This is a genomic window from Tardiphaga sp. 285_C5_N1_2 (assembly GCF_052076065.1).
GTDB classification, from domain to species: domain Bacteria; phylum Pseudomonadota; class Alphaproteobacteria; order Rhizobiales; family Xanthobacteraceae; genus Tardiphaga; species Tardiphaga robiniae.
Map to the genome: position 1 here is coordinate 4,372,412 of NZ_CP197241.1, position 115,343 is coordinate 4,487,754.

Sequence of the window (115,343 nt, forward strand, 5' to 3'; positions counted from 1 at the left end):
GCTTCGGGCCGATCAAATTTCAAGGCAACACGCAGCTTCATTTTCCAAAAACAAGCACTGCAAAAGATCGTTCAACTCTCAATCGCGTCGCTCGGATATCAAACTGATCTAATATCGCATGGAGAATGGTTTCGCCGAAGAAACTGAAGACGCTGCGCTTTTCGTTGCTCTATCATCGCCGCTGAATTTCAGAACTGCAGCAATGGATGGCAGGGTGAGCAACGTCGACTACGTCATTCAACAGGAGTATCGCGCGCCCGCAACGCCGGCACCCGCGCGCCACGCTTCCGCCATTGCGAAACCCGGCCTAAAGCCAAATCTGATCGTCCTGTCCTGGATCGCGCCAGTCGTCCTCATCGTTGTATGGGAAGCGCTGGCGCAGGCCGGTTGGCTGTCGCCGCAAGTGCTTCCTGCACCTTCGAAGGTGCTACGCACGGCGTGGAAGCTGACTCTATCCGGATCGCTGCTGAACGATCTCGGCGTCAGCCTGCTGCGTGCGGCCGCCGGCTTTGCAATCGGTGGCAGCATCGGCTTCATCCTCGGCACGCTGGTAGGCTTCTCGCGCATCGCCGAAGCATTGATCGATCGCAGCGTGCAGATGATCCGTGCGATCCCGTTCCTCGCCCTCGTACCCCTCGTCATCGTCTGGTTCGGCGTCGGCGAAGGACAGAAGATCTTTCTGGTCTCGCTCGGCGTCGCCTTCCCGATCTATATCAACACCACGCTCGGCATTCGCCAGATCGATCCGAAGCTGATCGAGCTCGGCCGCGTGCAAGGATTGTCCACGCTGCAATTGATCCGGCGCATCATCCTGCCCGGCGCGCTGCCGTCGATCCTCACCGGTGTCCGCTATTCGCTGGCAACGGCATGGCTGGCGCTTGTGGTGGCCGAGACCGTCGGCGCGCAATCAGGCCTCGGGTTCCTCGCCATGGACGCCCGCGAGTTCCTGCGCACCGACGTGATCGTGCTGACCATCGTGATCTACGCGCTGATCGGCGTTGCCGCCGACTCCATCGCCCGGCTGCTCGAACGCAAGCTGCTCGCCTGGCATCCGAACTACGGCAAGGGCGCGCGATCATGAGCCCGACATCCGTGACATCTAGCGAAACCGCCGTAACGGTGAGCGGCCTGACGCGCGCCTATGGCCCGCGGGTGGTGATCGATAGGCTGGATCTCCGCATCGGGCGCGGTGAATTCGTCGCACTTCTCGGTGAGAGCGGCTGCGGCAAGACGACGTTGCTGCGCGCCCTCGCCGGCCTCGACCCGATCCAGGGCGGACATATCGATGCGCCGGGACGACCTGCCGTGGTGTTTCAGGAACATCGTCTGCTGCCCTGGGACACGCTCTGGCAGAATGTCTCGCTCGGCCTTCCTGGCGCGGATCCGCGCAAGCGTGCCGCCGCTGCCCTGGTCGAGGTCGGACTCGGCGATCGGCTGGACGACTGGCCGCGTAATCTGTCCGGCGGACAGGCGCAGCGCGTCGCCCTCGCCCGCGCGCTGGTGCAGGAGCCCCGGTTGCTATTGCTCGACGAACCCTTCGCAGCACTGGACGCGCTGACGCGAATTCGCATGCATGTGCTGGTCAAGGAGCTGGTCGCCCGCCACCAGCCTGGCGTTCTTCTCGTTACACATGACGTCGATGAGGCAATTGCTCTGGCCGACCGAATTCTGGTGATGCGCAACGGCGTGATCGCCTCCGAGCACCGCGCCGACACTCATGGCGGGCCGGCTGCATCCCGCGATCAACTGCTTCGCGAACTCGGCGTCGCCGCCCATCTCCAGGTCGCCTGATTCCACCTCATAGGAAGTTTTCTCATGTCAAAATCGTTCTTCACATCGTCACGCCGGGATTTTCTCAGTCTCGCGATGGCGGGTGTCAGCGCCTATGCCGGCATTCATCTCGCCAGCCATGACGACGCCATCGCGCAAAGCACCGGGCGAAAGACCGACAAGGTCCGTCTCACCTGGGGCTATCACGGCCTCACGCTGATCGCCAAGGAACGCGGCGAGTTCGAGAAGGCACTCGCCCAGCATGACATCAAGGTGGAATGGCTCGGCCCATTCCCGAACCACGCGCCGACCTTGCAGGCAGTGACCGGTGACAGTGCTGATTTTGGCTTTGGCGGTAGCACCACGCCCGCGCTGGCGGCCATTATCGCCGGCTCTCCGCTCGTCTTCACCCAATTCGTGCTCTACGAGCCGCGCACGACGGCGATTATCGCCAAGGATGATTCCGGCATCAACAAGGTCGAGGATCTGGTCGGCAAGTCGGTCGCGGTCAACCGCTCCGGGCTTGGCGAATTCCTGCTCATCGCAGCACTTGAGAAGCACAAAGTTGACCGCTCCAAGGTGAAATTCGTCTATCTCAACCCGCCGGACGCAGCGCCGGCACTCGCATCCGGCAACGTGGATGCCTGGTCGATGTGGTCGCCGGGCGTCGACATCGCGCGGCTGGACTACAAGGCTCACGACGTTTTCCTTGAGGGACGCGACCTGCCGTTCCAGATCGACTTCTCCTCTTACGTGACGTCCCGCAAGTTCGCGAAGGACAATCCGGCCATCGTGCGGGCGCTCAACGCGGTCTATGAGAAGGAAGCGCAGTGGGTCAACAAGAACACCACCGACGCCGAGCATCTCATCCAGAAGGTCGCGAAATATGACGACCGGATTCGAGACCAGTTCATCGAGCGCAAGCGCAACTACACGCTCATCCCCGTGTCGGACAAGAAATTCGTCGGAGAGCTGCAAACCGCAGCGAACTGGCTGACCGAGCGAAAGGTCCTGCCCGAGTCCGTCACCGTCTCGGATCATCTGGCCAGTCTTTAAGTTTTTATCGCCGCTCGATCCCCCCACCGGAATCGCCGAGAAAGCATCCCATGAACAAGCCCACACCGCAGCACTCGTTCGACGTGTCGCAGCCGATCCGGATCGGCTCGTCCGATCTGCAACAATTGTTTGATCACATCGCGCAGGGCGAGGCAGAGCGCGAGCACGACCGTGTTCTGCCTTACGACATCATCGAGCTGATCCGCCGATCGCGGATCGGCGCGCTCCGCATTCCCAAGGCCGATGGTGGCGGCGGCAGTACCGTGCGAGAACTGCTCACTGCAGTCATCAGGCTGGCGGAAGCCGACGCCAATGTCGCCCATATCCTGCGCAACCACTATAGCGTGGTCGAGCGCCTGCTGGCCTCGCCGCCAAGCGCGCAAAATCGCAAGTGGCGCGACGACGTCGCGGCTGGCGCCATCATCGGCCTCGCCACCACGGAGCTGGGCAGCTCGCAGGTGGGAGACATCGCTCCCGCCACCACCGTCACGCCGGATGGCGACGGCTACCGCCTGAACGGCACCAAATATTACAGCACCGGCACGCTCTATGCGGACTACGTGCTGGTGCGCGTCGCGGACGGCAATGAAGCACTCGCGACCACGATCATTCCGGTCAAGCGCGAAGGCATCGAACTGGTCGACGACTGGGACGGTTCGGGCCAGCGCCTGACCGGAAGCGGCACCACGCATTTTCATAACGTCCGGGTCGAAGCGGCCGAACTCATTTTCGATCAACCCAATATCGGTTATGGGGCCGCCTACCAGAACACGTTCGCGCAACTCTATCTGACGGCCATCAATGCCGGCATCGCAGCAGCCGTCCTGCGTGACGCCAGCGACCTGGTCAGGCGGCGCGCGCGTAGTTTCTATTACGCGCCCACGCTTCGCCCGCGCGAGGACCCCATCCTGCAACAGACTGTCGGCCAGATCGCAAGCCACGCGTTCGCGGCAGAAGCGACCGTGCTGGCCGCGGCCGATGCGCTTGACGTATCGAGCAAGGCCCCTGATCGGGAAGATACCAAGCCGGCGCTGGATGCCGCCCTCGCATCGTCCAAGGCCAAGATCGTCGTCGACGAACTGGCCATCCGCAGTGGCAGCCTGTTGTTCGATGCCGGCGGCGCATCCGCGACCAAAAAGTCCGACAACCTCGACCGTCACTGGCGCAATGCGCGGACGCTGTCGTCGCACAACCCGGTGACCTACAAGGCACAGGCGATCGGCGCCTATGAGATCAACGGCACGCCGCTGCCGGCCAAGGGCTTCTTCTAGGTCGTCCGGAAGGCTGCGCCGTCGTAGCGAGCGCGATACATTCACTTCATTCCCAACCTGGATACATCATGAAAGCTGCATCTCGATTTCTCATTCTCTCCCTTTCAGCGCTTGCACTGTCATTACCCGCCTTGCAGGCCAACGCCGCCGACAAGCCGCTCAAGGTCGGCGTTTCGGCGGGGCCCTATGGTGACATTCTTCGCGAGGCCGCGCGGCTTTCCGAGAAAGAGGGATTGAAGGCGGAGATCATCGAGTTCAGCGACTGGAACCAGCCCAATGCAGCGCTGCAGGCAGGCGACATCGACCTCAACAACTTCCAGCACCGCTTCTATCTCGCCAATCAATCGAAGGCGCGCGGTTACAAGCTCTCCGCCCTCGATGAATCGATCCTGGTGCCGGCCGGCGTCTTCTCCAAGAAATACACCAAGGCCTCCGACATTCCGGACGGGGCCAAGATTGCCATCCCCAACGATCCGACCAATGCAGCGCGCGCATTGTTGCTGTTTCAGACCGCTGGACTGCTCAAATTGAAGACCGATGCCGGCCTCTCGGCGAGCATTCTCGATGTGACTGAAAATCCGAAGAAGCTGCAGATCGTTGAAATCGACGCGGCCCAGTTGCCGCGGTCGCTCGACGACGTGGCAGCCGCCTTTGTGTCATCCAACTACGCCTATCTCGCTGGCCTGGACCTCAACAAGGCGCTTGCGGCCGAGACCAGCGTCGCCGAAGCCAAGCCATATTATACCCTCGTCTTCGCCGCGCGTGACGATCGCAAAGACGATTCGCAAATCAAGAAGTTCATCTCGATCTATCGTTCGCAGCCGGTGAAGGATTTCATCCGCACCAAGTTCAACGGCTCGATCCTCGCCGCCTGGTAAATCCCAACGGGAGGGCAGCTCGCGTGTCCTCCCTGACGCGATATGGCATGGCCCGACCACGGGCCGCGCCTGTCGGGACAGCGGTAGCGTGCCAGCGCGGCGGCTATGCAACCATCATCGCGGGCTGATCTTGCTGCGCACCGATGCCTGCGTCACGAAACTGTTGGGCGGTACGTCTTCGGTCAACCAGACATTGCCGCCGATGGTGGAGCCGCTTCCGACCACGATGCGTCCCAGAATGGTCGCGCCCGCATAGATGATGACATCGTCCTCGATGATCGGATGGCGCGCATTGCCCTTGATCGCCTTGCCCTCGTGATCGGTGGGGAAATGCCGGGCTCCAAGCGTTACCGCCTGATAGATTCGGACGCGATCGCCTACGATAGCAGTTTCGCCGATCACCACGCCGGTGCCATGGTCGATGAAGATGCTGGCGCCAAGACGCGCGCCCGGGTGAATGTCGATTCCCGTTGCGCTATGCGCCAACTCGGCGATCAACCGCGCCACCATCGTTGCCCCGAGATTGTAAAGCAGGTGCGCGACGCGGTGATGGATGATCGCCACCATGCCGGGATAGCCAATCAGGATTTCGGGGAAGCTCGTTGCAGCAGGATCTCCCACGAAGGCGGCCCTGAGATCGCTGACCAGCCTGCCTCGGATCTCCGGCAGCCGGGCGGCGAAGTCGCGCGTCAACGCAACGGCGCCCTCGAAATGTCGCTCGGTCGGCGCGCCGTCGGAAACGAAAGTCTGCCCCCGATAGACTTGCTCGAGCAAGCCATCCAGCGCGGCGCCCAATTTGCCTTCGACAAACGCGTCGATGCTTTCGGTGCCGAAATCGGAGCGGCCGTAATGCCGGGGAAACAATGCCTCGGTGAGGCTCTTGAGCACCTCCGCGAGGGCCTCGCGCGACGGCGCCCGTCTGCTCGGCCCACGCTGCCAGATATTATGGGCAACGTCGCGGGACTCGCGCAGCCCGGCAACGATCGTACCCAGGTCCCAAAGTGGCGCCGGACCGTCCCGATCTGTGTCTTGTTTGACGTCCTCGGCAACCCTCGACATCGCGGCTCCCCTGTTGCGATCTCATGCAGCTGCAACTGTGACTCATGAGCCTGGGACAAGGAATTCCAAAAGTGCAGCATTTTCGATATGTCCATCCTTCCTCCTCACGCGCCGACCTCACATCACGTGCCCTTCGCTTCCGATACGATCGCGATCAGGCACTGAACCAGCGTGCGCGCGGCTCCAAAGCCTGTCCACGCTGTGTGGCGGAACGATTTCACGGCGGCGGATGGCTGCTGCCGTCGCCAAACAGCCGTTCATTCGCCGCACATGCCTGCGTACAGCATCGTCGTCGTTGCGATGCCGCTAAATTTGGATGGCCATTTCATTGACGAACGATCGCCGCCATCGGATATTCGTGACACAGATTATGCACTTCGGAATGCCTGCATGACCGCATATGAGACAACAGTAGTGAGCCAGGTGCGCAAGCGCGTAACTCGCCGCTGCGTGTCCGCGGCCACCGGCGCGTGTTGTTGATTCCAGCGTAACGACTCACACCGAACATCCCATCACTCATTGATAGGATCGCTGCCTCGGCGGCGAACAGAACGCGCATGTCGAATGCCTATGTCATCGAAGTCTTCAATCGCACTGCCGGAATCGTCGTCGCCGAAGAGCGCGGATTTCGTTTCTTTTCATCAGAACCTGCCTTCGACACGCTCGAAGGCGACCATTTCGGATCGGCCCGTGCAGCGGAACGCGCAGCGAAGGCACTCATGGACCAGCGAAGTCACAAAGCTAGCCAGTACCGTATCGTCACGGCTCGCTGAGTTCGAGACTGTCCTCGCTCGACCAGAATGACAATCAGCGTCGAACGAACAAAATTGCCCGGCGCAGACGGCATGGAGAATATTACTCCACGCCGGAACGCCCCGGCGTGCTGATCATCATTATTTCTGGCACGCGCTTGCGTAGACCGGATTTATCGCCTTGTTATCTGCAAATGTCGCGTTGGAGAAAGATGATGCGTGAACTATCCGCGGAAGCCCGGTTGCATAGCCGTGCGCGCGCGTCGTCGAACCGCACAGCGGTGCGCCTGCACACGGCTGCCGTTTACGGCGCATTTGCGCTGATCGCAGCCATCGTGTTCGGCGCGACATCGGTGCGCCCATTTTGACAACGGCACGGGACGGTGAGCCGCACGCAAACATGCGGTCCCATCGTCAGAGGACATCATGAGCGATCGTTCGGATTTTCTTTGGTACATCCCGAATGACGTGAAGGCAGGTCACCGCGGCGATGTCGTCGATCCAAACCACAACAGCGTCGAGACGCTTGTCGACCAGGCGCAAGCGCTGGAACGTCACGGGTGGAAAGGCGCGCTGATCGGAACCGGCTGGGGAAGGCCGGACACATTCACCGTCGCGTCAGTGCTGGCGGCCCGAACGACGAGTTTCGAGCCACTGATAGCCATCCGTCCCGGCTATTGGCAGCCGGCGCATTTTGCATCTGCCGCAGCCACACTGGATCAATTGAGCGGTGGCCGGGTTCGCATCAATATCGTCTCCGGCAAGGACAATCTGGCGGCTTACGGCGATGACGAAGCCGACTCGTCGCAGCGATATGCGCGGACCAAGGAATTCATGCGCATCGTCCGGCGGCTGTGGACCGAAGAAAACGTCACCTATTCCGGCGCACATTTTCGCGTTTCCGACTCAACCGCAGCGCCGCGCATCGTCCAGCGCGGCAGTCGCCGCCATCCGAAGCTGTATTTCGGCGGGGCGTCGGACGCGGCCGAGCATGTCGCCGCAACCGAAGCCGATGTCCAGCTCTTCTGGGGCGAACCGCTCGGCGACGTCAAACAGCGCATCGAACGGCTCAAGAGCTTAAGTCAGCGCCTCGATCGGGATCTCCCGCCCCTGGAGTTTGGTCTCAGGATCACAACGCTTGTCCGGGAGAGCTCGGCCGAGGCCTGGGCTGCGGCGGAAGCCAAGGTTGCCGACATGGCGCGGAAAGCAGGCGCGGGCTGGAACGACCACGGCCCTGCCATCGCAATCGGCCAACGGCGACTGCTCGACCTGCAGGCCCGCGGCGACGTCCTCGACGACAATCTCTATACGGCACCAGGAAAATTCGGCGCAGCCGGCGCCGGCACCACCTGGCTGGTCGGTTCGGCATCTGAAGTGGCCAGCTCGCTGCAGAAATACCGCGATCTCGGCATCAAGTATTTTATCCTGTCCGACACGCCCTATCTGGCGGAGATCGAGCGGCAAGGCAAAATACTCCTGCCTTTGCTTCGAGATTGATTTGCACGGCACCATCCGTCCTGATCCGGATTGGCACCATCATTCTCTGTCCTGTTCGAACCAGCCTATTGCTACCTCGATCTTGCGCTCGATACGCCTGAAGAAGACGCGCATTATATAATTGATATCATTACATAATTTATGGGAGCGCCTTTAGGCTCAATCTTGCCGAGGTCCACTTTGCGGCCCGTTCGCGCTTCCAGAAGGACGATGTAGCCCGTCCGGAATGCAGCGCCAGCTTCCGCCGGATCGCTTTCGTACCGACGAGGTAACCAGGCGGATATCTCTGCCCAGTTCGCGATACTCTGGCGCGCGAATTTAATTGTGGCGGCCTGCCGTAAGTGATTGAATTTTCAGCAACTCGACTCAACTAATGATGGAGATACTTTCGCCAGCGAGGTTACTGCCATGCTTGCCGAGAAGTTTTTTCTGATACTCGAGACAATCAGAAGTCACGCCTCCGATGATAAGCCATCCGGTGCTAGATCATCTCCAGTCGTGAACGGTCCCGTACCGCCGACCCCGGTCAAACCGCCGAGCGAAAAGCAAACTAGGGCCGCCAACTGAGGCAGCGTTTCGCTTTTCACGAATGTGGGCGTTAGCACCATTCGAACAGCCCTGAGTCGCGCTGCTCCCGATCGATCCGGAAATTGCCGTCGTAATTTACCGCGTCATTCCATCGCCATCTTGGGCATGTCTTGCTAGTGTCATAAAATATGATGCGTGCTTCCGATGGAGTTACCATTGAACGCCCAGCAGCCAATCGTGCCCGATTCTGCTGGCGCAGCAATTGCTGTACGACCGGGTGAACAGGCGGAAATCGAACTTAAGCTGCTGGCGCCGCAAGGTATCCTCGAAAAACTGCGCGAGATCCCCGTCATCGTGCAGCATGCGCGCAATCGCGGCGTGGTCCGCCGGTTGGAGACAATTTATTACGACACACCGGAGGGGGCGCTGTTTCAACGCGGCATGTCGCTGCGCGTGCGACGCAGCGGCAAGCATTTCATTCAGACGCTGAAGCTTCTGCCCGACATCGGGCGGCCGTTGGCGCGACGGCAGTGGGAAACATCGGTTGACGGCATGACGCCCGATCTGGCGCGGCTTCCTGTCGCCGAGATCGGCGATCCGGTGACGACGCTTACGCCCGATGTGCTCGTGCCGGCGTTTGCGACAAGAGTTCGCCGGCATGCACGGCAGCTCGATCTGCCTGATGCGTCAGTTGAAGTCGCCTTCGACGTGGGGACTATCGAGGCCGGTACGCGTCAAGAAGTCCTGTCCGAGATCGAGCTCGAATTGAAGAGCGGCAACGCTGGCGCGCTGTTTGATCTTGGAACGCAGTTGCTCGATGCCGCGCCGCTGCAGGTCGGCACACGGAGCAAGGCGGAACGCGGCTATGCGCTGGCGTTCGACGTCGTGCAGCCGCCAGTGAAAGCCGAACCCGTCAACATCACTGCCGAGCACGCGGTTGACGACGTCATTGCGCTGCTGGCGGGCGCCTGCTGGCATCATCTCCTGCGCAATCATGCGGTGGCAAAGGAAGGATCCGATCCCGAAGGCGTGCACCAGATGCGCATCGCTCTGCGCCGTCTGCGCACGATCTGTGCGCTGTTCCAGCGCGAGATTCCATCGCCCTCGTTCGAGGCAATCAACAGCGAAGCAAGGTGGCTGATGCGACAGCTCGGCCGAACCCGCGATTGGGACGTTTTCGCCACCATGATCGTTTCTCGCGTGGCGACGACCACGCCGGAGGTCGACTTCGGCGGCTTGCGCGAGACAATCGAGCGGCAGCGCAAGTCGAGCTATGGCAGCCTGCAAGCGGTTCTCGACGATCCGCGCTACAGCCGTTTTCTGCTTTCGCTCGGGCACTGGGTCGAGCGCCGCAGCTGGCGCAACGATATCGACAGCGATGCGCTGGCTGTCCTGTCGCAGCCGATGCCGGCGCTCGCCGACAAAATTCTGGCGCGACAGCAGCGGAAGGTGCGGAAGCGTGGCACGCACTTCCGGCAGCTCGACACCGCTGCACGGCACAGTCTCAGGATCCAGCTCAAGAGGCTGCGCTATGCGGCCGAATTCTTCTTGCCACTTTACGCCGGCCACGCGCCCGCCAAGCGCTACGTGGCTCGGCTCGCCAGGCTCCAGAAGAGTCTGGGACGCGTATGCGATATCGCAAGTATCCGCGGATTGCTCGGTTCCGTCAGGCAGGACGGTCAGGCCGCGCTTCACCTCGCCATCGGCACGGTCACTGGCTGGCAGGCCCGCGACGAGATTGCGGCCGCGAAAACGCTGCGCAAGAAATGGCGGCGCTTCAAGGCGACGCCGGCATTCTGGGGCCGGTAGAGTTCGTCGCGCTCATCTACGGGCGTGACAGCGCGCACCTCAATGATCGAGAAGCACTACGCCCGTTGGATTTCTGATGGCCTGGAAGAGTTAATCGCGCGATCTGTAGTTCCACTCCTTCCTCGAGATGAGGCATGATGCATCTTTTACGAAGGGCAGCGATTGCGGCCACAGCGTGCCACCTAAAGCAATGCCGCTCATGAAATATTGAATGAAGCAATATCGATGGTATAGGCAGTTCCGATCAACTCGGTGTAATTGCCGCATCTCGCGCCGGTGCCGCACGGCCGTTGGTTATCCGCACTCGATGCCATATCAGCAGTAAGGCTTGCAAAGCTGTGGTGATGCCAGCTGTATCCCGCATTGTTTGTTGATTTTATTAGATTTTACGATTTCTTCCGGATCAACCCCACCGTTCGCCCCAACCGCACTTTGCGCGCGCTCGATCAGGCCGCATACTTTCGCCTGTCCTGGGATTGTACCAAGCGCCCTTGTCCGCCGGACCACGCCACTCGAATTCTGGAGCATCCAGCATAGGTGGGAATGAGCTTGGCCAATCCCAAAAGTCCGATCGTCTGTTACGTCGGCGATGAAAGCGCCATGCATTCCAACAGGTGCTATGGACTGTTTCTCAGCACTAGCTTCCGGTCAATGTCGTGCTGATTAACAACGGGGTTGCACAGGATGATCGATCCAGGTCGGAGGTGTTGTGTAGGCAGCCTGTAATCCGATCGCGAGCACAACGACGATTACAACCAGCAGGATGATGCCTAGCACTTGCTCCAGATCGAAATCCTTCCGGCACAAGCGACCCAATCGGTTGTATAGGCCGCAGGCCAAGCGGGCTTGAGAGTGAACTACGCACGATCACTCAGGAACTCGGGGCCTCGTTTTAAAATGAGGGATGGGTTCTGCGGATAGTGACCAAGGCATCCGGAAGTGGCTGAGCGCCTTCATCGGCTGCAAGAGTAATACGATCGACCTTGCTGAGGAACACAAACGATATTTCAGCCGTGGGCCCCAAATCTTTCAAGGCGGCATAAAACGTTGCAGCCTCGCACGCGCTTGCGCCTCGCACACTGATAACCGATGTCTGCCTGAAAATTCGCTGACCGTCGCACGTCACCCTACCGAGATCCTCTCGAAACTCAGAAAGAAGACATATGCCTTTCGCGACCTCAACAGAACTCGCATCGAACGCTAACGTCGGATGTCCATCAATCTCTACGGCAAACAACAGTCGATCACTGAAAGGATCGGTCACGAGAATATTCCTTTCCCGATAATAGTTAGTGACAGCTTCCATAAATTGTATTCTGATACTGTTCGCAAAAACCCACTCTTAAAGGGGAATGTTTTCAAAAGCCGAGCGCACATATCCGTCGTGACGCTTAATCCAGACGATTATTTACGCCGCGAGGTACCGCGATGAAGGCTGTTAACAGCACAAGTCGATCGTGCATCTCGCGTCAATCGGCCTTTCCGTGAATCGAATCCAGCTTATCTTGTCAATCCCATCTCCTTAACAAGAACATGAAATCAATTTCTACAATCTAAACCGAGACCCGAGCCAGACGCATGGGCAAGACAGAGACGACACCAACCGAAATTATCCGCATGATCTCTGCTGAAGCTACCCGACTCATCGGCCCGTGGCCCAGCAACCTGGATATATTTGTATTTCGCGTGGATGACAGCTGGGAATGCCTGATAACACCGACCAATAATCCAACCGAAGCTAAATTCCGAGATGTGGCGTTGCAGATCGGCCTTTCACTCGAACGCAGTTTTAAGCTCAGGGTATGAAACCTATTTTTGCGGCCTCGTATTCTCCTTACCAACTCGAAATCCTCTTGCGAAATTGACACGACGTTGGGGCAACTAAGCCTCAGCACAGCGATTTCGACCTGCTGCCTTTCCCATACTTTTGCAAGCAAGCTGTTATCCCGAGAGCTATCAGTTCGGTGTCTAGATTACCGGGAATTATCGCGAGCCCCAACGGCCCGGGCGTCGGGCAAAAGTAGATCTTCTTTCCTCGTTGAGTTTGTAGTCGACGCATACTCTTCGATAACTCTCCGAGAAGCGAATGCCGTTTCTGTCTCGGTCGCTATCGTTCTCACAGCTTTCGCGACGAACGCCTTGACCGATGAAGTGTGTATTTCGAACAGGCGATAAAACGCAACAGATAGCGCACCACAGAGCAGCATGAAGGACACGAAGCGAACGAGAGAGAACAACGTAAACTCGCTTGGGCCACTACTGAAGATAACGTTCAGCACCACCAAAATTGGATAGTGTGTTGCATATAGCGAAAAACTATACTTCGCGCCGTTTGCGAGTGGGTGCAGCTGCCTTGGCATAGATGCACCCGAGAGGGTCAGCCCCACGATGCTGCCTGCGACAATCAGGCCGGTTGCCAGCTGGCTTGCCGCCCATTTCGGCGCCGCCCCCCCTACATAGAGCAGCCAGGCTCCAACGAGACCTACGCAGAATAAGAACAGCCAACTCACGGCAGGCGCCCTAATGGCGTAAACTGCGGCGCCGAGGCACCATATCAAAAAGTAGAAGATGAATTTGGCTCCGATATGCGCCCCCGCCGGGTCATGTCTTTCTGCATACCAAAACAAGGCAAGAATGCCGATGATCAAAAATGTAAAACTGGGACGAGACCAAACGACGACAAGAGCAAAGATCAGAACATAGTACCAGAATTCGTTGGAGAGGCTCCACAATGCCAGATTTCCGGCAAACTCCGAGCATGCGATCGTCTGAAGAAAGGCGACATTACATACAGCCGTCGTTGCCCCCGCGCTTGCAGAGAACAGCCTCCCTGCATCATATAGGTCGTGGCGCGTCGCAACGAATTCCTGCCAGTTCGGCAAATGTCTCGCCAAACCATATGCGCAGATGGACGTCACAAGTGCGGGCATCAACACCACATAGAGGCGAGCGCCTCTGGCCGCGAAGTACTCAATCGCATTGAGCTGCCCCGATCTTGCTCTGACGATCGCTGGTCCGCCCACGAGATAGCCACTCAAAACGAAGAAGACGATGACAGCGGCCATACCATGCGCGCTGAGGGTCTGTACAAGAGAGTAGAGATAGCTGACTGGAGAGCCATCTCCCGGGTCCGGAGACCTTTCCAGAAACATCAATTGGTAGGAGTGGAACGCAACCACCTCGATTGCAGCCATCGTACGGGCGAGATCTAGCCATGTGGGCAGATTCGCCGGCGTCACGGCGTTGGTACGAAACCCGATCCAACCCTCATCCATGAGCTCGAGATCCTGCAAAGCGTCAGTCTGCAATTGGCACGTCATCGACCTGTGTGAACCAGCTAAACGCAGGCAACGCCCTTAGACTTGACAACTCTCAATACGCTGGCGTTCGAAGGGAGCGCACCTAACCGCCCCTCCCCTGACGGCATTTGGAGGTGCTGAGCATTCATGGGGAAATCGCCCCCCGAATTTGACACCCATCAACTTTGACCCATGCGCGTCTCGCATGATCGCGGCGACAGAACCCGCGTCTTCTCCAATCAGGAGAGGCCGTCGCGTCGTCCTGAATTCGGAGAATGCACATGACACGATACGGTCAGCTCCTCGGAGTCCTCTTGCCAAGCATTTGGCGCCAAAAGGGCATTGTCGGCAGCTCCATCGTTGTCGTCTCACTCCTGACCCTCATGGCCTACGCAACGATCGGTGAAAGATATGAGTCCTACACTCTGCTGCGTGTCGGCCAGGGCATCAAAGACCGGTCCTCAGGCGCAAGCGTGAATCCGTTCGCCGAGGGCGCCGACCTGTCTATCCGAATCGATTCGCTCGCTCGACTTGTTACGACTGACCACGTTGTCCGGGAAGCAGCGTCCAGCACCGGCTTTGATCGCTTCAACAAAGGCCGAGACAACAGTCTAATGGCGTCCATGAGCAAGACGATCGGGTCTATCGATCTTTCGCGGCTGCTGCCGAAGAGTGTCGCCGATGCATTAGCGAGTTGGTCGAAGCCGGCTGACACGAACGAGGCCAGCGATCAGGCGCCAAGTAAAGAGGCGGCATTGGTCGCTTCGCTCCGTGATCTGATTACCGCGAAGCAGGAGGGGCGGTCAGACCTGCTGCGCATTTCCTTTCGCTATCCCGACGCTGCTGTTGCCACACGCTTTTTAACTGAACTGGCAAATGCCCTCGTCGCGGTTCAGGCCGATCTCGTCCAGACACCTGGCGCCGATATCTTCTTTGAAGATCAAACGAGACGGCTGCAGTTGGAAGCTGAAAAGTCGGCGACCGAACTCCAGAATTTCTCGGTCGGAGCGGCGATATACTCTGTTGCAGAGCAACGCGCACTGCTCCTCAAGCGGGCAAACGAGCTGAGTACGTTAATCTCAACGACCCGTGCGCAGATCCAGGATCGAAAGGGCCAAAAGCAGTCCATCGTTGATCAGCTCCTGATACTGAAGCCGGTTCAACAATCGAAAACGGTCACTGGTATCGTCAATAGCCTGGGTGCGCGCGATTATCCAGTTACGCCAAATGCTGCCGGGACACCTCAGAACTTTGAGGAAACCCCTCCATTGTTGCTGATCAAAGTGTATCAGGACGCCGTCGCCAATCTCTTCAAGGTCAACACCGATCTGAACGGATCCATGAAGCTTGAGAGCCTCCTTGCTGACGAGCTCGAACATGTGAATGCCGAGCTCGCGTCATTGTCGTCCAAGGAATCCCAGTATGACCAGCTCAAGCGCGCGTTGGTCCGTGCCTCCACGGCCGCCGATCACTACGGCGCACGAGTCATCGAGGAAAAGATCAATCTCGACATCGCCAAGAAAACTCAGTTGTCGAGCGTGCGTGTAATCCAAGCTGCCGATCGCCCTCTCCGGCCGATCTTTCCGCAGAGATTTCACTTTGTCCTGCTGGCACTGTTTGGAGGCGTGATTGCGGGATCCGCAATCATCATCATGAAGGAATTGAGCCGCCTGCGCCAAGATCAGTACGAGCTTGAAGAGCGCGAGCTCGCAATGAACGAAATCGGCATCCGATCGGTTCGCGAGTACAAGGCAGCGTTGAAAGCCGCACAAGCGGCTGAATGAGCTGCGCTATTGCGTGACTAATTTGTCACTGTGTTTTGAAACTGAGTATACATGGACGGATTATGGATCAACTCTGTTTTGATAATGATGATGACGTTCATTTGGACCCGTCTCGTTTAGACGCAGGATCAGCGCGCCCTCAGTCGCCAATGGTCACAATCGCCATTCCGACATTTAATCGCGCAAGGCATCTGCGCCATTGCATCAAGTCGGCGCTCGCTCAGACTTACGACAATTTCGAAGTTCTGGTCTCCAACAATGCATCAACGGACACAACGTACGAGGTGCTGAAGGAATTTTCAGACGAGAAGCTTCGTATTGTCCAGCAGAAGATCAATATTGGACTACTGCCGAATTGGAATGCTTGTCTCGCCAATGCAAAGGGCGATTATGTCGTTTTTCTCTCCGACGACGATCGTGTGTCGCCATTTATGATTCAGAAAGCTATCGACGTTGTCCGTAAACGACCCGGCCTGCCGATAGTCGTTACGCTGAGCAATTTGCATTCTGAAGCTGTTGGCAAGACGTTCGCGGCTCGCGGGAGCCGAAAGTTGTCGACGGGAATCTGGCCAGGAACGGCAGTATTGGATGAGTTCCTGCAGAACAACATTACTGTCACCATGTGCAGCGTTCTGCTGCGTGCCGATTACGTTCGGGCAAATGGAGGATTTCCTCTGGAGTGTCCTCATATGGCTGATATCGCAGCCTGGGCACCACTTCTATTTCTAGGCGAAGCTGGGCTGGTGAACGAGCCGTGCGCGACCTTCTCCTATCATGGCAACTCCGAGACGTCCCGATTGAGTCCGGAGGAGCTGCTATTGGACGGACGGCATATGGAGGAAATGATTTCTGACCTTGCCGTGAAGTATGTCGGAGACTCCGAGCAACAGCGTCTTCTGCAGCTCAATGCCCGTCGGTGTTTTGCACAACGAGGCTTGACCGTTCTCTCCGATTATCGATCAAGCGGCGGGAAGATGGACCGATTTATCACCTTACTTTGGAAATTCCGCAGTTATCTGACATCCGCCGGACCAAAAGTCGGCTTACGTTTCTTCGCACTCGTCCTCTGCCCTCCTTTCATTGCAGACTATTTGCGCCAGCGGCGTCGGGGCGCGTCAGAGCAGTTGGTGTGAAAATGCCTGCTTGTCGGCACCCGTTTCACCCATGGACGGCATTTTTTCGAGGCCAGAATAGCACTCAACATTCTTCTGGATATCAGCGAAAATCGGTGACTGCAGCTGCTGGAACGCTTCTGCTTGCATTCAATGTTAGCGCCAACGCTTTTGACGGTTCCGCCCCTCCGGCATCTGATTCAACGCAACTCCTCACGATCGCGACACCGCATTCCGCTCTGGCGCAGCCTTATCGGCAGGCAGCTTATTCAGCGGACCTGGCTTCACGGCGAATTGGAATACCGCGATTCAAACCGGAGCGAGAGGTCACAATTGATACACCACTAGTAGACGCTACGGTTCAAAACACTCCGGGTTACAGCGATCAGTATCCTGCAGGCGTCCCGAAGACGTTTGCCTGGTGTGGTGGATCTTACAGGCCGCCTAACAACCGTACGCCACCACCGGACTTCACCGCTGTGACCGGCTGGGGGCAAATCTATCCCGCGATAGGCGCAGCCGAATACTCCACACTCGATCCGGTCATTGAGGTCGCCAATTCACGCACCTATGTCCACCTCAAAGGACGGAATGGTTGGGTATTGGTCCAAAGTCAGGCGCGCATACAGCTCGCCGGTGCGCATTTCGTCTCCGACTTTTCCAAGAATGCGGCGATCCGGATGGAGATTCGTCAAAGCCCAGGCGGCGGCGCGATGATTGGCGCGCCACCGCCCGGCTACAATAGCCATTTCTGGCTCGTCACGCGCGGCACCTATCCAGCCTCTAGCGTTGACGGGGTCTACGTACAAATGGATATGCGATCGGCTGATCCCGCACTGAACGTCGTCGCTAACGTCGGGGCCGATTGGTGGCGCAACGCAACAGCCGCATTCGAAGACGGCTTCGGAAACAATCCCGGAGCCGGAATGAGCAACTGGCTCACCCTTTCGACGCAGTGGTCGACGCTACGCTTCTACTCGACCAGCAACGACGACCTGTGGGCCGATCCACCGCCTCCCTTACTATCCACGCGGCCACCCTACATGCCTACGAAAACGAAGCGGCGCGACATCGCGAGGATACCTTGTTCCCTCAGTCGCGAAACCCAACCGCAATAGCTATCTTGAAAGGCGTCTTGGAAACTGCACGCCGCGACACAGTGCCGCGATTACACTGACGTTCGCATTCAATGCAGATGCGTTCTCTAAATGTATTATGTAGTTAGCTACTACTCGATCAGTGTGTCGCTGCTGCTGCCCTTTACGCGGTGCAACACGAACACATTGAAAACAAAATGTGTTGCCACGGTTCGCTACACTATTGTTGATTCGTCAATGCACGATTTATTGGCGACTGCACAACTACTACGCATAAGCTACGAATCGTTTCAAACGACAAGAGCCTTCGTCACATCAATCCTCATCGGCTGACATCCGGGACAGATGCAAGTTCGGTGGGCACTCGGCAAAACTCCAGTTTCGCGTCGCCCGCATGTTTCGTACGGGTACAATCTCGAAACAGTCAAAATCCCATCTTCTTTGCCGAGATGGATGCTCTTCACAGGTATTTCTTTTGAAGTCGGGCGCACCAAGCAGCGACAACCGGGGACATAGGATGGCAATTTCTGTTTCGGATATCATAGCTCAGAACACGATCGGTTATAGTGAGGGTAAACCAGTTGGCGTGCCGGCGAGCTACGCATGGTACAACGGTTTGTATAGGCCAGTTGGCTATAGCGGTCCGCCATCCGACTTCACGTCGGTAACTGGATGGGGGCAAGTCTATCAGAAGGCTGGTGCCCCGGCGTATTCGAATCCAAATGCCACCATCGATGTCGCCAACGCCAAGACTTATGTGCACCTGAAGGCCACAGGTGAGTGGGTTCTGGTTCAGAATCAGGCCAATAACCAGATTGCGGGCGCGCATTTCGTTGCCGATTTCAGCGGCAACTCGGCGATCGCCATGAAGATCGGGTCCCAGACCGCGGGGAGCGCCACAATGGCGACGCCCCCGGCCGGATATAACGACCATTTCTGGCCCAGCGCGCGCGGTATCTATGCAGCAGGGGCGGTTGACGCCGTCTATGTGCAGATGGATATGAAGGTCAGCGATCCCAATCTGCAACTGATCGCCAATGTTGGCGCCGATTGGTGGCGCACCCCTTCGGTCGGCTACGCCAACGGAATGACCAATAATCCCGGGGCAGGCATGAGCAACTGGGTCGAGCTGTCGACTCAGTGGACCACGCTCGGGTTCTATTCCTCAACGACAGCTCAATTTCAGGCAGACCTGCCACCACCGCTTGAAGGAGTGGTTACGGAAGTTCCAAAGCCTACCATCACGCTCTTCAGCGCCGATAGCGGCGTCGTCGGCGACGGCATTACGAACGCGTCTGTCTTGAAGTTGACGGGAACCGCTCAGCCGGGACTCGCTGTCAACGTCTTTGACGGATCCCAGCTTCTCGGGACCACCAAGGCTGATGCGTCCGGTGCATGGACGTTTGCGACGGCGCAGCTTACCAGCACGTCGCACAGCTTCACTGCAAAGGCCATCAGTGCCTCAGGAAGCACGAGCATCGCATCGACAACCCTCACTGTTCAGGTCGATACGATTGCCCCCACTGCACCGAAGCTTCTCTCGTTCTCTCCCGACACGGGCGTCGTCGGAGACGGCAAGACCGACGCGACTGTCATTAAGCTGACCGGCACAGCGGAGGCTGGCAGCGCCGTCAAGGTGTTCGATGGGGCGACCCAGATCGGGACCGTAAGGACCGATTCGCAGGGATCATGGAGTTTGGTAACGGGGCCACTATCGACGGCCACTCACACTTTTTCAGCTACGGCCACCGATGTCGCCGGCAACTCAAGTACAGCGTCATCGCCGCTCAACGTCAGGGTCGATGGAGACGGGACTTCTACGCCCCCGGTCACGGGTGAGAATCTTTTGGTCAACGGATCGTTCGAGGCATCAGCCGTGAAATCCAGCTGGTTTGCTGGATTCAGTACGATTCCGGGATGGTCGGCCGTCAGCGGTGGCACGATCGAACTTTGGAACAATTTGAACGGCGTAAAAGCGACCAATGGCGTGAACTTTGGAGAGCTCGATTATCTTGGCGCCGATGACGGGCTCTACCAGAACGTGTTGACTATCCAGGGCCAGAGTTACGACCTCTCACTCGACGCGCGCAGTCGGCCTGGCTTTACGGGGGCAACCTGCTCCATGGAAATTCTCTGGAACGACACCGTGGTCGCGCGCGTACCACCAGGAAATAGCTGGCAGACCTATAATTTTACGGTGACCGGCACAGGTGGGTCTGACCGTCTGACCATTCGTGAGGTCGCAGGCCAAGGTGGCGACGGCTTGGGCGCACTTTATGACAATGTGAGTTTGGTGGCCAAGCAGCCGATAACATCCGCGTCACAGGCCAGTCTGGCTCAGGCATCACGTGCCGTCGACCTTATCAATCAATATTCCGCCACAAGTGCTGTCAATTCAGATTACGGGACCAGCCCCTTGGCGAACGCGGCCGACTCCCTCACCACTCTCTCACAGACGTTAGCGCAATCGCAGCAGCACACCTGACAACATCAATCTTAGGGGGCGCCGCTCCAGATGCGCGCCCCTCGAGGAGCCTTTTCTCACTCCTCACGGAGCGTGATTTTGCGACTGGAAATTTCTAACGATCGTGTTGTGTCGACCAACTAATTCAAGAACAGCCGGTCCATGGGCGAGAACAATACTCGTGGATCTCGCTCGCATCTCCTCGCAGCAGCGCTGGATTTCACGAGTCAGCGCCTTATCGGCTTCAGCATAGAATTCCGCGAAAGACGGCCACTCATCTGGCCAGCGACTTGCGATCCGTGGCGTATTGAGAAACGGAAACTCGGCCGATTTCGGTGAAGCCGTATACCACGGCCCCACATTTGGCAACGTCTCACCATGCGCCGCCTGCAAATTGGAGCGGATACCCGGCGTCAACGACCCAACATCGACCGGCTCTTCATCGGCAGATAGCAATTCGAGCCCAACGTTATAACAGACCCCAAAACGCATAACCGCTTCGTCGAACGAGGTGCACAGATACTCCAAATGGGAATGCACGAATCTCAGACGCTGATACGGACGGCTGGCCTCCTCTGCCTGCGTCAGACCGCTCGCGATTCTCTGAAATTCCCATGCATCTTCGCAGACCGTCTCAAATTGCAATAACGCTTCTACAATTTCCCTGAGCTTATCATGTGCCACGGCGATCGGATTTCTCGCGAATTCCGGCAACGAGCTGAGGTAGGGTGCATCGGCGACGCTCAGGCTAACCTTGGCATCATCTATGATCCGATCGAGCAAGCCTGCTGCGATCTGCGAGGCGGCAGCTTCTGCTTCAACAATGGTCATTGGCGCCGGCTATCTCAGGCTAAACAGATTGCCAGTCGGTGTGCGCACGAACCGGCGTCCAGGGTCTACGTACCGCTTCCCTTTAGCATGTTCGCACGCCGGCGCCACCAGTGTTCAATCCGGTGCGATTTGGATAGCCGAATAATAACGGCAAACCGACAGCCTATGACTGCGTGAAAGCGCATCGCATACCGCGTCTCTCTCAGGTCGCTCGCTGATGCCACTTCCATGCAGAGCCGACGATGGTCGAAAGGTCGGAATACCTGGGCTGGAAGCCCAGAACTGCCTTGGCGCGCCCCGGATTTGCAACCAGAACCGGCGGATCGCCATTCCGCCGAGGCTTGATGACGAACGGCGTCTCCCTATTCGTCTCACGCCGAATTTGACCGATAATCTCCTTGACGGAGTATCCCCTTCCCGTTCCCAGATTGAAGCATCCACCGGCCCCACCCGCGCGAAGATGCTTCAAGGCAAGGACATGAGCCTGCGCCAGATCCGTAACGTGAATATAGTCACGTATGGCTGTGCCATCGGGAGTCGCATAGTCGTCTCCGAAAATCGCAAAATCATCCAGCTTGCCCTGCGTCGCCAGAATAGCGCGCGGGATTAGATGCGTCTCGGGGGAATGGTCTTCGCCAATCTCTCCGCCAATATCCGCACCACTCGCGTTAAAGTATCGCAGGCAGATTGTCGCCAGGCCATAGGCTTCACCGAAATCCGCCAACATGTCCTCGACGATCCGCTTGGTTCTCCCATATGGATTGATCGGCTGCAGGACTTCACTCTCTTCAATCAAATCCTTATCGACGCATCCATAGACAGCGCCGCTGCTCGAGAACACCAATGTCTTGCACGACGCATCGCGCATGGCACGCAACAGACTCACCGTGCCTTCAACATTATTTCTGTAGTATTTTTCCGGATCACTGACGGATTCGCCGACGAGGCTCGAGGCGGCGAAGTGAAACACCGCCACGGCGCGATACTTCTCAATCGTCTCCGCCAAGCGTCGCTGATCGTGAATATCGCCTTCGATCAATGGGCCCCACTTGACCGATGATCGATGTCCCGTCGACAGATTGTCATAGCAAATTGCACGATAGCCGGCTTCTGCAAGACCCTTGCAGCAATGCGACCCTATATACCCAGCGCCGCCCACGACCACGACATTCGGCGTCTCACTCATTATCCACCCCACACGCAGCGCTCGGCCTCACATACGGACCGCCACGTTCAGCCGTTACAATCTTCACGGTTCGACATCTCGGGCCAGCTAGAGAAATTCTTTTTCGTCGGTCTCCCGACTGATGTATCGCGCCCTTTTCCTTACGCTCGCCTGCGCGTCGGAACGGCTTCCATGCATCACCGACGCCCGGCCGGCATAGGCAAAGTACAGGGCCATCGATGTAAAATTATCGAGAAGGTTCTCCGAGAAGAAATAGATACAGAGAACGACAAACAGAACTCGCGTCGCTCCAACCGGAAGTGATCGGTAAACGTGGATCAGAAATGGAACGAAGATGGCGAGATTGATCAAACCGTACTCTACCAGAATGCGCAGATAGTCGTTATGCGCAACGAGCGCGGCATAGGTGACAAGCGCCGTTTGCCCCGATCCGTAACCGAAGAGAAAAACACCGGTCCCCTGGCTCGAATACACATTCCAGATATCCGTCCAATGTATCAGACGAAAGAATGCCGAAAGATCTGTGGAACCCGTCATGGTGACAAGCTGCTTGTAGGACATTGACGCAATCGCGCTCGGATCCATGCTGAATACCAGCACCAAGTTGTCGAACGTCGCAATTCCGCGATCGAGGGCGCCAACCGACAGCGCGACAGCACCGCCTATGCCAACGGCAATAAGAGCAACGATAGAACTGCTCCGGATCGGCATGACGATCCACAAGCAGGATGCCACTGCTGTCGCGACGGCTGCCCCCAGCTTGTTCATGACGATAGCATTGATGAACTGGAACAGAATGACCCGGTTGCCGTAGAGCTGCGTTACCGCAAACAGAAGCGCAGAAAAATACAGAACACCGGTATTCGCGTTCGGAAAATACGAGAAGACTTCACTCGCAAAGCTCTCATTCTCGTAAACCTTGCTGCTCCCTTTGGTCAGCAAGAAAAGTATCGGCACAATGCCGAGCGCAACAATGCAGCGCAACTCGATCGGCTTCATCTTGCCACCGGTTGCGCGTCCCGCAGCATAGAACACATAGATTGACAGATACTTGAGAGCATCCGTCATCGACGCAACCTGCAGATTGTAGATGACACTTAACGTCGTCGTCACCAGCGCGACGAGCAGATATCCCTTCGCCGCGCCGTCTTCCCGCTTCGACTGCATAATGATCTGAATTGAATATGCGATGATCGCGAGGCTGACGGCGTTTCCCACGGCATTGAAGACTTGCGCTCCCAGAAAGTGATAAAGAAATGCGCAAAGATTGACGATCAACAAGCCGATGCAGAACATCGAGAAGTAAGACGATTTCGGTACCGCAACAGTGGGTCGGCCTTCGATCGCAAATTCGCTCATCGACGGCCACTCATATCGGTGATCGCTTCCTCAGCCTTTGCCCTCATCACCGCAACCTCCGACACCACCATCGATGGTCGTCGCTTCTGCCGGCGCCCAATTGGAGGTCTGACGATGAGGTCATCCTTGTCCTTCTGCGGACGCGTTGTCGATCTGTCCGGGTGGGACGCTCCCATCACGGCATCATAAATTTCGAGTGTCTTCGAAGCGATATCATTCCAGTCATAACGGCGCGTACTCTCGTGTCGAATCGTCTCGCGCTCGGCCGCTCCCATCCGAACCGCAGTGAGAGCAGCCATCTTCGATCTGAGTTCTTCGCAATCGCCAACCGGAAAGATATTGGCTGGATCCGTCACAACTTCGCAGTTTGACGGAATGTCACTAACCAACACCGGAAGCCCATAACTCAAGGCTTCGAGTAGGACGATTGGTAATCCTTCATGCGACGACGGCAATACGAAAAGTCCCGCATGCGCATAGAGCTGACGCAACGTCTCGCCGCTTTGGTATCCGGCCATCACAACGTTGTCCTGGCCTTGCGCCTCGATCACAAGCCGATCTGCGTATTCGTTCTTGTGATCGATCCGCCCAACGATAACGAGCTTCCATCCATCCGATTTCAGTCCCTCGAACGCCCGCAAGAGATCGATCTGCCGCTTCTCGGGGACCAGCCGCCCAACCGTCAAGACATACCGCCCCGCTTCGAGACCCAGCGCGTTGATCTTGTCTGTGTTCAGCGGAAGCTCGGAAAATACGACCCCATTTGGTATGACATCGCACGTCTTTTCATACTTCTCCTCGATGAGCTGACCGATGCTGCGACTGACAGCTATCCGCTTATGCGCGTATCGCATTCCGAATGCCTCGCCGGTCCGCAGAATCGTCCGCGCAGCCCAACCCCATTTCTCTCGATTGTAGTCCTCGCCATGATGCGTCACGACCACGCGCAAGCCAAATAATCGCAGCAACGGCGTCACAATCGCCGGGCCGATTCCGTGAATATGCACGACGCTCGGTCGCTTAATCCCGGCGACGAGCGCACAGATCAGCGAGTGCAGCAACGTTTCGAGATACACACTGCGAACAGTCCAGAGGCGAAGGATCCTCACTCCGCGCCAAGCATCGCCTTCCTGCGCGTCCACATATGGCGATCGCACGCAGGCCGTTACACCCTGTCCGAGCTTCGCAAGCCTCGGTGCGAGATTCTCGACATGGTTCTCGATCCCGCCCTGAACGTCCGGGAAGCCACGAAACCCGAACGTGTAGACCTCTCGCTTACCCATGACGCCACTCCCCGCTCTTAGTTGTTGATGAATGACTTCAGTGGGTAATGTTGGTCAGTTGTTATGCGCCCCTTGACCAGCTTGGCCTTGACGGTCTTGTCCAGGAATGACGGTCGCTCGACATGCGGCGACGGCCGCGCATCCGAATAGTCGATATAGCTGTCGAAGCAGATCTTCTTGCCCATCGACACCTTGGCTTTGTTTTTCAGAACCCACATCAATGGCTCCTGCTTTGGCAGTTGCGGCACGATCCGGGATCGCATCGCTGTCCGTGCGGTGGTCACCATCCAGCAGTTCTGTGCGCATCCAGCGACCTTGCCGAGCGTTTTCCGGGCGGTGTCGCTGTTGGCGATCTCATCCCACGACTGCTTTGCAAGATTTCCCATCGGAAGATCGGACCGGACGTTGCAAGCCCAGACATCCGACCACGGATCGATGAACGCAAAATCCTTTCCGGCGCTGCAGGGAATGAGCCTGTCGTGACCGAGAATCTTCTCGATCAAACCGAGATTCAGATAGGCGCGGAACCAGTTCTTCGGCTTGTTGCTTTTCAACAGCGCCTCGACGAGCCCCTCGACCTTGCGCGCGACACTGCGCCGATCATAGAAATAGTTGTCGTTCTTGTAGAATTGCCAGGCGTTATGCAGCGTCGAGGTTGCGAGTTCGTAGCCTTCCTTGCGGGCGAATTCGTAGACATCGACCAGCTGATCGACATTCTCGTCCTGGATCACCATCGCAAAGCCAAGATCCGTGCCGCCCGCCTCCTTCAGCATCCGGAGCCCGGCGACCTTCGTGGCATAGCCGCCCTTCTCGCCCCGGATCGTATCGCTGGTTACTTGGTCACCTTCGACGGAGAACCGAACCTTGATGTTCGGATACTTCTTGATGATTGGAACCAGGCGTTCGGGATGCAGGCCATTCGACGAAATCTCGAGGACCCGCGCTTTCGGATAAAGTAGGTCCGCGATCTCGGCGAGATCTTTGCGAAGTGTTGGCTCGCCACCCGACACATTGAGGTTGTCGAAGCCAGGCGGCAGTTTCGACAATGTCTCGAGTGATATCTCTTCCCGCGGATCGGTCGGGTTCTGCCAAATATAGCACATCTGGCACTTGGAATTGCAGCGGAACGTCGAAATGATAGTGAGATCCATTTTATACTCCGACTCTGTTCTGTTCCTTCAGGGGATTCACGACGCTTTGGTAGAGCGCGAGCAGCGCCGCCCCATGGGCTTGAAGCGAGTATTCGGCTTCGACGACCTTCCTGGCCTCAGCACCAAGCCGCCCACGGAGGTCACGGTCCGCGAGCAGCAGTCGAATTTTGCTCGATAGGTCGTGAACGTCCTTCGAGGCAAACAGCAGCCCGGTCAATCCGTCTCTGACCAACTCGGGAATTCCACCAATTCGCGATGCAAGAACGGTTTTTCCGTGCGCCATCGCCTCCAGGATCGAGAGCGGGCTGTTTTCGTGCCACTCCGAAGGCACCACAACGACGGCGGCTCCGCGAATGACACTCGTCAGATCTGCACCAGCCAGATGTCCCTTGAACTCGGCGTCTGGAAATTGCGTCTGGAGCTCAGATAACAGAGGCCCGGTCCCGGCCACCACAAGCCGCCAAATGGCACTGTCTGCAGCATGTGCTTTCAGCAGGGTGGCCACACCTTTTTCCGACGAAAGTCGCCCGAGATACAGGATATAGCCGCTATCTTCACGAGATACCTGGATCGCAGAGGCGTCGATACCATTGGGAATATGCGTGACTTTCGCGTCTCCAAACCGGCGTGCGACGGCGTCACGCATGAATCGACTGGGCGCGATGAATTGACTGACACGTTGATAACTTTGCGCCACCGCGTGATAGCGCGCTTCCGCCCAAAGTAACGCACTTCGCCCCAGCGACCCGTCCGCACATCGTTTACGCAAAATCGATTCGAAACGTCCGCTGGTGCAGTCTGTGCAAACTGCGCCATTCGACAGTTGCGTGTAGACCGGGCAAACCGGCTTGTAGTCGTGCAGCGTCAGGACGACTGGCGTATGAAGCCGCGCAGCGGCATTGATGATCGACGGCGTCAGCTGATGGTAGATGTTGTGGCAATGTAAAAGGTTGGGATTCTCGTCGCGTATGAGCGCGGAAATATTACTTACGGCTTCCTGAGACCGAACGAAGGAGATCGCGGCTTTTATTTTGCTGCTTCTCGACCCCGCCTTGTAGCTCTTCTCGGAAACGAAGTAAGATTCGTATTTCGACGGGCGATTGCGACTGTCGCGCATGGAGAACTCCATGACGTCGATGCCGCGCCCCTTCATCCAGTCCATTTCGTCGAACATAACGGCCTCTGAGCCGCCATTCCGGAAGAAGAATTTATTCGCGACAAGGATCTTTTCGACCTGATCCGCAGCGCAACTCAGTGTCGGCCGTTGAATATCGGTGCCCCCGTCCGCGCTACGTTCGGCCTGCGACGGCCTTAGCATCACGATGTTCTCGTTGCGGAACGCGCTACTGGCGGGCATGCGTAATGACCTCGTCTTTATGGGTTGAAGCCATCTCTCAGACGTCTCTCAAACGACCCATGAACGAAGCGTATGCGTAGGTACGACAGTGATATTGACGGGCGTCAACTCCGCTTAGCGCAGCGCAATAGAGTCTCTCTCAACGACATCTGCCTGAACTTCTCCTCTATTTCGGCGCCAGAATTGGACCGGATCATTACTGCGGCTCGAGCGCGACATGGTAGCAGCACAGGTGCCGCGCGGCGCGAGGGGACCAATGGAAGAGCACCTCGAGCCAACAGCAGCAAAGCCTGACGGCGGTCTTATAGCTCTCGTCATGATGCTCAGATTTCAGGGGCTGAGCATTGACCCGGAGCGCATTCGACATCAGTTCGGCCACAAGCTCATTGGCGTGGCTGAGATGCTCCGTTGCGCCAAGGATCTCGGCCTAAAGGCGCGCATTGTGCGCAGCAGTTGGGTGCGGCTGTCCAAGGTGCCAATGCCGGCCCTGGCGCTTCTCAAGGACGGTCAGTTCCTCCTGCTCGGCAAGGTCGAGCCCGAGAGGGTCATTGTCCTGCAGCCGGGTCGATCGCAGCCGACAATGATGACGCCATCCGAGCTGACAACCGTATGGGACGGCCCTCTTCTCTTGATGACGAAACGGGCAACCATTTCAGATCTGGCTCGGCGGTTCGACCTCACCTGGTTCATCGCGGCAATCTACAAGTACCGCTGGCTGTTGAGCGAAGTTCTCCTTGCTTCGTTCTTTCTCCAGCTATTTGCGCTGGTCTCTCCGCTCTTTTTCCAGGTTGTGGTCGATAAGGTTCTTGTTCATCGCAGTATGAGCACCCTCGACGTGCTCGCGATTGGCCTGATTGCCATCGCTTTGTTCGAGACCGTCCTTTCGATTCTTCGGACCTATCTCCTGTCTCACACCACCAACCGCATCGACGTAGAGCTTGGCGCCCGGTTGTTCCGACATCTACTGGCGCTTCCGATCGGCTATTTCCAGACCCGGCGCGTCGGCGACTCCGTAGCGCGCGTCCGTGAGCTGGAGAACATCCGGAATTTTCTCACCAGTTCGTCTTTGACCGTTGCCATCGACCTGTTCTTCACGATCATCTTCATTGGCGTTCTGTTTGTCTATTCGCCCCTACTCACCTGGATCGTCGTCGCCGCGTTTCCCATTTATGTCGTCATCTCTGCGGTTGCGACGCCGCTATTCCAGTACCGGCTCGATGAAAAATTCAGGCGCGGTGCCGAGAACCAGGCATTTCTGGTCGAAAGTGTCACTGCCATCGAAACGTTGAAAGCAATGGCGGTCGAGCCCCAGATGCAGCGGCGCTGGGAGGAGCAGCTGGCAGCCTATGTGTCTGCCAGCTTTCGCGTCCTCAGTCTGGGCAATTTCACCAGCCAGTTCATTCAGTTCATTAGCAAAATCGTGAGTGCGCTGATTCTATACTTTGGCGCCAAACTGGTCATCAGTGGTGACCTGACCGTTGGCGAACTGGTGGCCTTCAATCTACTCGCGGGCCGTGTCAACGCACCAATTCTCAGACTGGCCCAACTCTGGCAGGACTTTCAGCAAACACGCCTCTCGGTTGCCCGGCTTGGTGACATCCTGAATACCGCTCCGGAGCCAGCCTATATGCCCAGTCGGATGTCGCTTGCGGCCATCAGAGGTGACGTCCGCTTTGAACATGTAACGTTCCGTTATCGCATCGATGGACCGGAAATCCTCTACAACATCAACATCTATTGTCCTGCTGGACAGGTCATTGGAGTGGTTGGCCCATCCGGGTCGGGCAAGAGCACGCTCGCGAAACTGGTTCAGCGCCTCTATGTCCCCGAAACGGGCCGGGTGCTGGTCGACGGCGTCGACATCGCACAGGTCGATCCAAGTTGGCTTCGTCGGCAGATTGGCGTTGTCCTGCAGGATAGCGTTCTGCTTAACGCTTCCATTCGCGAAAACATCGCTTTGGTTGATCCAGCGACACCTGCCGGAAAAGTTGTCGAAGCTGCCGCTCTCGCGGGCGCCCATGACTTTATCATCGAGCTTCCGGAAGGCTACGATACTGTCGTCGGCGAGCGGGGCAACACATTGTCGGGCGGCCAGCGCCAACGCGTCGCCATCGCGCGCGCGCTCATAACTGATCCCCGTATTCTAATCTTCGATGAGGCTACAAGCGCGCTCGACTACGAAAGCGAACGGATTGTCCAAAAGAATATGGCGCAGATCGCCAAGGGGCGTACAGTATTCATTATTGCTCATCGCCTTTCCGCCCTCCGCATGGCCGATCGCATCATTACGATCGAGAATGGACGGCTGGTTGAGGACGGCACCCATCAGGAGCTCATAAGAGCCGGCGGGCGCTATGCCAAGCTTTATCGTTTGCAGGCGGGGTTTCATGACCCGGCTTGATCCCTGTCTCGACGCATTGCCAGATTATTCTGTACTCGGGATTCGAATTTTCCCACGAACGAGAGACACAGTTTGACCGTACTTGAGACCACATCCTTGCACAGTAGCGACGATCCAGGCTTCTTTGCCCTGGAGATGCTGTTACGCCTGGCCGGATTGGAGGTCGACGTTGCCCTGCTGCGTAGCATCAGCAGCAACGGTCCCGTCGATGTTGCAAGCATCCTAGCTTACGCACGGAAGGCCGAGCTATCCGCACGATGTATCGAGACAAGGTGGATTGACCTTCCCAAATATGCACTGCCGGGCATCATTCCTCTTCGCAATGGCAGTTTCTCGATTGTCGGCAGCGTCGCCGGCGAGAAGGTCGTCGTTCTCCATGCTGGTGCATCTCGTCCAAGCGTTCTGAGTGAGGCACAATTCACCTCACTCTGGGACGGACGCCTCCTTCTGATCCAAAGGTTATCTCCAGTATCCGCATCGACCCTGAGGATTCGCAAGCTGCTGACACGAATCCTCCAGAAGCCACGCCGGCTCGACCAGGCCACGTCGCATTGCCCCCCGGGCCCGGTCGCGGTTCTGGTCACTGCACGACGGGGCGCCGCCGCAGTGTCCAGTCAAGCTCGAAAATTCGGTAGCGCTGTGGCCAGCCTGAAGCCAAGGGATCAGGCGTCTCAAGTTCATGAATTGGCATTCCTGCCCGCTGCCCTCGAAATCGTGGAAACCCCTCCGTCTCCAATCGGGCGCGCGGTTGCGTATACTATTGCTTCCATCTTCACATTTGCGCTCATCTGGGCAACATTCGGCACCGTCGATATTGTGGCCACCGCACCGGGGAAATTCGTCCCGAGCGGACGCACGAAATCAATCCAGCCTCTCGAAGCCGGCGTCATTCGAGCGATCAGCGTCACGGACGGCCAGGCCGTGCGGAGCGGCGATCCATTGATCGCGTTCGATGCCACGATGAGCACCGCAGAACTTGGCCACCTCAAAAGTGACCTCCTTGGGTCGGAGCTTGACGTGGCACGGCTGAAGGCGGCTTTGAATAAAGCGCTGAATCCCCTGACTGCCTTTGCCCCGCCGGACCATGCGCCCTTGGCCCTCGTTGAGATGCACCGGCGCTTTCTTATCAGCCAGACCGCCGAGCAAGCTGCCAAACTCGCAACCATCAATGGCCAGATTGCGCAAAAGGAGGCCGAACGAGCAACTTCCAAGGCATTGAGCGAGAAATTACGCGCCGTCTTGAATCCCTTGCAGCAAAGGGTCGAGATCCGGGAGCAGCTGTTTCAGAAGGGCCTGGGCTCGAAGATCAATTATCTCACCGAATTGCAGGACTTGGTTACCCAACGCCAGGAGCTGACCGTACAGGACAGCCGCCATAGCGAAGCGGAGGCTGCAATTGCGGTGTTAGTCGAAATGCGAACAAAGACCGTCGCAGAATATGAAAGGTCGCTCTTCGAGGAATTGGCCAAGGCGGAACAGAAGGTCGCGGGGCTCACGCAGGACGTCATCAAGGCGGAGCGCCGCACCGCGCTACAGACCTTGACGGCTCCTATCGACGGCACCGTCCAGCAACTGGCCGTTCACACTGTTGGCGGGGTCGCCACTCCGGCCCAAACGCTCATGCTGATTGTCCCGGAGGACAGCCGCCTGGAAATCGAAGCCAATATTTCCAACAGGGACATCGGGTTTGTCGAACCAGGCCAAGACGTGGCTATCAAGGTCGATACGTTCAATTTCACGCGCTACGGCCTTCTGAGCGGCAAGATTCTGAGCATCTCGAAGGATGCCATCACCCGTAACAAGCCGCCTGCCCGGAGCGTCGATTCTTCACCTGCTACAGACACTGCCAGCAGTGAACCGGCCGGTCAGGAGCTCGTATATTCCGCACGCATATCGGTGGATCGCAAACAGATGGATGTAGAAAATAGAACCGTTGATCTTTCGGCCGGCATGGCTGTCACCGCTGAGATCAACATCGGATCACGTCGGATTATCAGCTACATCATGTCCCCGCTGCTGCGCTACAAACAAGAAAGTCTGCGCGAGCGGTAGCACCATGATTTAATTGCGACCGCCGTACTCTCCACCGCTCGGAACCAGCATGCCGCGCTAACTCGCTTGCGCGCGGCAAACGCTGCCCCCCCTTCAGCGCACCAAGCCGGCGGACTGCAATGCAGAAGCCGCCTCCTTGAGGATCCCCCAGGGCAGGCTTGAGCGTTCCGCGATATCGAGCAGAGAGGTTGCACCGTCCGACATATTCAGAATCCATAGCAACGCCAACTGGTACTCACCAGCAGAACGCCCGCCAATGGTGCTGTAAAGACCATAGTCACCGAGCTTCGGCTCACACATCGGCTTCTGATTGGTATATTTTCGATTATTCTCAATCACATCGATCGCGGCGATCGCCCTGTCCAATGAATCGCGCAGAGCCGCTGGTTTCACGAATGACAGATTGTCGGCCGATGTGTGGTACTCAGGGAATTTCCCGTGCGGCGTCCTCATGAACGAGCCGACCGGGAGATTGATGCCAGGCGAGCAGTATTGTCGCTCGTCATAGCCAAATGGTGAGAAAGGCTGAATTGTGTGGGGCTCGCCACCTTGCTTCAATACATAGGTCCACGCACGATCGATTTCGGCATTGCCTTGGCGGCTTAATTTGTACGTCGGGCTCCCAGCGTCGCCCACACACGTCAAAACGAAGCCATGCTTGATCCGGCTGAGATGCGCCTGATTCAACGCCAACCAGGTGATTGATCCGATCGTGCCGGGGATAAACACAAATCGATAAGAGTAGCGTAGATCCATGTTGCGCAAATGCTGGGCGAGTGCTGTCGCCACGGCAACTCCGGACAGATTGTCATTACAAAGAGACGGATGACACAGGTGGCAGGATATGAGGACTTCTTCTGATGAACTTCCCAGCAGCCGCAAGTCGCCATAAGTGAGATGCCCGCGTTCAAGCATCGAGTCGATGCAAACCTCGTACTCGTCTTCTTTGAGTGCCAACAACTGCGTATGTGTGACGCAAAATCCCCAGGCGGCGTGATAATACGACGTGCGATAGGGAATGACGTCCGGATGGTCTGGATCTGAAAAGAGGTGCTTCTTCAGTTCTTCGAGATTAAGGCGCACATGAACAGGCACGCTGTAACTAACCACATGAAGATTGCACGCTCGGAAATCTACGATGCGCTCTCCCGCACTGTTCTTGATGTAAGCATCGCGGATATTCCACTCAGATGGCACCGTCCAGTCGAACACTTTCAAACCGGACGGCACCTCACAAGTGGTAAGCGGAACATACTTCTGAATATGACGAAGGGTTTCGCGAACTCCCTCGCCGGTAATGCTCCTGCATATCGGATAGAGATCTGCAACGAAGTCATGCATGGCCTGGCCACTGCGATCGGCCGACAACTCCGTCGTCGCAGCGCCCCTCTCGAGTCGACCCGACACCACCTTCCGAACAATATCATGCATCGCCAGGTCTCATTCCACTCTCTATTCTGATGCTTTGATCGTCACGCGATGACAACGGGCTCCGGAATAGGAACAATAAATTTTGCTCCCCAACTGCGGGCAAATGACAGCTGGCTGATGATTTCCTGTTGCAGATTCCAAGGCAGGATCAGGATATAGTCCGGCTTTGTCACCCCTATCCTTTCCGGCTCATAGATTGGGATGTGCGTTCCGGGCAATAAATGCCCCTGCTTATGTGGGTTCTTGTCGACCGTGTACTCGATGAGGTCGGGGCTGACACCGCAGTAATTCAGCAAAGTGTTTCCCTTGGCCGGCGCTCCATATCCGACGACCCGTTTACCTTCACGTTTTGCTGTTTCCAGAAAGTCGATCAGCTTCCGCTTCGTCTCCAGGGCGCGCTCCTCGAAGGCCTGATAATGCTCCAGATTGGCGACCCCCGCTGCGATCTCTTTTTCTCGCAACGCTGACACCCGGCTCGACACCGCGTGACGTCCGCGACCCGTGTGCTGTGCATAGATCCGAAGCGAACCGCCGTGGGTCGACAGCTCTTCCACATCGAACAACGTCATACTGTGGGATGCGAAGATCTTCTCAACGGTCAGAAACGAGAAGTAGGAAAAGTGCTCATGATAAATCGTATCAATCTGGCACTCGTCAAAAAGCCGCATGAGGTGCGGGAATTCCATTGTTGCCACGCCACGATCATCGAGGAGAATGCTGATCCCGCCGACAAAATCATTCAGGTTTGGCACATGCGCCAGCACGTTGTTTCCAATCAGAAGATTGGCACGCAACCCTTCGCGGCGAAGCGTCTTGGCTGACCGCTCACCGAAAAAATCAACGCGCGTGGGTATACCGCGCGCTCTGGCGACCGCGGCAACATTCTGCGCCGGCTCGATTCCGAGGACCGGGATCTCATGCTCGACAAAGTACTGCAGGAGATATCCATCATTGCTTGCGATCTCGACGACGCTCGTATCTGGACCGAGGCTAAAGCGAGTGATTACGTTGTCGACATACTTCTTGGCATGTTGAAGCCATGATTCGCTGTATGACGAGAAATACGCGTAATCGCCGAAGATGTTCTCCGGGCTTTCCCACTCTTCCAACTGAACAAGAAAGCACTCGCTACATACATAGGCCTTCAGCGGGAAGAATTTCTCCTTTTCTCCATTGTCATCCTTCTTCAGATAGGAATTTGCGAGAGGAGACATCCCAAGATCGAGAAACACATTCTCCAGAGGAGCACTACAGAATCTGCAGCTACATGTTTCATCCGAATGCGACGACGGTGTCGCCGCCGAATTGAAGGACTGCACAGCGACTTCTTGATTCAACATGGGTACGCTCCTGATGCGCGTTCGCGTTATCTCGCACCGGAACCGTATTTGTCTGCGCACCCGTTCACTTGACCTCTGTCAAGTTACCACAACTACTTTATTTGACGGATGGGATTGCGGATTGGCGCGGCGCCTTGCGGCAATCGTTCGCTCGATGTTAGTCGGCCATCGGAATGAGACTGTGCGCCAATTCGCTGCTCGCAGGCGTAGACATACGCGCCCGCATTTCCGCTTCGCGGCCTTTGAGAGGCGCCCAGGCCTCATCCCGCTCGGAGATTACCGAAACAGCCGGCCAGCTGATGCCGAGGACCGGATCCTGATATCCGATGCCTCCCTCGCCGCCTGCCTTGTGAGACGTGCTCATGAAGTAAAGAAGTTCGGTATCATCAGCCAGGGTGATGAAACCGTGCGCGAACCGCTTCGGAATATAAAGCCCGCGACCGTTTTCAGCGGAAAGTTCGACGGAAACATGCCTAAAGTAGGTATTGGATTCAGGACGAAGATCCACGATGACATCCAAAACGGCGCCCCTTACACAGCGAACATATTTCTCTTCTGCGTACGGCGGATATTGGAAATGCAGTCCTCTTAGCGTTCCTGCCTTGCAGTTATAACTCAGGTTCGCTTGCCGGATCGAGGTTTCCAGCCCAGGAGCGGAGAGCTCTTCAACACAGAACACACGCGAGAAGTATCCACGTCTGTCCTCGTGTCGCTCGACGTCAATGACGAAAGCGCCTGCCAGATCTGTCTCGGTAAGGATCATTTAGGCCTGCGAATAAGATAGTTTCATACCCACTTGGAACGGAACACGACAGCTATGCGCGTCGAGAGCTCCGCATGGTGGTGCAAACGCGCGGATGACTAACCGTCCTATAAGATAGCAAATTGGATAGCCGTAACGCATGCCCTGCCCAGCACGTAGATCCAGGCGATGGTTGCCCCGGTTGCCAGCAGGACAACAGCCGTTGGCCAATCGAGCCTCCGGCGCTCGCCCTTCGAGATCACGGTGTCAGCCAAGATATTTTGTGAGTTCAGCTTATCCATATGCGTCATCCACATCTGATCGTCGTGAGCAGTATGGATGCTAACTCTCTCAACTCGCCTGAACATGACAATGCTCAATAGTCGAAGACCATCGTGGTCGCGCGCCCAACGCCGCAACGCGAACATCGGTCGGTCTCCGCAGCGCCCCCCTTCCAGACCGGCTTAAGCGGGTCTTATACAGCGTCGTGCTCGCTATGACCCATCAGCGATCGCTCGTTAATTTCGTCGAAAACGTGTTCAGACTTGACGACGCGCAAGTTTCCTCCCCGATCTGGCTGCGACAAATTATCATTGGATACTTTTGTATTGTCGCGTCGATAGAGGTTACCGTCATGCCCGACAGCATTTTTGAGAATGGAGTTTCATCCACTGATGCGTCCGTTCGCGAGCAATTGCGGATCCGAGCGCACACAGCAATCCCCGGCGGAGCCCACACTTATGCAAAGGGCGACGACCAGTTCCCAGTTTCCGCGCCAGCCTTCATTGCCAGAGGACTAGGCTGCCACGTATGGGACACCGAGGGTACGGAATTCATCGAATATGGCATGGGGCTTCGCTCCGTCGGATTGGGGCATGCCTTCCCCCCCGTTATTGAAGCTGCGGCGGCTGAGTTACGATATGGGTCGAATTTTACCCGGCCGTCGCCACTCGAAGTCGAATGCGCGGAAAGCCTGCTGGAGATCATTCCAGGCGCCGAGATGGTAAAATTCACCAAGGACGGATCTACGGCGACCACGGCTGCAATCCGCCTCGCGCGAGCTTACACAGGACGGGACATTGTTGCGCTCTGCTCCGACCATCCGTTCTACTCCTATGATGACTGGGCGATCGGCTCGTCGCAGATGCCCGCCGGCATTCCCGAAGAGACAAAAGACCTCACATTGACGTTCCGCTACAATGATCTGACATCGGTGGCAGTGCTGTTTGCGCTCTATCCGGGCAGGATTGCCGCCATCATTCTAGAGGCCGAAAAGGATGTTGCGCCAACCGAAGGCTTCTTGGAGGGAATTCGCCAGCTCTGCACGAGCAACGGAACGCTTCTAATCCTCGATGAGATGATCACGGGATTTCGATGGCCGACGCGTACGGCGCAGAACTTCTACAAGGTAACGCCGGATTTGAGCACTTTCGGCAAGGCCCTGGGAAACGGCTTTGCCATTTCGGCGCTGGCGGGCAAGCGCGAGATTATGATGCAGGGCGGTCGCGATCACGACAAAGAACGCGTCTTTCTGCTGTCTACGACACATGGCGCTGAAACGCATGCACTTGCTGCCGCGCTGGCGGTGATGAAAGTCTATCGTGAAGAAGCCGTGATTGAGACATTGGAACGTCAAGGCGATCGATTGAAAGCCGGCGTGGATGGCGCAGCGGCACACCATGGCTTGAGCCAGTTATTCAAGCTGGCCGGGCGCCCGTCCAATCTCGTATACAGTTGCTGCGATGGAGACGGGATACCGTCGCAGCCATACCGCACCTTGTTCTTGCAAGAACTTTGCCGCCACGGAATTATCGCGCCTTCGCTGGTGACTAGCTATTCCCATTCCGACGACGACATCGATCAAACGATCGATGCGGTCGATCAAGCGCTCCACGTGTATCGCAAAGCGCTAGAAGACGGAATTGACACATATCTGATCGGTCGCCCCGTCCGCCCCGTTTTCAATCGATATGGCGATAGAACAAGCAGCGGGACAACCGCGCCAGCCAGCGCTCAGATCACGAAGACGCTGCTTAGACCCCGACGCAAACCACGAGCCTCCAATACTGCGGCCGGAAATCGGCGCAACTCGCGTTATGCTGAATCCACGATAGGATAAAATCGAAGCTTACAGATTGCCCCGTGAAGCGTTCGAGACATTGTCACCCGACCGACTACCGATCCCACAGAAGGTCGTCCGCGACCTCTGCAACTCCCTTTGCAACACAAGTGCCGCCCACGCCAAATGCGCGATAAGCCAAAGTGCGAAGATGTGCTGTATCAAAGACATAGTTTGCAGATCCGCTTAAGGGGAGCAAAGACATCGTGGATGGACAACCACGGCCGCGATGGCGGCGTATCACATACATCGACAGTCCACATCACGTAGATACCTTAAAACATGAAAATGGCAGATTTCTGCGTGCTTCGACAGATTTAGATGGTAATTGGTGGTAGGAGATCGAGACTCTCTCCTTCATCGCGGCCCTTCAGCAGCGCGACGTCTCGATTTGGATCATCCTAGCCACGGTTGTTCGGAGGCCATGCCGATACAGGTGCCTTCGATGACCTTGTGCACAGAAGCGCATTGACGCCTTATAGCTGAACGAGACTTTGCCCTGATAGCGCAATGACAATCGCGCTTACGCTCAATGCGGCTCGCACAGCAGCGCTCATCAAATGACGGGTGTGCCCGCAATCTCGCTTCAGTGCTAAGGCGCCCGACATCCCAGCGACGCGGTGGGGAAGTAAACTTACGGCTTCTCCGAACTGGCCGTCACTAGGCGTGGTGTTCTGAGGTTTCACTGCCGCCCGTGCAACAAGCTTCAACAACACATCAATAAACGTTGTCAGTCTTCAACACCCGAAAGACCGTCAAAACCAGGATGCGAAGATCCAGCCAGATCGACCACGATTCGATATACCACAGGTCGCTTTCGACCCTCTTCTTCATCATGCCGATCTCTGGGGTTTCGCCTCGGAATCCATTGACCTGAGCCCAGCCTGTAATTCCTGGCTTGATCTTGTGCCGCATGGCATAGGTTGCAATGAGCTGATCGTATTCAGAATCGTGTGCCAATGCATGCGGCCGAGGCCCCACGAGCGACATTTCCCCGCGAAGTACGTTGATTAGCTGCGGTATCTCATCAATGCTGAGCTTTCGCAACAGCGCTCCCAGCCGCGTAATACGATGATCATTCCTCTTGGCCTGAACAATGACCGGTCCGTCGTCTCGCGTGTTCATCGTCCTGAACTTATAGATCTTGAACGGCTTTCCGTTGAAGCCTGCCCGCTGCTGGAGAAATAACGACCGGCCCGGCGACTCCAGGCGTATTGCGATGCTGATAATCGCAAACATTGGCAGCAGGACAATGAGTCCCGATGCGGCCAACAGCTGGTCCATGGATCGTTTCATTGTCCGCTGCATGGCACTCAGGGGCGCACGCTGCAGCTGCAGGGCCTTTGTCGGGCCAAAATCGAATAGCGGTCGATCCAGCAGGCGAGCTGTCCTTTGATCAGAAACGAGTTTGATTGGAATCGGGAGAACACGCAGCTCGCTTTCGACTTGCCCGACCGCATCGAGAAATGCCCAAGGCATTGCGATCACGACCTCGTCCACCCCGGTTTGGCGGACATAGCGAACGAGCTCGCGCAAGCGTTCCTTGAGGATAGCAGGATCGAGCAATTGGCTGGGCACCATTGGAAGCGATACGATTTTGCAAACAGAGTAGCCATATAACTCGAGCTTACTCAGCATTGCGTTACCGATGAGCTCCTCCTCTAGACCGACCAAAACGATCCGGTTCGGCCGAATAAGCTTCGAGCGGATGACATAGGAACAGAGTTCCGCGACGATGAATCTCAACACGGAAGAAACAACGAGGCCGCTTACAAAGAAAAGCAAAACCCAGCCACGAGAGAAGGTCGAGCCGCTTTTGAGCAAGAAAACGAGAGCCGCGAGAGACGCAAATACGGCCAACCATGTCAGTGCGGATCTGCCAACCTGCCACCGGCCTCGCAGCAGATTGGACGCTTGATACAGCTTCGAAACATGAGCGATAGCGGAATACAGAATGCCGACAGCCATTCCCGAGCCCAGGTTGTTTTCCGCGCTGCTATAGCCAGCGACAGCGGTAGCATCATAAATGATGCCCGTCGCGACCGACAGAATTACAATCCATATCAGGTCAAGCGCCGCTACGAGCGGGGAAATCACCGACAAGGAGGACGGTACGCCGAACTCGTGCTGACCGTGCGGTCGCTCCAGTCTCGCCGCCGCCTTTCGATCGCCCACCGGATCCATTGAATCTGCTCCTACCAAATCTCGAGAGCTTCACCACACTATCCGCTATCTCTGCGCCCTTGCGCTTGCGACCTTCATCAACCCATTTTGATTGATGAAGCGAATGGTCTTCCGGCTTGGCAGATCAATTAGCTCTTTCGCTTTGAAATCAGCGAGTGCCCGACAGACAGTCTCAATTGATGTTCCGACATGATCGGCGATATCGGCCCGAGATAGTTGCAGCCGAAGCGCTTTGGGACGCTTCGGGTCCTCGCGCAAATGAGGTTGAATGCGAAGCAGAAGCCACGCAATCCGGGCGACGCAGGTTCGCTGGCTCATCGTCAGTACAAGAGAGAGTGTTTCCGACAGAACTTGATGAGTCCCGCATGGCTCGCCCTGATGACAAACGCGGGCAACGGTGGTGCGAATGACTCGGCAGTCGGTAACTGCTTCAGCTGTGAATTCTTGGCACGCCTGCTGGGTGGGCATGACAACATCGCCTGGCCAATAAAAGGCAAGGATTTGCCGGTTGCCGTCGGGGAGCAGACGCACTGCCCGCACGACGCCTTCGATGATTTCGATCTTCTGGTTTTGTTGCTCTCCCTCCCAGAACAGGGCTCTGCCCCGCGGAACAATCGTCGGAGTGGGAGTACGATCCAGCATTATCTTGCTGGGCAGCACAGTAAGGCCAATCGGCGCGCGTGTGCAGGACGGCTTTAGGGAAACCATGTCTAGCGGCATTGGTCCAACCCTCAACGTTAAAGCGTGCGTTGAAGGTGGCATGCAGACAACTTTAAGAAAATTCAGGCTCGTGCGCTAAGTTTTCTATGGTTCCAATTCGGCCTGATGGTCTAGACCGAATGTCAGGAAAACTATTCTGCGCTTAGCTGGCGCACATTTTTGGTTATGATAGCGCCTATAATATTGGCGTATTGCCGCCGAGCGCAGCATTCTACGTATTTACTATCACGCACGGAATATGCGCGATTCACGTATCGATGTCATCTTCGAATTCTGTGACGACCGTCAATTATGCACTGACCTTTTTTGATTGAATGCGGACTTCACAGATGGCCCCATCGAGTGGCTCACGCTGCTTTTCAAGGTCATCCAGAGACGTGATCGGGTGAAGCGGCATATCGCTTGCGAGTGAAGCCCTTTCACCAATCGAAAGAGCGCATGCCATTGGTCAGAACGGGGCTTCTTGCCACCTCAGTCGCTATCCTCGGGATGCGGGTAACCATCTTGGCATGCAAGTTCGGGCTCGCCATCTTTGTTGGCCGCTATCTCGATCTTTCATCGTTAGGGGTCTTTGGACTCTGCGCCGGCGTTGTCGCGGTGGGACCGAGCCTAGTCGGGATGGGTATGGTCCATCTCATCGTGCGGGATGCAGTTACGCTGACGCTCGCTGAATTGGTCGACCTGCTGCGGCACTACTGGTCCTTTGTCACCATCGTTTACGCCCTGGCGCTGACGATTTCCTTTCCGGTCACGCACTTTCTGAACGGATCGAGCATATGGTCGCTGGTCATCTCGATTACGCTGCTAGAGCACTTCGGCAACGACGTTTTCCAATTACTATCAAATTTGCAAAAGCCTCTTCTGGCCAACATAAGCGCCTTCATTCGCGGGGCCCTCTGGGTCTTGGTCTATACCCCACTGGCCATCTGGTATCCGGAACTCAGATCCATGACCGCGTTGCTGTGCTTCTGGCTCGCCGGCAGCATCGTGGCTTTGGCTCTGTTCTTCTGGACAACCAGACTGTGGCCGTGGACAGCAACCTCGCTGGCGGCGATCGACCCACAGCGAATTTTCTCCACGATCAGGAAAGGTTTCGTCATTTACCTGAGCGATCTCGGTTTTGTGGCAAGCCAATATATCGATCGCTATCTGGTTTCGTTTTTCCTCGGGCTGGAGCTAACCGGCATTTACTTTCTCTATTGGTCGGCCGCAAACGCCGTGAGTACCTTCGTGAGCATTGCCGTCCTGCAGGTACAGCGTCCCATACTGATCAAGGCACACCATCATGGCGGCGATTCAGAACACCAGAAGCTGCTGATGCCGTTTCTAGGCACGACATTGCTCTCGACAATCGCATTGGGTGCAGCGACCGGATTGGCGTTCTATCTCGTCTTGCCGTACTTGAAGCAACCGGCCATCGGAAACTTCCTGTTGGCATTCTCGCTTATCATGGCGGGAATGGCGGTGCGCAACGTCGCAGATTTTGGAGCCATGGCATTGTTTACGGCTCGCCGAGATGGCGTTATGACGCTCACCAATCTCGCATCGGTTACTGGGCTGATCGTCGCCCAGTCGCTCTGTCTGCCACTCATGGGGCTTTATGGCGCCGGGACCGCTATGATCATCACGTTTGGGGCGATCACAATCTGGCGCGGCGCGTTGCTGTATGACCCTACGCCGAGCAAGTCGCCAGCGCTGGGATAGCTCCAGGTTACCCAGGATCAACGACAGCCAGCTCTATGCCGGAAATCTCATGCGTGATCGGCCGCCATTCATACCCATCCCCTCGATCATGAAACGAGTGCTGGAGGCGCGGTTAGCAGTACGTTCTTTCGGTCCAACAATCTTTGCGGCCATGAACGCCGCCTCGGTTCTATTGCGAGCGCCAAGCGCCCGAAGAAGTGCAGCTGTATGAATTTTGCTCGTGCCCTCGGCGATGCTCAGCTCACGTGCGATCTCTTTGTTCGACATTCCCTGCGCCAGCAACGGCAGCACGTCATGCTGGCGACGCGTCAAACGAAGTTTGTCGACATCGACCGTCATCGTACGCTGACTGCCAATGCTGCCATGATCGCCATCTGCGAGCCATCGTGGAACATAGATGCGTCCAGTGAGCAGATCGCTGATAGCCGTCAGCAACTCTTCGTCGGATTGCAGCTTGTAAACAAATCCGTGAAACCCAGCCGAGAGGCAGCCAAATACGTCAGCGCGGGTATTTGACGTCGACATGATTGCAACGCGCGTTGCAGGTCTTCGCTCATAAACCTGCGCGAGCACCTCAAGCGAAAGGTCGTTGAGGCTTGCTCGATCCATCAGGATCAAGTCGAAACAATCATCCGCTTCGAAAACCTCGAGGCGAGACGCCTCGATTACTCTGGAGTGTGGAAGTCTTGCCTCAATAACGTCCTTGAGGCCGGCTCGATAGACGCTGTGCTGGTCGACCACTAAGATTACTGACACGACACCAACCCCTGGTATGCGTAATCCAAATTTATGCGGCGATAATTCTGCTTCGGGCGCCCTCTACCGCCGCTCACTTTAATATTCTGCAATGCAACAAGAATACCTACGAACGCCCCCGTGTCAACTCATTGAATCAAATGGAACTTTTCGACGACCCGTATAAATCTGGGTACACGCGCATAAATTATGCACTCGCAATATCGACAATCGCGCACTCGGCTGGATTGCAATACCTTTATTCTACTCGGCACGAGGGTGCACACATGCAGACTGCGCGGAAACGTCGCGGTTAGTTTGCAGTCATTCCGCCGCGACTGCAGGGAACATGTCCTTCATTGGCGTCCAACGAAGCCGCGGATCCAATTGCTCTGTATCCCGCAGATGCCGGAGTTCAGCCAATCGCGTAAAGGGCGCCGCATTGAAAACTTTCTCGTCAAGCTGAATGCGCTCAAAGACGCTCTTTAGCTGCAGCGCTCCCAATCGCGCATCCCATTTGCAACAAAAGCTTGGCAGATGCTCTTTTATCTTTGCGAATGAAACGCGATAACTACGATCGTCTGCTCCAGCAGGCCCAAAGGTCAATACGGAGCCGGCGAATGTCTCATTGACGATATTCGCAATGTCACGGACCGCATAGTTCTGCGTCTCGTCGCCGACATTGAAGGCCTCGCCCCACACCGCTTCGCGGGGCGCCTCCAATGCGCACACAATCGCTTGGCAAATATCATCGATATGCACCAACGGTCGTAAAGGCGACCCATCACTCATCACACGCACTGTTCCAGAGGTGTATGCGAAGCCGGACAAGTTGTTCAAGACCAGGTCAAAACGTTGCCGTGGCGAAGCGCCGAATGCCGTGGCGTTGCGAAGAAACACTGGCGTGAAGCGCGAGTCGGCCATTGCCCTTACGTCGCGCTCAACTAGAACTTTGCATTTGGCATAAGCAGTGCGCGGGTCTACCGATGACGTCTCGGTCTTCAGCTCATCGCCGGACGCGCCATAGATGCTGCATGACGACGCGTAGACAAATCGTCGAACGCCGGCATCCTTACATTTCTTTGCGAAGGCGACCGAGCCTTCGTGATTGATCTCCATGGTCATGCCAGGGTCATTCTCGCCGAGAGGATCGTTCGACAGCTCGGCAAGGTGCACGACTGCATCAATTCCAGTAAGATCAGTCGTCGTTAGTTGGCGCGTGTCCTTCGAAATGACCATTGGCCGTGTGCAGCCATCATCAAACAACCAGCCCCGGCGATAAAGGCCTGTGTCGATGCCAACTGCATCATGACCGTTGCTAAGAAGCTTTGGCCCAAGTACTGCGCCAATATAGCCGTCAGCTCCTGTATATAGGACGCGCATGATCTCGCCCTCACTTAGCGGTCTGACCGGCAAATGCCGGATCAGACATACGAGCAGCATTGAACGTCGGAGCTGTGGATTTTTTATCCCAGACACACCATGGGGGATTCCCCGTATCCCATAACTCCTGCAGGACGGCCTTGTCGCGCAAGGTATCCATGTTCTGCCAGTAGCCGTGGTGTCGATAGACCGCGAGCTGATCTCGATCGATAAGTTGAGCCAACGGTTCGTTCTCCCAGCTCGTGCTGTCGCCATCGATCACGTCGAGTGCTTCAGGCTCGACGACAAAAAAACCTCCGTTGATCACCTGCCCGTCTCGCGCATCCTTTTCCCGGAAGCGGGCCGCACGTGGACGCTCTGACGACAAATTAATCGCACCGAAGCGACCGGGCTGCTGGACCGCTGTCACCGTCGCGAGCGCTCCTTGCTCGTGGTGGAACTTGATAAGCTCCTGCACATTCACATCGCTTACGCCATCGCCGTAAGTGAGACAGAACGTCGAGTTTCCGATATAATCCTTCACGCGCTTCAATCGCCCGCCTGTCATGGTCTTCTCGCCGGTATCGACGAGCGTGACCTTCCACGGCTCGCTTGCATTGCGATGGATCTCGACGTCGTTACGCTGCAGGTCGACGGTGAGATCACCCTGGTGCGGCAAATAGTTCAGAAAGTAGTCCTTGATCACCGAGCCCTTGTAGCCGCAGCAGATCACAAATTCGTTCAGACCATGATGCGAGTAGAGTTTCATGATGTGCCAGAGTATTGGACGCCCGCCGATTTCGACCAAAGGCTTGGGAACGACCGACGTATGCTCGCTGAGGCGCGTGCCATAGCCGCCTGCAAGGATCACCACCTTCATTATTCTCTCCTGTCCTTTGGTCGCCATCGTCTGATTTCACACATCGGATACCGTCCGATGTGCAGATGACCTTATTGGCAGGATAGGCAACATCACCCGTTGCGAGTTGACAGCCGTCAAATCTGAATTTTCGTTGAGCAATAACTTTTGCGCCAACGTTCTACTTATAAAGTGCCTGCGAGATTTTGATTGAGGGCCACCGATATGGTCGCCCATGCGCGACCATTGCGATTACGTTGAGACCTCTGCGAGCGTCGATTGGCCAAATACGCACTGATGAGTCAGAAACGATGAGTCCGGAGTTTCTACTTCTTCTCATGGCCTTTACCGCACTATGTCTGATGGTGCTGACAGCCTATTGCGGTGGCGAAGATGTATTGTCTGGCCGCTTCACTTCACCTTCAGCCCTGGATACTCCCCACGTCGCCACGATTCATCGCCCGCCTCATGTGACACCAGATACAGCAGATTTCTTCAGTTGAGACTGCGTTGAACTTAGCGTCGGGATTGGAACTTTGAGCAGCTCGCACTTTCTGACACCAGGTCAACTTCAGCTCCTGGCGACGGAAGTAGTCGGCCCGGCTCCAGGCTGGAATGCGAAGATCGAAATTCCCGTAGGCGGCGGCATTTTCGTCGGCGGGGAGGAAGCTTCCGATCTGTTCGCCCGCGCTCTGTTGCAGGCGACTCCCTTGCCACCACCACATGAACAGGAATTTGATGAGGACGCGGGCTCACTCGTACTCGACCATTTATGGACCGCGACATCCACCGGTCGCCAGGCACGCGATAACGCAATTGCATCTGATAGCGATGGGACGAGTCCGGTCCGCTGATCTTAGGTCTGACGATAAGCTCACCGCCTCAAGCGCATCTGCCGAGAGGCTTCGTTACAGCTTGAAATCCAGCTCTACGACGCCATCGATCGGTTTCGTGCAAGCAGCACTGAGCCAGAGCTTTGGCCAAGCGATCTTGAATAACCTCACAGCAATATCTGGAGGCAGCTGCGACTCGACCTTTACGATAGCCGACTGCCTCTTCCCACAATTCCAGAACTCAAAACTGATGCAATTTCTGCGATAATCGTATTCTGGCTCGAACAACAAGCCTCGCGGTATTGTCTCGCCACCCATAATCTGCCTCGCCCCTGCGCAACGCGTTACGTAGCCACGCGTCGTCCGATGCAGGCATTTCATATCGATAAATTGTCGATAGGTTGACGTGCGCAGGAAGATTCGGGCTGGGTCTGTAAAATTATTTAAACCACCGGCGTCCCGGATTCATAAGCGACCGTCGATGATTGCGCCTGTGATTGATGGCAGAATGCAGCGTTTACTCTTGTGCAAATTATATCGGCCTAATCGACACAATTCTCACACCCAGGCACAGCGGGATAGTAATTGTCTATGCCGGAGGGATCCAAATTGTCTTACGGCGCACATGTGTCGCGGGATACTGTAGCGTAGGGGTGCCACATGAATTGTATCGAGCGATACTCTCTGGTTCAGCTCGTGGGGATGCATTCAATAAACGACCTTATGTCGTCGATGGACACAGCGATGAGGTCTTGTCGCGGCGCGGGAGCAACGTCAACTCCATCGGACGTGATATATCCGCAAGTGGCGGCGGCAAACCCGCAAGAAACTGAGAGCTGGTTCCGGAATAAAATGGATGGTCGACCATGTCGTGGAGAGTGCGGCTTTGCGCCAGAAGCGGTCATGTGGAGCTCCAAAGACAGCGGAATTTCGCGAAGTCCGCATAAAAGGCGACACCAATTGAGAATGGGTGGCTCGTCCAGAGCTTCGGCTTGACCAGCGGCGAGAACGTACCGTACGTCTACCGATATGGCGGCATTTCTATCCAATCGTCGAAAGCAACGTCCGTGCCTTCTGTCAACAAAGCAAAGAAATCAACCAGCAAACGCCCGGCACGGACCAATGGCAGCATAACAGACGCAACCTATTTGAAGCTGCACAACCTGATCGAGTCGCGACAGCTACAGCCCGGCGAGGTGATCGAAGAGCGCCGGCTTGCACTGCGGCTGAAAGTCTCGCGGACACCGCTGCGGGCTGGCATCAGCCGGTTGCTGGGCGAAGGCAGGCTCGAGCAATTGTCCAACGGCACTGTGGTGGTTCGCACAATCGAGATGGCGGAATTGCTCGAATTGGTCCATCTCCGCATGGTGCTGGAGAGCGAAGCGACGTTCATTGCGGCGACCCGCATCGCGCTGGATATCCTTGCACCGATCAGGGCTGCGCTGGAGAAGATCATTGCTGCGTCGACAGTTTCCGGGACGGTTCACTGGACCCTCGACGATGAAATTCATGACCAGATCGCGCGGCATTGCGGCAATCGCTCGCTTGAGAAGCTGATTGGAGAAATCCGGCAGAAAATCCGGATGTGCAATGTAGAGCGCCAGCCTGGCCGACTGCTGCCCGCCACCCGCGAGCATCTGGCGATTATCGATGCCATCATCGATCGTGATGCCGCCGCAGCCCGTCAGGCGATGATCCTGCATCTCACTAATGTGCGGCAGGGATTGCTCGAACGGTTCGGGATCTTCCTGCCCGAGCCTCACGGTTAGGTCGAGATCAGGCAGAATCCCTGCGGGCGCATGTCCGAAAATTCTGCAGCTGCCCGCAATTTTGTCGGACTCCGTCCAAATTTGACGCAGCTTCCCGGGCTTCGCAGCTTGACTGAAATCAGCATGGGCGGTTCACTGGTATACCAGTGGAATATCAAGCCGCTCCGCAACGCCGACCAACCAGATGTCCCGCCTGAATGACGCCAAACCACATTGCTTCCCACACCGTCGCGGCCGAATCGCTGTCCCCTGCCGCCTTTGCCGCCTTCGGCGATGTAGCCGAGCGACCGATCGACGTGCGCCGGCGCTATCTTCCGACATCGGACGATCGCACCGAGGACGCCGCCACCTTTTCCTTCTGGATCAGCAGCGCCGCCAGGCTCGGCAGCCTGCCCCTGCCAATCACGACGCTGGAGCGTCATCCGTTCTCCGCCCAGACTTTCATCCCGCTCGGCAGCAGCCAATACCTGGCGATCGTGTGCGATGCCGGCCCGGATGGCCTGCCTGATGTGGCCACCCTGCGGTGCTTCATCGCCGGAGCACATCAAAGCATCACCTTCGCCCGCAATGTCTGGCATCATCCCATGACCGTTCTCGGCGCGGCCATGGAATTTGCCGTCGCCATGGGCATGACCGGCCGGCAGGACGACGACGTGTTCGTCGATATCGCAGGCGACGTTCGCGCCGTGATGCCGCAGAGCGCATAGGGATCGCAACGATGCCGCATGATGATCACCTCACCCGCGACTTCGTCGGCTACGGCCGCACCCCGCCGCATCCGCAATGGCCGGGCGCAGCGAGAATCGCACTCAACTTCTGCATCAACTACGAAGAAGGCTCCGAGCCGTCGTACGCCGATGGCGACGGCGTCACCGAAGCAGCCCTGACCGAAGGTGGCGGTGGCGGCTTCGAGGGCCGCGACCTCGCCGCCGAGTCGATGTTCGAATATGGCAGCCGCATAGGCTTCTGGCGCGTGCTGCGCCTTCTGTCCGAGCGCGGCATGATCGCCACGGTCATGGGCTGCGCGCTGGCGCTGGAACGCAACGACGAAGCCTGCGCCGCCATTAATGAATATGGCTACGACGTCTGCGCCCATGGCTGGCGCTGGGAGCGACATCCGTTGCTGTCTGAGGCCGACGAACGCGAGCGCATTCGCAAGACCGTCGAGAGCCTTAAGCGCACCACCGGCGAGCGTCCGCTCGGCTGGTATTGCCGCTATGGGCCGAGCGTGAACACGCGGCGCCTCGTGGTCGAGGAAGGCGGTTTCCTCTACGACTCCGACGCCTATAACGACGAATTGCCGTATTGGACACGTGTGCTCGGCAAGCCGCATCTCGTGGTGCCTTACGGTCTTGCCAACAACGACGCCAAGTTCAGTCGCGGCGCGATGGCAACGGCGGATGATTTCTTCGTCTATCTGCGCGACGCCTTCGACATGCTCTACGCGGAAGGCGCCACCGCGCCGAAGATGATGTCGGTCGGACTGCACACCCGCCTGATCGGCCATCCCGGCCGCGCCGCCGGCCTGCAGCGCTTCCTCGATCACGTCGCCAGACACAACAACACCTGGATCTGCCGGCGCGGCGACATCGCCCGTCACTGGCAGGCCACCCATCCCCCCACGCCCTGATCTCCACCACATCCGCACCCGAAAGGACGTCCCCATGAGACTGAAACCCACGGATTGGCTGTTCGCGCTGATGCTGTCGACTGCGGCATTCGCCGGCGGCGCCAGCGCGCAGGAAGCCGATCATCCCTCCGACAAGCCGATGGTGGTCGCGTCTGACTTCGGCGTCGCGCCGTGGATGGTGCGCGGCCCCAACGGCCCCGAGGGTTTCGGTGCGGATCTGATCAACGAGATCGGCAAAGATCTCGGCCGCCCGAAGGTCGAGATCGTCGACATCAATTTCTCCGGCCTATTTGCGGCGCTGTTCGCCAAGCGCGCCGAATTCCTCGTCAACCCGCTCAACCTCACTGCCGAACGCTCCGAGCGCATGCTCTATACCGAGCCGCTATTCTCCACCGGCAACGGCTTCATCGTCCGCGCCGCCGATGAGATGAAGGGCTTCGAGGATCTCAAGGGCAAGGCCGTCGCCGTCAACCGCGGCACCATCTCGGATACCTGGGCCACCGCCAATGCCGAGAAATATGGCTTCGAAGTGCAGCGCTACGATGTATTCCCCGACACGGTGCAGGCCGTACTGACTCGCCGCGCCTTCACAGCGCTAAATGAGATCCCGACAACAGTCTATGCTGCCAGCCAGAACAAGGCGATCAAGGTCGGTTTCAAGGACTTCAACGGGCGAAACTTCGCCTATGCATTCCGCCTGGAAGATACTGAGTATCGCAACAAGGTCGAGGCAGTCATCGAATGCATGAAGTTGGACGGCCGCCTGCGCAAGCTGCACGAGAAATGGTATGGCGCGACGCCCGATGCCGGCTCAGCCATCGACACCGTGTATTTCGGCTACGGCCCTCCCGGCTTCAAGGGTTTCGAGCCGACCTCGCACGTTCCGAAGTGCAAGTAAGGCACTTGCTCTGACAAGATAGCTGCCTGAACTGGATCGGCACCGCTCCGATCCAGTTGCTTGGAGCGGAGACCCGATGGATCGGATCGTCGAATACTACTTCAACGCCCAGGTCATCGCGACTGCCTTCCCGCAGGTGCTCGCGGGCTTCCGCACGACTGTCATCGTCTCGCTGCTCGTCATTGTCTGCGGCACGCTGTTCGGCCTGCTGCTCGCGCTGGTGCGATGTGCGAACCTGCGCCCGGTCAATTTTGCCATCACGGCCTATGTGGATGTGCTGCGCACGCTGCCGCAGCTCGTCGTAATCGTCTTCATCTATTTTGGCCTGCCTTATCTGGGCCCGACGCTGTCCCCCTTCGCAACCACTGTGCTGGCGCTCGGCATGGTGCTGTCGGCCTTTTCCACCGAGATCTTCTGGTCCGCGATCATGGCACTGCCGCGCGGACAATGGGACGCCGCCAGCGCACTCGGTTTCAGCCGGCTGCGGACACTGGTCACCATCATCCTGCCGCAGGCCATTCGCCTCGCGATCCCGCTTCTGACCAACCGCGCCATCTCCATCAGCAAGGGCACGGCGCTCGGCACCGCCGTGTCGCTCCCGGAAACGCTCGGACAGGCGCAAAGCGTGATGGCGCTGGTCGCCAATCCCTCGCCGCTGACGCTGGCCGCGGCGTTCTACCTCACCTTCTTCCTACCGCTGGTGATCGCCAGCCGGTGGATCGAATATCGCTACAGCACGGGGCGTTGAGCGGATCGCATGCAGGATTTCCTGGACAATTTCGCCAACTGGGAGTCGCTGTTGCGGGTCTATCCGCTGCTGCTGCAGGGGCTGATCTATACAGTCTGGCTCGCGGTGGTGGCGCTGCCGCTCGGCATTCTCGCCGGCCTCGCCATCGCCGTGCTGTACAGCTTCAAGAACCGCTGGGTGAATATCGCGCTGCTGATTTATATCGACCTGTTCAGATCGTTTCCCGTGGTGGTACTGCTGATCCTGATCTTCTACGGCATGCCGTTTCTCGGCCTGACGCTCGGCAGCTTCACCGCGGCGGTGCTGGCCATCGTTCTCAACAATTCCGGCTACTATGGCGAGATCTTCCGCGCCGGCATCCTGTCCGTGCCCCACGGCCAGACCGAGGCTGCCCGGGCGCTCGGTTTCAAGCCGCTGCATGTGGTGTTCTCCATCGTGCTGCCGCAGGCGATCCGCAACGTGCTGGCGCCGCTCGCCAGCAATTCGCTGGAACTCGTCAAGGCGACACCAATTGCCGCCTTGGTCGCGCTGCCTGAACTGCTGCGCTCAGCCCGCGTCGCCCAGGAGCAGACCTACAACCCGACGCCGCTGATGGCCGCCGCCGTGATCTTCTTCGTCATCCTGTATCCGTTCGCGCGCTGGGTGGCGCGGCTGGAGCGGCAAGCACTGAAAGCCCGCTGACATGGCCACACTGATCACCGGCGGCAGCGGTTTCATCGGGCTCGCGCTCGCCGAACGCCTGATCGCCGACGGCGAGACCGTTATCTTGTTCGACCTCTCAGCCCCCGGCCACGACATGCTGATGCGCGCCGAGCTTGCCGGCGCTACGCTGGTCACCGGCGATGTCACAAGCGCCGACGACGTCGACCGCGCGTTGAACACGGCCGGCATCGACCGCGTGATCCACACCGCCGCGATGACGCCGAATGCCCAGCGCGAGCATGACGCTGCGCGCCAGATCGTCGACGTCAATATCGGCGGCACCGTCAATCTGCTCGAACGCGTAACATTGCGGGCCGCCATCAAGCGCGTCACCGTGCTCAGTTCGGTCGCAGTGTACGGCTTCTCGCAACCGGCCGCGTCGGGCCTGTTCGAGGAGGATTTGTCGCCGCCGGCGCCAGCCGCGCTCTACGGCATCACAAAGCTTGCATCGGAACAGGCGGCGCTGCGGATCGCCGACCTCCACAAGCTCGATGTGCGCGTGATTCGGCTCGGGCCGGTCTTTGGCCCATGGGAGTTGCAGACCGGTGTCCGCGATGCGCTGAGCCCGCATTATCAGGTGCTCCGTATGGCCTTCGACGGCCGTGAAGCGATTCTCCCGCGCAGCATGGCCGGCGATTGGATCTATTCCCGTGACGCTGCCCTCGGCGTCGCGAGGGTGAGCGCCTCCGACGCGCTGAAGCACCACACCTATCACGTCAGCGGCGGCGTGCTGTCCGATCTGCCACAATGGTGCGAGATCATCGCGACGCACATGCCCGGATTCCGCTGGCGGATGGCGGAGATCGAGGCGGAGGGCAACGTGATCTACGGCCTGCCGAAGGACCGTGCGCCGCTGAACATTGCGCGACTGGCCGCGGATGCCGGCTTCAAGCCTCAATTTCATCTGGAAGATGCGGCGCGCGACTATCTCGGCTGGTTGCCGCAGGCAGGAGAACCCGCATGAGCAAACGTCTGGCTGGAAAGTCGGTTCTGATCACCGGCGCCTCCTCGGGCATCGGCCGCGCCATCGCCCGCCGATTTGCTGCCGAGGACGCGAGGCTCATGCTCGCGGATCTCACCATGGACGTGCGCGAGGGCGGCACTCCGACATTGGAGCTGCTGCGTGCAGACGGTTATGAGGTCGATTTCATCCGGATCGACGTCGCCTCGGAGGACGACACCGTCCGCGCCGTCCAACAGACCGTTGCGCGCTACGGCCGCCTCGACGTGCTCGTCAACGACGCCGCCATCGGCACCGGCAAGCGTCTGACCGACACCAGCCTCGCCGAATGGGACAGGACGCTGGCGGTCAATCTCACTGGCGTATTCCTGATGTCGCGCGCCGCCGTCAACCAGATGCTGACGCAGGATATTCGCAATGAGACCCGCGGCCGCCTCGTCAACATCTCCTCGCAACACGGCATGATCGCCTGCCCGGAAGACATCGCCTACGGCACCTCCAAATCCGGGGTCGTCTACATGACGCGGCAGATCGCGGCAGACTACGCGAAGGATCACATCATCTGCAACGCAGTCGCGCCCGGCAAGATCGTCACCGGCAAACCGGGCCGCGCTGCGGAGCCGCGCTGGATGGACTACTCCACCAGCCGCACGCCGATGCCGCGGCTGGGCCGGCCCGACGACGTCGCCAATGCAGCGCTGTTTCTGGCCTCAGACGAGGCAACTTTCATGACGGGCGAAAACATTCTCGTCGATGGCGGCTGGATGGCGTCATGAGCAACGTTTCGGAGAGCACCATGGAGCAAGCGCCTGCGGATACATCCGCGCCGATCATCCAGATGTCCGGCGTCACCAAATGGTATGGCGACATCCAAGTGCTCAAGGGCATCGACTTCACGGTGGCGCGCGGCGAGCGCGTCGTGATCTGCGGGCCTTCGGGGTCCGGCAAGTCGACCATGATCCGTTGCATTAACCGGCTGGAAGAACATCGCGACGGCCGCATCGTGGTGAATGGCGTCGAGCTCGATCACTCGACGCGCAATGTCGACGTGGTTCGCCGCGATGTCGGCATGGTGTTCCAGCAGTTCAACCTGTTTCCGCATCTGACCGTGCTGCAGAACCTCACCATCGCGCCACGCAAGATCCGCGGCGCAACGAAGCAGGAGGCCGACGAGATCGCGCGCTATTTTCTTGAGCGCGTACGGATCTCCGAACAGGCTGATAAATACCCGAGCCAGCTCTCCGGCGGCCAGCAGCAGCGCGTCGCCATCGCGCGTGCGCTGTGCATGAAGCCGCAGATCATGCTATTCGACGAGCCCACCTCGGCACTTGATCCGGAAATGATCCAGGAGGTGCTCGACGTCATGGTCGGGCTCGCCCGCGAAGGGATGACCATGGTCTGCGTTACCCACGAGATGGGATTCGCGCGCACGGTCGCCGACCGCGTGGTATTCATGGACGCTGGCCGGATCATCGAGGAAGGCGCGCCGGCCGATTTCTTCTCGGATCCGAAACAGGATCGAACCCGTGCATTCCTCAAGCAAATTATGCATCGATGACCGAAGCGCCCGCTTTGCGGCATAAGCGGACATCGATTGTTCCTGCGTGCTCCGTGACCTATGAGCTCACAATCAATGTCTGGGCGACCGCTAGAAAGACCTACGCGGCTTCGTCGCGCGATTGGTAGAGCTTGTAAAGCATGCGTTGCCCGATACGCCGGAACGGCGAGAATGGATGCGTCGGCAGCGGCGACGTGAAGATCGGTAGGTCCTGCCCCTTGAAGTTCTTGCCCGCGATCATCTCGGCCATGCGACGGCCGGCCTGCGCCGAATAAGACACGCCATTGCCACCGTAGCCCAGCGCATAGAACAGAGTTTGCGAAGGATCGGGCCGGAAGATACGCGGCATCATGTCGTGACTGACATCGACCCAGCCCCACCAGGAATAGTCGATCTGGATTCCCTTGAGCGCCGGGAACTTGCGGTGCAGCCCGTCGATCAGGAGCTGCAGATGCCGCGGATTTGCAGCGTCCGCGCCGGTGATGGCGCTGCGGCTACCGATTTGCACACGGTTGTCGGGCAGCCGGCGATAATAGAAGCGCAGCGTGCGGGTGTCGGTGATGACTTCGGTGGTCTTGAAGCCGGTCGCCTCCAGCTCTGCTTCGGTAAGCGGCCGCGTCACAATCGAGTTGGACATAATCGGCATGCAGCGGCCACGCAGCATCGACGTCAGGCCGAGCGACGTATAGGCGCCGGTGGCGATGCCAACCGCGCGGGCGCGCACGGTGCCGCTGGGCGTGCGCAGATGATGCACACCATTGCGCGTCGTGATCTCCAGCACCGGACTGCCGGGATGCACCTTGGCGCCGAGTTCGCGCGCCATGCGCAGATAGCCGAAAGCGAGTTTGGCAGGATGGACGCCAGTGCCCAGCGGCTCATGTACAGCGCCGACACATTCTGCCTCGTTCACATAGTCGCGGCGTACGTCCTCGGCGGACAGCACGCGTGTCTTGTAGCCGAACACCTCGTTCTGGACCTTCGACTCGGCTGCGATCTTCTCGAACATCCGCTGGCGATGCGCGAGATAGAGATGGCCACCGCGCTGCGGTTCACAATCGATATTTCCGATCTTGATCAGATCCTCGAAGGTCTCGAAGCCGTCCTGGATTTCCGCGTGCAGCCGCAGCGCCACATCGCGGCCCCAGCGCGCGATCCACTGCGAACGCGACAGCCGGCCCGACGCGTTCTGGCCCTGCCCGCCATTGCGTGTGCTGCAGCCCCAGGCGACGCGATTGGCTTCCAGCACCACGGCCTTGATGCCGAATTCGCGCGCCAGAAAAATCGCACTAGCGAGCCCGGTATAGCCCGAGCCGACGATCGCGACGTCGGCATCGATGTCGCCCGAGATCGGGCCATCATCGTCCGGCGGTGTTCCTGCCGTGGCGGCCCAATAAGTCGGGGCGTAGTCGCGGTGGGTGCCGGGACCGGGGGACACCAGGGGATCGTAGTGCTGATCGTAGGGCGCAATCGACATCGGCGCGGCCTCCATCACGGTGCGATCAAGACTGAGCCGGTAGCGGCGGTCGGTCCTTGCGGAATGCGCTCTTGCGCGAGAGCTTGTCGCCCTTGAACGTGAAGAGATCGCACCCCTCGGCCTCGATCCGCGTACCGTTGGCTGCTGTTCCGCGGAAAATCCATTCAGATAGGCCGCGGTCGCCGAACACGCTGTGCGATGTACAGGTCCAGCTCACATCCGGCATACTGCCCCAGACCTTCTCGAACGCCGCCTTCACGTCGGAGGTGCCGATAATGCGGTTGCCATACAGTTCCGAACCGACGGCAGTATCGAACACCACGTCATCGGTCATGCAGGCCATGACGCCGTCGGCGTCGTGACGGTTGAACGCCTCGAATAGCGTGACGAGAAGCTGGTGGCGCTGGGTCTGCTGCTCGGACATTGCAAAGCTCTTTCGATCATTTCAGCAATGGTGGCACCGCGTGCCAGCCATGGTGGTGAAACTGCCAGTGGCCAGGCCACGCGATTAGGGCCAGTTGCGGCGAAGCACCTGTCCAGAGCGGAACGGTTCGCACCGGCGATCTGGCCCAAAGATTGAGACATGCTGGCCCTCCCCGGGCTGGCGGATGTTGCCATGGTGGCGGCATGACGGAGCGACGGACCCACGTGACATGCATGACCTGACGATCGCGATCGGCGATCTCGGTGCGGCGCTGACGCCAAAACTGGTTTTGCTGTCGATTGCCTCGATTTTCGTCGCCGCGGTGCTGCGCGGCTTTACCGGCTTTGGTTTTGCCCTTGCCGCTGTGCCGCTGCTCGGCCTGTTCATGGCGCCGACCGAGGCCGTTCCGGTGGCGATCGGATTGCAGCTTGCCGGCAGCCTGCTCGATTTCCGCAAGGCATCGCAGAGCTGCGACTGGCCCTCGCTGCGCTGGCTGATGATCGGCGCGCTGATCGGATCGCCGCTGGGAACCCTGATCCTGACCGAAATCCCGGCGCCAATCTCGCGGCTGGTGATCAGTTCGATCACTCTCCTGGCGGTGTTCGCGCTGGGCCGCGGCTTCGCGTTGCCCGCCATCCCGCCACGCCCGGTGACGTCGATCACCGGTTTCTTCTCCGGTCTGTTCAACGGGCTAGCCGCGATGCCCGGACCGCCGGTGGTCGCTTACTATATGTCGGTTCCGCTGCCACGCTTGGCAACGCGTGCGTCGCTGATGGTGTTCTTCCTGATGACCTCGATCACGGCAACGATCACTTTCGTCAGCGTGGGCCTGCTGAACGTCCACACCATCGGCCTGTCGTTGCTCGGCCTGCCGGTGATGTGGCTCGGCACCATATTCGGCGAAATCGCATTCCAGCGCGGCAACGACGCAATGCATCGCCAGGTCTCGATCATCAGCCTCGGCGCGATTGCCCTCGTCAGCGCCGTCAAGGGCGTGAGCGAGCTGACCTGAGCCGCGTCAGCTCATGCGTGCGATGATGCGACCGAGACGTTCAATGCCCGGTTCGATCCGGTCATTGCGGATCGACGAGAAGCCAAGCCGGAAGCAATTGGCATGGGTACCTTTCGTCATCGAGAATACGTCGCCCGGCTCGATCACCACGCCTTCTGCCAACGCGGCCGTGGCAAGTTCGGTGGCATCGCAGCCGGCCGGACATGTCACCCAATAGCTGGTGCTGCCGATGCCGCGCACGAAATCGCAACCGGCGAGATGCTTGGGCAGCAACTGATCGAGAATGCGTGCGCGCTCCAGTAGCACGCGTGAGACGCGCTGCAGATGCGAGCGGTAATGGCCAAGGCCGATGAACAGCGCCGCAACGCGCTGGTTGTTGAGCGGTGGATGCCGCAGCATTAGGCGCCGCAGCGCGCGCAATTCACGGATCACCGGCGCTGGTGCGGCGACATAGCCGAGCCGTAGGCCGGGCGCGAGCGCCTTCGACAGGCTGCCGACATAAAGCACGCGGTCGTTGCGATCGAGGCTCATTAGCGGCGGCAGTGCCGGCCCCTCCGAGATCAGCTCGCTCTCATAATCGTCCTCGATCAGGATGATGTCGCTCTCCTCTGCCTTGCGCAGCACGTCGAGACGGCGCTGCTCGGGCATCGCCACCGTGGTCGGGCATTGATGACCTGCGGTGACGTAAGCGAGATCGCAGCTCTCGAAGTTCGCATCGGGCACCATGCCCTCGCCGTCGACTGCGAGCGGCACGATATTGTCGGTCTGCATACCGAAAATGTTGCGGGCGTCGGGATAGCCGGGATCTTCCATGCCGACCCGGGTGCCCTGCTTCACGAACAATCGGGCGATCAGATACAGCGCATGCTGGGCGCCGATGGTCATCATGATCTCGTCCGGCCGCGCGCGAACGCCGCGGCGCGGCAACACCTGCAGCCGGAGCTGCTCGATCAGCGCCGGATCGTCCTCGTCGATCAGATCGCGGGCCCAGTTGTTGATCTCGGGCACGCTAAGTGCGGCGCGCGCACTTTCGCGCCAGTCATTGGTCGGAAACAGGCTTGGATCGAACTGCCCGAAGATGAAGGGATACGGATAGTCCTGCCAGTTGAGCGGCTTGACGATGTTCCGGTTGGCCGACGGCCGCACTGCGAAGCGCCCGGCCCAGCGCGCGGCGCCGGCCTCGTCGGGCGCCGCGCGGTCGTCGCGCTGGGTGCCGAGATGCTTGGGGAGGCCGGCCACGAAGAAGCCGCTGCGTTCGCGCGAAATGAGGAAATTCTGGTCGACCAGCTGCTCATAGGCGATCACGACGGTATTACGCGACACTTCGAGCAGTGTGGCCAGTTCGCGGCTCGACGGCATGCGCACACCAAGCGCCAGACGGCCTTCTTCGATGGCGGTACAGATCAACTGGCGGATCTGGAGCTGCAGGAAGGGACCGCGCCGGTCCAGCCCCTGGAACAGCGATCCCCAGAACAGCGCATCCCCAATGCCAGACGCTGCAGGACGCCCGTCTGCACGGGCGGCTTTCACTGAACCTCCGGGATTACCCATCGCGCCCTCCACACTCATCCCGAAACCAAAGCCGCACCCGTCTTCGGGCCTAACAGGATACTAAGCAAAAGCCGCGCCAAGGTGGACCGTCGGCACCGCGGGACTGGCCCCATTCGTGCATCCGATCTGGCGCTGGCTCGGAGCGATGCGAGGCCTCACGCTTCGATGACGGAATTTTGAGGGTGGTCCATTGAGCCAGGATACGATTGTTTTTTCGGCCCGCAAGATCGTGACCATGAACCCGTCACGCCCATCCGCCACGCATGTTGCGGTGCGCGAAGGTCGGATCGTCGCCGTCGGCAGTTTCGACGAGATCGTCGGCACCAGCGGCGCCAAGGTCGACGACCGTTTCAAGGACAAGGTGCTGCTGCCCGGCTTCGTCGAAGGCCACAGCCACATCATGGAAGGCATGATGTGGTCGCTGCCTTATGTCGGTGCCTTCGACCGCCGCTCGCCCGAAGGCAAACTCGTCCAGGGCCTGCCGGATATCGACGCCATCGTCGCACGGTTGCAGGAAGCCGAGGCAGCGATGACCGATCCCGAGGCACCGCTCTTCGCCTGGGGCTTCGATCCCCTGCATATCGGCAGCGTGTCCCTGATGCGGCAGAATCTCGACCGCGTATCGACCACGCGACCGATCATGGTCGTGCATGCATCGTTCCACATCAGCAACGTCAACACTATCGTGCTGCAGCGCGCCGAGCTCGATCGCACCACCAACATTTCCGGCGTCGTGATGGGCAAGGACGGCGAGCCATCCGGCGAAGTCCAGGGCATTGCCGCTCGGTTTCGCGTGTTCCGCGTGCTCGGCACTAATCCCCTGTCTGGCAATCTCACAGCCGATGACGTCAACCGCTACGCGGCATCGTCGTGCATTCAGGGCGTGACTACCATCACCGACCTGCACAACGATCTTGCTGACCTGACAATCGAGGTCTATCGCGCCGCAAGTCGGCGCGATGATTTCTCGGTGCGCCTGGTCCCGGCCATGGCCTCGGTGTCGCACAGCCCGGAACAGGGCGTCGAGAAGATCAAGACACTGAAGGCGTCGAACAACGACAAGCTTCACTATGGCATCGTCAAGCTGGTGGTCGACGGCTCGATTCAGGGCTTTACCGCGCGGCTGCGCTGGCCGGGTTATCACAACGGCGCACCCAACGGGTTGTGGTACATCGCGCCGGAAGAACTGCCGTCCATCGTCGCAGCTTACCACAATGCGGGCATCCAGCTGCACATCCACACCAATGGCGACGAAGCCACCGAAGTGGCGCTTGATGCCGTCGAGGCCGCGCAGATCGCAAAGCCGCGGCCCGATCACCGCCATACGCTGCAGCATTGCCAGATGGCGGATGCTGCGCAGTTCAAGCGCATGAAATCGCTCGGAATGTGTGTCAACTTGTTTTCCAATCACGTCTATTACTGGGGTGACTCGCATTACGAGCTGACCATGGGTCCGGAACGCGCCAACAGACTCGACGCCACCGGTACCGCGCTGCGCGTCGGCGTTCCCTTCGCAATCCATTCCGACGCCCCGGTGACGCCGCTGAGCCCGCTGTTCACCGCCTGGTGTGCCGTCAACCGCGTGTCGTCGAGCGGACGTGTGCTCGGCAAGGAGACCGAAGCGCTGACCGTCGAACAGGCGCTGGCCGCGATCACGATCAACGCCGCCTATACGCTGAAGCTCGATCACATCGTCGGCAGCATCGAGGCCGGCAAATATGCGGACTTCGCGGTACTTGATGAAGATCCGTTTGAAGTCGCGCCGGAGAAGCTCAAGGATATTGCCATCTGGGGCACCGTGGTCGGCGGCCACGTGCGGGAGGCGCCACGGGCATGACGGCAGCGTCATCAGCGAAAATTCCCGTGACGGTGGTCGGCGGCTTTCTCGGCGCCGGCAAGACGACCTATCTCAATCACCTCCTTCGCACCGGCTCCGCCCGCTATGCCGTTCTGGTCAACGACTTCGGTGCCGTGAATATCGATGCCGGCCTGATCGCGCAGCACGACGGCACCACCATGACGCTGACCAATGGCTGCGTCTGCTGCAGCATCGGCGGCGGCTTTCTGGATACGCTGGGCCGGATCCTCGACGACGCCATCCCGTTCGATCACATCATCATCGAAGCGTCGGGCGTCGGTGATCCCTGGCGCATCGCCGAGATCGCACTGGTGGAGCCGAGCCTGCGCCTGAATGCTGTGATCGTGGTCGCGGATGCATCCCGCATTTCAAAACTGCTGATCGACAGTCACGTCGGCGACACCGTGCGCGGCCAGTTCGATCGCTGCAGTCTCGTGCTGCTCAACAAGGTAGACCTGCTAAACCGCACCGCCGCCGATGCGGCCCGCACCACGGTCGCGGCGCTGCGTCCCGACATCCACATCATCGAGACGACGGAAGATACGCTGCCGGTCCTGCCGGACGGCGAGGTCAAAGCGACATCGCGCTTTGCCGCGACCGCCGTGAACGACAGTGTCGATCATGAAAGCGCGTTCCACCGCTGGTCGTATCGGCGCAGCGGCACGTTCGATCGTGGCCAGCTTACAGCAGCACTAGCCGCATTGCCGCCGCAGCTTTTGCGCCTCAAAGGACAATGCCGGATCGCCGGTGATGCGTCGCCAGCGCTGCTGCAGATGGTCGGGCAAGACTGGGCGCTGACACCCGCTCCCGCCGATATGACGGCTCAAAACGACATCATGCTGGTCGGCGTCGGCACCGACGCTCTGCCCGATGCCGCCGCGCTTGATGCCATTCTCGATGGCGCGCTGATCCAGGTTTCACAAACACACCCGACAACGGCGGACCTCAACCGTCGGCACGCTGCATTCACCCTCTGAGAGAAGGACCGACAAGATGTCTTCGATCTGGTCACGACGACCCCGTTCGCTGAAAGCGTCTCTTCTGGCCTGCGCTCTGGGCCTTGCCCTCGTCGCAACCGCCATCGCGCCAAGCGTCAAGCCGGCACTTGCCGCCGACGGCGGCACGCTGGTGATCGCCTCGACGCAGGTGCCACGCCACTTCAACGGCGCCGTGCAGTCCGGCCTCGCCACCGCGATGCCGTCCACGCAAATCTTCGCCAGTCCGCTGCGCTATGACGACAACTGGAATCCGCAGCCTTATCTCGCAAAGTCGTGGGCGGTCGCGCCGGACGGCCTCTCGGTGACGCTGAAGCTGGTCGACAATGCCCTGTTCCACGACGGCAAGCCGGTCACGTCTGAAGACGTCGCCTTTTCAATCATGACCATCAAGGCGAACCATCCCTTTCAGAGCATGCTGGCCGCTGTCGATAAGGTCGATACGCCCGACCCGCTCACCGCTATCATCCGCCTGAAGCATCCGCACCCGGCGCTGCTTTTGGCGATGTCGCCTGCACTGATGCCGATCCTGCCGAAACACGTCTATGGCGACGGCCAGGATATCAAGGCGCATCCCGCCAATCTGAAGCCGGTCGGCTCAGGCCCCTATCGCCTCACCGAATACAAGCAGGGCGAATATTACACGCTGGAGAAGTTCGACAAGTTCTTCATCACCGGCAAGCCCAAGCTCGACAAGATCGTCGTCAAGCTGGTATCGGATTCCAATGCCGCTGTGGTCTCGCTTGAGCGCGGCGACGTCAACGTGCTGCCGTTCGTCTCAAACACCCGCGACATCGAGCGCATCGAGAAGATGCCGAACGTGATGGTCATCGACAAGGGCTTTGCCGGCGTCGGTCCGATCAACTGGCTCGCCTTCAACACCAAGAAGAAGCCGCTCGATGACGTGCGCGTGCGTCAGGCGATAGCATACGCAGCCAATCGCGAGTTCATCACCAGCAAACTGATGGGCGGCAAGGCAAAGACCGCCACCAGCCCGATCGCCCCGGGATCGCTGCTGCTCGAGCCCGGCGTCGAGATGTACAAGCTCGATCTCGCGAAGTCGGCGAAGCTACTCGACGACGCCGGCTATCCGAAGGCTGCCGACGGCACGCGCATGAGCCTCACCATCGACTATATCCCCGGTGACGAGGAACAGCAGCGCAATGTCGCCGAATATCTGCGCTCGCAGCTCAAGCGCGTCGGCATCAATCTGGAAGTCCGTGCCGCGCCGGACTTCCCGACCTGGGCGCAGCGTATTTCGAATTTCGACTACGACTTGACGATGGACAACGTGTTCAACTGGGGTGATCCGGTGATCGGCGTCAACCGCACGTACCTTTCGAGCAACATCCGCAAGGGCATCATCTGGTCGAACACCCAGCAATACAGCAACCCGAAGGTGGACGAACTGCTCGCCGCAGGCGCGCAGGAGACGTCGCCCGAGAAGCGTAAGGCATTGTATTCGGAATTCCAGAAGATCGTCGTTAACGACGTGCCGATCTATTTCATTAACGGAGCGCCCTATCGCAACGCCTTCAGCAAGGGCCTCGGCGGTCTGCCGACGTCGATCTGGGGCATGATGTCGCCGCTCGACGAGCTTTATTGGGAAGTGCCGCCGAAGACCTGATGGTCTTCGGCTCACTCTGACGGTCCAGCACCATGAACCTCGCTCTTCACATTCTGCGTCAGGTGGCCAATGCAGTTGGCCTCCTTATCGCCGTGCTGGTCCTCAATTTCTGCCTGATCCATGCTGCGCCCGGCGATCCCGCTCTAGTGATCGCGGGCGAGATGGGCGGTGCGTCGGCCGACGTCATCGCTGCACTGCGGGTCAAATACGGCCTCGACAAGAGCCTGCTCGAACAGCTCTTCACCTATCTCGGCAGCGTCGCCACCGGCGACTTCGGCTATTCCTATTATTTCAATGCCCCCGTGACCGGCCTGATCGCCCAGCGCATTCCGGCGACGCTGTATCTGGTGCTGTCGGCGCTGGCGATCTCGGTGGTGATCGGCACGCTGCTCGGCGTCGTCAGCGCCCGCAAGCCGAACGGGCTGTTCAGCCAGGGCGTCACCATCATCTCGCTTGCGGGCTATGCCGCGCCGGTGTTCTGGACCGGGCTGATGTTGCTGCTGCTGTTCGGATCGGTGTGGCCGATCCTGCCGGTGACGGGCATGACCGACGTCGCGCGGCCCAAGGTCGGCTTCGCGCATGTCGTGGATATATTGCAGCATCTCGTGCTGCCCGCGACCACGCTCGCACTCGTCTTCATCGCGCAATATAGCCGGCTCGCCCGTGTCAACATGATCGATGCGCTGACGGCTGACTACGTGCGCACCGCCCGCGCCAAGGGCCTGCCAGAATTTATCGTGATCGGCAAACATGCGCTTCGCAACACGCTGATCCCGATCGTCACTGTCGCCGGGCTGCAATTCGGCCATCTGTTCGCGGGCGCCGTGCTGGTCGAGACGGTGTTCAGCTGGCCCGGCATGGGACGGCTGGTGTTCGAATCCATTCTGCGCCGAGATTATCCGACCCTGCTCGCCGTGCTGTTCTTCTCGGCAGTCTTGGTCATGGCCGCCAATATCATCACCGATCTGGTCTATCGCCTGGTCGATCCGCGCATCCGTTCGGGGGCCCGATGACCACGATCGAATCCACTGCCATCAAGCCCGACAAGACTGCGCTGCCCGTGAGCGCCGCAGCATCGCCCATGATGGCCGCGCTGCGCCAGTTTGCCCGCGGCCCGGCGGGCGTCGTCGGCGCGGTTGTGCTGCTGTTTCTGATGCTCGCCACCCTGTTCGGGCCGTCGATCTACGGCGTCGATCCGCTCGACATTGCCGGCGCGCCCTTCACGCCGCCGGATGCGGACACCTGGCTCGGCACCGACTATCTCGGCCGCGATATCCTGGCAGGGCTGCTGCAAGGCGGCCGTGCCACTCTGACTGTCGGAGGCGTGGCCGCGATCATCACCATCGTGATCGGCGTCACCATCGGTTCGCTGGCCGGCTTCTTCGGCGGCCCCATCGACACGGCACTGACCAAGATCACCGAGTTCTTCCAGATCCTGCCACCGCTGCTGTTTGCCATGGTACTGGTCACTCTGTTCGGGCAGACGCTGACCACCGTGACCATCGCGATTGGCGTGGTGAGCTGGCCGTCTGCCGCGCGCCTGACCCGCGCGGAGTTCCTGCGCTTGCGCAATCTCGATTTCGTCAAGGCATCGCGCGCCGCCGGCGCTGGCAATGGTCACCTCATCCTGCGCGTCGTGCTGCCGAATGCACTGCCGCCGATCATCGTCTCGGCGACGCTCGCGATCGGCGTGGCCATCTTGTTCGAGGGCGGATTGAGCTTCCTCGGCCTCGGCGATCCCAACACCATGAGCTGGGGCCTTATGCTTGGGCAGAACCGCAATTATGTGCTCAATGCCTGGTGGACCGTGGCGTTTCCCGGTGCTGCAATCTTCATCGCGGTGCTCGCCATCAGCCTGATCGGCGACGGCGTCAATGACGCCATCAATCCGCGCCTGCGGAAGCGAGGCTGAGCGATGCCCCCCGTTCTCTCCGTCAAGGATCTCAGCGTCTCGATGAACGGCACCAAGGGCATGGTGCCGGTGCTTGAGCATCTGTCATTCGACGTCGCGCAAGGCAGGACCATGGCGCTGGTCGGCGAGTCCGGCTGCGGCAAAAGCATGACCGCGCTCGCGATCATGCAGCTATTGCCCGAAGACTTTCGCGTCACCTCCGGCAGCATTCTGCTGGATGGCGTCGAGGTTTTATCGGCATCACCCAAGGAGTTGCGCAGCCTGCGCGGCGACAAGATGTCGATGATCTTCCAGGAGCCGATGACGGCGCTCAACCCGCTCTACACGGTCGGTGACCAGATCGGCGAGGTGCTGCGTCAGCACCGCGGACTGAGCCGCCGCGATGCCCATGCGCAAGCGATACAGTTTCTTAAGGCGGTGCAGATCCCCGCGGCAGACAAACGCGTCGATGCCTATCCACATCAATTGTCCGGCGGCATGCGGCAACGTGTGATGATCGCCATGGCGCTGGCCTGCAAGCCGAAGCTTCTGATCGCAGACGAGCCGACCACCGCACTCGACGTCACCGTACAGGCGCAGATCTTCGACCTGCTCAGCGAATTGCAGGACAACACCGACACGGCCATCGTGCTGATCACCCATGATCTCGGCGCCGTCGCCGAACTCGCCGACGATGTCGCCGTGCTCTATGCCGGCCGCTGCATCGAACAGGGCGCCGCACACGAGGTCATCGCCCGTGCGCGGCATCCCTATACGCGCGGGCTGATGGCCTGCGTGCCACATCTGCAGCTCGGCCGCATGAGCAACCATGCCTCGGCCGAGCTCGACGAAATCCCAGGTATGGTGCCGCCGCTCGGCGCACGCGGGCCGGACTGCGCTTTCCTGCCGCGCTGTGCCTTTGCCGGCGCGATCTGTCGCGCACAGCCGCAGCCGCCGCTCGATCGCATCGATGCCGGTGCCGCCGTATCGTGCTGGCGTCATCAGGAGATCACACCGTGAGCGATGGCTTGAATATATCTGCGCCCGCAGACGTCCTGCTCGACGTCAACGATCTCGTGGTGCACTTCCCGGCCGGACGCCGCGGCATGTTCGGTCCACCCTCGAAGGTCCACGCGGTCGACGGCGTGAGTTTTCGCGTCCGCCGCGGCACCACCTTCGGCATCGTCGGCGAAAGCGGCTCCGGCAAATCAACCACCGCGCAGGCGGTGATGCGGCTGATCCCGATGACCTCCGGCCAGATCGTGTTCGGCGGCGAGAACATCGCAGACTTCCGCGGCGAGAGACTGCGGCTGGCGCGCAGCAAATTCCAGATCGTGTTCCAGGACCCGTTCTCGGCACTGGATCCGCGGCGCCGCGCGGGCGATCTGATCCGCGAACCGCTCGACCTGCTCGGCATCGGCTCGCCACGCGAGCGCGAGGTCCGGGTCAAACAGCTTCTGGAGGAAGTCGGCCTGCCGCCGCAAGCGGCTGATCTGTTTCCGCATCAGTTTTCCGGCGGCCAGCGCCAGCGTCTGTGCATTGCACGTGCGATGGCGCCAGAACCCGACCTGATCGTCTGCGACGAAGCGGTGTCAGCACTCGACGTCGCTATCCAGGCGCAGATCCTGAACCTGCTGAAGAAGCTACAGCGCGAGCGCGGCCTGACCTATATCTTCATCTCGCACGATCTCGGCGTGATCCAGCATTTCTGCGACGAGATTGCGGTGATGTATCTCGGACGCATCGTCGAACAGGCGCCGGCGCAGGTGTTCTTCTCGGCACCCTTGCATCCCTATAGCTGGTCGCTGATATCAGCCGCCGCACCGCCCGGCCCGCTGCGCGACCGGCTGAAGAAGGACTATCTGGTCAAGGGCGATCCACCGAGTCCGGTGGATCCACCGCCCGGCTGCCGCTTCGCGCAGCGCTGCCCGTTCGTGGTGGAGCGGTGCCGTGACGAATTGCCGATCCTTCAGGTCGAGGCCGAGGAACACTTCATCGCCTGCCATCGGACCGGCGAGATCGCCCCTCCGGATTTTGCATCCCTGTGAGCCGTCGCTGTGGGGCGTCCGCTTTGCGCCAATTGCTGTCACTCATATGTTCGTCGACGCTTTCAGCATGACGCGCCCATTGCGCTGTCCCCATCCGGATCGCGCGAACCGTCCGATTTGGTATTAGGCGCAACTGGCCGATGCTTTCCAGATCACACCACGCTCACCGCCTGAGACATAGCTCCCGACATTGCCATGATCGCGCAATTGGATAGATTGCTTGCTCCGCCGCAAAGGGTGAAAGGTGGCATCCAAAGAAGGGCACAACCTATTGGACGATTCCGAGAACCAATGCGCGTATTGCGGGTTCACGATGCAATTGGATGCACGCTTTTGCGGTGGCTGCGGGCGGCCAAGGGCTGCTCCAACTGCGCTTGGCGTTCATGCACTCTCATTCCTGCAATCGCAAATCCCGCCAGAACTCGCTGAGCGTATCATGCGGTCCGGCACATCCATGCTGGGCGAGCGCAAACGTGTCACCGTCCTGTTTGCCGACATCCAGCGGTCGACCGAACTCATCGACCAGTTGGACCCAGAAGAAGCGCTGGAAGTTATTGGCCCAGTGCTCAAGCGGCTGATGGACGCCGTGCATGAGCACGATGGGTTGGTCAATCAGACGCGCGGTGACGGCATTATGGCGCTCTTCGGCGCCCCCATTGCGAGCGAAGACCACGCCGTCCAGGCCTGCCGTGCAGCACTGGCTGCGAGAAATGCGATCATCGAATTCAATCGTCTGCATCAACGCTCGATCAGTATCAGAATTGGCCTGAATTCCGGACAGGTCATCATTCATTCGATCGGCAACAATCTGGCGATGAACTATGACGCCGTTGGAAAAACGGTTCACCTCGCCGCCCGAATGGAAGCGCTTGCCTCCCCTGGCTCGATCAAATTGTCGTCCGACACCTTCCAACTCGCGAAGGGCTTCATCAGCGCATTGCAGCTCGGGCCCGAACAAGCCAAAGGGGTCGCCGAGCCGGTGGAGACCTATGAACTGGTGTCGATGCGGCCGCGCACCCGCTGGCAGGCTCGCTCATCCGGCGGCCTCAGTCCGCTGATCGGACGTCGGACAGAATTAGATTTCCTCAAGAAACTGCTGGATAACGCCGCTGCGGGACACGGACGCGCGGTGACCATTGTCGGCCCTGCCGGGATCGGCAAATCGCGTCTGGTCCATGAGTTCATCGCCAGCGTTCCAGAAGAATGGCTCGTCCTGCAGACGACCTGCGCTTCTCAACGCGCGAACTCCAGCTACTATCCCGTCAGCACGTTGATACGTGAGCTCTTCGGCGTACGCGCCGAGGATAGCCCCGCCTCAGCTGCCAGCCGGACCAGCACCCGTGTTGCCCGCCTCGATCCAAATCTGCCCCCACATCTTCCGGCCATCCTCTCGCTCCTGGATCTCAACAGCGAGGACGAAGACTGGAAAAAGCTTGAGCCATCCGAAAGACGCAACAAGGTCATCGACGCCATGAAGACGCTCGTCTTCTCGCAGGAACGGTTGACGCCCTTGCTCATCCTGATCGAGGACATCCACTGGGTCGATGCCGAAACCCAGCTCATTCTGAACAGCATCATGGGGATGCTCGATAACGCCCGGGTCCTCGTGGTCGTCACGCAACGCCCTGAACGCATCTGGTCCGGCCGAGCGGTTGAACGCCTGGACATCGCGCCGCTCAGCGAACCGGACGGTGATCAACTGCTTGTATCGCTGTTGGGCGATGACGGAAGTCTGGGCTACATCAGACGACGTGTCCTCGCGAAAGCGCAAGGCAATCCACTCTTCGTGGAGGAACTGGCCCAGGCACTCAAAGATACGAAGGTGCTAGTCGGCGATCCGGGCCGCTACAAAGTCAGCGATGGATCGTCTAATATCAAAATCCCCGAGACCATTCATTCCGTTCTGGCATCGCGTATCGACCTACTCGATCAAGCGACGAAATCGCTTTTGCAAATGTCCGCCGTGATCGGCAAAGACATCTCATTGATCCTGCTGTCCGGCATGGTTGGAACTGATCCCGACGAACTGGCTCCTCGTCTTCTGGCGCTCGAGTCGGGGGATTTTCTCAGAAAGGCCACGACCTCCGGCACGGTCGAATATTCGTTCAAACATGAGCTCACGAGAGAAGTGGCCTACGGCATGATGCTACTCAGCGTCCGTCGCTATCTCCACGCCAAGGCGATCGAAATTATCGAGCTTCGATTCGCCGACCGTCTCGACGAACATATCGACCGACTTGCCGACCACGCGTTTCTCGCTGAGCTATGGCAAAAGGCGGTTCCGTATCAGTTGCGGAGCTGCCGTCGAGCAATCAAGCGTGGCGCCAATCAGGATGCGATCGCCATTTACGAGCGTGGTCGCGAAACGCTGGCGCATTGGCCGCCGTCGTCGAAGAAAACCATCTCTGAAATAGATCTGCATCTGACGGTAATTACGGCGCTCGAACCAATCGGCATGCATCAACGGATTGCCGACGTCTTGCGCGAGGCGCGCCGGCTGGCCGAAGAATCCCGGGAACCATGGCGGATTGCGGCGGTGAATTGTCAGTTGACAGTCGCACTCTGGAGACTTGGCTATCACGTCGAAGCCATGACCGCTGCCCAAACGGCACGGTCGATCGCAGAGAAGATCGGCCAACCCGTCCTAACCTTTGCCGCTCTCCACAATGTGGGCATCATCCACCATGAAACCGGCGACTTCACGCAATCGCTTGCGTATCACGAAAAATGTCTCGCGATCGAAACACCGGAGATCGACGAGAAGCGCGCTGGATGGGCCGCGCTTCCCAGCGTGATGCTTCGGACTTTCATGGCCGATTCACTGATTGATCTCGGTGACTTCTCTCGCGCAGAGGCTCTTGCAAAAGAGGCAACGCTGTTGGCGGCGGCGGCGAACCACTCGTATTCCCGCGCCAACATTAATCATGTTTTTGGTCGGCTCCGGATCGCGCAAGGGCGCCCTGTCGAAGCGCTCGCGCTGCTGAATGAGAGCTGGCAGACATGCCTCGATCTTGAGATGAAACAGATGTACCCGGTCTTCGCGTCCCGGATGGGCGAAGCCTATCTCGCATTGGGCGATGTCGAAGCCGCGCTCAACATCCTCGCAGTGCCTGAAAAGCTGGATATTCCGCTCGCTGAACACGCATTCGGCTGGCGCTTTCTGTTCATCGCTCAAGGTCGTGCTTTCCTTGCCGCCGGCCGCAGCAAGGAGGCCAAAGCCGTAGCTGAAAGAGCGCTAGCACTGGCGGAAGAGCGCGGAGAATTGCCACAGCAAGTCTACGCCAAGAAGCTTCTGGGCGACATTGCCCATATTCTCGATACGAGCAACACGACCACCGCAGAACGATACTATCGCGAAGCGCTCGGTCTCGCCGAACGGTGCTCCATGCAGCCTTACACGACGCTCTGCAACGATGCGCTTGCCACCTTGGTTGCCTGAATCAGACCCTGGCTGCGAGCTCAATCGGCCAGGGCGCGGACGGCATTGATACCCGGCAGGAAAAAGTACGCCCCACCGCGCACCGTGACAAAGGGGCGAGATTTTTCGATATGGAGATTGAACGGTCTCTGCTGAATGACGAGTTCATCTCCGTCATGGGCAACATGGCTAATCGGATCGGTCCCGACGGGCAGTCCTCCGAACTGAGGATTGTTCAGCCACGAATGCTGGATCATCTCGAACTGGCCAGCGATATCGGCGTTCAACGCGATGAACGCCGTCCCGCGCCGAGAACCCTTGCCGGTTGTCTCGTCCTGCTCGCCGCGCCTGGCTCCATACGGCCGGCCGCGCCTGATAATGCGATGCATCTTGGACAGCTTCAGTGCGACATCCGGGTCGGAGCCAATGGCATCGCGCGGATTGGCACGGCGAATATGCGCGCCAATCGGACAGGCCATCCCTGACTCGTCTTCGTAGGCGTAAAGAAAATCATTGCGTTCGGGTGCCGACGGTGAATCGGCGCCGGCACGCACCAGCGGCGCACCGTTGCGGTACCGACCGATCAGCCGTGCCGCAACCTCCTCTGTCGCCTCGACATCGGCTTTGCCATGCATTCGGGTAGCGATGCTGGCAACAAATTTCTCGAAGGCGTCCACGTCCTGCTCCAGTTGCCGGAACACCAGGTAGGTTCCGTTACGCAGCAGATCGCGCAGATTGGAGCCGGGCTTCACGGATTGGCTGCTGATGCGCTCCCGACGTTCATTGCGATAGCCGAGCACAAATTCGCCTGGCTTGACCAGGGAGATGCGGCGGTCTTTTGCGCTCAGGACCTTGTCTCTTTCGCCACTGTCCGCGGGGGTGTGACAAGACTTGGCTTTTTTCTCGTTCTTGGCGTTTTCCTCGCTTCGGATAGCCAGGGGCGACCCCTCGATGATCGGCTGCGAGATGCCGTCGACGAAGCCGAAATGCTCCTTGGCATCGTCATAGAGGCGGCCATGGACGATGACGGGCCGGCCGTTGCCTTGGTCACCAGTCACAACAACGTCAGCAACGCCGTTCATCGCGTGCAGCTCTGCCTGGACAAGGGCCTGCAAAACATGTTCTTCGGATGCATAAAGCAACAGCATGCCGTGCACCTCGGCGGACGGCCCCCATCCACCCCACTCCCATCGGCACGGTGAGCTTTCTCCCGCGTCGCCGAGAAGGCCGGAGCGTCGGGGCATCCGTCTGCCAGACGTCGGCTTCGGCGCCATGCCTTCGAGAAATTCCACGGAGAAGTCCGACAGCTGATGCTCGTCGAGATCTAGCTCCTGGAGGCCGCTGGCAGTGATGGCCAGATTGATCGCCGTCCGATCGCCAACACGCATGGCCTTAAGTGCCCGGATGTTCGTCGGCGGTAACTGCAGATCCGTCGCGCCGTCATCTTCCCCCTCAATCCTGTCCGCGCGCATCAATCGCTCGGCCAGATCGCGCAGCCAGCGCTTGGCAGCATCCCGCTGGCCTGGAAGAAAGTGCCAGGCCACATAGGCGGAGTACGGCAATTGCGGATAGCCGCTTAACAGCAGCCCCTGCACATCATGCCATTCGATTTTTTCCGTGTTCATGGTTTTTCAAAGACGTTGGAGGAATCGATCGATAGCCGGCGAACTCAACGGAGCGAACAGATCTTGTCTGGTATCGGTGTTCGCATTGATGCCGACAACACCGAGCATAGGATAGGCGCCGTACCAGACGATGGTTTCCACCTGGCTCTGCCGCACATAGGCCTTGAACGGCCTCGCATCCTGCGCACCTTGCCAGAACAGAAAACGGGTGGGCGGAAAACCGTAGCGTTTCCCTGCCGCGCTCACGAACGTATTGGTCCAGATCGCATTCAGCCCCTTCACGGCGGCCAGATCGATGAACTCGTTGAGGTAGCTCTCCCAGGCACCGCCGAAATTGTCGAGAAATAGCAGACGCCGGCCACCATCGATCAGCACCCAGCGCGCCGAGAGGATGGTTGGGATGCCGCCAAGCTCACCCTTGTTGAACCAGAATTTCGCGAGAACATTGACGGCGAACAGGACCAGTCGAAGGATCCAGTATCGAAGGACACCCGGCTTCACACAGGTGATGCTGGCCAGATGATTCTGGTACCGGTTAATTCCGGCTTCCTCGCGCGCATATTTGCGCGCGTTGTCGCGAGCCCGGATTAAAAGACCCGCGGGATGTTCAAACGTCGTCCTGTCGCGATACTCGAGTGCCCCAACCGCGCACAGAGCCAGCAGTCCGACGAGATAGCCGGCCATCACGCCGCTCCATCCCAACAGAACCATCAAAAGCCAGCCGTAAGTGAGCGATCTGGCCATTCCAGCCACGTTGCTGATGACCGTTTCCGGCAGCAGCGCTGCAACGAGCAGGACGCCGACCGAGACCAGAAGGAACATGGCGAACTGGATAACATCCAATGCCATACGCCGCAGATTCTCGCGCGTCTTGCTGAGAGGCTGAAGCTCGACCATCAACTGCAGCGATGTCGTGCAATACCAGCCGACGAGCAACAGCCCCCCGATACAGACAAGCTGGAACATGACCACCAGCACCGCACCCAGCGACATCAGGATCCCACTCGGACCATCCACCAATATCCCGGCCCATGTCGGTGATCTGTCAACGCCGGAGATGACCGCGAGCGTGACAACACCGATGAGCACACCGACCAGCGCGTATCGTGTAACGACCGCCAATTGCAGCGGAAAGCGCCAGAACAGATGCTGGTCGCGGGTATTTTTGCTCGCACTCCGGAGAAGAAGTTCTGCCGCCCGGACCACCAGCCACATCACGCTCAATAGCATCAAGCCGGTCAGCGTTGCCGGCTGTATGACTTCGGTGAGCTGTGAGACCCACGGCAATGCCGATACCTTTGTATCGAAATGCTGCGTTGCGTGACCGACCGTCTCAAGCCATAGCGGCAACACCGCGTAGAGCGCTGATAGTCGATAGCCCAAAGCCCAGCACACGAGTGCGCCCAGAGCGCATGCCAGCAGCGCAACGACGATACCAGCCGCAACAGCGATCTGGGTTCGAAACGTCATCTGCCATGGCAATTGCGCCGGCTGCTCTGCCCAGCGATTGTCGGCACTGCCGCGAATGCACTCTCGTGTCACGAGATCGAGCAACCCCGCCGGGCGACCGGGCAAGATCGCATCGACGAGAAATCGCGCCGAAAGAAACGACACTATTCCCTTCCGAACGCTGTTCTCGCCTTTGACCTGCGCCACCGTGCGGCCGGGACTGCCACTAAAGAACGTATTCGCACCGACGTCATGGCGCTCCCAATACTCCCGGACCAGATTTGGGGTCGTTGTTCCTGACAAGGGATAGCCGACACACCGGCGGTAGACCTCGTCGAAACCAATTGGTGCATACTTTACCAGCTCATCCAGAAAACCCGCTCTCGGGCCATCGAACGTTGCTTCGAATACGAGACAAGGCCCGCCCCCGTCGGCAGCGTCCAGGATGACAAAACTACAAAAATGCAGACCTGCAATCTTGTCGAATGGAAACAATGGGCGGCACTCAAGAAACGCTGCCTCACCGCCAAACTGCGGGTCGGCATTGTCGCGAAGATAGCCTCTGCACCATTCCACTTTGGACGGTTCGATCGGCGTGATGATCGTTGTGAAATTCGGATTCAATGGACGGGCTCCGATCCATTCGCATTGAACGTCACGCGCAGCGAGCAAGGTGCTGGCCCGTCGTAGCCGACCTGACCGCCCTGTCCGGGCGCGCGCGCCAGACCCGGCAGGCGCATCAGCGCGCGCACTATCTCCAGCATGACCACGTCAGCAATGTATTTGCCGAAACAGTGGCGCGGCCCGAAACCGAAATGAAAGTAACTCTCGATGGGACGATCGCGAAATGTGAGCGGGTCTGGAAATGCTTCGGAATCGAACATGGCCGCCAGCGGCGGTGCCAAGACAAGCGTCCCGGCAGGCACCCGCCGGGCCCGCGGGGTGCCGTTGGCGATGATCGTATCACGCGGGCATGTTCGCACCAGCAAAGGCAGCATCGGACGAAACCGCATGGCTTCATAGATGCAGCCACGTAACGCCTCCCGCGCCGCTGCGAGCTGGCCATTCGGCGCATCAGCGGCGACCGATCCTTGATCGGTGTGGATCGCACGCTCGAGTGCAGCGGACAGTGCCTGAGCATGCGCCAATGCCCCGGCCTGCTCCAGCAACTGATCCACGGCATGGGTGACGCCGCGGATAATGGTGGCTCCGCCCGTCGCAACCAGCCCGGTCAGATAGCAGCGAATCCACTCCTCATCAAACCAGGGCGGGTTGCCCGGCTGACCATGGCGGCGCTGCAACCGTGCCAGCAGGCTGTGAGCGGGAATGGATGGGTGCGATGCAGCGGCAGTAGTGGGGCCGCCGGATCCAAGCTGCAGCGTCAGTTGACAGGTCAGATCTGCGATATCGGCGCGAGACCGGCTCCACGGAAGCGAACCAACTGGCGGGTTGACCATAATGATGCCGGCCAGATTCCGCATGACGCCTGCCATTCGCTGCCGGTCTCCATTCAGTGGAGGGACGCCAAAGTATTCGGCCAGGACGGCAACCATCACCGGCTCCGCCAGATCGGCGACAACGTCGATCTGGCCTGAGTCCTTCCATGCCTCGATCCAGGACTGGCAATTCTCGGAAGCGATCATCCGGATGAGCCGGGCATCAGTCTTCTCGACCACGCTCTGCAGCATTTCCCTCTCGCGGGCATGCTGCTCTCGCCCATCGACCGTCATCAGAAACGGTCCCCAGGGCATTCCGGGCTCGATGGTGTCGCCCAGTTCAAAGTCGTCGAAGCGTTCGAGCACCTCGCGTACATCGCTGGCCTTTGTCGCCACAAGGACGTTGCCGACGATCGCGATGGGCCGCACGACGCGCAGCACCGCGAAGACCGCCTTGAACAACCGAAGATGGGAGAGCATGTGGCAGGACAGCCGATATTTGACGAGCTCGCCCCACATACGCATGCGCCATCCGAAGCGATCCACAGCGCTGGCGCCACCTGGATCGAGTCCATTGGGATCAGTCAGCTTCGAGCCGGATATGCCGGTTGCCGACTGATCCGGCGTATCGTCGCCGACCACCTGATCCCGAAATAGTTTCAATGAATGTTGATCCTGGCCGTCTGCCGGCAGCACCAGATCCTTGGTCTCGCGAATCCCATGCATCGGTGCGCCTATTCGGCTCGGGTTGGAGTGCTCAGCATTAGAACAAGAGCGTTTGTAGTTGTAGAACTATCTATATTCCATCGAAGATAGCTCGCCAAAACTAGGATTGTTGTCAGACTTGCAAGCTGCAACAACCAGCCGCTGGCCAGCGCCATCATGGCCGACACGTTAGCTGCCGCATTTCCCCGCGTCAGTGAACTAGATCACAGACAGCCGTCCATTCATTCGCATAGTAGCCTTATGGAGGCCAAATGCGACCAACGACAACACAACAACTTGCCATCGAAGCCATGCTCAACAGTCTGCTGGGGCCGCGTGTTTACGACCGCTTGTGCCTGGGTATGAAAGTCGGAGGAATGGACGAAGACGTCCTCTACGTCTTTGTCTCGAACGAAGCCTGCGCAGCGGAGATCGAAGCAGTTCACACAGATGACTTCGCTCTGGCCGCCGAGCACGTGCTGAATCAGCCCGTGCGCTGCGTTAACGTCATCCCATATGATTTCTCGGATCTATCGAGCCCATAGCGGGCCCCCCTCACCTTTAAGGGGAACCAGCCTTCGCGTTAGCGAGCTCACTGTCGCCACACGCAGACGAGCCGCCCTTCGGGATGGGGGCTCCCACCTGTCCGGCGTCTAGAAGCTTTTTATCGGGTTGCCGAGCAGCACCGTGACAGCCAACACTACAACGACGCCGTAGAGGATAAACACCCCGAGCGTGAGGCGTCGGTAAATGCGGCGATAGGTTTGCTCCAATTCGTCGACGGATGCCATGCCGAATACCTCCTGATACCCGGCCACTAATGGGCCAAACACCAACGAAGTCATGTGAACCACATCACACCTTGAGCGGCCGCCCCGACGCATCAAGGGTTGCAGGCTCGGCTTCGGCAACAGCCGCTAGCGCCTTCGGCTTGAGGATGGCGATGCTGCCGGGCTCAAGGCGGATCCACCCTTTCAAGGACCAGGCACGAAGTTGCTTGTTGATGCTTTCTCTGGTCACTCCGACCATCTCGCCGATCTCTTGTTGAGTGACGATAAACGGACGGCCGACGTCGGAAGGCTCGTGCTTCGAGGCCAAACCGATCAGCAGGTTCGCTAGCCGCGCAGGCAGGTCCTGCAGAATGACATGCTCGACCTGTTCACTCGTCCAGCGCAGACGGGCGCAAAGCAAGTGAATGAACTTCATGGCCAGCATCGGTTGGGATTCGATAAATGGAAAGAAGTCTCGCCGGTCGATCACGATAAGCTCGCAATTGGTGTGAGCAATCGCATCGGCCGTTCGCGCAAGCCCGTCGAGCAACGCGATCTCCCCGAATACCTCACCTTTCGTCACAAGATTGAGGATGGCGCTGCGTCCCTCAGATGAGGCGACGCTCATCTTGACGGCGCCGCTCACCACGACGAAGAGACTATTGCCGGGATCTCCTCTCACAAAGACGGTCGCGCCGCGTTTGAACTTTCGGAAGCTCACATACTGGCATAGTTGATCCAATGCCTTAGCGTCGAGATCAATGAAAAATGGATGACTGCGTAGTATCGACAATCGGGGGTTGATCTGAGAAACGCCTCGCGCCATCACAAGTGCTGCTCCATCCCAGAAATATTCAAAACAAGGCTAGACACATCGGTAGTGTGACGAAGCCCCCTCTCAAGAGTCATAGCCTGCCACGAAGACTTTAAGAAGTGACGCAGGATTTTATCGCGAATAATGGCAGAAAACGACGAGGAGTTTTGCACTGACACCAATGATTTCTTTGCGCCCAGAATCTGCCATTCGAAGTCAGCCGGCGGACTGTATAAGCAATGCGTATTTCTTATACAGTCCGCGCTTCGGATATCTTCTTGTTTCTTTCTTATACAGCCGGCTGCACGCCCAATGATCGGATAGAAAAATGCGGTTTCTTATGCAGTTGACCAACGGAAAGCAGCTCTCACGCCAGATATCTAGAGCTTAGGCCGGGCGTAGCTGGCTGTTGTAGAGCCTCAGTGTAAATGTATGCTCGACTTGCTTCTCGGAATCTCCGCCGACCACCACGTTGTCCGGCACCTTGCCGTATCCCCACTCCCACAGAAGCTTGCCCCACTTGTCGTCGCCCTGGAGGGCTTGGAGCAGGCCGACGATGATGGTCGTCTGTAAGGGCTTCTTATCGTTATCGACTGCTTTCTTGATGGTGCCCGCAATGGCGGGCGGCAGTAGTTCTTCGCCTTCGAGTATCCGGCGAATATGGCGCTGGAAAACTAAAGATGCAGCCGTTTAAGAAGCCGCCTTCCGTTGCCAAGCCGGCGCTATACACGCGCAAAATATGAATAGCTGAAGCACTCCGGTTTCTTTGAACTTGGCGCTCGCTGTCAAGGACTGTAGCGCCTAACATGATGCGACGTTGGAAGCGGGATGCCGACCCGATCACGATGTCGCTGAAACACCGCATGTTGAAAAGTGGGGCGTTGTCGAGGAGCACCGGCGGAGAGCCAGCGGTGGCGCTTTGGTGCGAGGATGCCGAGCGATGCACGACTCCTGAATGAAGTTATCCGGAAGGCCTGACCCACAACGTGTGAATTCGGCACGCAGACTCTATGCGTTCGCGGCTACCAACGCGACAGGAGCATAGATCCGATCGCCGACGTCCGCCCAAGCGTCACCACGCTTATTTGGCGAATATTCGACAGATTTTATGATAGGCACGTAAGCGATTGAAATCATTGGCGCTCCGTAAGGGAATCGAACCCTTATTTTAGCCTTGAGAGGGCCATGTCCTAACCGTTAGACGAACGGAGCGTGCGCGGGAGGGGATAGCCGGGAATGGCGGTGGCTGCAAGATGCTGTCGCCCCCTCGCCCACTTATATGGTTATGGTTCGCAGGCGAACCCTTGGGGTTCGTTTTGGCGACCCCTTGGGGTTCGCAAGCGAACCTCAGGGCTCGCTGGCGAATTTCAGCGTTCCCGCGGGTTTCAGGCTCTTGGCGTCGAAAGTGCGGATTTCGGTGCTGCCGCCGACGTCCAGCGTCAGCACGATCCGGTCGCCGGCTACCCCCGTGGAGAGGATTTTGGCGCCTTTCGGCAGAGTCGCGGTCGTCGCCGACGTCACAGTGCTTCCATCCGTGCGGAAAAGGCGGTAGCCGATCACAACGAGCAGCGCGCCGACGCCCAAGGCGGTGGTCAGGCCCGCGATCAGCATCATGCGGCGGACGCGCGCGATCATGGCGGCCTGTTCAAGGGTCGGTTCGGGCGCGCTATCGGCGGCGGGCTGGGTCATGCAAACACTCGTCTCTTAATTCACGGCTCTCGAAGCAACACGCTTCTGTCAGGTAAGGCTTTACGGAATGAACGATCAACGGCTGGATGTCACGGTGCAGGGCGACGAAGGCTCGACCCGGCTCGATCGCGTGCTCGCCGTGCGCAGCCCGGCTTTGTCGCGGTCGCGGCTGAAGGCGCTGATCCTCGCCGGCCAGGTGACGATCACCCGGTCGTCGCAAGACCCCACCCCCGTGCGCGACCCCGCTTATCATGTCGCTGCCGGCGATACGATCACAATCGACGTCCCGCCGGCCGTCGCGCCGGAGCCCGAAGGCGAGGATATCGCCCTCGATATCGTGTTCGAGGACGAGGACATCATCGTCATCAACAAGCCCAAGGGCCTTGTCGTGCATCCCGCCGCCGGCCATGAAACCGGCACGCTGGTGAATGCGCTGATCGCCCATTGCGGCGCGTCACTCTCCGGGATCGGCGGCGTCAAGCGGCCGGGCATCGTGCACCGGCTGGACAAGGACACCACCGGATTGATGGTGGTCGCCAAGAACGACGCCGCCCATGCGTCGCTGACGGCGCAATTCGCCGATCACGGCCGCACCAACGAGATGCGGCGCGGCTATATGGCCTTTGCCTGGGGCATTCCAAACCGGCCACGCGGCACGGTGGAAGCGCCGATCGACCGGCATCCGCACGCCCGCGAGAAAATGGCGGTCCGCGAAGGCGGCCGCGATGCCGTCACCCATTGGGAAGTGCTGCAGGAATTCCCGGATCGCCACGGCAAGCCGATCGCGACCCTCTTGGCCTGCCAGCTCGAGACCGGGCGGACGCACCAGATCCGCGTGCATCTGGCGCATATCCAGCATCCGCTGATGGGGGATTCGGTCTATGGCTCTCATTTCAAGACCAAGGCGTCGTCGCTGGGCGTGAAGAGCCGCGCGGCGCTGGAAGCGCTCGACCGGCAGGCGCTTCACGCCTATTTGCTGGCTCTGGAGCACCCTCGCACGGGCGAGATTCTGGAGTGGACCAGCGAGCTTCCTCACGATTTGGCGGTTCTGAGAGCCCATATGGCCGTGCCAGAATGACGCAGATGCATATAAAAAAGTAAGCCTTTCCAAACGCTTATATTGGCCCCACGGGAACGTGACAGGGAATTCACTTTCAATACGCTTGTAGTAGGGTGTATGTTGCACCTGCGTCAAATGAGACGCGGAACATCGCAGCCAGGGCGGCTTTAACAAAGCGCTCGCTGCCTGGCCCGCCGCTATCGGGGGTCTGAACCACTGGAGGGCATCATAATGGCCCGTACAGCTACCCTTCCGGTTCTCAATGGAGAATCCGGCCTCTCGCATTACCTCGCCGAGATCCGCAAGTTTCCGATGTTGGAACCTCAGCAGGAATATATGTTTGCCAAGCGTTGGCGCGAGCACGACGATCGCGACGCGGCACATCACCTTGTGACCAGCCATCTGCGACTCGTCGCCAAGATTGCCATGGGCTATCGCGGCTACGGTCTGCCGATCTCCGAAGTTGTCTCGGAAGGCAACGTCGGTCTGATGCAGGCTGTGAAACGCTTCGAGCCGGAGAAAGGCTTCCGCCTGGCCACCTACGCCATGTGGTGGATCAAGGCGTCGATTCAAGAGTACATCCTGCGTTCGTGGTCGCTCGTGAAGATGGGCACCACCGCGAACCAGAAGAAGCTATTCTTCAACCTGCGTAAGGCGAAGAGCAAGATTTCCGCCCTGGACGAAGGCGATCTTCGCCCCGACCAGGTCAAGCTGATCGCCACGCGTCTCGGCGTGACGGAACAGGACGTGATCGACATGAACCGCCGCCTCGGTGGCGACGCGTCGCTCAACGCACCGATCCGTGACGACGGCGAAGCCGGCGAATGGCAGGACTGGTTGGTCGATAACTCGCCCAATCAGGAAACCATCATGGCGGAGCACGAGGAGTTCGATCATCGCCGTCAGGCGCTGAACGGCGCCATCGGTGTCCTCAACCCGCGCGAACGGCGCATCTTCGAGGCGCGTCGCCTCGCCGATGAACCGATGACGCTGGAAGATCTCGCCTCGGAGTTCGGCGTCTCGCGCGAGCGTGTCCGTCAGATCGAAGTCCGTGCCTTTGAAAAGGTGCAGACCGCGGTCAAGGGCACCATCGCCAAGGCGGAAGCTGCCGCTCTGGAAGCTGCGCACTAACAGGCGCGGTTGATACGACAAATACGAAAGCCGGCGGAAACGCCGGCTTTTTTGTTGGGGTCAATTATCTGATCGGCTTCGCCAGCGCTTCTGTCCGGTCGCGCTCGGTCATGTCGATTACCGTTTCGACGGGTGCCGTCAGTTCATAGACATAGGACACGTCGGTGAAGTAGCGCTTCGCCGTACCACCCAGCGCTTCCGGCGCCACGCGATCGAGCAGCACCAGACCGAAATCGCTGTCCGGGCGCCGCGTTGCTTCGCTGGTGTTGAACTCTTCCCAGCGGAAATTGAACAGCCCATCCGGCTCGCTGCCCGTAATCTCCCAATGCGCAACAATATGCGGATGCTTGCCCACCAGCGACAGGCCCTCGTCGGAATGCGAGGCCAGTTCAAAGAACAGCAGCGACAGGCTCTGCGCGGCGCGCGCGCTGACAATGATGTCCGGACCTTCCAGTGCGATACGGTCGGCATGCGGGATCGCACGCGCCTCGAACAGACCCTTGAGCTGCACGCCCTGCCACTGGCTCTCGCTCAGCAGCGACACGACATTCGACATCGCGTGAATACGACCGATCAGGAGATCTCGCGCGCTGTCCACGTCGGAGCCGTGACGCAACGTGCGTGTCACGATGGACTGGATCACCGCCAGAATGTTCTTCACGCGATGATTGAGCTCGTCGATGACGGCGGTCAGGCGACGTTCGAAGCCGATGCGGATCTCCACCTCGCGCCGCAGCCGCAGATTGGCGTAGGAGACATAGCCGAACAGCCCGCAAACGATGGCCGTCAGCGCGAGGCCGACCCCGCCGACGATGATCGCGATACGCTGCGCGCGCAGCTCGGTATTGATCTTCGGATAATAGCCTAGGGACCAGTCACGCCCGCCGAACGAAACCGTGCGCAGGACTGCCAGCGCAGGACCATTCGCCACCAGCGGGCGCGCCGTTACCCTGCCATCGTCGTCGGCGACGATTTCGCCATCAGCGACACGCGGATCTTTCAGTGCCACCGAGAACAATGACATCTCGTCATTGGCCAGCATCAACGGCCCAAGTTCATAGGAGAACGACACGAAGCCGGCCGGCGCGGGATCGCCTTCGGGCACAACTGGCGTCACCAGTACCAATCCCAGCGGTCCATCGGGCTGCTGCAGCGGCGTGGGGCTGGAGGCGACCGGCTTGCCCTCGTTCACGGCGCGCACCAGCGTTGGACCTGTGACGGGAGAGAAATTCAGGGCGCGACCGGCAAAGCCTTCGGTGACGGAATTGCGCGGCTCCACATCCATCAGCACGTCGAGCGGCTGCCCCAGCGCCCTGGCATCGAGGCGATCGTCGTTGTAACTGCGGATCGTAGGATTGCGGTAGCCAGCACTGGCCAGCTCCGCGCTGGCGGCCGCGAATTCGTTCGGCTGCAGGCGAGCGATCCAGGCGGCAATCGCGAAATCGGTCTTGAAGGCGTAGATCGAAGCCCGCAGCGGCTGCAGCATATTGGCCTTCATGACCGTCGGCGCACGAAACAGCCCGGCCGCGACGCGGGCCAGCAATTCGCGCTCGGTCAAACGCTCCTGCACCAGGCTGGCATGGATATCCACGGCCCGGCCCAGCGCGATATTCTCGATCGCCAGCTCCTGGTCATGCACGCGATAGGCCGCAAGGCCGGAGAGCAGAGCTCCGACCAGTGCCAGTAATGCGATGATGAAACCAAGCCGGACCACACGGATACTCGGGAAATTAGGACGTTGCTGCCGGGTCAGCGGCTCAGGAGTATGCCAATCATGCCGGAACAATTTGGTTCCAGCCCGATGGAAATTATTTCCGGACCGGACAAATCTTGAAAAACAGGCTTAACGCAATATCACACGACACATTGGCCGACGGGCATCGACCAGCCCGTCGTTATAGCCAACTCAATATGAACGCCTCAAGTCGAAGCCCGCTCGTGAGAACTACGACAGAGGCCTTATTCACAAGTCTCAGGCGACTGCCTTGGCCTTGAGGCCGCCCTTGCTCTCAATGAATGAGATAATCCGGTCGAGACCTTCCTGCGTCTTCATATTGGTCATCACGAAGGGCCTGACCCCGCGCATCCGTTTGGCGTCGACGTCCATCTTCTCAAGCGAAGCCCCGACATAGGGCGCAAGGTCGATCTTGTTGATCACCAGCAGGTCCGAGCGCGTGATGCCCGGCCCCCCCTTGGAGGGGATCTTGTCGCCAGCCGCAACGTCGATAACGTAGATAGTGATATCGGCCAGTTCCGGCGAAAAGGTCGCCGCGAGGTTGTCGCCGCCGGATTCGATCAGCACCATGTCGAGATCGGGAAACTTGACGCGCATGTCGGCAACGGCGGCGAGGTTCATCGAGGCGTCCTCGCGGATCGCGGTATGCGGACAGCCGCCGGTTTCAACGCCAGCAATGCGATCCGCTGTCAGCGAGCCCGAGCGCACCAGATATTCGGCGTCCCACTTCGTGTAGATGTCATTGGTAATCGCCGCGATGTCGTAGCGCTCGCGCATGGTCTTGCACAGCAGGTCCATCAGCGCGGTCTTACCGGAGCCGACGGGACCGCCAATGCCGACGCGGAGCGGACCGTGAAAACTGGACATGTCAGGGGTACTTTCGGTTGAGGATAAAGCGACGACCCTCATCCTGAGGAGCGGCGGCTTCGCCGCGTCTCGAAGGATGCGCCAAGCAACTCATGGTTCGAGACGCGCGCCAAACGGCCCGCTCCTCCAGCCTGAACGCGATTGCGTTCAGGCGACCATGAGGGGTCTGGTGTGTGATTTGAGTTAGAGCCGTCATGACCTGAACAGCCGCGTATACTGCGTCTCGTGACGCATGCTGGCGATATCAGAGCGAAATGTCGCGCCGCCGAGATCGTCGAGGGATGCGGCCATAGCGCGATGGCCTGTGGTCACGACGACGGGCTCCAGCGCTGCAAGTACGCGCTGGCTGTCGGTCTGACCGAGCGGCACCAGCCGCGCGCCAGCGGAAATCCAGTTCGAGACCACCGCGTGGAAAAAACCATGCATGGTTGCCGACAGCGGAACGCCATGGGCAGCGCTCACAAGTCCGACGGCAACGGGATAGACAATCGGGCTGTCGCATATCGCGATCAGCCGCTCCATATCCTCATGCGACCAGGCATTGCGCGCGATCTCGATGAAGGCCTTGCCTTGCGTGGTGGTCTCCAGCTGACGTTCCCTTGATGGCACGAAGGCGCTGGCGAGTTCGGCAACCTCGCGCAATGCCTTGTCGTCGCCGTCAGATGCCGCGCGGTGCACATGAGCGAGAAACACGCCATCGCAAAACCCTGCGCCATCGGACAGCATCGCCGACAACCAGTCCTGCAGGCTGGCAGCATCGGTGATGTCGCCCGCTTCCACCGCCCATTCGATTCCGCTGGAATAGGAAAACGCGCCGACAGGAAAAGCCGGCGACAGCCAGGTCATCAGCCGGTACAGCGCAGCGCCTTCGTCGGCAGACAAGGCTGGAGAGTCGCTCAGCGAACTATTGTCCGCCGGTCTATTTGTGGTCATGAGCATGAGAGTGACGATGATGATCGTGATTATCGTGATCGTGACCGCAATGCTCGTCATGGACATGCTGGTCATGGCCATGACCGGCATGACCGTGCGCGTCATGGCTGTGGCCATGGTGGTCGTGTCCATGATCGTCGTGACTGTGTCCATGATCGTGATGAGCATGATCATGATGACCGTGATGCCCATGTCCGGCCGGCTCATGCGCAGCGGCATAGGCGCCGCCTTCGGGATCGAACGGTGCCTCGATCTCGATCACCTTGGCGCCGAGGCCCTTCACCATCTCCTCGATGACATGGTCGCTGCGGATACGCAGCCCCTTGGCCATGATCTGCGTCGGCAGATGGCGGTTGCCGAGATGCCAGGCGAGCCGCACCAGATGGCCGGGATCGGTACCCCGGATTTCGATCAGCGGCTCCGGCGCTGCGACCACCTCGATCAGGCAGCCGTCTTCCAGCACCAAAGCGTCGCCGCCCCGCAGGGCGACGGCGTTTTCGAGATCGAGCAGGAATTCCAGTCCGCGCGTCCCCGTCATCGCCATGCGGCGACGATGACGATCGTCGAAATCGAGAACGACGGTATCTGCCGCCGCCTCTGTCCAGTTGTATTGGCCTTTGACCTCAGTCGCGCGGATCATGAACTCTCTCGTTTGGTTTAACGCACCACGACGTCAGCCGGGGTGATGATTTCGATCTTCGGAGGCGCGCTGAAGCATTTCACCGCGACGCGGCCGAAAGTCTTCATATGTTCCTGCGTCCGGTGCGGCACCAGCGCCTCGGCATTCTCCCATTGCTCGACGAACACCATGCGGGTCGGATCGGTGACGCTCTCGTGCAGATCATAGGCAATGTTACCCGCTTCCTTGCGGGTCTCGGCGATGCAAGCCTTGGCAGCTTCGATCAGTTCGGCACGGGCTTCGGGTTTCACGGACAAAGTGGCAACGACGTAGATCAAGAGGAGTCCTCCCGGTTTGTTGTTGTGGCTAAGGATGCCGGGACGGACATTAGGGGGGAATGCGAGGGGGAGGAAGGGGGCGCTTTCTTATCCCTCCCCCCTTGCGGGGAGGGTGGCCGCGCGTAGCGCGGTCGGGTGGGGGTGCCGCAAACTCCTGAGCGTGCGGAGACACCCCACCCCGGCCTATCGGCCGACCCGCTGCGCAGGAGGGAGGGAGACCGCAACCGTCGAGCGCACCTCAATACATAAAGTACCTCTGCGCCATCGGCAGGACTTCGGCCGGCTCGCAGGTCAAAAGTTCGCCATCCGCCCTCACCTCATAGGTCTCCGAATCCACCTCGATCTTCGGCGTCGCGCCGTTATGGATCATGCTCTTCTTCGAGATGCCGTCGCGGACATTTTCCACCGCATAGAGCGACTTCTGAATGCCGAGCTTCTTGGCGAGACCGCCGGCCACCGCCGCACCGGATGTGAACACCACCGACGACTGGGTCAGCGCGCGGCCGAAGGCGCCGAACATCGGCTGGTAGTGCACCGGCTGCGGCGTGGGAATGGACGCGTTCGGATCGCCCATTGGCGCCGCGACGATCGAGCCGCCCTTGATCACCAGATCCGGCTTGACGCCAAAGAACGCCGGCGACCACAGCACCAGATCCGCCATCTTGCCCTTCTCCACCGAGCCGATCAGCTTCGAGACACCATGGGCGATAGCGGGGTTGATCGTGTATTTCGCGATGTAGCGCTTGACGCGGAAATTGTCGTTGTTGCCCTTGTCTTCCTTCAGCGAGCCGCGCTGCTTCTTCATCTTGTCGGCGGTCTGCCACGTCCGGATGATGACTTCGCCGAGCCGGCCCATGGCCTGACTGTCCGACGACATCATCGAGAGCGCGCCGAGATCGTGCAGGATGTCTTCGGCGGCGATGGTCTCCTTGCGGATGCGGCTTTCGGCAAATGCCAGATCTTCCGCAATCGACGGATCGAGATGGTGGCACACCATCAGCATGTCCAGATGCTCATCGATGGTGTTGCGCGTGAATGGCCGTGTCGGATTGGTCGATGACGGCAGCACGTTCTTGAGGCCCGCGACCTTGATGATATCGGGCGCATGGCCACCGCCGGCACCTTCGGTATGGAAGGCGTGGATGGTGCGGCCCTTGAAGGCCTTGATGGTGTCCTCGACGAATCCAGACTCGTTCAGCGTGTCGGAGTGCAGCATCACCTGCACGTCGTAGTCGTCGGCGACGCTGAGGCAGTTGTCGATCGCGGCAGGCGTGGTGCCCCAGTCCTCGTGCAGCTTCAGCGCACAGGCGCCGGCATTGATCATTTCCACCAGCGGCGCGGGCTTCGAGGCATTGCCCTTGCCGGAGATGCCGAGATTGACCGGGAACGCATCGAAGGACTGGATCATCCGCGCGATGTGCCACGGACCGGGCGTACAGGTCGTCGCGAAGGTGCCGTGCGACGGGCCGGTGCCGCCCCCAAGCATCGAGGTGACACCCGACATCAGCGCGTGTTCGATCTGCTGCGGACAGATGAAATGGATATGGCTGTCGAAGCCGCCGGCGGTGAGGATTTTTCCTTCACCCGCGATGACATCGGTGCCGGGACCGACATTGATGGTCACGCCCGGCTGGATGTCGGGATTGCCGGCCTTGCCGATGGCGTGGACCATGCCGCCCTTGAGGGCGACGTCGGCCTTCACGATGCCCCAGTGATCGACGATCAGGACATTGGTGATGACCGTGTCGACGGCGCCCTGCGCGCGTGTCGCCTGCGACTGCCCCATGCCGTCGCGGATCACCTTGCCGCCGCCAAACTTCACCTCCTCGCCATAGATGGTGAAATCCTTCTCCACCTCGATGATCAGATCGGTGTCGGCGAGCCGTACGCGATCGCCGGTGGTCGGGCCGAACATGTCGGCATAGACGGAGCGTTTGATTTTCACGGGCATGAGATCAAGCCTTCCCAACGATGGAAGATGAGGAGAGTGGATTCGAACGCAGCGATGCCGCCGGGGACGCGGACATCCCGATCAGTGCGCAGCCTGCGCCTTCGTTCATTGACGGCGTGGCCCGCGACTTCCATAGCTTCGCGCACCCCAACGAGGCGCGCGGCGTCGGGATCTGAGACGGAGACCGATATCGTGAGATGGAAGAACGTCTATCCATTTGCTGCGGCATGCCTGCTGTTCGCGCTGACGTTCTGGCTATACCTGACCCGCGTCATGTGGCTCGGATTTCCGGACGGCTTCATTCCGGAACTGGACGCCGCTGAAGCGATCCTCGTCACCTGGTTCAACTGGTTCAGCATCGCTCTGGGCATCTGGTTCGTGATCCTCGGTATCCGATCGTTCCGTGACGATGTCGGACGTTGGTCATTGTACAGCTGTCTTCTGTTCGTATCGGTCGTCCTGATATCGCTGACCATCGATCGATATTTCCGCTCGTTCATGATGGACAGCGCCGGCGGCTAGGCGCTCAGAGCTTCCCCATCACATCGCCGCGGAAGCCGTAAACCGTGCGCTTGCCAGCGAGTTCGACCAGTTGCACGTCGCGGCTCTGGCCGGGTTCGAAACGCACCGCAGTGCCGGCGGCGATGTCGAGACGCATGCCGCGGGCTTTTTTGCGGTCGAATTTCAGCGCCGGATTGGTCTCGAAGAAATGATAGTGCGAGCCGACCTGGATCGGCCGATCGCCGGAATTTGCCACCGTCAGCGTGACGGTCTTGCGCCCGGCATTGAGCTCAATCTCGCCGTCCTGGATGAAGAGTTCGCCGGGGATCATGTGACCTCTCGATTTTCTCGGTGTCATGGCCGGGCTTGACCCGGCCATCCACGCCTTAGAGCGCTGAAGATGGATGCCCGGGTCAAGCCCGGGCATGACGGAGTTTGAACTAGCGGATCGGTTCGTGCACCGTGACGAGCTTCGTCCCGTCGGGGAATGTCGCTTCCACCTGAATGTCGTGGATCATCTCGGCGATGCCGTCCATGCATTGCGCGCGGGTGATGACCTCGGCGCCGGATTTCATCAGCTCGGCAACGGTGCGGCCGTCGCGCGCGCCCTCGACGATGAAATCGGAGATGATGGCGATGGCCTCGGGATGGTTGAGCTTGACGCCGCGCTCCAACCGGCGTCGCGCCACGATGGCGGCCATCGATATCAGCAGCTTGTCTTTTTCGCGGGGAGACAGGTTCATTGCAGGTCTCTGAATAAGTTTAGTTGAGCCACATGCGCGGCAGCATCGCGCCTGATCGTCCAAGCACCGCCATCATGTCGGTGCGCAGCTTCGCCGCATCTTGTGCACAGAAGCGGGCCATTGCAAAGCCGTTCCAGCAGGAGATACCAACTTCACCGCCAGCGCCATCCGTGGCTTCGCGTAGCCGCTCAATGAGCGCCTCGTCGCCCGGCACGATCAGCGCCGTGCCGATGGCCACCGCGCCATTGCCGATTGCCGGTCTGGCCAGTTTCGCGGCGATATCGCCATCCAGCCGCACGTTTTCCGCGAACACCAGCCTGCCACCGCGACGCAGGCGCCAGCGGTCGACGAAAGACCCCGTCTGCATCACCTCACCCATGGCCGCACGACCGAACACCACGATCTCGCAAAGCAAAAGCGTCGCGCGATCGGCCAGATCGATATCGATGCGCCTGATGGTGCGGGCCTGATCGAACAGGATGGTTTCCTGCGGCAGCCAGGACAGATGCGCGCCGGCTTCCGCCTTCAGCGCGATATTGATCTCGGCAGCGGGCCCATGAGAGCGATAGACCTTCTCGGCGGCGGCCGTGGTCACTGTCAGGCTGGTGCCCTCGCCGGCCGTGATATCGATATCGAAGCGGTCGCCGCCTGCCGCGCCGCCGGCGGTGTTGACGAACATCGCCGACAGGCCGTGATCTTCGGGAGACGGGAAGCGCACGCGCAGCGAGCCGGATTCATGCAACTGGCGGCGGCGGGTCTTGCCCTCCACCAGATGCACGTCGAACGTCACCGCGCCGCGGGCACGGTTGGCGGCAAAAATCGCCGAGGACGATGAGATCGCCGAGGACGACAGCGTGGTGTTGTCAGCCTGCATGCATTCTCCGGCTTTGAGCCCGCGCTACAGCGCCATCTGGCGGCTGATCTCGGCGGGATCAAGCGTCGAGCGGTCGCAGGTGTATTTCACCGCGCCGCGATCCATCACGGCGAAGTTGTCGCCGAGTTCGCAGGCAAAGTCGAGATACTGCTCCACGAGGACGATAGCGATATTGCCGAGCGAGCGCAGATAGGAAATCGCGCGGCCGATATCCTTGATGATCGAGGGCTGGATGCCTTCGGTCGGCTCATCCAGCAGCAGGAGCTTCGGTCGCATCACCAGCGCGCGGCCGATGGCGAGCTGCTGCTGCTGGCCGCCGGAGAGATCGCCGCCGCGCCGCCCCAGCATCGAATTCAGCACCGGAAACAGCGAGAACACGTCGTCGGGAATATTGCGGTCGGCGCGCTTCAGCGGCGCGTAGCCGGTCTTGAGGTTTTCTTCCACTGTGAGCAGCGGAAAGATCTCGCGGCCCTGCGGCACGAAGGAAATGCCGCGCCGCGCCCGCTCGAACGGCTTCAGCGTCGAGATGTCCTGGCCGTCGAAGGTAATGGAGCCTGATGAGATCGCCTGCTGGCCGACCATGGCGCGCAGCAGCGAGGTCTTGCCGACACCGTTGCGACCGAGCACGCAGGTGACCTTGCCGGGCTCCGCCGAAACGGTGACGCCGCGCAGCGCCTGGGCTGCACCGTAATAGAGGCTGATATTATCGACTTTCAGCATGGTGATGCCTCAGGCATTCGCGATTTTACTCCGTCATGGCCGGGCCTGTCCCGGCCATCCACGCCTTGGGTATTAGCAGAAAAGACGTGGATGCCCGGGACAAGCCCGGGCATGACGGCGTGTGTGGTGAAGCGCTGCATCATCACCGCCCCAGATACACTTCGACCACGCGGTCATTGGTCGACACCTGATCGATGGTGCCTTCGGCCAGCACCGTGCCTTCGTGCAGACAGGTCACCTTGACGCCGAGTTCGCGCACGAAAGTCATGTCGTGCTCGACCACCATGACGGTCTTGTTGTCGCGATTGATCGCTTTCAGCAATTCGGCGGTCTGATGCGTTTCCACATCGGTCATGCCGGCCACCGGCTCGTCCACCAGCAGCAGCTTCGGGTCCTGCGCCAGCAGCATGCCAATTTCGAGCCACTGCTTCTGGCCATGCGAGAGATTGCCGGCGAGCCGATCGCGCGAGTCCGTGAGGCGAATGGTCTCCAGCACCTTGTCGATGCGCTCGGCCTCGCCCCGGCTGCCGCGCCAGAACAGCGTGCCGCGCACGGAGTGATCGACATTCAGCGCCAGCAGCAGATTGTCGTAGATGGTCTGGCTCTCGAACACCGTCGGCTTCTGGAATTTACGACCGATGCCGAGCTCGGCGATCTTGGTTTCGTCCAGCAGCGTCAGGTCGTGAATGCCGTCGAAATAGACGTCGCCCTCGTCGGGCTTGGTCTTGCCGGTGATGATGTCCATCATCGTGGTCTTGCCGGCGCCGTTGGGGCCGATGATGGCGCGCATCTCGCCGGGCGCCAGCACCATCGACAGGTTGTTGATGGCATGGAAGCCATCGAACGAGACATGGACGCCGTCGAGATAGAGCTGTGCGGAGGTAATGCGCTTCTGCCGGGCTTCCGCCTCGCGTGCCGCGACCACTGGATCAATGATAGCGGGCGCGTGAGACGGCGGCGTTGCCGGGGCTGGCGTTTCAATCACGGTCATCACGCCTTCTCCGCCAGATGGGGTTTGGTGACGCCATCTTCCGCTGCGGCGCTATCGGCATTCGCGCTATTGCTGGCTTTGCGACTTTCCGACCATGCATTGAAGGTGCCGATGATGCCCTTGGGCAGCAGCAACGTCACGAGAATGAACAGCGCGCCGAGCATGAACAGCCAGTAGGGAGCAAGGGCGCCCGATGTGAACACCGTCTTGGCGTAGTTGACCACGACCGCGCCGAGCGCCGCACCGACCAGCGTGCCACGACCGCCGACCGCGACCCAGATGACTGCTTCAATCGAGTTCGCCGGGGCGAATTCACCGGGATTGATGATACCCACCTGCGGCACATAGAGCGCACCCGCAACGCCGGCCATGCAAGCCGACAGCGTAAACACGAACAGCTTGTAGGATTCGACACGGTAGCCCAAAAATCTTGTGCGGGATTCCGCGTCGCGTATGGCGATCAGCACCTTGCCGAGCTTCGAGGTGACGATGGCACGGCAGACGAGGAAGCCGATGATCAGCGCCAGACAGCTCAGCGCGAACAGCGCCGCACGCGTGCCGTCGGCCTGCACGTTGAATCCGAGGATGTCCTTGAAATCGGTCAGGCCGTTATTGCCGCCGAAGCCGAAATCGTTGCGGAAGAAGGCCAGCAGCAACGCATAGGTCATCGCCTGCGTGATGATCGACAGATACACGCCAGACACGCGCGAGCGGAAGGTGAGCCAGCCGAACACGAAAGCCAGGATGCCCGGCGCGATCAGCACCATCGCCGCGGCGAACCAGAACATGTCGAAGCCATACCAGTACCACGGCAGCGCCTTGTAGTTCAGGAATACCATGAAGTCCGGCAGGATCGGGTTGCCATAGACGCCGCGCGAGCCGATCTGGCGCATCAGATACATGCCCATGGCATAGCCGCCGAGCGCGAAGAAGGCGCCGTGACCGAGCGAGAGAATGCCGCAGTAGCCCCAGATCAGATCGATAGAGAGCGCGAGAATGGCGTAGCAGACATATTTGCCGAACAGCGCCATCAGATAGGTCGGCACCTGCAGCGGCGAGTCCGCCGGCAGCAAAAGGTTCGACAGCGGAATGAGAATGCCGACCGCGGCGACAATCAGCAGGAAGATCGTGGCGCTGCGGTCCAGCGTTCGGGTGAGGAAATGCGGCGTCATGCTTCGATCGCCCTGCCCTTGAGCGCGAACAGACCGCGCGGCCGTTTCTGAATGAACAGGATGATCAGCACCAGGATGGCAATCTTGCCAAGCACGGCGCCGGCGACCGGCTCCAGGAACTTGTTGGCGATGCCGAGCGAGAACGCACCGACCAGCGTGCCCCACAGATTCCCGACGCCGCCGAACACCACGACCATGAAACTGTCGATAATGTAGCTCTGGCCGAGATTGGGCGAGACGTTGTCGATTTGGGAGAGCGCCACGCCGGCAATGCCCGCAATGCCGGAGCCGAGACCGAAGGTCAGCGCATCCACGCGCGAGGTTGCGATGCCCATGGACGCGGCCATGCGGCGATTCTGGGTGACGGCGCGCATCTCGAGTCCGATCGAGGTGTAGCGCAGCATCGCCAGCAGGATCGCAAACACGGCAAGCGTGAAGCACAGGATCCAGAGCCGGTTGTAGGTGATCGTGAGCTGACCCAGCTCGAATGCGCCGGACATCCATGAGGGATTGCCGACCTCGCGATTGGTCGGGCCAAACATGGTGCGCACCGCCTGCTGCAGCACCAGCGACAGACCCCAGGTCGCCAGCAGCGTTTCCAGCGGACGGCCGTAGAGGAAACGGATGATGGTGCGCTCGATGACGATGCCGAGGAGACCAGCGACGATGAAGGCCAGCGGCACCGCCATCAGCAGCGAATAATCGAACAGGCCAGGATAGCTGGTGCGGATCACGTCCTGCACCACGAAGGTGACATAGGCGCCGATCATCACCATCTCGCCATGCGCCATGTTGATGACGCCCATCACGCCGAAGGTGATGGCGAGACCGATGGCGGCGAGCAGGAGAACCGAGCCGAGCGACAATCCATACCAGGCGTTCTGACCGATCGACCACAGTGTCTGCCGGCTGTTGATTGCCGTGACGGCGCTGGCCGCGCTGCGCGCAACGCCGATGGTCTGGTCGCCAGGCAGGCTGGTGAGCAGCGCCAGCGCGTCGTGATCGCCGCGCCCCTTGATGATCGCGATGGATTCGATCTTCTCGGCCTCGGTCGCATCTTCCTTGTAGAGCAGGATCGCAGCACGGGCCTCGGTGAAGGCCTGCTTGGCGGATTTGTTGGTTTCCTTTTCCAGCGCGGTCTCGATCACCGGCAGCATCGCGGTCTCGTGACTCTTGAACACCGATTGCGCCGAGGCGATGCGCTTGGCGGGATCCGGCGACATCAGCGTGAGGCCGCCAAGCGCGGATTCGATATTGCGGCGAAGACGATTGTTGAGGCGCACCGCGGCAGCGCTGGCCGGCACTTCTGCGACGGCCTCGCCGGTAGCGGCGTCAGTCACCTTCCCGTCCGCGCCGGTGAGATAAACCTTCTTGCTGTCGGGATCGGCCGAGAGCCGGCCTTCCTGCAGCGCGGTGATCACAGCGAAAGCCTGCGGATGGCCCGAGGTGGCGATGATGCCCACGGCTTCGTCGCTGTCGGAGAAATCGTCATTGGCGAATTTGGCGACGGCATCCTCGAAAGGACCCGCGAGGGCCGGAATGGCGGTCGCGACGATCAGCAGAAATGCAACAGCGATCGCGCGGAAACGATAAAGGAGATCAGTCACTGGAAAACCCCGGCCGAAGAAAAAAGAGAAGGCGACGGATTCACCGCCTTCTCCAGTTTTGGGAGTCTCGAGAGTCGATAGACACGAAACCATCAACCGTCATTGCGAGGAGCGAAGCGACGAAGCAATCCAGAAGCCGCAAGCAAGAAAGAACTGGATTGCTTCGCTGCGCTCGCAATGACGGAGCTAACTTACGAACCCTGACCGCCGCACTTGTTGGTCTTGGTGTTGAAGTTGCCGCACTTCTTGCCGACCCAGTCGCCAATCAGGTCCTTGGAGCCGTCGAGCTCCTTCGACCATGCATCGCCAGCCACCAGCGCCGGGGTCTTCCAGACCACGTCGAACTGGCCATTGGCCTTGATCTCGCCAATGAACACCGGCTTGGTGATGTGGTGGTTCGGCAGCATCTTCGAGGTACCGCCGGTCAGGTTCTTGGCTTCGATGCCGGGCAGTGCGTCGATGACCTTGTCGGCTTCGATCGACTTGGCCTTCTCGACCGCCTTCACCCACATGTTGAAGCCGATCACGGTGGCTTCCATCGGGTCGTTGGTCACGCGCTTCGGATTCTTGGTGAAGGCCTGCCATTCCTTGATGAACTTCTCGTTCTCAGGATTCTTGATCGACTGGAAGTAGTTCCAGGCCGCGAGATGGCCGAGCAGCGGCTTGGTGTCGATGCCGGCGAGTTCTTCTTCACCCACCGAGAACGCAACCACCGGAATGTCGGTCGCCTTGATGCCCTGGTTGCCGAGTTCCTTGTAGAACGGAACGTTGGCATCGCCGTTGATGGTCGAGACCACGGCGGTCTTCTTGCCGGCCGAGCCGAACTTCTTGATGTCGGCCACGATCGTCTGCCAGTCACTATGACCAAACGGCGTGTAGTTGATCATGATGTCTTCCTGCTTGACGCCTTTCGACTTCAAGTAGGCTTCGAGGATCTTGTTCGTGGTACGCGGATAGACGTAGTCGGTGCCGGCCAGCACCCAGCGCTTCACCTTCTCGTCCTTCATCAGGTAGTCGACAGCCGGGATCGCCTGCTGGTTCGGAGCAGCACCCGTGTAGAACACGTTACGCTCGGACTCTTCGCCCTCGTACTGCACGGGATAGAACAGGATGTTGTTCAGTTCCTTGAACACCGGGAGAACCGACTTGCGCGACACCGAGGTCCAGCAGCCGAACACGACGGCAACCTTGTCCTTGGTGATCAGCTCGCGCGCCTTTTCGGCGAACAGCGGCCAGTTCGATGCCGGATCGACCACCACGGCTTCGAGCTTCTTGCCGTTCACGCCGCCCTTCTTGTTCTGCTGATCGATCATGAACAGCACGGTGTCCTTCAGCGTGGTCTCGGAAATCGCCATGGTGCCCGACAGCGAGTGCAGAACGCCGACCTTGATGGTGTCGTCTGCGGCTTTGGCCGGCGAAAATGCCGACAGGCCCAGAGCCAGACCCGTTGCCGCGGCCATCAGGCTGCGACGCGAGATCGGCTTGGCTATTGCGTGAGTCAAATTGGTAATCATGTGCGGTCTCTCCCTGACGCAGACGAAATCAATGCGGAACGGCCCCACGGCCGGCGCGTTAAGGAGATCGCAAGAAGTGTGCCAGCCCTCGAACACACGTTAAGTGATTGGGATTACTCGCATGTTTCCGATTTTCGGAAAGCGCCGAGGTTTTCTTGTTTATTTATTGTGCAGAAAAATTGATCATGCACACGGCAAACAGCTTAAATAATCGCCAAAAATTGCCTCATGTCTAAATTTCATGCAGCGGTATTTTGTCGCTGGTTTTAACCCTCGCACCGATTGACCTTGAATCCGCCGCCTTGCTGTTCCATATCAATCGAACGACCTAGAGAATCATCAGGTCCTTGCGAGCCGCGTGTTCTGATCCCGTCTTTACTCTGATCTCCTCAGGGCAGTTCGACGGTTTCTGGCTTGCCCCTTCAGCTAACCAGAACTGACGCCCCAAACACGCGGGTGTCCCAGACACACTCGCGCGCTCCCTGGCCCCATGGTCTTTGAATCATGGCCGGGCGCCTGCTTTCACTTTGGAAAGATTAATCTTTTGACCACCTTTCAGGAATTCGGCCTCGCCGATCCCATCACCCGTGCGCTTAAAGAAGAAAACTACACCACCCCGACCCCGATCCAGGCCCAGACCATCCCGATTGCCATCACCGGCAAGGATGTGATCGGTATCGCCCAGACCGGCACCGGCAAGACCGCTTCCTTCGCGCTTCCCATCCTTCACCGCCTGCTCGAGAACCGCATCAAGCCGCAGCCCAAGACCTGCCGCGTGCTGGTGCTGAGCCCGACCCGCGAACTCTCCGGCCAGATCCTCGACTCGTTCAACGCCTATGGGCGCCATATGCACCTCGCATCGGCGCTGGCCATTGGCGGCGTGCCGATGGGCCGTCAGGTCCGTTCGCTGATGCAGGGCGTCGACGTCCTCGTCGCCACCCCGGGCCGCCTGCTCGACCTCGTGCAGAGCAACGGCCTCAAGCTCAACATGGTTGAGTTCCTGGTGCTCGACGAAGCCGACCGCATGCTCGACATGGGCTTCATCAACGACATCCGCAAAGTCGTCGCCAAGCTCCCGGTCAAGCGCCAGACGTTGTTCTTCTCGGCCACCATGCCGAAGGACATCGCCGATCTTGCCGAGGCAATGCTCAAGGATCCGGCCCGCGTTGCGGTGACCCCAGTCGCCTCCACCGTGGAGCGCATCAGCCAGCGGATCATGCTGGTCGATCACTCCGCCAAGCCGACGATCCTCGCCCAGATCCTCAAGACCGAGACGGTTGACCGCGCCCTTGTGTTCACCCGCACCAAGCACGGCGCCGACAAGGTCGTGAAGGGGCTCGAGCGCGCCGGCATCGCCGCCGCCGCGATCCACGGCAACAAGTCGCAGAACCACCGCGAGCGCACGCTGGCCCAGTTCCGCACCGGCGAAATCCGCACCCTGGTGGCCACCGACATCGCCGCCCGCGGCATCGACGTCGACGGCATCACCCATGTGGTGAACTTCGACCTGCCGAATATCCCGGAAACCTATGTCCACCGAATCGGCCGCACGGCCCGTGCCGGACGCGAAGGCATCGCAATCTCGCTTTGCGCGGGCGAGGAAATGGCGTATCTGCGCGATATTGAAAAGCTGATCCGCATTTCGCTTCCGAAGGAAGACCGCCGCACCCCAGGCCGCAACGACGTGGGGCCGTCGCCTTCCCAGAACCGTGGCGGTCAGCGCAACGGTCGCTCCGCCCCGCACGCACCACGCAGCAATGACGGAGCGCCCGGCAAGAACGCGCGCAATCGTCGTCGTCCGCATGGCGGCAACGGGGGCGCATCGCAACCGAACCGCGATCATGGTCGGAACGAGAATGCGAGACACGAGAATGCACGGCATGAGCCGATCTCACGTCCGGCCAACCAGGCTGGAACTGCGACTAAAGAAGGGATGCAGGGCGTTGCCTTCCTGCACCGCGAAAGCCGACCGAATACAACCCCGAACCGCACCCAGCGGCCACGCTAACAGCCGATCGATCTGGAGCTAACAATGGCCAAAGAAGAGCTGATCCAGTTCGAAGGACTGGTGACCGAAATCCTCCCCGATGCACGCTATCGCGTGCAATTGGATGCAGGACACGAAATCGTCGCCTACACCGCCGGCAAGATGAAGAAGAACCGCATCAAGACGCTGGCCGGCGACCGCGTGACCATCGAGATGTCGCCCTACGATCTCGAAAAGGGTCGTCTGATTTTCCGCCACAAGGACGAGCGTCCCGGCGGTCCTCCGCGTGGCGCACCGCCGCGCGGTCAGTTCCGTCGCCGCTAAGCGCATCCCGCGTTTAAACTGTCGACAGTTTAAATCGCAACGACAACCCATCCGCGCATCGGATCACTCGCGATCCCGCGGATGGGTAAGCGTTCCTGACCGTTCGTGCGCAATCAAAAAATCGTGCGCGTCAGGATTGTTTTGAGGGGGCGCTTCCCCTAATATGAGTTAATCGATTTTCGGCCGGACGACATTATCTATCCCCCGGTGCAGCCGGTCTAGACTGACGACCCTTCCAAAAATTCGATGTCACCAGCCCACATCTGTTGCGTGGGCTACACTATATCTTTGAGAAGGGACTACCCCCATGAGCATGGGAACAGTGAAGTGGTTTAACGCGACCAAGGGCTTCGGCTTCATTCAGCCGGACGATGGTGGCAACGACGTGTTCGTTCACATCAGCGCCGTTGAGCGTGCCGGTCTCGGCACCCTGCGTGAAGGCCAGAAGATCAGCTACGAAATCGTTGCTGACCGTCGTTCCGGCAAGTCGTCGGCCGACAATCTCCGCGCCGCAGGCTAAACGATCATTCGCAAGCTTGATGCTTGTGAATTGATCGACTGAATACGAAAAGGCCGCGCCCTTGAGCGCGGCCTTTTTGCTGAAGCATGATCCGAGAAAGTGGACCGACGATCGTTCGCTGCAACTACAAATACGCAGCGCATGATCGCAAGTTACGGCGTGCAGCTCGTCACCATCACGACGCAGGACGTTTGCCGCGGCCGCGTGTACATCGCATCGGACAGCGTGAGCCCGCCCTTCGGCACGACCCAGCCGATTGTCGGCACGTAGGTATAGTTAGCCTCGCCAAGGATCAGATACTGGTTTGCCACATAGTTTCCGTTGGCGTCCTTGACGATTAGATTGGTGGGAACCGATACGACCGTGCCCACGTCCTTCTTTTGGTCGCCGCGACTCCACACAACTTTGGCGGTCTTGCTCGATGGATCGATATAGACTTGGCTGATGGTCGCCTTGAGCTGCGTCTTGTCATAAGGTGTCAGCATCGCATCGGCGATGATGAAGAAGTTCGAGACATCGGTTTCCGCCAGCGTCGTGTAGCGTGACGCCAGGTCGGCCATCCCCTGTGAGATCTGACTGACCTTGCGATCGACGGCAAAACCGTTGGAAACATCCAACATGCCGAAGAACATCAGGAACATCAGCGGCATGATCATCGCGAACTCGACCGCGGATACGCCTCTCGTATCGTCTCGCAACAACAAGGCCCGTCGCCAGGCTGCCAGTGCTGCCATCCGCACGTGCATTGTCCCGATCCCTGCCATCACTGCGGCCCGGTCGCCGCTGTCGCGGCCAGCAGGCGCTTGCTGCTCGTCGTTCCACGACTGATATTGGCGATGTTGTAGCCGAGGCCAGTCACATAAAGCGGCCACTGATAGAAGCCGCGCACGACCACCGTCTTGCTGGTCGGACAGGCCGGCGGCTGGTAGACAAGATTCGTCGACACATAGTTGCCGCTGGCGTCGATCGGATCCGAAATCGTGATCGCTGTGCCGGGATCGTACGAGCGCACATCGATGTCGATCTTGGTGCAATCCATCAGTGTCGATGCGCGCGCGCAGATCGACGTCTTGAAATCGACGGCTGTAGCTGCAGCGGAACACGTATAGACCGACCGCGCGGCATCCTGGACGCCGGTTTCAAGGACCTGCCCCGCCAGAAACACCATGCCGGTTTCCATGATGGCAAAAATCAGCGCGAAGAAGATCGGCGCGATCATCGCGAATTCGACCGCGGCCGAGCCGCTGCTGTTATGGCCGAAGCGGCGCAGGCGCCCGGCGAGCGTCGCCATCGAAATCAGCGGTAGCAGCATCTGCAAGTGCCTCGGTGATAGGAAATAACTACCGCCAAGATGTATCGGAAACAGATTGTTGAAGTGTTTCGCCGGATCGAGACAAGATGGCTCGCTGCGTTAACCCGCCATTAACCATGTGGCAGGACGCTTGCGATGGTGTCCGGCGGGATTGGTCTGACCGACGAAAAGTGGTGGCTTAGTTGCTCCTCGCCCCTATCGTCGCGGCCTGACTGCCGATGGCGCCGGCCTGATCCATCGTCGACTTGAAGAAGGTTTCCCCGTCACCCAGCGTCAAACGCCGCTCGCAATTCGCCGCGCAGCTATAGGTCTCCCGGCTCATACCGCGATAGACCGTCACGACCTTGTCGGTCGGCCCTTCCACCTGAATAACGCGGTCCATCAGCACGGAGCCCTGGCGATCAATGGCAATCACATTGGTGGCGCCATAGCTCTTGCCGGTGATGACAACCATGCCGCCGGCCTGCAGCGTCACATCGGCGATCAAGGGGTTGCCGACCACGATGGTCGCGATCTTCTCGGGAAATTTGACGAGCCTGGCCTGATCGACGCTGACTGCGATCAGATCATTCGCAGGAGCCGCAAAACCGCCCACCGGCAACAGCATGGTCCCTGCCGCCAGAGCACGGGCCACAAACACCGCGCGCATCCGCGCGCGCTTCGACTGAAACGACATCCTGTACTCCGGGACGATACAAGCCGACAAAAGCAGATACGCAGCGGTGCCGGCGCCCGACATGGCAAATGTGCCGTTAATTGATGAAGGAACTGGAAACGGCGGTGGCAGGGTGCATGATGGACGCTGTCCCGGCTTAGGAAGCCTGGATTGACTGGCATTCCGGGGCACTCGAAGGCGGCGAGGCCACTGCAGTGAGAACCTCAACCACTCCACCTGGAGCGGCGGGGAATCTCGACATGTTCAGCGCAAAACAGATCGGGATTCCGGGTTCGCGCACGTAAAGATGCGCGCACGCCCCGGAATGACAGTGTGGGGCGGCAAGACAGCGCCCAAACATTTTTTCCTATCTCCCGTTGACACCATCTCCGTCAGGTTTATATTCCCCATTGTCCTGCCCCACCGAGAGGGGCGATCGCGATCGTCACGTTCGCGGGGTGGGATGCGGTGGACGCCGGAGATGCGGCGTCACGCGGTTCACGGGTGACGTCTGTCTTCGGGCAGGACGGATCTGCGCCAGCACTGCCACTGGCAAGGAGACGGCTGGCCTTGGGATGGAAAGAGCCCTGGACAGTGTGACGGACGACCAAATCAAAACGCGTTCGGCTTACTCGCTTGAGGCTCCCTTCCCATCGCCTTGGGACTTTAATTCGGTGATCGGATCGTTCGCTGAGGCAAAGTGCAAGCAACCGAAAAAACACCGCAGGCGGAACGCTGGGCAATCGCTCGGCGCCTCCGAAAGTCCTGATGCACTCTAACCCTGCGGAAGACCGCATCGCATCAGGCCCAAGGGTGCAACGGGCACCCGGCGTTCCGCACGCCCTCTCACAGGGGCAGGGAATGCAAGAGACGACGGCGCCCCCGCGCCGCAAACAATGAGGGCGATGACGCATGTCTTCAGAGCAGTGGCTGTTTGACAGTTGAATCTGCGATGGCGCGTAGGCGCCAGACGAATCCCTCCCTCAGCGCGGCTACGCCGCTTGGGGGAGGAGCAGGAAGAGCGTGCTACTGCTTGAACGGATAGGCCAGTTGCCCGGTGAATTCGGTCGGCAAAGGCTCGCCGTCGACACCGTAATTATCCGGCAGTTCACCCTTCGGCATGCGGAAGGTCCCGAACATGATGTCCCAGATCGGAAACGTGCCTGCGAAATTGGTGTTGCCGCCGCGCTCCAGCGACGTGTGGTGCCAGCGGTGGAACACCGGCGTCGCCAGCACATATTTAAACGGCCCGAGGGTCCAGTTCAGATTGGCGTGCACGAAAGCCGAGTGGAAGGTCGTGAACGGTCCGACCCACAGCATGATGTTCGGCGAGATACCGGCCATCAATAGCAACACGTCGACCGCGACGGTGCCGAGAAACAGGTTGACCGGATGAAACCGTGCAGCGGAGATCCAGTCGATCTCTTCCGACGAATGATGGATGGCGTGGTACTTCCAGAAGCCGCCGCCGTGATACATCCGGTGCAGCCAGTAGAGCATGAAGTCGGACACCACGAGAAAGAAGATCCCCTGTACCCAGAGCGGCATCTGCGCCAGCGGCCCGTGGCCGTTGTCGTAGAAGGCAATCAGTTCATCGGCATCGTGAATATTGAAGACGACGGCAGCGCCGACCACGAGGAGTCCGATCCGCACGACGCGGGTGATCAGCGGCACGAAGAACCAGTAGACCACGTCGGTCACGATCTCCGTCTTGCGCCACCAGTGCTTGCCGGGATTGCAGGCCCAGAAATGCGTCAGCACCGTAAAGACCACCGCAACAACCAGCGTGATCGGCACCACCTTCATGATGGTCTCGCCGAACATGTTCAGGACTTCCATGGGGAGTATAGTCATCGCGACCTCGTAGGCTCCGGAGGCCAAGAGTTACCGCGGTATGCTTAAGGAGCGATGAAGCGAAAAGGACACGCCTGGTGTCATCACACCCAAGTCATTCCAAAATCGCTTTAAGTAGGTATTTACCGTGCAAAAGAAGAGACAAATGCGACCGACTTTCATCAATCGAATTAACCGCACTGCAATTCCCCACTCCTAGTGTTCCCTCATGGTCACGGTGCTGAGAACGCCGGGGAGACCAGGCATCACGATCGACAGCCACGTGCACATATGGAGTTTTGTATTATGAAGAACCTCGTTTCGCGTTTCATGAAGGATGAGTCCGGCGCCACCGCTATCGAATACGGCCTGATTGCTGCCGGCATCTCGCTGGCCATCATCGCGGTCGTTAACGGCCTCGGCTCGAACCTGAACGGCAAGTTCACCTCGATCAACGGCTCGCTCAAGTAAGCGACTGTTACGAGTGCATCAAAGGCTCCGGTGTCCGGAGCCTTTTTTGTTTCGGGATGCTGCTGAGCCGTCGTCGTCAAAAGTGTAATGCGTATGAGACACCCCGACATTCCCCGCTCCGTCCTGCAGGGACTTCAGATCTCGCTCCGCGACCCCGCCGGCCTGGTCTGCGCCGCATTGATTCTCGCGCTGGTCGCCGTCGCGATTCGGATCGCCAGCGTTTGGTAAATTCTTTCTTGTTGTCCGATTGTTCATTTCTGCTGGCTAGGTTTTCCGTCGTCGCCGTAACGGGCCCTTGAAGCCATGATCCTCGATTTGACGCGCCTCCTGCTGTTCCCGGGCCTGATGGCCTATGCGGCGATCAGCGACCTTTTCACGATGACCATTTCGAACCGTATCTCGCTGCTGCTGGTGGCGGGCTTCGCCGTGCTGGCGATGTTCGGTGGGATGGGTCTTCACGATGCGCTGTCGCATCTCGGCGCGGGGGCGACCGTGCTGGTAGTCGCTTTCGCCTGTTTTGCGTTCGGCTGGATCGGCGGCGGCGATGCCAAGCTCGCCGCAGCTGCGGGACTGTGGTTCGGCTTCGACCATCTCCTGAACTACCTCGTTTACGCCTCGCTGTTCGGCGGCGCGCTCACGTTGCTGCTGCTCCAGTTCCGGCAGTGGCCGCTGCCCTATGCGCTCGGCGGCCAGGCCTGGCTGATGCGTCTGCATCACAAGGAAACCGGCATCCCTTACGGTATTGCCCTCGCCCTCGGCGCACTGCTCGTTTACCCCGACACCGGATGGGTGAAGACGATCGACCTGGCGCGTCTCGCGCTTCACTAAGATCGGAACTTTCTATTAACGCGATTTAGATACCGCTCATTAACCATGCTTTGACGAATAACTGGTCAACTCCCGTTACAGCGGCGGCAGCGTCGCGGCGTAATGTGGAAAGTTGAAGCGTATGAATACCGCACGCATTGTGGTCCTCGCCATTGCACTCGGCGCTGGCAGTGTGGCGCTATATCTTGCGAGCACATCGGACGCACCGCCGCCCCCTCAGGTCGCCGAAGCCCCGACAACTGACGTTCTCGTTGCCAAGGCCGATATCGCGCTCGGTCAGGCGCTCGGTCCCGATGATGTCCAGTGGCAGTCCTGGCCCGCATCAGCGGCGAGCACCAATGTCATCAGCCGTAACAGCCGCCCGGACGCAGCGACGCAAATCGCCGGCTCCATCGCGCGTTCGGCCTTCATTGCCGGCGAACCGATCCGCGAACCGAAACTGGTGCGCGCCAATGGCGCTGGCTTCATGGCCGCGGTTCTGCCGACCGGCATGCGCGCCGTCTCCACCGAAATTTCGCCGGAAACCGGCGCCGGCGGCTTCATCCTGCCAAACGACCGCGTCGACGTGATCCTGTCGAAGCGCGAACGCGGTACGGATCGCAGCGGCATTGAGGTCATCAACTCCGAGATCATCCTGAACAATATCCGCATTCTCGCCATCGATCAGGCGCCCAAGGAAAAGGACGGTCAGAATTCAGTCGTCGGCAAGACCGCAACGCTCGAATTAAAGCCCGAACAGGCCGAGTTGCTCGCCCGCGCGCGGCAGAGCGGCACGATCTCGCTGGCGTTGCGCGCCCTTGTCGACGCTAACGCGCCCGCACCGGTTGAAGATCCCAATGGCGGCAAGCGCGACAGCATTAACATCGTGCGTTACGGCATCCCGTCGACCGCGACCATGACGAAGTGATCAAGAGGACGCAGGCGATGAAGCGCATCACAACAGGCGGATCAATGCGGGCTCTTGCAGCCCGCGCGCTGTCGCTCACCGCCATCACGGCGCTCACGATCAATCCCGTATTGACGCCCGTTTTCGCGGCCGACGCCGCGTCCATGCAAGCCGGCAGCGCCGGCGCCTTGAACGCGAAATTCCTGCCGCTCGGCATCGGCAAGTCGATCGTCATCGACCTGCCGCGCGACATCAAGGATGTGCTGGTCGCCGATCCCAAGATCGCCAACGCCGTCGTGCGTTCGGCACAGCGCGCCTACATCATCGGCGCGACCGTAGGCCAGACCAACATCGTATTCTTCGACGTCAACGGCCAGCAGATCGCCGCTTATGATATCGCCGTCACGCGCGACCTGAACGGTATTCGGGCCGCGCTCAAGCAGACCATGCCCAATACGGATATTCGCATCGAAGGTCTCGGCGATGGCGTGATGCTGTCGGGTACGGCATCGAGTCAGGTCGAAGCGCAGCAGGCCGCGGACCTCGCGGCGCGCCTCGTCGGCGGCATGGACAAGGTCGTGAACAGCATCTCGGTGCGCGGGCGTGATCAGGTCATGCTCAAGGTCACCGTTGCGGAAGTCCAGCGCAACATTGTCAAGCAGCTCGGCGTCGATCTGTCGGCATCGATGAGCTACGGCACGTCCGTCGTCAACTTCAACAATAGCAACCCGTTCACGGCGCGCGGCGGCAGCCTGGTCTCCGATAATGCCCTCAAGGCATCCTTCGGATCGACACCATCCGTCACGGCGACGCTGAAGGCGATGGAAAACGCCGGCGTCATCCGGACGCTTGCCGAGCCCACGCTGACCGCGATCTCCGGCGAGACCGCCAATTTCCTTGCGGGTGGCGAATTCCCGGTCCCCGGCGGCAATACCTGCGATCCCACGACGCGGATCTGCACGACGCAGATCACCTTCAAGAAATTCGGTATTTCGCTGGGCTTTACGCCGGTGGTTCTGAGCGAAGGTCGTATCAGCCTGCGTGTCGGCACCGAAGTTTCCGAGCTATCGCAGGAAAATTCCGTCACGATCAGCGGAACCTCGATCCCGGCGATCAAGGTCAACCGTGCGGACACCACGCTCGAGATTCCGTCCGGCGGTTCGATGGTGATGGCCGGCCTTATCAAGCAGCAGACCAAAGCGGCCATCAGCGGCCTGCCGGGCATGTCGCAATTGCCTGTGCTGGGCACGCTGTTCCGCAGCCGGGATTACGTCAACAACAACACCGAGCTGATGGTCCTGGTAACGCCCTATGTGGTCCGCGCCGTCGCGCAGAAGGATCTCTCGCGTCCGGATGACGGCTTCGTGGATGCATCCGATCCGCAGGCCGATCTGCTCGGCAACGTCAACCGCATCTATGGCGCACCGCACCGCACCGAGCCGACCCAACCGACGCGCAGCTATCGCGGCGTTTTCGGCTTCATCACGGATTGAGACGGGGCAAGTATCCGATGACCATGATCAATCACACAGCGATACACTCTTCGCGCACACGGACCGCCACTGGCGCGCTGCTGTTCCTGGCGCTTGCGCTCGGCGGCTGCAAGACCGTTGCGCAGGACACCACGTCGAGCATACCGGACGATTACCGGCTGCGGCATCCCATCGTTGTCGAAGAACGGGCCAAGACCACCGAGGTCTTCGTCGGCAGCCAGCGCGGCGGCCTGTCGGCCACACAGCGCGCGGATGTCGTATCGCTCGGTCAGGACTGGTTGCGCGAAGGCACCGGCGTCATCACTGCGGAGGTGCCGGTCAATACACCGAACGCACGCGCCGCCAGAGAGTCTTATCGTGAGGTTCATTCGCTCCTGATGGCGATCGGTGTGCCCCAGAACGGCGTCCTGATGCGCAGCTATCAGCCGAGCGATCCGCGTATGTTGCCGACCATCCGCGTCAGCTACCCGCTGATCGCGGCTTCGGCTGGTCCGTGCGGCACCTGGCCCGACGACCTTGCGTCGTCGATCAAGAACAAGGGCTATCTCGCGAACAAGCCATATTACAATCTCGGCTGCGCCCAGCAACGCAATCTCGCCGCCATGGTCGCCAATCCTTCCGACCTGGTTCAGCCGCGCGCCGAAACCCCTGTCTATGCCGGCCGACGTACCGTCGTGCTGGACAAGTATCGCAAGGGTGAGAGCACTGCGACGACCTATCCCGAAGACAAGACCAGAATCAGCAATGTGGGCCAATGATTAGCTACGCGCAGAAAACCGCAGACGAGCAGCCCTCCGCCGCAACACCCGCGGCAGAGGAGCATATTGCGCCGGCACCGCGGGTGTCGGTGCAGGCGTTCTGCGAGACCGTGGAAACCGCTGCCGCTGTGCAGGCCGCCGCCGAGGACAGGCGTCTGGGCAAGGCTCACATCAAGATTCAGATGGGCGGCATGCCTGCGGCCATCGAGGCCTATCGGTCAGCACCGACGCCGAACGTCATTGTTCTCGAGACCGAACCGCGCGGCGACATTCTCGCTGGCCTTGATCAACTGGCGACGGTTTGCGATTCCGGTACCCGCGTGGTGGTGATCGGCAAGGTCAACGATGTCACGCTCTACCGCGAGCTCGTTCGTCGCGGCGTCAGCGACTACGTGATCGCGCCTGTTGCGACTATCGACGTCGTTCGTTCGATCTGCGGACTGTTCTCGGCGCCGGAAGCCAAGGCGGTCGGCCGTATCATTGCCGTAGTCGGCGCCAAGGGCGGCGTCGGCGCGTCCACCATCGCTCACAACGTCGCCTGGGCGATCGCGCGCGATCTGGCGCTGGACTCCGTTGTCGCCGACCTCGATCTTGCCTTTGGAACCGCCGGGCTGGACTACAACCAGGACCCGCCGCAAGGCATCGCCGACGCAGTGTTTTCGCCGGATCGTGTCGACACCGCCTTCATCGACCGTCTGCTGTCGAAGTGCACCGACCATCTCAGCCTGCTGGCTGCCCCCGCCACGCTGGACCGCGTCTACGATTTTGGCGCCGAGGCCTTCGACTCGATCTTTGACACGCTGCGGTCGACAATGCCCTGCATCGTGCTCGACGTGCCGCATCAATGGTCGGGCTGGACCAAGCGGGCACTGATCGGCGCGGACGACATCCTGATCGTTGCAGCACCGGATCTCGCCAACCTGCGCAATACCAAGAACATGTACGATCTGATCAAGGCCTCGCGCCCCAATGATCGCGCACCGCTGTACTGCCTCAATCAGGTCGGCGTTCCAAAGCGGCCCGAAATCAGCGCCAGCGAATTCGCCAAGGCCATCGAGACACCGCCGATCGTCACGATCCCGTTCGATCCGCAGATGTTCGGCTCGGCCGCCAACAACGGCCAGATGATTGCCGAGATTGCCGCCGGCCATCGCACCACCGAACTCTTTTTGCAAATTGCGCAGCGGCTGACGGGCCGCGGTGAGGCCAAGAAGCCACGAGGATCCTTCCTGGGTCCGTTCCTGGAGAAATTGCGGTCGAAGTAATCCGCCGCATGGAGTGTTGTCGTGTTTGGTAAGCGTAGCGGAACAGATACCGATGTCCGGGCCGTCAAGCCCGCCAGCGCGCCGGAGCCTTCTCCCGGCGCGATGGCTGTATCTGCGCCACCGGCTGTGTCATCGCCGCCGCTGTCACCCGCGCGCGCCGCACCTGCCCCCGTCATCGCAGAGCGCCGCTCCGAAAATTACTATCAGGTCAAAGCGACGATTTTCGGCGCCCTGATCGAGGCGATCGACCTCGCGCAGCTCGCCAAGCTCGACGGCGAATCCGCGCGCGAGGAAATCCGCGACATCGTCAACGAGATCATCGCGATCAAGAACATCGTGATGTCCATTGCCGAGCAGGAAGAACTGCTCGACGACATCTGCAACGACGTGCTCGGTTACGGGCCGCTCGAGCCGCTTCTGGCGCGCGACGACATCGCCGACATCATGGTCAATGGCGCCGGCACGGTGTTCATCGAAGTCGCCGGCAAGATCCAGAAGACCGGCATCCGCTTCCGCGACAATCAGCAGTTGCTGAATATCTGCCAGCGCATCGTCAGCCAGGTCGGCCGCCGCGTCGATGAATCCTCACCGATCTGCGACGCTCGTCTTGCCGACGGCTCGCGCGTCAACGCCATCGTGCCGCCGCTGGCCATCGATGGTCCTGCGCTGACGATTCGTAAGTTCAAGAAGGACAAGCTGACGCTCGAGCAGCTGGTCAAATTCGGCGCGATCTCGCCGGACGGCGCCCAGATCCTTCAGATCATCGGCCGCTGCCGCGCCAACGTGCTGATCTCCGGCGGTACCGGTTCGGGCAAGACCACGCTGCTGAACTGTCTCACCAACTATATCGACGACGACGAGCGCATCATCACCTGCGAAGACGCCGCTGAACTTCAGCTGCAGCAGCCCCACGTGGTTCGGCTCGAAACCCGGCCGCCGAACATCGAGGGCGAAGGCCAGGTCACGATGCGCGAACTGGTGCGTAACTGTCTGCGTATGCGTCCGGAGCGGATCATCGTCGGCGAAGTCCGCGGACCCGAGGCATTCGACCTTTTGCAGGCGATGAATACCGGCCATGACGGCTCGATGGGCACCCTCCACGCCAACAATCCGCGTGAAGCGCTGTCGCGCTGCGAATCCATGATCACCATGGGTGGCTTCTCGCTGCCCTCGCGCACCATTCGCGAAATGATCTGCGCGTCGATCGACGTCATCGTACAGGCCGCCCGTCTGCGCGACGGTTCGCGCCGCATCACGCACATCACCGAGGTGATGGGCATGGAAGGCGACACCATCATTACGCAGGACCTGTTCGTCTACGACATGGTCGGTGAAGACGCCAACGGCAACATCATCGGACGGCACCGCTCGACCGGCATTGGCCGCCCGCGGTTCTGGGATCGTGCCCGCTATTACGGCGAGGAGAAGCGGCTCGCGGCGGCGCTCGATGCTGCCGAAGTCATAGCGCCGAACTGAGGAGCGAATGATGAACATGCAGGCGCTCGCATTGGCATTCATGGCCAGCATCGCTGTCGGCGGTCTGGCCTGGGTTTTTCTCTATCCGCTGTTGTCCGGCGAGAAGAAGGCCGAAACCCGCCGTGCATCGGTCGCGCGGACGGAGCCCGTGGCGCGCCAGGTCGACAGAAACCAGCGGTCCCGGCGCGAGCAGGTCGAAGGATCTCTCAAGGAAGTCGAAGCACGTCTCCAGAAGGAAAAGAAGATCCCGCTCGGAATCCGGATCGCGCAGGCCGGCCTCGACTGGAGCGACCAGAAATTCATGGTGATCTCCGGCATTCTGGGAGGCGGAAGCTTCCTAATGACCATGATGTTTGGCGGCGGTCTGCTCGCGGCCGCCGGTCTCGGATTCGCCGCCGGCTTCGGTCTTCCGCGCTGGATCCTAAGCTTTCTCAAGAAGCGGCGCGAAGCCGCCTTCCTCAAAGCGCTTCCAGATGCCGTCGACGTCATCGTTCGCGGTATCAAGGCCGGTCTGCCGCTATTCGACTCGATCAAGGTTGTCGCCGCCGACGCGTCGGAACCCCTACGCAGCGAATTTCTTGCCATCATCGAAACTCAGACCATAGGTATGCCGCTCGGCGAGGCTTGCGCGCGGCTCTATGAGCGCATGCCGCTTCCGGAAGCCAACTTCTTCGGCATCGTCATCGCGATCCAGCAAAAATCGGGCGGCAACCTCTCGGAAGCTCTCGGCAACCTCTCCAAGGTGCTGCGCGACCGCAAGAAGATGGCCGAGAAAATCCAGGCCATGTCGATGGAAGCCAAGGCGTCCGCCGGCATCATCGGCTCGCTGCCGCCGATCGTGATGTTGCTCGTCTATCTCAGCACGCCTGAATATATTTCGCTGCTGTGGACCCATCCGACAGGCCGCCTGATGCTGGCGGCCTGCGTGGTCTGGATGTCCTGCGGCATCTACGTCATGAAGCGCATGATCAACTTCGACTTCTGATGGTGCTGGCATGCTCGATCTCCTGATAGCAAAGCTTCACGACATCCGTTTCATGACGATGCTGCTTGCCGCGATCGCGGTTGCAGCAACAGCCTACAGCCTGCTTACGCCGTTGTTCGCCGGCGACGGTCTCGCCAAGCGGATGAAAGCGGTCGCCAGCGAGCGGGAGCGGCTGCGGCAGCGCGAGCGGGACCGCATGGCCAAAGGCGAGAGAGTGTCGCTGCGCCAGACGCCGAAGCAACTCGTCTCCAAGGTTGTGACCGACTTCAACCTCAGCAAATGGCTGGCGCAGGAAGCCGCACTCGACAAGCTGGTCATGGCCGGCTATCGCGGCCAAGCGCCTTATATCACCTTCCTGTTCTTCCGCGCCGTCACGCCGATCGTGTTCCTCGTCTTCGCGATCCTCTATGTGTTCGTCATCTCGCGCATGGAACAGTCGATGCCCATCAAGATCGGCATGTGCCTCGGTGCCGCCTATCTTGGCCTGCAGGCGCCGATGATCTTTCTCAAGAATGCAATCACCAAACGCCAGCTTTCGATCCGCCGCGCATTTCCGGACGCTCTCGATCTGCTGCTGATCTGTATCGAATCCGGCATGTCCATCGAAGTCGCGTTTCGCCGCGTGTCCATCGAGATCGGAACGCAGTCGGTGGCGCTGGCCGAGGAATTCACACTGACCACGGCCGAACTGTCCTATCTGCAGGATCGCAAGGTTGCATATGAGAACCTCGCAAAGCGTACCGGATTGGAGGGCGTCAAATCAGTCTGTCTGGCGCTAATGCAGTCGGAACGCTACGGCACTCCGCTCGGTCAGAGCCTTCGCGTGATGGCGCAGGAAAACCGCGACATGCGCATGAACGAAGCCGAGAAGAAGGCCGCCGCACTACCGCCGAAGCTGACGGTGCCGATGATCCTGTTCTTCCTGCCGGTTCTGTTCGTCGTCATTCTCGGCCCAACGGGCATCAAGGTCGCAGCGATGCAGTGAGGCCGGTGAGCTTGGCCTTGCTCAACGTCATTGCGAAATTTGACCTGCGAGAAATTACGACCGACGCGGTGCGTCGTCGTCCCGGGCGCCCAGGCGGGGCTGCCCTTTACTGCTCAGCATCTGCTTGAGATAGGCGACATTCGCCGCTGCTTCGTCTGGGGGCAGGTCAGCCCTCACGATGGATTCCGCTTCACCGAACCGGCCCTGCAGGCCAACCACGAGACCGAGATTCTGGCGGACGCGCGGATCGACATTGCCGCGGCCCTGCGCGCGGCGCAGCGTCGCCTCGGCCTGCGGCAGATCCTTCGAGAGCATGTAGGACAGACCGAGATTGGAGAGCACGGACGGCTCCTCCGGCCTGATCTTCAGAGCGCTGTCGTAGTAACGGCGGGCTTCGTCATGCCTCCCCATCTGGTCAAGGACGGCGCCTTGTGCCGACAGGATACGCCAGTCCGGATTGGCCGGGCTATGCGCGGTGGTCAGCACATCAAAAGCGCGCTGGAAGCTGCCGGCGTCGGCTAGCGCGCGGCCGTAGCCTGCCAGCAGCGGCCTGTTGCCGGGATTCGTCAGCGTCGCCTGTTCGAACACCGAAACGGCCTGGGCCCGCTGGCCGTTGGCCCGGAGCGCCTGGCCGTAACGCAGGGCAGCGTCAGCATCCTTGGGATTGGCGCGATAGCGTTCGCCATAGACTTCGGCAGCACGCGCGGGATCGGCATCGCTTGGTGCTTCCGCCCGAGCGCCAAGGGAACCGGTGATATCGGACATGCCCGCGGTCTTGCAGCCGGCAAGGCCTGCGGCCAGGATCGCGGTCACCGCCGCGGTCGTCAAAAGCCGGGCAAGACAAGGGGGCTGACGCATGACAGGTTGACTCAACAATGGAGCGAACGGGCGGGCCGGACGCCTTCAGCAATAGAGTGTTAACCCTAATGGCTGGTTAATCGGTGCAGACCGCGCCATATCCTCCCATACCGTCGCTTGACGCCCTTTGTGCTTCGGGTGTCATTGCCGCTCCCTTTCGCGAGATTCCGCATATGCATTCCGCCTTCGAGACCGCTGCCGCCGCATCCGCCATACCGATCACCTTCGCGACCAAGACGACCTGGCCCGAAATCAGCGCGGCACTCCCCGCGCGGGCGAGAGCTTTCGCCGCGGCCAACGGTTTTGCGGCGAAACCCGGCGCTTGGCTGGCGTTGCCGACGGAAGATGGCGCAATCGCCCAGGTCATCTTCGGGCTGGAAGACGACGGCGCGACCTTCCGCGACCTGTTCCGCCCGGGGCAATTGCCCGGCCTGCTGCCGCCGGGCACCTACCGTTTCGCCAACGCCCCCCACGACACCCGCCTCGCCGTACTGGCTTTTGCGCTCGGCAGCTATCGTTTCGGCCGTTATCGCAAGAATGATGAGCCCAAGGCGAAGCTGGTGCCGCCGGATGGCATCGATGTCGCCGATATCAGTCGCATGGCCGAGGCCGCAGCACTGGCACGCGATCTCATCAATACGCCGTCGAACGATATGGGACCGGAAGAACTCGCCGCGGCCGCAAAGAATCTCGCCACGCGTTTTGGCGCAGAGTTCAACTGCATCATCGGCGACGATCTCGTGCAACGGAATTTCCCACTGATCCACGCCGTGGGCATGGCCTCGACACGTGCGCCACGACTGATCGATTTCTCCTGGGGTGATCCGTCGCATCCCAAAGTGACGCTGGTCGGCAAGGGCGTCTGCTTCGACACCGGCGGTCTCGATCTCAAGCCATCGAGCGGCATGCTGATCATGAAGAAGGATATGGGCGGTGCGGCTAATGTTCTCGCGCTGGCGCTGATGGTAATGGACGCCAAGCTGAAAGTGCGGTTGCGCGTGCTGATCCCTGCTGTCGAGAACGCCGTAGCCGGCAATGCCTTTCGTCCGCTCGATATTTTCAAATCGCGCAAGGGTCCGACGGTCGAAATCGGAAATACAGACGCCGAAGGTCGCCTGGTGCTGGCCGATGCGCTGGCCTATGCCGATGAGGAGAAGCCGGACCTGCTGGTCGATCTGGGCACGCTGACCGGCGCTGCACGCGTAGCGCTCGGACCCGATCTGCCGCCCTACTACACCAATGACGAGACGCTCGCACTGGACATCGCGCGCTGTGCGAAGGAGCAGAACGATCCGCTCTGGCGACTGCCGCTTTGGGCTCCCTACGATGCCTGGCTCGACTCCAAGGTCGCCAATATCAACAACGCGCCCTCCGGTGGCTTTGCCGGCTCAATCACATGCGCGCTATTCCTGCAGCGTTTCGTCGAAGCTGCGAAGAGCTGGCTGCATGTTGATATCTATGGCTGGACGCCATCGGCGAAGCCAGCGCGCCCCGAAGGTGGCGAATGCCAGGCTGCACGTGCAATCTATCAGCTATTGAGCCAGCGCTATGGATAAACGAGATCCCCGGCTCACGCCTGCGCGACCTGACGTGGCCGCGCGATATCTTGAAGGTCAGGTCGAGGCCGCACGTTTCGTCGACGGCGAAGAATTCGAGGTTGCCGATGGCGTCGCCTCTATGCGGCTCCAACCATTCTCCGGCGCAGAAATGAATACGCAGGCCTTGAAGGGCGAGCGCTTCACCATCTACGATCGCAACGACGAAGGCTGGGCCTGGGGCCAACTCAATGGCGACGGCTATGTCGGCTGGCTTTCGGATCTCGCACTCTATCCACCCGGGCCGACGCCAACACACAAAGTGACCGCGCTCCGGACGTTCCTTTTCCCTGGGCCCTCCATCAAGCTGCCGCCGACAGATACGCTGCCGCTCGGCGCGCGCCTGGCCATCGTCAAGATGACCGACGCGTTTGCGATGACGAATGCCGGACATTGTGTACCGCGGCGGCATGTCGCGGAGATCGATGCGTTCGAAAACGATTTCGTTGCGGTCGCCGAGCACTTCGTCGGCACGCCCTATCTCTGGGGCGGCAAAAGCAGCCTCGGTATCGATTGCTCCGGGCTGGTGCAAATCGCCCTGACCGCCGCGGGAACCGGATGCCCCCGCGACAGCGACATGCAGGAGAGCGGCCTCGGCCGCGCCTTGACAGACGCCGAGATGCGGCATCTGAAGCGCGGCGACCTGATCTTCTGGAAGGGCCACGTCGCCATCGCCCGCGATGCCGACACGATCGTGCATGCCAATGCGCATCACATGGCAACGGCCATCGAGGACACGAAAGACGCCATTGCGCGGATCAGGGCGGCCGGCAGCAATGTCACGAGCATCAAACGGCTGGACTAGGCACCGCGCGCTCGTAGTAGTCCTGCAGTCGGTCACGATGTAGCGCCAACCACTGTAGGGCACTCACCATTAGGCCATTGTGAATTACACCGCTATCCAGCGCCGCGATCGCGTCGTGGATGGAGACCACGAAGGGCCGCGTATCCTCAGTCTCTCCGACGAGGCCGCCCCGAACAGACACTTTGCTGCTGTCGACGAAGCCGAGAAAGAACGTGATATATTCGTCGGTGCAGCCTGGCGTCGGCAGCACGCTATAGAGTTCAAACAAACGCTGCGGCGTTACGCCGATCTCTTCCGCGCATTCTCGCGCAGCGGCGGCGAGCGGCGTTTCATCGCCATCGATCCGCCCGGCGACGATCTCGACCATCTCGCCACGCCCCGTGGCCAGATGCGCCGGCAAACGGAACTGGTGGATCAGTACGATCTTGCCGCGCTCCAGATCGATGGGAATTACTGCTGCCACCTTGCTCGCAC

The 115,343-nt window shown here is 59.5% G+C and carries 102 protein-coding genes and 1 tRNA gene (1 of these 103 cut by a window edge); 55 read left to right on the plus strand and 48 right to left on the minus strand.

What is annotated here, in order from left to right; genetic code table 11:
• Window positions 1-292 precede the first annotated feature (292 nt).
• The 5 genes from AB7951_RS20685 (at window position 293) to AB7951_RS20705 (ending at window position 4,975) form a co-directional block, all read left to right on the plus strand.
• A complete protein-coding gene (locus AB7951_RS20685; protein WP_244528402.1) occupies window positions 293-1,081 on the plus strand; it encodes an ABC transporter permease subunit in 789 nt (262 codons plus the stop codon).
• On the plus strand, window positions 1,078-1,791 hold the full coding sequence (locus AB7951_RS20690; protein ID WP_120288761.1) for an ABC transporter ATP-binding protein: 714 nt from the start codon (window positions 1,078-1,080) through the stop codon (window positions 1,789-1,791). Before AB7951_RS20685 ends, AB7951_RS20690 begins: the two co-directional genes overlap by 4 nt.
• Window positions 1,792-1,815: 24 nt before the next feature.
• Window positions 1,816-2,826, plus strand: a complete 1,011-nt coding sequence (locus tag AB7951_RS20695) for an aliphatic sulfonate ABC transporter substrate-binding protein (protein ID WP_441256038.1) — start codon at window positions 1,816-1,818, stop codon at window positions 2,824-2,826.
• Between the two features lie 50 nt (window positions 2,827-2,876).
• Window positions 2,877-4,097, plus strand: a complete 1,221-nt coding sequence (locus AB7951_RS20700) for an acyl-CoA dehydrogenase family protein (RefSeq protein ID WP_120288759.1) — start codon at window positions 2,877-2,879, stop codon at window positions 4,095-4,097.
• Window positions 4,098-4,165: 68 nt separating this feature from the next.
• Complete coding sequence (locus AB7951_RS20705) at window positions 4,166-4,975, plus strand: MetQ/NlpA family ABC transporter substrate-binding protein (protein WP_120288758.1); 810 nt, start codon at window positions 4,166-4,168, stop codon at window positions 4,973-4,975.
• A 114-nt stretch (window positions 4,976-5,089) separates the two neighbouring features.
• On the opposite strand, the gene epsC is transcribed toward AB7951_RS20705, so the two are convergent.
• Complete coding sequence (epsC, locus tag AB7951_RS20710) at window positions 5,090-6,034, minus strand: serine O-acetyltransferase EpsC (RefSeq protein ID WP_120288757.1); 945 nt, start codon at window positions 6,032-6,034, stop codon at window positions 5,090-5,092.
• A 557-nt stretch (window positions 6,035-6,591) separates the two neighbouring features.
• Here epsC and AB7951_RS20715 point away from each other — a divergent pair.
• The 4 genes from AB7951_RS20715 (at window position 6,592) to AB7951_RS20730 (ending at window position 10,620) form a co-directional block, all read left to right on the plus strand.
• Window positions 6,592-6,807 (plus strand): hypothetical protein, encoded by a 216-nt coding sequence (locus AB7951_RS20715; protein ID WP_120288756.1) that lies wholly within the window; start codon window positions 6,592-6,594, stop codon window positions 6,805-6,807.
• 194 nt (window positions 6,808-7,001) lie between these two features.
• The gene (locus AB7951_RS20720; protein WP_089268111.1) at window positions 7,002-7,154 is read left to right on the plus strand and encodes a hypothetical protein; all 153 of its coding nucleotides are present in this window, start codon (window positions 7,002-7,004) and stop codon (window positions 7,152-7,154) included.
• A gap of 58 nt (window positions 7,155-7,212) precedes the next feature.
• Window positions 7,213-8,283 (plus strand): LLM class flavin-dependent oxidoreductase, encoded by a 1,071-nt coding sequence (locus AB7951_RS20725; protein WP_439062541.1) that lies wholly within the window; start codon window positions 7,213-7,215, stop codon window positions 8,281-8,283.
• A 765-nt stretch (window positions 8,284-9,048) separates the two neighbouring features.
• Window positions 9,049-10,620 (plus strand): CYTH and CHAD domain-containing protein, encoded by a 1,572-nt coding sequence (locus tag AB7951_RS20730; RefSeq protein ID WP_439062540.1) that lies wholly within the window; start codon window positions 9,049-9,051, stop codon window positions 10,618-10,620.
• Window positions 10,621-11,512: 892 nt separating this feature from the next.
• Here the strand turns inward: AB7951_RS20730 and AB7951_RS20735 are convergent.
• Window positions 11,513-11,926 carry a hypothetical protein gene (locus AB7951_RS20735; RefSeq protein ID WP_120288753.1) on the minus strand — a complete coding sequence of 138 codons (414 nt, stop codon included), beginning with the start codon at window positions 11,924-11,926 and terminating at the stop codon, window positions 11,513-11,515.
• A gap of 272 nt (window positions 11,927-12,198) precedes the next feature.
• Between AB7951_RS20735 and AB7951_RS20740 the strand changes: the two genes are divergently transcribed.
• Window positions 12,199-12,426: a hypothetical protein gene (locus AB7951_RS20740; protein WP_139285903.1), complete on the plus strand. Its 228-nt coding sequence runs from the start codon at window positions 12,199-12,201 to the stop codon at window positions 12,424-12,426.
• A gap of 167 nt (window positions 12,427-12,593) precedes the next feature.
• On the opposite strand, the gene AB7951_RS20745 is transcribed toward AB7951_RS20740, so the two are convergent.
• A complete protein-coding gene (locus tag AB7951_RS20745; RefSeq protein ID WP_439062539.1) occupies window positions 12,594-13,895 on the minus strand; it encodes an acyltransferase family protein in 1,302 nt (433 codons plus the stop codon).
• Between the two features lie 305 nt (window positions 13,896-14,200).
• Between AB7951_RS20745 and AB7951_RS20750 the strand changes: the two genes are divergently transcribed.
• From AB7951_RS20750 to AB7951_RS20765, 4 genes are all read left to right on the plus strand, one after another.
• Window positions 14,201-15,703, plus strand: coding sequence for a hypothetical protein (locus AB7951_RS20750; RefSeq protein WP_439062538.1), 1,503 nt, complete (start codon window positions 14,201-14,203; stop codon window positions 15,701-15,703).
• Between the two features lie 62 nt (window positions 15,704-15,765).
• Window positions 15,766-16,836 (plus strand): glycosyltransferase family 2 protein, encoded by a 1,071-nt coding sequence (locus tag AB7951_RS20755; RefSeq protein ID WP_439062537.1) that lies wholly within the window; start codon window positions 15,766-15,768, stop codon window positions 16,834-16,836.
• 95 nt (window positions 16,837-16,931) lie between these two features.
• Entirely contained in the window at window positions 16,932-17,933 is a 1,002-nt protein-coding gene (locus tag AB7951_RS20760) for a hypothetical protein (protein ID WP_439062536.1), read from the plus strand.
• A gap of 496 nt (window positions 17,934-18,429) precedes the next feature.
• Window positions 18,430-20,397, plus strand: a complete 1,968-nt coding sequence (locus AB7951_RS20765; RefSeq protein ID WP_439062535.1) for an Ig-like domain-containing protein — start codon at window positions 18,430-18,432, stop codon at window positions 20,395-20,397.
• Between the two features lie 63 nt (window positions 20,398-20,460).
• Here AB7951_RS20765 and AB7951_RS20770 read toward each other — a convergent pair whose 3' ends face one another.
• The 6 genes from AB7951_RS20770 to AB7951_RS20795 form a co-directional block, all read right to left on the minus strand.
• Complete coding sequence (locus tag AB7951_RS20770; protein ID WP_175366928.1) at window positions 20,461-21,207, minus strand: hypothetical protein; 747 nt, start codon at window positions 21,205-21,207, stop codon at window positions 20,461-20,463.
• 202 nt (window positions 21,208-21,409) lie between these two features.
• Entirely contained in the window at window positions 21,410-22,393 is a 984-nt protein-coding gene (gene galE, locus AB7951_RS20775) for a UDP-glucose 4-epimerase GalE (protein WP_120289199.1), read from the minus strand.
• An 87-nt stretch (window positions 22,394-22,480) separates the two neighbouring features.
• Complete coding sequence (locus AB7951_RS20780) at window positions 22,481-23,752, minus strand: O-antigen ligase family protein (protein ID WP_439062534.1); 1,272 nt, start codon at window positions 23,750-23,752, stop codon at window positions 22,481-22,483.
• Window positions 23,749-25,035 (minus strand): glycosyltransferase family 4 protein, encoded by a 1,287-nt coding sequence (locus AB7951_RS20785; protein ID WP_439062533.1) that lies wholly within the window; start codon window positions 25,033-25,035, stop codon window positions 23,749-23,751. Before AB7951_RS20785 ends, AB7951_RS20780 begins: the two co-directional genes overlap by 4 nt.
• Window positions 25,036-25,052: 17 nt before the next feature.
• Window positions 25,053-26,186, minus strand: a complete 1,134-nt coding sequence (locus tag AB7951_RS20790) for a radical SAM protein (protein WP_093760290.1) — start codon at window positions 26,184-26,186, stop codon at window positions 25,053-25,055.
• 1 nt (window position 26,187) lies between these two features.
• Entirely contained in the window at window positions 26,188-27,543 is a 1,356-nt protein-coding gene (locus tag AB7951_RS20795; RefSeq protein ID WP_439062532.1) for a glycosyltransferase family 4 protein, read from the minus strand.
• Between the two features lie 256 nt (window positions 27,544-27,799).
• Between AB7951_RS20795 and AB7951_RS20800 the strand changes: the two genes are divergently transcribed.
• Entirely contained in the window at window positions 27,800-29,944 is a 2,145-nt protein-coding gene (locus tag AB7951_RS20800; protein ID WP_439062725.1) for a type I secretion system permease/ATPase, read from the plus strand.
• A gap of 72 nt (window positions 29,945-30,016) precedes the next feature.
• Window positions 30,017-31,996: an HlyD family type I secretion periplasmic adaptor subunit gene (locus tag AB7951_RS20805; RefSeq protein ID WP_439062531.1), complete on the plus strand. Its 1,980-nt coding sequence runs from the start codon at window positions 30,017-30,019 to the stop codon at window positions 31,994-31,996.
• Window positions 31,997-32,089: 93 nt separating this feature from the next.
• Here the strand turns inward: AB7951_RS20805 and AB7951_RS20810 are convergent, their stop codons facing one another.
• The 4 genes from AB7951_RS20810 to AB7951_RS20825 form a co-directional block, all read right to left on the minus strand.
• Window positions 32,090-33,427 (minus strand): DUF4910 domain-containing protein, encoded by a 1,338-nt coding sequence (locus AB7951_RS20810; protein WP_439062530.1) that lies wholly within the window; start codon window positions 33,425-33,427, stop codon window positions 32,090-32,092.
• Window positions 33,428-33,468: 41 nt separating this feature from the next.
• Complete coding sequence (locus AB7951_RS20815; RefSeq protein ID WP_441256039.1) at window positions 33,469-34,767, minus strand: methyltransferase domain-containing protein; 1,299 nt, start codon at window positions 34,765-34,767, stop codon at window positions 33,469-33,471.
• Window positions 34,768-34,924: 157 nt separating this feature from the next.
• On the minus strand, window positions 34,925-35,530 hold the full coding sequence (locus AB7951_RS20820) for a dTDP-4-dehydrorhamnose 3,5-epimerase family protein (RefSeq protein WP_439062528.1): 606 nt from the start codon (window positions 35,528-35,530) through the stop codon (window positions 34,925-34,927).
• A 107-nt stretch (window positions 35,531-35,637) separates the two neighbouring features.
• A complete protein-coding gene (locus AB7951_RS20825; protein WP_158596765.1) occupies window positions 35,638-35,811 on the minus strand; it encodes a hypothetical protein in 174 nt (57 codons plus the stop codon).
• A 332-nt stretch (window positions 35,812-36,143) separates the two neighbouring features.
• On the opposite strand from AB7951_RS20825, the gene AB7951_RS20830 reads away from it, so the two are divergent.
• Entirely contained in the window at window positions 36,144-37,628 is a 1,485-nt protein-coding gene (locus AB7951_RS20830; RefSeq protein WP_439062724.1) for a glutamate-1-semialdehyde 2,1-aminomutase, read from the plus strand.
• Window positions 37,629-38,345: 717 nt separating this feature from the next.
• Here AB7951_RS20830 and AB7951_RS20835 read toward each other — a convergent pair.
• Both AB7951_RS20835 and AB7951_RS20840 read right to left on the minus strand, forming a co-directional pair.
• Entirely contained in the window at window positions 38,346-39,812 is a 1,467-nt protein-coding gene (locus AB7951_RS20835; RefSeq protein ID WP_439062527.1) for an undecaprenyl-phosphate glucose phosphotransferase, read from the minus strand.
• Window positions 39,813-39,857: 45 nt separating this feature from the next.
• Window positions 39,858-40,454, minus strand: coding sequence for a Crp/Fnr family transcriptional regulator (locus tag AB7951_RS20840; protein WP_158596788.1), 597 nt, complete (start codon window positions 40,452-40,454; stop codon window positions 39,858-39,860).
• 516 nt (window positions 40,455-40,970) lie between these two features.
• On the opposite strand from AB7951_RS20840, the gene AB7951_RS20845 reads away from it, so the two are divergent.
• Window positions 40,971-42,236 (plus strand): lipopolysaccharide biosynthesis protein, encoded by a 1,266-nt coding sequence (locus AB7951_RS20845; protein ID WP_439062526.1) that lies wholly within the window; start codon window positions 40,971-40,973, stop codon window positions 42,234-42,236.
• Between the two features lie 33 nt (window positions 42,237-42,269).
• Here the strand turns inward: AB7951_RS20845 and AB7951_RS20850 are convergent, their stop codons facing one another.
• The 3 genes from AB7951_RS20850 to rfbF all read right to left on the minus strand — a co-directional run bounded on the left by AB7951_RS20850 (window position 42,270) and on the right by rfbF (window position 45,213).
• The gene (locus tag AB7951_RS20850; protein ID WP_439062525.1) at window positions 42,270-42,992 is read right to left on the minus strand and encodes a LuxR C-terminal-related transcriptional regulator; all 723 of its coding nucleotides are present in this window, start codon (window positions 42,990-42,992) and stop codon (window positions 42,270-42,272) included.
• A 303-nt stretch (window positions 42,993-43,295) separates the two neighbouring features.
• On the minus strand, window positions 43,296-44,354 hold the full coding sequence (locus AB7951_RS20855) for an NAD-dependent epimerase/dehydratase family protein (protein ID WP_093760308.1): 1,059 nt from the start codon (window positions 44,352-44,354) through the stop codon (window positions 43,296-43,298).
• A gap of 10 nt (window positions 44,355-44,364) precedes the next feature.
• Window positions 44,365-45,213 (minus strand): glucose-1-phosphate cytidylyltransferase, encoded by an 849-nt coding sequence (gene rfbF / locus AB7951_RS20860; protein WP_439057471.1) that lies wholly within the window; start codon window positions 45,211-45,213, stop codon window positions 44,365-44,367.
• Window positions 45,214-45,728: 515 nt separating this feature from the next.
• On the opposite strand from rfbF, the gene AB7951_RS20865 reads away from it, so the two are divergent.
• From AB7951_RS20865 to AB7951_RS20910, 10 genes are all read left to right on the plus strand, one after another.
• Window positions 45,729-46,046, plus strand: coding sequence for a hypothetical protein (locus tag AB7951_RS20865; RefSeq protein ID WP_439062524.1), 318 nt, complete (start codon window positions 45,729-45,731; stop codon window positions 46,044-46,046).
• Window positions 46,047-47,173: 1,127 nt separating this feature from the next.
• Entirely contained in the window at window positions 47,174-47,794 is a 621-nt protein-coding gene (locus tag AB7951_RS20870; protein WP_439062523.1) for a GntR family transcriptional regulator, read from the plus strand.
• A 197-nt stretch (window positions 47,795-47,991) separates the two neighbouring features.
• Window positions 47,992-48,501, plus strand: a complete 510-nt coding sequence (locus tag AB7951_RS20875; RefSeq protein ID WP_439062522.1) for an ureidoglycolate lyase — start codon at window positions 47,992-47,994, stop codon at window positions 48,499-48,501.
• Window positions 48,502-48,512: 11 nt separating this feature from the next.
• A complete protein-coding gene (locus AB7951_RS20880; protein ID WP_439062521.1) occupies window positions 48,513-49,424 on the plus strand; it encodes an allantoinase PuuE in 912 nt (303 codons plus the stop codon).
• A gap of 34 nt (window positions 49,425-49,458) precedes the next feature.
• Window positions 49,459-50,322, plus strand: coding sequence for a substrate-binding periplasmic protein (locus tag AB7951_RS20885; RefSeq protein WP_439062520.1), 864 nt, complete (start codon window positions 49,459-49,461; stop codon window positions 50,320-50,322).
• Window positions 50,323-50,398: 76 nt separating this feature from the next.
• Window positions 50,399-51,070: an amino acid ABC transporter permease gene (locus AB7951_RS20890; protein ID WP_439062519.1), complete on the plus strand. Its 672-nt coding sequence runs from the start codon at window positions 50,399-50,401 to the stop codon at window positions 51,068-51,070.
• A gap of 9 nt (window positions 51,071-51,079) precedes the next feature.
• Entirely contained in the window at window positions 51,080-51,751 is a 672-nt protein-coding gene (locus tag AB7951_RS20895) for an amino acid ABC transporter permease (protein WP_175366944.1), read from the plus strand.
• Between the two features lies 1 nt (window position 51,752).
• Entirely contained in the window at window positions 51,753-52,736 is a 984-nt protein-coding gene (locus AB7951_RS20900; RefSeq protein WP_439062518.1) for an NAD-dependent epimerase/dehydratase family protein, read from the plus strand.
• A complete protein-coding gene (locus AB7951_RS20905) occupies window positions 52,733-53,509 on the plus strand; it encodes an SDR family NAD(P)-dependent oxidoreductase (RefSeq protein WP_439062517.1) in 777 nt (258 codons plus the stop codon). The genes AB7951_RS20900 and AB7951_RS20905 overlap by 4 nt, the downstream gene beginning before the upstream one ends.
• A complete protein-coding gene (locus AB7951_RS20910) occupies window positions 53,506-54,291 on the plus strand; it encodes an amino acid ABC transporter ATP-binding protein (RefSeq protein WP_439062516.1) in 786 nt (261 codons plus the stop codon). The genes AB7951_RS20905 and AB7951_RS20910 overlap by 4 nt, the downstream gene beginning before the upstream one ends.
• 100 nt (window positions 54,292-54,391) lie before the next feature.
• Here AB7951_RS20910 and AB7951_RS20915 read toward each other — a convergent pair whose 3' ends face one another.
• Both AB7951_RS20915 and AB7951_RS20920 read right to left on the minus strand, forming a co-directional pair.
• The gene (locus tag AB7951_RS20915; protein WP_439062515.1) at window positions 54,392-55,765 is read right to left on the minus strand and encodes an NAD(P)/FAD-dependent oxidoreductase; all 1,374 of its coding nucleotides are present in this window, start codon (window positions 55,763-55,765) and stop codon (window positions 54,392-54,394) included.
• A 25-nt stretch (window positions 55,766-55,790) separates the two neighbouring features.
• Window positions 55,791-56,189, minus strand: coding sequence for a nuclear transport factor 2 family protein (locus AB7951_RS20920; RefSeq protein WP_439062514.1), 399 nt, complete (start codon window positions 56,187-56,189; stop codon window positions 55,791-55,793).
• Between the two features lie 229 nt (window positions 56,190-56,418).
• On the opposite strand from AB7951_RS20920, the gene AB7951_RS20925 reads away from it, so the two are divergent.
• Window positions 56,419-57,201, plus strand: coding sequence for a sulfite exporter TauE/SafE family protein (locus AB7951_RS20925; RefSeq protein WP_439062513.1), 783 nt, complete (start codon window positions 56,419-56,421; stop codon window positions 57,199-57,201).
• Window positions 57,202-57,207: 6 nt separating this feature from the next.
• On the opposite strand, the gene pdxR is transcribed toward AB7951_RS20925, so the two are convergent.
• The gene (gene pdxR / locus AB7951_RS20930; protein ID WP_439062512.1) at window positions 57,208-58,752 is read right to left on the minus strand and encodes a MocR-like pyridoxine biosynthesis transcription factor PdxR; all 1,545 of its coding nucleotides are present in this window, start codon (window positions 58,750-58,752) and stop codon (window positions 57,208-57,210) included.
• 235 nt (window positions 58,753-58,987) lie between these two features.
• Between pdxR and AB7951_RS20935 the strand changes: the two genes are divergently transcribed.
• The 8 genes from AB7951_RS20935 (at window position 58,988) to AB7951_RS20970 (ending at window position 70,610) form a co-directional block, all read left to right on the plus strand.
• Entirely contained in the window at window positions 58,988-60,589 is a 1,602-nt protein-coding gene (locus AB7951_RS20935; RefSeq protein WP_439062511.1) for an amidohydrolase, read from the plus strand.
• Window positions 60,586-61,587, plus strand: a complete 1,002-nt coding sequence (locus AB7951_RS20940; protein WP_439062510.1) for a CobW family GTP-binding protein — start codon at window positions 60,586-60,588, stop codon at window positions 61,585-61,587. Before AB7951_RS20935 ends, AB7951_RS20940 begins: the two co-directional genes overlap by 4 nt.
• 16 nt (window positions 61,588-61,603) lie before the next feature.
• Complete coding sequence (locus tag AB7951_RS20945; RefSeq protein WP_439062509.1) at window positions 61,604-63,232, plus strand: ABC transporter substrate-binding protein; 1,629 nt, start codon at window positions 61,604-61,606, stop codon at window positions 63,230-63,232.
• A gap of 32 nt (window positions 63,233-63,264) precedes the next feature.
• Window positions 63,265-64,245, plus strand: coding sequence for an ABC transporter permease (locus AB7951_RS20950; protein ID WP_175366953.1), 981 nt, complete (start codon window positions 63,265-63,267; stop codon window positions 64,243-64,245).
• Complete coding sequence (locus tag AB7951_RS20955; RefSeq protein ID WP_439062508.1) at window positions 64,242-65,144, plus strand: ABC transporter permease; 903 nt, start codon at window positions 64,242-64,244, stop codon at window positions 65,142-65,144. The genes AB7951_RS20950 and AB7951_RS20955 overlap by 4 nt, the downstream gene beginning before the upstream one ends.
• A gap of 3 nt (window positions 65,145-65,147) precedes the next feature.
• Window positions 65,148-66,143 carry an ABC transporter ATP-binding protein gene (locus AB7951_RS20960; RefSeq protein WP_439062507.1) on the plus strand — a complete coding sequence of 332 codons (996 nt, stop codon included), beginning with the start codon at window positions 65,148-65,150 and terminating at the stop codon, window positions 66,141-66,143.
• Entirely contained in the window at window positions 66,140-67,171 is a 1,032-nt protein-coding gene (locus tag AB7951_RS20965) for an ABC transporter ATP-binding protein (RefSeq protein WP_338117556.1), read from the plus strand. The genes AB7951_RS20960 and AB7951_RS20965 overlap by 4 nt, the downstream gene beginning before the upstream one ends.
• A 244-nt stretch (window positions 67,172-67,415) precedes the next feature.
• Window positions 67,416-70,610 (plus strand): ATP-binding protein, encoded by a 3,195-nt coding sequence (locus tag AB7951_RS20970; protein ID WP_231077852.1) that lies wholly within the window; start codon window positions 67,416-67,418, stop codon window positions 70,608-70,610.
• 20 nt (window positions 70,611-70,630) lie between these two features.
• Here the strand turns inward: AB7951_RS20970 and AB7951_RS20975 are convergent, their stop codons facing one another.
• The 3 genes from AB7951_RS20975 to AB7951_RS20985 are packed head-to-tail and all read right to left on the minus strand — an operon-like array spanning window position 70,631 to window position 75,561.
• Window positions 70,631-72,214 (minus strand): Dyp-type peroxidase, encoded by a 1,584-nt coding sequence (locus AB7951_RS20975; protein ID WP_439062506.1) that lies wholly within the window; start codon window positions 72,212-72,214, stop codon window positions 70,631-70,633.
• Window positions 72,215-72,220: 6 nt separating this feature from the next.
• The gene (locus AB7951_RS20980) at window positions 72,221-74,287 is read right to left on the minus strand and encodes a hypothetical protein (RefSeq protein WP_439066190.1); all 2,067 of its coding nucleotides are present in this window, start codon (window positions 74,285-74,287) and stop codon (window positions 72,221-72,223) included.
• Complete coding sequence (locus AB7951_RS20985) at window positions 74,284-75,561, minus strand: cytochrome P450 (RefSeq protein WP_439066189.1); 1,278 nt, start codon at window positions 75,559-75,561, stop codon at window positions 74,284-74,286. The genes AB7951_RS20980 and AB7951_RS20985 overlap by 4 nt, the downstream gene beginning before the upstream one ends.
• A gap of 515 nt (window positions 75,562-76,076) precedes the next feature.
• On the opposite strand from AB7951_RS20985, the gene AB7951_RS20990 reads away from it, so the two are divergent.
• Window positions 76,077-76,349, plus strand: coding sequence for a hypothetical protein (locus AB7951_RS20990; protein WP_147421613.1), 273 nt, complete (start codon window positions 76,077-76,079; stop codon window positions 76,347-76,349).
• Window positions 76,350-76,457: 108 nt separating this feature from the next.
• On the opposite strand, the gene AB7951_RS20995 is transcribed toward AB7951_RS20990, so the two are convergent.
• The 4 genes from AB7951_RS20995 to AB7951_RS21010 all read right to left on the minus strand — a co-directional run bounded on the left by AB7951_RS20995 (window position 76,458) and on the right by AB7951_RS21010 (window position 79,077).
• Window positions 76,458-76,595 (minus strand): hypothetical protein, encoded by a 138-nt coding sequence (locus tag AB7951_RS20995; protein ID WP_176454725.1) that lies wholly within the window; start codon window positions 76,593-76,595, stop codon window positions 76,458-76,460.
• A 64-nt stretch (window positions 76,596-76,659) separates the two neighbouring features.
• Window positions 76,660-77,400, minus strand: a complete 741-nt coding sequence (locus AB7951_RS21000) for a Crp/Fnr family transcriptional regulator (protein WP_089267544.1) — start codon at window positions 77,398-77,400, stop codon at window positions 76,660-76,662.
• Window positions 77,401-78,525: 1,125 nt separating this feature from the next.
• Window positions 78,526-78,600: transfer RNA gene (locus AB7951_RS21005), tRNA-Glu, on the minus strand.
• A gap of 135 nt (window positions 78,601-78,735) precedes the next feature.
• A complete protein-coding gene (locus tag AB7951_RS21010; protein ID WP_089261503.1) occupies window positions 78,736-79,077 on the minus strand; it encodes a hypothetical protein in 342 nt (113 codons plus the stop codon).
• Window positions 79,078-79,144: 67 nt separating this feature from the next.
• Here AB7951_RS21010 and AB7951_RS21015 point away from each other — a divergent pair, with 67 nt between their 5' ends.
• A complete protein-coding gene (locus tag AB7951_RS21015) occupies window positions 79,145-80,155 on the plus strand; it encodes an RluA family pseudouridine synthase (protein WP_068733953.1) in 1,011 nt (336 codons plus the stop codon).
• A 213-nt stretch (window positions 80,156-80,368) separates the two neighbouring features.
• Window positions 80,369-81,268 (plus strand): RNA polymerase sigma factor RpoH, encoded by a 900-nt coding sequence (gene rpoH / locus AB7951_RS21020; RefSeq protein ID WP_089261507.1) that lies wholly within the window; start codon window positions 80,369-80,371, stop codon window positions 81,266-81,268.
• A gap of 64 nt (window positions 81,269-81,332) precedes the next feature.
• Here the strand turns inward: rpoH and AB7951_RS21025 are convergent, their stop codons facing one another.
• The 6 genes from AB7951_RS21025 to ureC form a co-directional block, all read right to left on the minus strand.
• A complete protein-coding gene (locus AB7951_RS21025) occupies window positions 81,333-82,982 on the minus strand; it encodes an HWE histidine kinase domain-containing protein (protein ID WP_120288708.1) in 1,650 nt (549 codons plus the stop codon).
• Window positions 82,983-83,240: 258 nt separating this feature from the next.
• Window positions 83,241-83,870 (minus strand): urease accessory protein UreG, encoded by a 630-nt coding sequence (gene ureG / locus AB7951_RS21030; protein ID WP_068733948.1) that lies wholly within the window; start codon window positions 83,868-83,870, stop codon window positions 83,241-83,243.
• A gap of 192 nt (window positions 83,871-84,062) precedes the next feature.
• A complete protein-coding gene (locus AB7951_RS21035) occupies window positions 84,063-84,809 on the minus strand; it encodes an urease accessory protein UreF (RefSeq protein ID WP_439062433.1) in 747 nt (248 codons plus the stop codon).
• On the minus strand, window positions 84,790-85,443 hold the full coding sequence (locus AB7951_RS21040; protein WP_439062432.1) for an urease accessory protein UreE: 654 nt from the start codon (window positions 85,441-85,443) through the stop codon (window positions 84,790-84,792). The genes AB7951_RS21035 and AB7951_RS21040 overlap by 20 nt, the downstream gene beginning before the upstream one ends.
• A 17-nt stretch (window positions 85,444-85,460) precedes the next feature.
• The gene (locus AB7951_RS21045) at window positions 85,461-85,760 is read right to left on the minus strand and encodes a putative quinol monooxygenase (RefSeq protein ID WP_068733944.1); all 300 of its coding nucleotides are present in this window, start codon (window positions 85,758-85,760) and stop codon (window positions 85,461-85,463) included.
• Window positions 85,761-85,998: 238 nt separating this feature from the next.
• Window positions 85,999-87,711: an urease subunit alpha gene (gene ureC, locus AB7951_RS21050; RefSeq protein WP_068733942.1), complete on the minus strand. Its 1,713-nt coding sequence runs from the start codon at window positions 87,709-87,711 to the stop codon at window positions 85,999-86,001.
• Between the two features lie 192 nt (window positions 87,712-87,903).
• On the opposite strand from ureC, the gene AB7951_RS21055 reads away from it, so the two are divergent.
• Window positions 87,904-88,233, plus strand: a complete 330-nt coding sequence (locus AB7951_RS21055) for a hypothetical protein (protein WP_439062431.1) — start codon at window positions 87,904-87,906, stop codon at window positions 88,231-88,233.
• 4 nt (window positions 88,234-88,237) lie between these two features.
• Here AB7951_RS21055 and AB7951_RS21060 read toward each other — a convergent pair whose 3' ends face one another.
• The 8 genes from AB7951_RS21060 to urtA all read right to left on the minus strand — a co-directional run bounded on the left by AB7951_RS21060 (window position 88,238) and on the right by urtA (window position 95,833).
• Window positions 88,238-88,543 (minus strand): urease subunit beta, encoded by a 306-nt coding sequence (locus AB7951_RS21060; protein WP_231077862.1) that lies wholly within the window; start codon window positions 88,541-88,543, stop codon window positions 88,238-88,240.
• 109 nt (window positions 88,544-88,652) lie between these two features.
• A complete protein-coding gene (locus tag AB7951_RS21065; RefSeq protein ID WP_068733936.1) occupies window positions 88,653-88,955 on the minus strand; it encodes an urease subunit gamma in 303 nt (100 codons plus the stop codon).
• A gap of 19 nt (window positions 88,956-88,974) precedes the next feature.
• On the minus strand, window positions 88,975-89,829 hold the full coding sequence (locus AB7951_RS21070; protein WP_439062430.1) for an urease accessory protein UreD: 855 nt from the start codon (window positions 89,827-89,829) through the stop codon (window positions 88,975-88,977).
• A 24-nt stretch (window positions 89,830-89,853) separates the two neighbouring features.
• Complete coding sequence (gene urtE / locus AB7951_RS21075; RefSeq protein ID WP_068733931.1) at window positions 89,854-90,549, minus strand: urea ABC transporter ATP-binding subunit UrtE; 696 nt, start codon at window positions 90,547-90,549, stop codon at window positions 89,854-89,856.
• A 142-nt stretch (window positions 90,550-90,691) separates the two neighbouring features.
• On the minus strand, window positions 90,692-91,540 hold the full coding sequence (gene urtD / locus AB7951_RS21080; protein WP_439062429.1) for an urea ABC transporter ATP-binding protein UrtD: 849 nt from the start codon (window positions 91,538-91,540) through the stop codon (window positions 90,692-90,694).
• Window positions 91,540-92,712: an urea ABC transporter permease subunit UrtC gene (urtC, locus tag AB7951_RS21085; RefSeq protein ID WP_439062428.1), complete on the minus strand. Its 1,173-nt coding sequence runs from the start codon at window positions 92,710-92,712 to the stop codon at window positions 91,540-91,542. The genes urtD and urtC overlap by 1 nt, the downstream gene beginning before the upstream one ends.
• Entirely contained in the window at window positions 92,709-94,319 is a 1,611-nt protein-coding gene (gene urtB, locus AB7951_RS21090; protein WP_441256040.1) for an urea ABC transporter permease subunit UrtB, read from the minus strand. Before urtB ends, urtC begins: the two co-directional genes overlap by 4 nt.
• A 191-nt stretch (window positions 94,320-94,510) precedes the next feature.
• On the minus strand, window positions 94,511-95,833 hold the full coding sequence (gene urtA, locus AB7951_RS21095) for an urea ABC transporter substrate-binding protein (protein WP_068733926.1): 1,323 nt from the start codon (window positions 95,831-95,833) through the stop codon (window positions 94,511-94,513).
• A 490-nt stretch (window positions 95,834-96,323) separates the two neighbouring features.
• Here urtA and AB7951_RS21100 point away from each other — a divergent pair, with 490 nt between their 5' ends.
• The 3 genes from AB7951_RS21100 (at window position 96,324) to AB7951_RS21110 (ending at window position 98,664) form a co-directional block, all read left to right on the plus strand.
• Complete coding sequence (locus AB7951_RS21100; RefSeq protein ID WP_120288701.1) at window positions 96,324-97,841, plus strand: DEAD/DEAH box helicase; 1,518 nt, start codon at window positions 96,324-96,326, stop codon at window positions 97,839-97,841.
• A 24-nt stretch (window positions 97,842-97,865) separates the two neighbouring features.
• On the plus strand, window positions 97,866-98,144 hold the full coding sequence (gene infA, locus AB7951_RS21105; RefSeq protein WP_068733922.1) for a translation initiation factor IF-1: 279 nt from the start codon (window positions 97,866-97,868) through the stop codon (window positions 98,142-98,144).
• A 307-nt stretch (window positions 98,145-98,451) separates the two neighbouring features.
• Entirely contained in the window at window positions 98,452-98,664 is a 213-nt protein-coding gene (locus AB7951_RS21110) for a cold-shock protein (RefSeq protein WP_011474122.1), read from the plus strand.
• Between the two features lie 152 nt (window positions 98,665-98,816).
• Here AB7951_RS21110 and AB7951_RS21115 read toward each other — a convergent pair whose 3' ends face one another.
• The 4 genes from AB7951_RS21115 to AB7951_RS21130 all read right to left on the minus strand — a co-directional run bounded on the left by AB7951_RS21115 (window position 98,817) and on the right by AB7951_RS21130 (window position 102,485).
• A complete protein-coding gene (locus AB7951_RS21115) occupies window positions 98,817-99,428 on the minus strand; it encodes a TadE/TadG family type IV pilus assembly protein (RefSeq protein ID WP_120288700.1) in 612 nt (203 codons plus the stop codon).
• Window positions 99,428-99,976, minus strand: a complete 549-nt coding sequence (locus AB7951_RS21120) for a TadE/TadG family type IV pilus assembly protein (protein WP_120288699.1) — start codon at window positions 99,974-99,976, stop codon at window positions 99,428-99,430. Before AB7951_RS21120 ends, AB7951_RS21115 begins: the two co-directional genes overlap by 1 nt.
• A gap of 178 nt (window positions 99,977-100,154) precedes the next feature.
• The gene (locus AB7951_RS21125; RefSeq protein WP_120289175.1) at window positions 100,155-100,652 is read right to left on the minus strand and encodes a pilus assembly protein N-terminal domain-containing protein; all 498 of its coding nucleotides are present in this window, start codon (window positions 100,650-100,652) and stop codon (window positions 100,155-100,157) included.
• A 1,005-nt stretch (window positions 100,653-101,657) separates the two neighbouring features.
• The gene (locus tag AB7951_RS21130; RefSeq protein WP_089263571.1) at window positions 101,658-102,485 is read right to left on the minus strand and encodes a sterol desaturase family protein; all 828 of its coding nucleotides are present in this window, start codon (window positions 102,483-102,485) and stop codon (window positions 101,658-101,660) included.
• A gap of 285 nt (window positions 102,486-102,770) precedes the next feature.
• On the opposite strand from AB7951_RS21130, the gene AB7951_RS21135 reads away from it, so the two are divergent.
• The 9 genes from AB7951_RS21135 to AB7951_RS21175 all read left to right on the plus strand — a co-directional run bounded on the left by AB7951_RS21135 (window position 102,771) and on the right by AB7951_RS21175 (window position 111,611).
• Window positions 102,771-102,935 carry a Flp family type IVb pilin gene (locus tag AB7951_RS21135; RefSeq protein ID WP_089261533.1) on the plus strand — a complete coding sequence of 55 codons (165 nt, stop codon included), beginning with the start codon at window positions 102,771-102,773 and terminating at the stop codon, window positions 102,933-102,935.
• Window positions 102,936-103,238: 303 nt separating this feature from the next.
• On the plus strand, window positions 103,239-103,763 hold the full coding sequence (locus tag AB7951_RS21140) for an A24 family peptidase (protein WP_184514019.1): 525 nt from the start codon (window positions 103,239-103,241) through the stop codon (window positions 103,761-103,763).
• 121 nt (window positions 103,764-103,884) lie between these two features.
• Window positions 103,885-104,670, plus strand: coding sequence for a Flp pilus assembly protein CpaB (gene cpaB, locus AB7951_RS21145; RefSeq protein ID WP_309947399.1), 786 nt, complete (start codon window positions 103,885-103,887; stop codon window positions 104,668-104,670).
• A gap of 17 nt (window positions 104,671-104,687) precedes the next feature.
• Window positions 104,688-106,142 (plus strand): type II and III secretion system protein family protein, encoded by a 1,455-nt coding sequence (locus AB7951_RS21150; RefSeq protein ID WP_309947398.1) that lies wholly within the window; start codon window positions 104,688-104,690, stop codon window positions 106,140-106,142.
• 23 nt (window positions 106,143-106,165) lie between these two features.
• On the plus strand, window positions 106,166-106,900 hold the full coding sequence (locus AB7951_RS21155) for a CpaD family pilus assembly protein (RefSeq protein WP_089263573.1): 735 nt from the start codon (window positions 106,166-106,168) through the stop codon (window positions 106,898-106,900).
• Window positions 106,897-108,165 carry an AAA family ATPase gene (locus AB7951_RS21160; protein WP_089261540.1) on the plus strand — a complete coding sequence of 423 codons (1,269 nt, stop codon included), beginning with the start codon at window positions 106,897-106,899 and terminating at the stop codon, window positions 108,163-108,165. Before AB7951_RS21155 ends, AB7951_RS21160 begins: the two co-directional genes overlap by 4 nt.
• Before the next feature lie 21 nt (window positions 108,166-108,186).
• On the plus strand, window positions 108,187-109,641 hold the full coding sequence (locus tag AB7951_RS21165; protein WP_439062426.1) for an ATPase, T2SS/T4P/T4SS family: 1,455 nt from the start codon (window positions 108,187-108,189) through the stop codon (window positions 109,639-109,641).
• 10 nt (window positions 109,642-109,651) lie between these two features.
• The gene (locus tag AB7951_RS21170; protein ID WP_120288695.1) at window positions 109,652-110,626 is read left to right on the plus strand and encodes a type II secretion system F family protein; all 975 of its coding nucleotides are present in this window, start codon (window positions 109,652-109,654) and stop codon (window positions 110,624-110,626) included.
• 10 nt (window positions 110,627-110,636) lie between these two features.
• Window positions 110,637-111,611 carry a type II secretion system F family protein gene (locus tag AB7951_RS21175; protein ID WP_089261544.1) on the plus strand — a complete coding sequence of 325 codons (975 nt, stop codon included), beginning with the start codon at window positions 110,637-110,639 and terminating at the stop codon, window positions 111,609-111,611.
• Window positions 111,612-111,665: 54 nt separating this feature from the next.
• Here the strand turns inward: AB7951_RS21175 and AB7951_RS21180 are convergent, their stop codons facing one another.
• The gene (locus tag AB7951_RS21180; protein ID WP_439062425.1) at window positions 111,666-112,469 is read right to left on the minus strand and encodes a tetratricopeptide repeat protein; all 804 of its coding nucleotides are present in this window, start codon (window positions 112,467-112,469) and stop codon (window positions 111,666-111,668) included.
• A gap of 173 nt (window positions 112,470-112,642) precedes the next feature.
• Between AB7951_RS21180 and AB7951_RS21185 the strand changes: the two genes are divergently transcribed.
• Together AB7951_RS21185 and AB7951_RS21190 are read left to right on the plus strand one after the other, a co-directional pair.
• A complete protein-coding gene (locus AB7951_RS21185; RefSeq protein ID WP_439066188.1) occupies window positions 112,643-114,025 on the plus strand; it encodes a leucyl aminopeptidase family protein in 1,383 nt (460 codons plus the stop codon).
• Window positions 114,018-114,869 carry a C40 family peptidase gene (locus tag AB7951_RS21190; protein WP_439062423.1) on the plus strand — a complete coding sequence of 284 codons (852 nt, stop codon included), beginning with the start codon at window positions 114,018-114,020 and terminating at the stop codon, window positions 114,867-114,869. Before AB7951_RS21185 ends, AB7951_RS21190 begins: the two co-directional genes overlap by 8 nt.
• Here the strand turns inward: AB7951_RS21190 and AB7951_RS21195 are convergent.
• Window positions 114,853-115,343, minus strand: the 3' portion of a protein-coding gene (locus AB7951_RS21195) for an NUDIX domain-containing protein (protein WP_439062422.1). 166 nt of this gene lie beyond the right edge of the window; the window shows 491 of its 657 coding nt (coding positions 167-657); the start codon falls outside the window, past its right edge; it ends in the stop codon at window positions 114,853-114,855. The genes AB7951_RS21190 and AB7951_RS21195 overlap by 17 nt on opposite strands.

Bases quoted from the DNA above. Each gene is read 5' to 3' on its own strand.
- AB7951_RS20690 (WP_120288761.1), top strand. From the start codon at position 1,078: ATGAGCCCGACATCCGTGACATCTAGCGAAACCGCCGTAACGGTGAGC.
- AB7951_RS20695 (WP_441256038.1), top strand. From the start codon at position 1,816: ATGTCAAAATCGTTCTTCACATCGTCACGCCGGGATTTTCTCAGTCTC.
- AB7951_RS20700 (WP_120288759.1), top strand. From the start codon at position 2,877: ATGAACAAGCCCACACCGCAGCACTCGTTCGACGTGTCGCAGCCGATC.
- AB7951_RS20705 (WP_120288758.1), top strand. From the start codon at position 4,166: ATGAAAGCTGCATCTCGATTTCTCATTCTCTCCCTTTCAGCGCTTGCA.
- epsC (WP_120288757.1), bottom strand. From the start codon at position 6,034: ATGTCGAGGGTTGCCGAGGACGTCAAACAAGACACAGATCGGGACGGT.
- AB7951_RS20715 (WP_120288756.1), top strand. From the start codon at position 6,592: ATGTCGAATGCCTATGTCATCGAAGTCTTCAATCGCACTGCCGGAATC.
- AB7951_RS20720 (WP_089268111.1), top strand. From the start codon at position 7,002: ATGCGTGAACTATCCGCGGAAGCCCGGTTGCATAGCCGTGCGCGCGCG.
- AB7951_RS20725 (WP_439062541.1), top strand. From the start codon at position 7,213: ATGAGCGATCGTTCGGATTTTCTTTGGTACATCCCGAATGACGTGAAG.
- AB7951_RS20735 (WP_120288753.1), bottom strand. From the start codon at position 11,926: ATGGAAGCTGTCACTAACTATTATCGGGAAAGGAATATTCTCGTGACC.
- AB7951_RS20740 (WP_139285903.1), top strand. From the start codon at position 12,199: ATGGGCAAGACAGAGACGACACCAACCGAAATTATCCGCATGATCTCT.
- AB7951_RS20745 (WP_439062539.1), bottom strand. From the start codon at position 13,895: ATGGATGAGGGTTGGATCGGGTTTCGTACCAACGCCGTGACGCCGGCG.
- AB7951_RS20750 (WP_439062538.1), top strand. From the start codon at position 14,201: ATGACACGATACGGTCAGCTCCTCGGAGTCCTCTTGCCAAGCATTTGG.
- AB7951_RS20755 (WP_439062537.1), top strand. From the start codon at position 15,766: ATGGATCAACTCTGTTTTGATAATGATGATGACGTTCATTTGGACCCG.
- AB7951_RS20765 (WP_439062535.1), top strand. From the start codon at position 18,430: ATGGCAATTTCTGTTTCGGATATCATAGCTCAGAACACGATCGGTTAT.
- AB7951_RS20770 (WP_175366928.1), bottom strand. From the start codon at position 21,207: ATGACCATTGTTGAAGCAGAAGCTGCCGCCTCGCAGATCGCAGCAGGC.
- galE (WP_120289199.1), bottom strand. From the start codon at position 22,393: ATGAGTGAGACGCCGAATGTCGTGGTCGTGGGCGGCGCTGGGTATATA.
- AB7951_RS20780 (WP_439062534.1), bottom strand. From the start codon at position 23,752: ATGAGCGAATTTGCGATCGAAGGCCGACCCACTGTTGCGGTACCGAAA.
- AB7951_RS20785 (WP_439062533.1), bottom strand. From the start codon at position 25,035: ATGGGTAAGCGAGAGGTCTACACGTTCGGGTTTCGTGGCTTCCCGGAC.
- AB7951_RS20790 (WP_093760290.1), bottom strand. From the start codon at position 26,186: ATGGATCTCACTATCATTTCGACGTTCCGCTGCAATTCCAAGTGCCAG.
- AB7951_RS20795 (WP_439062532.1), bottom strand. From the start codon at position 27,543: ATGCCCGCCAGTAGCGCGTTCCGCAACGAGAACATCGTGATGCTAAGG.
- AB7951_RS20800 (WP_439062725.1), top strand. From the start codon at position 27,800: ATGGAAGAGCACCTCGAGCCAACAGCAGCAAAGCCTGACGGCGGTCTT.
- AB7951_RS20810 (WP_439062530.1), bottom strand. From the start codon at position 33,427: ATGCATGATATTGTTCGGAAGGTGGTGTCGGGTCGACTCGAGAGGGGC.
- AB7951_RS20815 (WP_441256039.1), bottom strand. From the start codon at position 34,767: ATGTTGAATCAAGAAGTCGCTGTGCAGTCCTTCAATTCGGCGGCGACA.
- AB7951_RS20820 (WP_439062528.1), bottom strand. From the start codon at position 35,530: ATGATCCTTACCGAGACAGATCTGGCAGGCGCTTTCGTCATTGACGTC.
- AB7951_RS20825 (WP_158596765.1), bottom strand. From the start codon at position 35,811: ATGGATAAGCTGAACTCACAAAATATCTTGGCTGACACCGTGATCTCG.
- AB7951_RS20830 (WP_439062724.1), top strand. From the start codon at position 36,144: ATGCCCGACAGCATTTTTGAGAATGGAGTTTCATCCACTGATGCGTCC.
- AB7951_RS20835 (WP_439062527.1), bottom strand. From the start codon at position 39,812: ATGGATCCGGTGGGCGATCGAAAGGCGGCGGCGAGACTGGAGCGACCG.
- AB7951_RS20840 (WP_158596788.1), bottom strand. From the start codon at position 40,454: ATGCTGGATCGTACTCCCACTCCGACGATTGTTCCGCGGGGCAGAGCC.
- AB7951_RS20845 (WP_439062526.1), top strand. From the start codon at position 40,971: ATGCCATTGGTCAGAACGGGGCTTCTTGCCACCTCAGTCGCTATCCTC.
- AB7951_RS20855 (WP_093760308.1), bottom strand. From the start codon at position 44,354: ATGCGCGTCCTATATACAGGAGCTGACGGCTATATTGGCGCAGTACTT.
- rfbF (WP_439057471.1), bottom strand. From the start codon at position 45,213: ATGAAGGTGGTGATCCTTGCAGGCGGCTATGGCACGCGCCTCAGCGAG.
- AB7951_RS20875 (WP_439062522.1), top strand. From the start codon at position 47,992: ATGACGCCAAACCACATTGCTTCCCACACCGTCGCGGCCGAATCGCTG.
- AB7951_RS20880 (WP_439062521.1), top strand. From the start codon at position 48,513: ATGCCGCATGATGATCACCTCACCCGCGACTTCGTCGGCTACGGCCGC.
- AB7951_RS20885 (WP_439062520.1), top strand. From the start codon at position 49,459: ATGAGACTGAAACCCACGGATTGGCTGTTCGCGCTGATGCTGTCGACT.
- AB7951_RS20890 (WP_439062519.1), top strand. From the start codon at position 50,399: ATGGATCGGATCGTCGAATACTACTTCAACGCCCAGGTCATCGCGACT.
- AB7951_RS20895 (WP_175366944.1), top strand. From the start codon at position 51,080: ATGCAGGATTTCCTGGACAATTTCGCCAACTGGGAGTCGCTGTTGCGG.
- AB7951_RS20900 (WP_439062518.1), top strand. From the start codon at position 51,753: ATGGCCACACTGATCACCGGCGGCAGCGGTTTCATCGGGCTCGCGCTC.
- AB7951_RS20905 (WP_439062517.1), top strand. From the start codon at position 52,733: ATGAGCAAACGTCTGGCTGGAAAGTCGGTTCTGATCACCGGCGCCTCC.
- AB7951_RS20910 (WP_439062516.1), top strand. From the start codon at position 53,506: ATGAGCAACGTTTCGGAGAGCACCATGGAGCAAGCGCCTGCGGATACA.
- AB7951_RS20915 (WP_439062515.1), bottom strand. From the start codon at position 55,765: ATGTCGATTGCGCCCTACGATCAGCACTACGATCCCCTGGTGTCCCCC.
- AB7951_RS20920 (WP_439062514.1), bottom strand. From the start codon at position 56,189: ATGTCCGAGCAGCAGACCCAGCGCCACCAGCTTCTCGTCACGCTATTC.
- AB7951_RS20925 (WP_439062513.1), top strand. From the start codon at position 56,419: ATGCATGACCTGACGATCGCGATCGGCGATCTCGGTGCGGCGCTGACG.
- pdxR (WP_439062512.1), bottom strand. From the start codon at position 58,752: ATGGGTAATCCCGGAGGTTCAGTGAAAGCCGCCCGTGCAGACGGGCGT.
- AB7951_RS20935 (WP_439062511.1), top strand. From the start codon at position 58,988: ATGAACCCGTCACGCCCATCCGCCACGCATGTTGCGGTGCGCGAAGGT.
- AB7951_RS20940 (WP_439062510.1), top strand. From the start codon at position 60,586: ATGACGGCAGCGTCATCAGCGAAAATTCCCGTGACGGTGGTCGGCGGC.
- AB7951_RS20945 (WP_439062509.1), top strand. From the start codon at position 61,604: ATGTCTTCGATCTGGTCACGACGACCCCGTTCGCTGAAAGCGTCTCTT.
- AB7951_RS20950 (WP_175366953.1), top strand. From the start codon at position 63,265: ATGAACCTCGCTCTTCACATTCTGCGTCAGGTGGCCAATGCAGTTGGC.
- AB7951_RS20955 (WP_439062508.1), top strand. From the start codon at position 64,242: ATGACCACGATCGAATCCACTGCCATCAAGCCCGACAAGACTGCGCTG.
- AB7951_RS20960 (WP_439062507.1), top strand. From the start codon at position 65,148: ATGCCCCCCGTTCTCTCCGTCAAGGATCTCAGCGTCTCGATGAACGGC.
- AB7951_RS20975 (WP_439062506.1), bottom strand. From the start codon at position 72,214: ATGAACACGGAAAAAATCGAATGGCATGATGTGCAGGGGCTGCTGTTA.
- AB7951_RS20990 (WP_147421613.1), top strand. From the start codon at position 76,077: ATGCGACCAACGACAACACAACAACTTGCCATCGAAGCCATGCTCAAC.
- AB7951_RS20995 (WP_176454725.1), bottom strand. From the start codon at position 76,595: ATGGCATCCGTCGACGAATTGGAGCAAACCTATCGCCGCATTTACCGA.
- AB7951_RS21000 (WP_089267544.1), bottom strand. From the start codon at position 77,400: ATGGCGCGAGGCGTTTCTCAGATCAACCCCCGATTGTCGATACTACGC.
- AB7951_RS21010 (WP_089261503.1), bottom strand. From the start codon at position 79,077: ATGACCCAGCCCGCCGCCGATAGCGCGCCCGAACCGACCCTTGAACAG.
- AB7951_RS21015 (WP_068733953.1), top strand. From the start codon at position 79,145: ATGAACGATCAACGGCTGGATGTCACGGTGCAGGGCGACGAAGGCTCG.
- rpoH (WP_089261507.1), top strand. From the start codon at position 80,369: ATGGCCCGTACAGCTACCCTTCCGGTTCTCAATGGAGAATCCGGCCTC.
- ureG (WP_068733948.1), bottom strand. From the start codon at position 83,870: ATGTCCAGTTTTCACGGTCCGCTCCGCGTCGGCATTGGCGGTCCCGTC.
- AB7951_RS21035 (WP_439062433.1), bottom strand. From the start codon at position 84,809: ATGCTCATGACCACAAATAGACCGGCGGACAATAGTTCGCTGAGCGAC.
- AB7951_RS21040 (WP_439062432.1), bottom strand. From the start codon at position 85,443: ATGATCCGCGCGACTGAGGTCAAAGGCCAATACAACTGGACAGAGGCG.
- ureC (WP_068733942.1), bottom strand. From the start codon at position 87,711: ATGCCCGTGAAAATCAAACGCTCCGTCTATGCCGACATGTTCGGCCCG.
- AB7951_RS21060 (WP_231077862.1), bottom strand. From the start codon at position 88,543: ATGATCCCCGGCGAACTCTTCATCCAGGACGGCGAGATTGAGCTCAAT.
- AB7951_RS21065 (WP_068733936.1), bottom strand. From the start codon at position 88,955: ATGAACCTGTCTCCCCGCGAAAAAGACAAGCTGCTGATATCGATGGCC.
- AB7951_RS21070 (WP_439062430.1), bottom strand. From the start codon at position 89,829: ATGCAGGCTGACAACACCACGCTGTCGTCCTCGGCGATCTCATCGTCC.
- urtE (WP_068733931.1), bottom strand. From the start codon at position 90,549: ATGCTGAAAGTCGATAATATCAGCCTCTATTACGGTGCAGCCCAGGCG.
- urtD (WP_439062429.1), bottom strand. From the start codon at position 91,540: ATGACCGTGATTGAAACGCCAGCCCCGGCAACGCCGCCGTCTCACGCG.
- urtC (WP_439062428.1), bottom strand. From the start codon at position 92,712: ATGACGCCGCATTTCCTCACCCGAACGCTGGACCGCAGCGCCACGATC.
- urtA (WP_068733926.1), bottom strand. From the start codon at position 95,833: ATGATTACCAATTTGACTCACGCAATAGCCAAGCCGATCTCGCGTCGC.
- AB7951_RS21100 (WP_120288701.1), top strand. From the start codon at position 96,324: ATGGTCTTTGAATCATGGCCGGGCGCCTGCTTTCACTTTGGAAAGATT.
- infA (WP_068733922.1), top strand. From the start codon at position 97,866: ATGGCCAAAGAAGAGCTGATCCAGTTCGAAGGACTGGTGACCGAAATC.
- AB7951_RS21110 (WP_011474122.1), top strand. From the start codon at position 98,452: ATGAGCATGGGAACAGTGAAGTGGTTTAACGCGACCAAGGGCTTCGGC.
- AB7951_RS21115 (WP_120288700.1), bottom strand. From the start codon at position 99,428: ATGGCAGGGATCGGGACAATGCACGTGCGGATGGCAGCACTGGCAGCC.
- AB7951_RS21120 (WP_120288699.1), bottom strand. From the start codon at position 99,976: ATGCTGCTACCGCTGATTTCGATGGCGACGCTCGCCGGGCGCCTGCGC.
- AB7951_RS21125 (WP_120289175.1), bottom strand. From the start codon at position 100,652: ATGTCGTTTCAGTCGAAGCGCGCGCGGATGCGCGCGGTGTTTGTGGCC.
- AB7951_RS21130 (WP_089263571.1), bottom strand. From the start codon at position 102,485: ATGACTATACTCCCCATGGAAGTCCTGAACATGTTCGGCGAGACCATC.
- AB7951_RS21135 (WP_089261533.1), top strand. From the start codon at position 102,771: ATGAAGAACCTCGTTTCGCGTTTCATGAAGGATGAGTCCGGCGCCACC.
- AB7951_RS21140 (WP_184514019.1), top strand. From the start codon at position 103,239: ATGATCCTCGATTTGACGCGCCTCCTGCTGTTCCCGGGCCTGATGGCC.
- cpaB (WP_309947399.1), top strand. From the start codon at position 103,885: ATGAATACCGCACGCATTGTGGTCCTCGCCATTGCACTCGGCGCTGGC.
- AB7951_RS21150 (WP_309947398.1), top strand. From the start codon at position 104,688: ATGAAGCGCATCACAACAGGCGGATCAATGCGGGCTCTTGCAGCCCGC.
- AB7951_RS21155 (WP_089263573.1), top strand. From the start codon at position 106,166: ATGATCAATCACACAGCGATACACTCTTCGCGCACACGGACCGCCACT.
- AB7951_RS21160 (WP_089261540.1), top strand. From the start codon at position 106,897: ATGATTAGCTACGCGCAGAAAACCGCAGACGAGCAGCCCTCCGCCGCA.
- AB7951_RS21170 (WP_120288695.1), top strand. From the start codon at position 109,652: ATGAACATGCAGGCGCTCGCATTGGCATTCATGGCCAGCATCGCTGTC.
- AB7951_RS21175 (WP_089261544.1), top strand. From the start codon at position 110,637: ATGCTCGATCTCCTGATAGCAAAGCTTCACGACATCCGTTTCATGACG.
- AB7951_RS21180 (WP_439062425.1), bottom strand. From the start codon at position 112,469: ATGCGTCAGCCCCCTTGTCTTGCCCGGCTTTTGACGACCGCGGCGGTG.
- AB7951_RS21185 (WP_439066188.1), top strand. From the start codon at position 112,643: ATGCATTCCGCCTTCGAGACCGCTGCCGCCGCATCCGCCATACCGATC.
- AB7951_RS21190 (WP_439062423.1), top strand. From the start codon at position 114,018: ATGGATAAACGAGATCCCCGGCTCACGCCTGCGCGACCTGACGTGGCC.